Genomic DNA, 115,343 nt, shown 5'->3' on the forward strand with positions numbered 1-115,343 from the left:
GTTTGTTTATATCGGCTTAATCAATTTATTGATTTGGCTCATAGCCGATTTTATTTATGTTCAATCAGGACAATAGTTATCACATCGTTGTTTTGATTATTTGTTGCTTATTTCTCAATATGTTTTTTGGTTATGGGGAACAACAACTTTATTTAAGCACTTTTCCTTTTACAAAAAATGGCTGTTACGAATGGGATTGGCATGTATTCTCTGGCTTTTTTGTCTGCTATTGGCAGGGCCGTTGGTGTTGTTTGTGCATGTATATATGATTAAGACAGTATTATAAAAAGCATAAGCTTTCGCAAGAACAGATAAAAAAACGCACGAATACGTGCGTTTTTTTATCACAGATTGAAAGCGAGCTTATTGGATTAAGCATCCAACTGTTCTAAAACGTCGTCTGTGAACTCAACGTTGGTATACACGTTTTGAACATCATCAAGGTCTTCAAACATATCAATCATTTTTAAAATCATTTTGGCTTGATCAATGTCCGTGATTTCAGCTTTGGTTGATGGGCTCATCACCACTTCAGCATTATCGGATTTTAATCCTGCGGCATTTAAAGCATCTTGAACATCACCAAAAGATTCAGGTGTGGTGATGACTAAGATTTCATCTTCACCGACTTCAATGTCTTCAGCGCCAGCTTCCAAAGCCACGTCCATGATTTTATCTTCTAAAGAAACATCTTCAAAAGTAATTTCACCACGTTTAGTAAATAGATAGGCAACCGAACCTGCTGTACCTAAATTACCATTGGTTTTGGAAAAACAGTGACGAACATCAGGCACAGTACGGTTCAGGTTGTCAGTCATGGTTTCAACCAATACTGCAACACCGCCAACGCCATAACCTTCGTAGGTAACTTCTTTTAAATCGTCGTTATCCTCACCACCCGCACCACGTTGAATGGCACGGTTAATCACATCACGTGTCATGTTTACAGATAATGCTTTTTCAACAACAGCACGTAGACGAGGGTTACTTCCCGCATCTGGGCCACCGAGTTTTGCAGCTGTGGTTAATTCACGAATGTATTTGGTAAAAACTTTACCACGGCTAGCATCTTGTTTTGCTTTGCGATGCTTAATGTTAGCCCACTTGGAATGACCCGCCATGCGAAATATGCTCCTTGTAGATTGGCTGTATGCCTAATCGAATGTGTTAAATTCTACCATAAGCCCATTTTTCTTAGAAAGGGCTAGCTTTTGAGTTTTTAAACAAATAGAACTTAGTTTTTAGCTTCAGGGATAATAATATCCAAACCGACCTTATCTTTATAAAGTTGTTTTAACAGCGCTAAGTCATGGTTAATCTCTGTTGGGTAGATTTTCCCTAAAATTCCGCCTTGTTTGGTTTTTGAATTGGCATACATTAAAACAATAGGGACATTTGCTGCTTTGGCAATATGCCAAAATCCAGTACGAATTGGACGTCGCGCTTCACCTGCCTTGGCACGGGTCGCTTCTGGGGCAATCACCAAGTTGAATTTTTCATTTTGTTGAAAATGCTCAACCATAAGCGAAACAATATCTTGATTGGATTTACGATCGACCGCAATTCCTCCAAGCGCTTCTAATAATGGTTTCATTGGCCCTTTAAATAATTCTTTTTTAATTAGGGTATGAATTTTCATATCAAAAATTTGGAACAGAGCTAAAGAAAGCACAGCATCCAACATAGATGTATGTTCAAAGCCAACAATCACTTGTTTATTTTCAAGTACATCTGGTTCTATATGATAGTTCCATCCCGCAAGTTTAAATGCAGATTCACCAATAAATTTTTTTAACATAGAAGGAAATTAGATAATATGAAAGTGGGCTAATTTCTGCTTGTTCTGATTTAGAGTCAAGAGCATATAAGCTTAAAATGACAAATAAATACATTTGTCTATATATGTTTGGAAAATGGCTATATTAATTGTTTATATATATAAATGAGCGTTAATTGATATTTAAAATAAATAACATGATATAAATTAAGACTTAATTTTGATTTAAAATGACTATCCAGATCAATCAATACCTATTAGACTTTTGTCTAAGATAAGAGCTTCTGAACAAGTTGTTCAACTTTGGCATATGTTTAATAAGGGATGAAAAGAATGATGTATTTTTCAGCTTTTCTATTGGCTTTTGGGTTGTTTATGTTGGTCGTTGTATGGTCTTTAATCGAAATTTGTGTGGAATCTCGTAAAAAACGTAACTTTGGTTCTTAAGTAGATGGAACGTTAATTTTTTTTTACTTTTATTCTTAAAGTATTATTTTGCATTATTGTTGAATTCTTTTATTTAGACTTTATAGGTATAATTCATTGATTGTTCGATCAGCGCTAATTTTAATACAGGGGTAGATGAGTTGGCATTTATGATCCGTTGAATATAATAAATTTGCTAGATTAATATGAATAATATCAAGTCTTAATATTGAAGATACGATTAGGACTTGATTAAAAGATAAGCTTTAAAATAAATGTATGAAAGAATTGCTGTGTTACTGTGCAAGTGGAAACAAAAATGCTTGTTTTTTGAAACAATCTTGGTTAGTATTGCCTCGCTTGAACTTGTTGATATATAACAAATTCAGCTTATAAGGGCCTATAGCTCAGTTGGTTAGAGCAGCGGACTCATAATCCGTTGGTCGACAGTTCAAGTCTGTCTGGGCCCACCATATAAAACAACCACTTAGGTGTACTAATCCTAAGTGGTTTTTTAATGTCTGAATTTATGTAAGCACTCTGTGTAAGTTTTCAGCTGTAAGTTTTCGGCTTTTTTTGCACTACTTTGTTTTTCATTCTGCACTAAATGGATGCTAATGAATCTACTTAAGCATTTATTTCATCACTTTTCGAATCACATTAGTGTCAAGTAGTAAGTAACTCACACTTTATGACTAAAAAGTGTTTTGATTTTGTACTTTACAATAATAATTATTGCAAGGTGTTTGCATGATCAAAAAAATATGTTAATAAATAAATGTGATTTTTTAATCACAGATACATTTTAGGATGAAATGTATTTTTAGTAAGCTAAATTTAAAAAATAAGCAGAAGGAAATTTAGAAAATGCTTCAATTGCTACTGAGATTATTTTGTTTACACGTTTATGAACATGAGCACATGGAAGAAATAGGAGAACATAGGGAATGAAGCAAGAGTAAGGTTAATTAATAACTTTAATTGATAGTGGTAGAAAGTGAGCTTTAAGCTCACTTTTTAGTTTTTTAGGTAACAAAAATAGTAATAATGAACAAGTAAAATGGTATGTGATTGCTCTTCAATATTTTCAACTTTTAGTTGAGCGACATTATTATGTTTATTTTTCTAAAATTTTAAACAGTATTGAATCGCTGCATTTGAATAGGCTTGATTTTGTTCTTGCTTGCTTCCTAGTTTGGTATATTGGGTGCTTATTGAGTTTGAAAAACGGTTAATTCAAAATTTTAAACTCTTAATTGTATCGAGAGCAATTGATCATATGGTGGGTTTCCGGAGTTGGTTTCGTCATTGGAACATCATAGAATTGAATCAGCTACTCATCATCGCTTTGTGCAATACAGCTTTTTTTAAGCGTAGAAGCAATAATCTTCACCTAAGCTAGATAGAAATATACCAATGAACAAAGATTTTAAAGCACAAACTTATATTGTGGATGAGCATTTGCCGGATACATTGACGTGGTTATGTCATCATCAAGATAGTTTTGATTCTTTTACTTATGATGCGATTACTCAAGAATTGCTGGTACATCATGCCAATGGAATCGATAGTATTCGGACAGGTGATTATTTAAATGCAAGCTATGGCATTCTCATTACAACACATAACTTTGCAGAATAATGAAATTAATAAAAAAGCCCATAAGGTAGTGCTGATCAGTTAAGGAGTTTGGTAATAAACTCCTTAACTTTTTAGTTTTTCACAACGGAGTCTTATATTTTTTAAATCCAATACTTGGAGCTCATATATTACTTTGGATAAGCCCAAATGAGAAGCAGAGCTTCGCAAGAAAGGCATCTTGCGGCGCAGTGCGCCTCACCGCAAAACTCGCCAAATTTCTTTTATTGATTAATAAATCGCAGAAACCTTATTTTTTTAAAATAGTTTTGCCTCGAACAGTTGCGGATGACGTTTCCCCGTATCGAATAACATCATGAGTTTAAAATAAAAAAGCCAGTCAACTTCTTAACTGACTGGCATTACACAAGGGGCTTTTTTACAAATGGCTGCTATGAATTACTTAACTTGCCATTGCATCTACAGATAATTCTTGAATACGTGGTTTGGCTTTTTCAGCAACCAAACCTAACTTATCAAATAATTGTTTATCTCGGCCTTCACCTGCATTTGGGGTTGTTAACAACTTTTCACCAGAGAAAAGAGAGTTCGCACCCGCCATAAATGCCAAGGCTTGATCAGAATCAGATAAAGATTCACGTCCAGCAGAAAGGCGAATATAACTTTTTGGCATAATGATACGTGCAACAGCAATCGTACGAATCCATTCTGTTACATCTAGTTTTTCCACATCAGCAAGTGGTGTGCCTTCAATTGGAACCAGCATGTTGATAGGGACAGATTCAGGGTGGATAGCTAAAGTTGCCAACTCATGCAATAAACCAATACGATCTTGTTGGGTTTCGCCTAGGCCGACAATACCGCCACTACAGACTTTCATGCCAGCTTGACGGACAAAATCTAAAGTATTTAAACGATCATCAAAAGTACGGGTACTGATAATGTGTGAATAATATTCACGTGATGTATCTAAATTATGGTTATAGTAATCTAAACCTGCTTCATTTAAGCGTTCAGCTTGTGATTGATTGAGCATGCCTAAAGTCATACACGTTTCTAGGCCCAATGCTTTAACTTCGCTGACCATTTCTAATACATAAGGCATATCACGTTCGTGTGGGTTACGCCAAGCAGCACCCATACAAAAACGTGAAGAACCAGAAGCTAATGCTTCTTTCGCTTCTTGAATCACTTTATCTACAGCAATGCGTTTTTCGGCTTCAAGTTTTGAATCGTAACGTGCTGACTGTGAGCAATATTTGCAATCTTCAGGACATTTACCTGTTTTGATTGAAAGCAGTGTGCTAACTTGGATTGTATTTGGATCAAAGTGTTCACGATGAATGCGCTGTGCTTCAAAAATTAAATCTAAAAAGGGCTGATTATATAAAGCCTGAATTTCTTCACGTGACCAGTCATTACGTACATTCATTGGTGAAAATCCATAATCATCATTATTTATTATTTATCATACCTAATTTATATGAAATCTAAAGGCATAAAAAACCAAATATTATAGTATCTATCGATGGTTTTTTGTCAATATTATGAATTATGAGATTGATAATTTAGTTACAAAGTAAGGCTATTTATTGTAAATATAGTCACAATATTTTTTAGTGCCATTTTGGGAGTTGCAGTGAACTGGATACTATTTTTTTTCCACAGTGGAAACTTTGTTAATATCTGGCAAAGATAAAAACACAGAAAACGTCATTTATTTTGCTTTGGATTTAACAAGATTTGGTCAATTGTTCTTGAATTGCCCAATCAATATGGACTTGCACAATCTCATCATATTGTTCACGCGTTTGTTGCAAGGTTGCAATGATTTCATCAGAAAAAGGGGCATTACCTAACCCAATTGCAATGTTACGCATAAAACTTTGATAGCCCGTGCGTCGTAGTGGACTGCCTTCAGTATTGGCTAAAAAGGTGGTCTCATCCCAATGCCATAAATCCAGTAAACTGCTCTGATCTAAATCGTGTCGTGGATTAAAATCTTCAATTGTGGCTTTTTTAGCAAAACTATTCCACGGACAAATTAACTGACAGTCATCACAACCAAATACACGATTACCAATGCCACGGCGTAACTCTTCGGGAATAATACCCTGATATTCAATGGTTAAATAAGCAATACATTTGCGTGCGTCGAGCATATAAGGCTCAACAATGGCTTGTGTTGGACAAATGTCGATACAGGCAGTGCAAGAACCACAATGTTTGGTTGTCGGGGAGTCAAAAGGTAAATCTAGCGAGGTAAATAACTCTCCTAATACAAAAAATGAACCTGATTTTTTGTGAATTAATAAGGTGTGTTTACCTGTCCAGCCCATACCTGCACTTTCTGCTAAAGATTTTTCAAATATTGGTGCCGAGTCGGCAAAGGGACGTGATTCAAAATCACCCACTTTTTCACGAATTTTGCTGGCTAGTGTTTTTAAACGACCACGCATCACTTTGTGATAATCCCGACCACGAGCATAGCGCGCAATAATGGCTAAATTAGGTTCATCTGGGACATAGCGCGGTTTAGGTGTTTCCACCAAATAGTTCATTCGTACACAAATAATGCTTTTGGTGCCGGGAACCAGTAAGGTTGGATCAGCACGTTTTTCTAAATTTTCTTCCAAAAACTTCATATCGCCATGATAACCCCGTTTTAAATATTCCTTAAAACGCGGCAATTCTTCTTGAGCATCAGGTTTGGCAATGACACAATCACTAAAGCCTAATTCCAAAGCTTGCGCTTTAATCCATGCTTTGAGTGCCTCAGGATCATTTTGATCTAAGGGAATTTTTTGTGACGGTGTAGATGAAGCCATAATGTATAAGAAGGGAAAACAATGCATCAACAAGTTTATCATAGCCCAGTTTATTTGAGCCAAACTATTCAAGCATGGGAGCAACGCTGGTTTGCCAAACAAAACAGTTCTTATGCTTTGATGCAGCAAGTTGCTTGGATGATTTCGCAGCGTTTAGTTCCCATTTTAAAACAACGTCAAATACAAAACATTGCTGTGTGTTGTGGGCAGGGGAATAATGCGGGTGATGGTTACTTAGGCGCAAAATATTTAAAACAATTCGGTTTTGATGTGGACATTTATGCAGCTGAATTAGGTGCATCAACCGATTTACATACGGCTTATCAAGAAGCTGTCGATGCAGAAATCAAGATTTATGCGGGTTTTGAATTTCAAAAACAATATGACGGTTATATCGATGCGTTATTTGGTATTGGTTTAAACCGTGAATTAAGTACAGATTGGCAAAAAATTATTCAAAGCATTAATGCTCAAACGGGCTTGAAAATAGCGATTGATATTCCGAGCGGCTTGCATGCCAATACTGGGCAGCCTTTACCTTGTGCGATGAAAGCCGATTATTGCTATTCCGTCTTGGGTCTTAAAGCAGGATTGTTTACGGGACAAGGGAAGGAGTTTGCAGGTCAGGTGGAAGTCATTTCCATGATTCCTACAGACGTAGAGTTGGAACCTATCGCTCAGCTTTCACCCGATATCATTTCATTGCCCGAGCGTCAGGCTTTTGGTCATAAAGGCAGTTATGGTCATGTACTTGTGGTGGGTGGACATGCCGATATGGGCGGTGCAGTGATGATGGCTGCTGAAGCTGCCTTTAGTGCGGGTGCAGGCAAAGTGACCATTGTTTGCCATGAGAAACATCACACAGCTATTTTGGCGCGTTCACCCAATATTATGCTGCGGGATATCAATGCGTTGACCAAGGCAGAGATTCAATCATTATTAGATCATGTCGATGTGGTCAGTTTTGGCATGGGTTTGGGGCGTGATTCGTGGTCAGAACAACAATATTTCAAATGGTTCCCGAAAATAAATAGCGCTGAACATTTGCAGGTCGTATTAGATGCTGATGCACTTTGGTTTTTAGCCGATCATCCTGAATTATTAAAAGCAGATTCATATTTAACACCGCATCCCGGTGAAGCTGCAAAATTGTTAAATTGTTCGATTCAAGACATAGAAAATGATCGAATTGCAGCTATTCATGCATTAAAAGAAAAATATGCAGGGCAGTGGGTGCTGAAAGGTTCGGGAAGCCTGATTTTGGAAGATCAACTTTGGATTTGTACTGCCGGCAATGCGGGGATGGGAACCGGTGGAATGGGGGATGTATTGGCAGGGATGATTGCAAGCTTAAAAGCACAATGCGGCAATCAAATCCATTTACATGAAATTGTGACGCTGCATGCTTTGGCAGGTGATTGGTTGGCTGTAAAAGGGATGCGTGGGTTGCAGGCACATCATATGAATGAAGCCGTTTATCATGTGGTCAATATGCGGCATGATAATGAATAAAGCGATCAAACTCATCATTCAAGGTCGGGTGCAAGGTGTGGGTTATCGTCGTTGGTTTGAGCAGCAGGCTTTGGCACTAGAGTTAAAAGGTTATGTTAAAAACCTAGCGACAGGTGAGGTTGAAGCCGTGATTGTTGGGGACTTTGATGTACTTCAAGACTTGATTTCTCGTAGCTATGATGGACCACCACATGCAGAAGTGGTTAAAGTGATTCAAATTGTTTTAGATCATGAACCGGATTTTATCGTATTTACAATGTTGAGCTAAAGCTAACTGCTATAAAAATAAAAAGATAAGGTGAAAATGATGGATAAATATTGGGTCGTGGCAATAGTTGTCGTATTTTGTATTTTTCTAGTGATTTATACCCAACGTGCACATGCAAGCCCAAGCAAAATGTCGTTTAAGGAGATTGTGCAGAAAGAGTTTAGTCAGTATCACGTGATTGAAAGAAACCAAACCATTATGATTTGTGAAGTCAGTGAAGGTCATCAGCCAGATGAATTGATTTTAATCCGAATTGATCCCAATCAGAAAAAGAATATGAGAAATTTCGGGCGCAGAATGACTTTCACCTATCCCAAGCAACCTTCACTTCGGGAAATGCGTAAAGATTTTGCGCCTTATCTGCAAATAGCGAGTTAACGTCTTCTACTACTTGAACGGCTACGACCGCGTGCCATACCCCCTAATACATTTAACACGGCCACTTTACTCATACTGCCCGAAGCATGTGCATGGCAAATTGCAGCGGCTAAAGCATCGGCAGCATCTTGTTGTGGCTTAATAGTTAAATTCAGAATACGCATCACCATCATTTGAACTTGTTCTTTATCTGCGGCACCATAACCAACAACTGATTGTTTGATTTGTCGGGCAGTATATTCAGCCACTTGTAAGTCTGAATTGACCAAAGCGGCAATGGCTGCGCCACGTGCTTGGCCCAGTTTAAGTGCAGAGTCGGGGTTTTGTGCCATAAATACTTGTTCGACCGCAGCTTCGGTTGGGCCATGAAATTTAACAATACGTTCAATCCCAGCAAAAATGCGTTTCAAGCGTTCTGGCATTTCTGGGGTTTCGGTACGAATGGTTCCTGCATCTACAAAAGTCAATTTTTGCCCATCTTTTTCGATAATACCGTAGCCAGTTAAGCGAGAACCCGGATCGATACCAATAATTAATGACATACAAAGACTTTAAAAATAGAATAATGCCCATATTGTTACATAAGCGTATCAAAAAAGCTTGATCCTGATTAAGCGCTTGAATATTGCACCCTATTTATTTTGTTGAGATTAGATTAATTTTTATGAAATTATTTCTTATTGTTTTGGCTGGCTTAATTCTAGAAGTATTTGTCTGGATTGGCGTGGGTGACCTCGTCGGCAGTATGTGGTACGTGTTTTTCTGGTTTATTGCTGCCTTTTTTATGGGTATGAATTTGATTCGTAAATATTCGGCCGGTTTAATGCCTCAGATGCAGCAAATGCGCGCGGGGCAAATGACAGGTGATCCTGCGTTAACTTCAAATCTGCCAAAAATTTTAGCAGGATTTTTCTTGCTCATTCCCGGTTTGATTACCGATGTTTTAGCCGTATTAATTTTGATTCCAAGTGTTCAAAATATTTTTAAAAATGCCATGATGAAAACAATGGCAAAACGTCAGCAAGCCATGATGGAAAAAATGATGGGTGGCATGATGGGCGATATGAATGGTATGGGGGGGATGGGCGGTGGTGCTCAAGGTCAAAGCCCATTTGCAGACTTAATGCGCCAAATGCAAGACATGCAACAACAAGGCGGTTCACAGCGTCAGGACTCAAGTATTATTGATGGTGAAGCACGTGAAATCACACCTGATGTGCAAAAAATTGAAATGAAAGACGTAAATAAATAAATTTATTTATCTTTTTCTATAAGCCGAATCCTAATGATTCGGCTTTTTTATTGTCCCTGTTTTTATAGGTTGAATTTGGGGCAGGTGACATGCAAAAAATTGAACAAACGATATAATATTCTTTTTAAAAAATCCCCATATTTCTATGTCATTGCTTTTGACCATTTGCGCCCTCCATTTTGTTGCACAGCTTAGCCCCGGCCCCGATATTTTATTGATTGCTAAAAGTTCAGCGTCAACTTCAAGGGCAAATACGTTAAAAATTATTTTGGGTATTTCGGTGGGTATTGTGGTTTGGGTGGTATTAACGCTGCTTGGTTTTACTGTACTGATCGAACAGTTTCCATGGATACAACAAATTCTAATGCTTGTTGGAGGATTGTTTTTGGCTCGTATGGGCTGGGCAATGTTAAATGGCGGTTGGAAACAACGTAAGCAAAGCTTAGCCCCTGAAGATGTAAAAGTAACTGGATTAGATACGAAAAATTATTTTATGTTGGGATTGATGACCAACTTAGCCAATCCTAAAACATTGATTTATTTTAGCAGCGTCTTCTCGTTGGCTTTAAGTTCTGCCGCATCAGGTCATTTAAAAACCCAGTTGGCACTGATTATTCCAGTTCAGACTTTTATCGTGTTTACAGGGTTAATGCTGATTTTATCCATGCCTAAAATAAAACAGGCATATCAGTGCTCAGGTAGTTATATCGATATTATTTCAGGTGGACTATTCCTGCTTTTTGCCCTTTGGTTGTGGTCTGACGTGTTGGTGCTGCTTTAGTTTTGTTGCGTAGAGTCGTCATTTATTTGCATGGGTGGGGGAGTAACCGTGGTTATTTCCTCATTTTTTTTGACTTGAGAGTAACGATTTGGTTTTAAGGTTGTTTCAGTGTTTTCTGAACCTTTGTAGCTGCGACTACGGTTTGCGCGTTCGCGTAAACCACCTTTTTTAATCAGTTGCATCGTCATAAACTCTAAATTATGGCCTGTTATTTTAACGAAAAAGGTAGACAGAATGTGGGTTTTAGCAGGTTAATCTTTAAATTTTGCGTTATTCCATTGTGTTACAAACAATGTCATGTCAGCTTACTAGGCATTCATATTTTTCAATATAAATAAAGTGCTTATATCGGAAATTTGGGACAATATTTTCACAGGCTTTTTTATCTATGGATAAACAGTATTGTATCTGTAGGCAGACTCACATACTATTTTATGAATATTACACATCATCATAGATCATGATGGAAATATAAAAACAAAAATGCGTAATGTAGGAGCAGCCTTATGCTATATCAATACCATTGTGCTTGTTGTAATCGGGTTGTTGAATCAACTGATAAAGAATGTATCGATTGTGGTTCGCATAATATTAGAAGTCCGTATGGCTTCTGGATTTTTTGTATTTTAACCTGCTTAGCGGCAGTGATTGTTTTTAAAGTTGTTCATGTTTATTTAAAGAATCATCAAGAAACACCGGTTCAAACTTCATTATTAACCGTTTTGCAACAAGGGGAGAGTAGTAAGCAATGAGTGTTTTTGCAACAAAAAAAGCCCACATGACGTGGGCTTTTTTTGTTGCAAAATTACAGTCCAGCAGATGCTTTAAGCGCTTCCACTTTATCTGTTTTTTCCCAAGTAAATGCAGTGTCTGAACCTTCGCGGCCAAAGTGGCCATAGGCAGCAGTTTGCTTATACATGGGTTGAATTAAGTCTAACATGCGGGTAATTCCGTATGGACGTAAGTCAAAATGTTCACGAACCAATTGAATAATCAGTTCTTCAGACACTTTCGCTGTATTAAATGTATTGATTGAAATTGAAGTTGGCTCTGCTACACCAATAGCATAAGACACTTGAATTTCACATTTATCAGCAAGACCTGCTGCAACAATATTTTTTGCAACATAACGACCTGCATAGGCAGCAGAACGGTCCACTTTAGATGGATCTTTACCAGAGAAAGCACCACCGCCGTGACGTGCCATACCGCCGTAAGTATCGACAATAATTTTACGACCCGTTAAACCACAGTCACCTACAGGACCGCCAATCACAAACATCCCTGTTGGGTTGATGTGGAATTTGGTGCCTGCATGGAACATTTCAGCAGGAATCACTTTTTTCACAATTTCTTCAATTACGGCTTCTTTTAAAGCTGCTTGAGTAATTTCAGGATCGTGTTGGGTTGACAATACAACCGCATCTAAACGAACAGGCATGCCATTTTCATAGGCAAAAGTCACCTGACTTTTAGCATCTGGACGTAACCAAGGCAAACGACCATTACGGCGTAGTTCAGCTTGTTTTTCCATTAAGCGATGTGCATAAGAAATAGGAGCAGGCATTAAAACGTCAGTTTCACGGCTTGCATAACCAAACATTAAGCCTTGGTCGCCAGCACCTTGATCTTCAGGTTTTTGACGGTCAACACCCTGAGCAATTTCAGGAGATTGTTTACCAATCATGTTAATGACCGCACAGGTTGTACCATCAAAACCGAGGTCAGAATGATGATAGCCAATGCCATTTACGGTTTGACGTACAATCGCTTCAAAGTCAACATTTGCTGTTGTTGTGATTTCACCCGCAAGTACTACAGCACCTGTTTTGACAAGCGTTTCACAAGCAACCCGTGCAAATGGGTCTTCTGTTAAGATTGCATCCAAAATAGCATCACTGATTTGGTCAGCCATTTTATCTGGATGGCCTTCGCTTACAGATTCCGAGGTAAATACAGCGTACTCGCGCATAAGTCCTATCACAGTTAATTCAAAAGACGCAATATGTTACATCGAGTTAGACTTTTGGACCAGTTCCATACGACAAAAATGACTGAAATTATTTCAATTTCACGACTTTTTAATTGATATATGCATCTATAAAACTGATAAGCAAGCAAAATGAACAGCTAAAGTTAAAGATATACGGTTAAAAAAATTAAAATGCTGCATAACCGAATTCATTAAAAATAATTTATTTTTGAAGGATAGAGGCTAAAAAATGAAAGTGAAATTTAAATAATAAATATGAATATCATGTATTTAGTAAAATAAAACACTAAAGATAGAATTTGAAAGAACGGAATTAAATAAATGTCATGGACAAAATTAGCTCCAATAAAGAAGTTTAAATTTCAATATTTTCATTTATTTTATGTAAAAGTGAATTTTATTCATGTTTGGTTTTTTATTATGCTTATCAAGCAAAGAATATAAGCAAAAGGGTATAAAAGGACTTAAACAGAAAGAGATGATGGATTTGTGTACGACCTATTTAAATTTTATCAAGCGGCATTAAAGGGCACGTCATCTATTCAAGATGTCATCCATTCATTTTGAATAGGATGAATCCGCCCATTTCCCATAGTTTAATCAGCAAAACTGATGTGTAAATAAGCTATTCCTATATTAAAATAGCAACAGCCACGAATAAATGTTGAAATGTTGGCTATTAGGCTTTACCCCTTGCTGTTTTTTTAAGACAATACGCACAGCTTTGAATTTTCCTATTCATCATCTTCTTTAAACGATTTAGTTGGACTCTGACCTATGACAACCCCGCTTAACGAACGCCGTATTGCAAACGCAATTCGTGTATTGGCCATGGATGCTGTGCAAAAAGCAAATTCAGGACATCCAGGTGCTCCAATGGGGATGGCAGATATCGCTGATGTGGTATGGCGTGAATTTTTAAATCACAACCCAACAAACCCACAATGGCCGAACCGTGACCGTTTTGTATTGTCTAATGGTCATGGCTCAATGCTTCAATATGCATTGTTACATTTAACCGGTTATGACCTTTCAATTGCAGATTTACAACAATTCCGTCAGTTGCATTCAAAAACGCCGGGTCACCCAGAATTAGGTTATGCACCGGGTATTGAAACTACAACTGGTCCTTTAGGTCAGGGTATTGCAAATGCAGTTGGTTTTGCGTTGGCTGAGAAAACCTTAGCAGCTCAATTTAACAAAGATGACTTATCGGTTGTAGACCATTTCACTTACTGTTTCTTGGGTGATGGTTGTTTAATGGAAGGTGTTTCTCATGAAGCATGTTCATTGGCAGGGACTTTAGGTCTAGGCAAACTGGTTGCTTACTATGATGACAACGGCATTTCAATTGATGGCGAAGTAGAAGGTTGGTTCTCTGACGATACAGAGCAACGTTTCTTAGCTTACGGTTGGCAAGTGCTTAAAGTTGATGGTCATGATGCTGATGCGTTACGCGCTGCAACTTTGGAAGCAAAAGCTGAAACTACCAAACCAACACTGATCATCTGTAAAACGATTATTGGTTTAGGCTCACCAAATAAACAAGGTAAAGAAGATTGCCACGGCGCGCCGCTAGGTAATGATGAAATCGCATTAACGCGTCAAGCTTTAGGCTGGACTGAAGAAGCATTTGTTATTCCTGCTGATATTTATGCAGCGTGGGATGCGAAAGACAAAGGTGCGAAATCTGAAGCTGCTTGGAATGAAACTTTTGCTGCTTATGCTGCAAAATATCCAACAGAAGCTGCTGAACTTAAACGTCGTGTAAGCGGTGAATTGCCGGCTACTTTTGCTGCTCAAGCCGATGCTTATATTGCTGAAGTAAATGCAAAAGCTGAAACGATTGCAACACGTAAAGCCAGCCAAAATGCACTTCAAGCCTTTGGTCCATTACTTCCTGAAATTTTAGGTGGTTCTGCTGACCTTGCTGGTTCTAACCTAACCCTTTGGAAAGGTTGTGTCGGCGTTCAGGATAATCCTGCCGGTAACTACGTGCATTACGGTGTTCGTGAATTCGGTATGACTGCCATTGCCAATGGTGTTGCACTGCACGGTGGTTTCATTCCTTACGTCGCAACATTCTTGATGTTTATGGAATATGCACGTAATGCAGTACGTATGTCTGCATTGATGAAACAACGTGTGATTCATGTATATACCCATGACTCAATTGGTCTAGGTGAAGATGGCCCAACGCATCAACCTGTAGAACAAATTGCTTCTTTACGTGGTACGCCAAACTTAAATACATGGCGTCCATGTGACACCGTTGAAGCAGCAATTTCTTGGAAATCTGCATTAATTCGTGCTGAAGGTCCAACTGCGTTGATCTTCTCTCGTCAAAACTTACCATTCCAAGCGCGTACTGATGCTCAAATTGCTGATGTTGCTAAAGGTGGTTATGTATTGGCTAAAGAAAAAGGCGAATTAAAAGCAATCATTATTGCAACGGGTTCTGAAGTTTCATTGGCGATGGAAGCCTATGCACAGCTTGAAGGTGTGCGTGTTGTTTCTATGCCGTGTGCTGAAGAATTTGTTAAACAAGATGCGGCTTACCGTGAAGCCGTTCTTCCTGCCAACATCCGTGCACGTGTTGCTGTAGAAGCTGCGCATGTCGATTACTGGTGGAAATTTGTCGGTCTTGATGGTCGTGTGATTGGTATGACCACATATGGCGAATCTGCACCTGCAAAAGACTTGTACCAACACTTTGGTATCACCACTGATGCGGTTGTTGCAGCGGTAAAAGAAATTACAGCTTAATCGAAAAAATTTAGCTTGTTAAAAAACGCTCCAATTGGAGCGTTTTTATTGAGATGAATTTTTAACGATATTGTTCTAGTAGTTTGTACCAATAAGTATATAGTGATGCCATTCATTGAGTATTCATTTTGAGATGGCATTTATTCAGCATAAGTGAGGAAAATATGAGCCTTTATAACCAGATTAATGACGAAATTACCCTAATGGACGCTGGCGAACAGAAGTGGATTGGTCAAGACATTCCACTTGAGTCCATGATGGCAGTCGTGTTGATGTTGAAAGACTTAGATGAAGAGAAAGTCATCAAAGTTCGTCGACAAAACCATGAAAAACATACAGGTCTTAAGCAGATTGATCGTGTGTTGGTTGAGAAGTTATAAAAGATTAAGCATCTTAAAAAAGCCCCTTTTAGGTAATGCCAGTCAGTTAAGAAATTGACTGGCATTTTATTTTTTAAATTCATGATGTTACTCGATACGCGGAAACGTCATCCGCAACTGTTCGAGGCAAGACTACTTTGGAAAAGTACAGTTTTTGCGATTTATTAATCAATAAAAGGGATTTGACGAGTTTTGCGGTGAGGCGCACTGCGCCGCAAGATGCTTTTCTTGCGAACTCAAAATATATTTTGAGGATTCTCATTTGGGCTTATCCAAAGTAATAGATGAGCTCCAAGTATTTGATTTAAAATATAAGACTTCGTCGTGAAGAACTAAAAAGTTAAGGAGTCTATTACAAAACTCCTTAACTGACTGGCATTACACTTTTGGGGCTTTTATTATTTGAGACAACGCATTTGCTAAGTTGTTAATTCAGTCTGAATCTGAATATTTGAAGTCAATAATTTGTGGACAGGACAATTTTCAGCAACTTTCAATAATCGTTTATGTTGATCTTCAGTGAAATCACCTTTTAGGGTAATTTTACGCACAATATTGTTTTGGCCTGCTTCTTGTTCTGCATTTGGATTTAAAGCCAAATCGACCTGTACATGTTCTAGTTGAATGTCTTTGTGATCGGCATACATTTGCAAAGTGACCGTTGTACAAGCCCCTAAAGCCGAAAGTAAAAGTTGTATTGGGTTTGGTGCGCTATCTTGTCCACCTTTTGACGTTGGTTCATCGACATACCAGAGATGACCTGATGGATCAGTGAGGGTAACGCGATACGGTGTGGTTGTACTTTGAGCTTATGCACTATGGATCATTAGAATTACAGCTTCTTTTTTGAAATAGATATTGTTATACAATGCTTTATATCACGTTAAGACTGTTTGTTTTTTGTATTAAATCATTCTTAAATGATGAATAAAAGATTGAAAAAATAAGCTTTCTATATTCGCTAGAGTATAAAAAATAGAGTATTTTTCTATTATTATCATTGTGTTATTCATATTTTGTTTTAAATTTTTAAAGCCAAATATAGGGATTGTTCTATTCTTGCAACATATCGTTTTATCTATATCAGTGAATTAAGATGGGAAACGTATACACTAACAATCATTCCGAAGCGAGATAAAAACACATGAATTTTAAAGCAATAACTTTAGGTTTGGCCGTAGCATCTGTTGCAACTTTGTCGTTGGCAAAACCAGTTGCATATCAAATTGATCCAACTCATACAGCAACTGTATTTGCTTGGAACCATTTTGGTTTTTCTACACCATCTGCGAACTTTAGCGACATTCAAGGTACAATTAATGTCGATAATGCAAAACCTGCAAATTCATCTGTTAATGTGACTATTCCTTTATCGAGTTTAAATACGAATGTAAAAGCATTGGATGAGCATTTAAAAACAGCAGATTTTTTTGATGCAGCCAAGTATCCAAACATCACATTTAAAAGTACTAAAGTTCAAGCTTTAGGTAAAAACAAATACAAAATCACTGGTAACCTGACAGTGAAAGATGTGACTAAACCTGTAATTTTAGATGCAGTCTTGAATAAACAAGGCGTACATCCAATGACTAAAGCTGAGTCTATTGGTTTTAATGCAACCACTTCATTTGATCGTTCAGCATTTGGCATAGGTGCTTATGTTCCGAACGTGGGTGATAAAATTACAGTAAATATCACAACTGAAGCGTCAGTACCTAAATAATTATTTAAATACAATTATTTATAGCAATATGCCACCTTTCTATTGTTTATAGTAAGGTGGCATATTTTTTGGATGTAGAACACAAAAAGCATTTAATTCTTATGATAAATTTTTTAATCATTGATCATAAAAATTGTTTTTTTATTAAAAATCAAAATCACTTAGTCGTGCCATATAACAAAAAGAAAGCATAAGGTATATACTTAAAGACACTGTTAGAATCCTATGTGAGCAAAAAAAAATGCCTCAAAATTTTGTAATTCGATTCGTTAGTGTTCTTGCCTTTGTTTTAGTATTAGCTGCACTTGTTATTCATTTTTTATTTTCAGGGGAAACAACGGTTGTATTATGGATCTTCACTTTTCCTATTATTCTTGCCGTGCCTATTTTAATATCGGTGTTTTTGGCTAAAGATCAGGAATTGGGCGTTTCTGTACATGAATAAAAATTTAAAATGATATCGGTTTTAATTTAAGCTGATTAAGTTGAACAGCACCCTTTAAATTGGACATTTTTAGTCTTATTTGAAGGGTGCTTTTTTTTAAGGATGAATGTTTTAATCACGATTTAAAATGAGGTAACAGCCAAAGCTAATAAAAATTCCACCCGTCAGTCCGTCAATCCATTGACTTAAACGCTGGTAGGCAGCATTCATTTTATGCCATGAAAATAAATAAGCGACTAAGGCAAACCAAATTAAGCTTTCAAGCCAGATTAAGGCAAGTAATGAGCTTTGTGTGGTTAAAGGCATGTCTGCATTAATGGCCAAGGAAAAAACACTACTAAAATAGACCAATGCTTTAGGGTTCGCCATATTGGTGAAAAAGCCCTGTAACAATAAAGTGAGCTTGGATTTTGGTATAGCTGTTGCGAGTTGTTGTACCGAAGTTTGTTGATTAAACGCCGATTTAAATAATTGTATCCCCAGATAGAACAGGTAAAGTCCCCCTAAAATCACCAGCGCTTGTTGTAACCATGCAATTTTTTGGAACAGGAAGTGTAAGCCACTGATGGCACAAATAGCCCAGACTAAAATGCTCAGCGAGATGCCTAAGGCTGCAAACATTGCATGTGATCTGGATTGACGAATGGCACTTTGACTGACAAAGAAAAAATCTGGCCCCGGACTTAGCAGGGCAAAAAAATGAATCAGGGCAATCCCAAGAAAAAGTGTCATCGTATGGTCTTATTATGAAAGATGACACTTTTATAAAGATGAATACGGTAATTGTACAGTTTATTTTGCTTCAATTTGCATAAGATACTGTTGAATAATTTTACCCGAAACTTGTTCTAGCGCAGAGGCATACCGCTGATTATCTTCCCGCAGTGCTGTGATGTCGATATGGGCATGTCGTAATTCACAGGTATGACCAATCAACCATTTTTCTAAGCTGTCCGCAGCAACTTCTACATGGAATTGTAAGGCGAGTATATTCTTACCAAGCGTAAATGCCTGATTGGGATACAGATCAGAACTGGCCAATAAAGTTGTATTTTCAGGTAAATCAAAAGTATCGCCGTGCCAATGCAGTACAGGCGTATCTATCAAAGTAGAAAGTAAATTGTTTTCTGTATCAGATATCTTGAGCGTACTCCACCCAATTTCTTTTTGATGTCCTGCATAGACTTTGGCACCTAAGGCATGGGCAATCAGTTGAGCACCTAAACAGATTCCGATGGTGGGTAAATTTTGCTTTAAACGCTCTTTAAGTAAGTCTATTTCTTTTTGTAGGAAAGGGTAGTCATCCGACTCATAAACCCCGATTGGCCCGCCTAAAATAATGGTTAAGCCTTTATGCTGAAATGCTTTTGTTAAGTCATCTACACCCGCTTCAAAATAACGGACCCGATAGCCTAATTGATAAAAGACATCTTCAAGTGCGCCTAAATCTTCAAAGGCAAGGTGTTGAATGGCATAAATGGTGTCTGGAAAGTCTGGAGCTGTTGTTGTCATACAAATTATTCAAAAGATTGAGAATAGTAGAAATCTAACTTGAATAAAGAGAAAAATGAAGATTTTAATGTAAATAGTTTGATGAATATTTCGCAGTTTTAGATTCGAGCTTGGACACAGTCATTCATTTTGTTTAGGATTAAAATAAACATATTTTTGAGGATGAGGGACATAAAATAAAAAAAGCGAACCGAAGTTCGCTTTTGGGTATTTGAGCTATATGATGTTAGAAGAAACCCATTGCCTTAGTTGAATAACTTACCAGCAAGTTCTTGGTTTGTTGGTAATGATCGAGCATCATTTTATGGTTTTCACGACCAATCCCTGATTTTTTATAACCACCAAATGCGGCATGAGCAGGATAAATATGGTAGCAGTTTGTCCATACACGACCCGCTTCAATCGCACGACCCGCACGGTAAGCCGTATGCGTAGAACGTGACCAAACCCCAGCACCTAAACCATAAATGGTGTCATTGGCAATTTTAATCGCTTCATCATAATCTTTGAAGGTTGCTACAGAAAGTACAGGGCCAAAAATTTCTTCTTGGAAGATTTTCATGCTGTTATCGCCTTTAAAGATGGTTGGTTCAATATAGAAACCTTGACCCACTTCCTGACGGTCACCACCACCTGTAAGCACTTGAGCGCCTTCAGCACGACCTGTTGCGATACAACCTAAAATCTTCTCTTGTTGCTCTAGAGAAGCCTGAGCACCAATCATGGTATCGGTATCAAGTGGATGTCCAGTCTTAATACGTTTTACTCGTTCAACCGCCATTTCAAGGAATTTATCAGCAATGCTTTCTTGAACCAGTGCACGTGAAGGGCAAGTACAAATTTCACCTTGGTTTAAGGCAAACATTGCAAAACCTTCGAGTGCTTTGTCTAGGAATTCATCATCTTTGTCCATAATATCTTCAAAGAAGATGTTTGGAGATTTACCACCCAATTCAAGCGTTACAGGAATAATGTTTTCAGTCGCATATTGCATAATTTGCTGACCAACAGCTGTTGAACCAGTAAATGCAATTTTGGCAATACGCGGATTGGTTGCCAGAGGGCGACCCACTTCAACACCGTAACCATTCACGATATTTAACACGCCAGCAGGGAGTAAATCTTGAATGAGTTCGACCAAAACAAGAATACTGGCAGGTGTTTGTTCAGCAGGTTTTAAAACAATACAGTTACCCGCAGCCAATGCTGGTGCAAGTTTCCAAGTCGCCATTAAAATAGGGAAGTTCCACGGGATAATTTGCCCGACCACACCTAAAGGCTCATGAAAATGGTAAGCAATTGTATCTTCATCAATTTCTGAAATACCGCCTTCTTGCGCACGGATACAGCCTGCAAAGTAGCGGAAATGGTCAATGGCTAAAGGAATGTCAGCAGCTAAGGTTTCACGTACAGGTTTACCATTGTCCCAAGTTTCAGCCACAGCCAAAAGTTCTAAATTGGCTTCTAGGCGGTCTGCAATTTTTAACAGCATATTCGAACGCGTTGTAGCAGAAGACTTGCTCCATTGTGCTTTGGCGTTATGTGCAGCATCAAGTGCAAGTTCAATATCTTCAACACTTGAACGTGGAATTTTAGTGAATACTTTACCGTCGACAGGAGAAATGTTGTCAAAGTATTCACCTTTCACTGGTGCTACCCATTGTCCACCAATGAAGTTTTCATATTGAGCTTTAAATTGAACTTTTGAACCAGATTGATTAGGATCGACGTAACGCATATGTATCTTCCTTTGCTTATTAGTGTTTAAAGCTGCATCTACAGCTTTGGTATAAGGTACTTTTGCACATTATTTGATTAGCATACTCTGCACAAGGTTGGAGAAAGGTTGGATACAAGAAGGTTTACAATCTTTTTCATTGATCATAAAAGAATAGGTATTACAGTGGATGTAAATCATGAATTGTTGAGAGAATAAGGAATGATGACAAAACAGAATTTAATGCAAAAAAGACAGAAGATTGATCAGTTTAGACAAAGTAGCAGTCTGTCTCCATTGCATGCCGAACAGTTAGGGGAAAGCATTGTCAGTTCTTGGCAACGCTCAACATCTGCTGAAATTCCCAAAGACCGTTCAGCTGCACCCTTGGTCCATTTACAAAAAGAAACTTATCCCACTGCTTTGGAACATGCGCTGCGCCATTGCGCGCAAGATTTAAAACATATCGCTGAACAATCCTCCATGGTGCTGGCCGTCGGGGATATCGGTAGTACCATCATTTGGACGGCTTCAAGTCCACAAATGCAAAGTGCAGCAGAGAGTGTGCATTTTATTGAAGGTGGGCAATGGCGAGAAGAGTTGGTCGGCACCAATGCTTTGGCTTTGTCGTTAAAAACCCAGCAATCGAGCTGTGTATTTTCCAATGAACATTTTATGTCCTCTATTCATGATTGGGTTTGTTATGCCGCCCCGATTATTGATCCCTATTCGAAACAAGTTTTAGGCGTGATTGATTTATCAACGCTATGGCAAAAGCATAATAGTTTGGGCTTGCTTGCCGCGGAACGTTGCGCATCGATTATTCAATCCGCTTTGATTGAACATCAAAAACAGCAATTGTTTATTCGGGCGTTTTCCGTGCCGCAAATATTGTTCAATGGCAAAATTTTGGTGCTGACACCGCGTCAAATTGAAATTTTAACGATTTTAGCGCTATGCCCTCAAGGTCTAAGTTTAGATACGCTGCATCAGGCTTTATATGGCGAAAGAAAAGTGAGCATGGGAACCTTAAAGGCGGAAATGTCACAATTACGCGATATTTTAGGTGGTATGTTGGGTTCTCGACCTTATCGTTTACTGGCGCATGTAGAAGCTGATTTTTTACTGACAGAACAATCCTTAGATGCAGGCTATATCGATTCTGCTTTAAAACTCTGTACGGGCGTGTTCTTAGCAAAAACGGAAAGTCCTTTTTTATGTGCATGGCGTGACTGCTTGGAGTCACGTTTAAGTGATGCTATTTTTAAAGCCAATGAAACCGATGTCCTGCTGAAACATGTGGCGCGTTTTCCAGAAGCGATTGATGCTGTAGAGCGTTTAATTGAACTTATGCCAAAAACGCATCCTGTGCATCAAACCTTACTGAAATATAAAGATGATTAATCCTGAAAAGGACAAATTGAATTTACAGACCTTTTTGTTTTAGCCATGCAAAGAGTTGTTGGTAGACATTTTCACGGACAGATTTTTCAGATAAAACCAAGTCATGTAAGCCATTGTGTATTTTGTTGACAGTGACATCACCTTTGATTTTTTTGGCATATTTTTCAATATGTTTTACATTCAAAATCACATCACTATTTTGTGCATCTTTATGCCATTTTTTTGGGTTTTTGGTTTGATGTGAATGCATGACCAAAGCAGGGATATTCAGCTGGACGCCCTGATGGATTTCTTTTTGCGCTTCAAAAATTGCCCGTACAAAACTAAGTCGAACCATCGGGTAAGAGGCTGGTTTCCATTCCAGATTAAAGTCCCATTCACCATGCATGCTTTTGTGCAAACTTGCCACATACCATTTATTCAGTTCACTTGGAAATTTTAAATCGGGGCAAATTTTACCCACACGACTTAAATTGGGAACCCCTAATTTCTTCTTGATCGGGTGCATATTGAAGTCGTAAAAAGGGCTATTTAGCCAAAGTGCTTTAATCAGCGGATGATCAGGATGATGTGCCGCATATAAAGTTGTGGTTAATCCACCGGTAGAATGTCCACACAGCAGTACAGTATCGTGTCTTTCCGCAGCAATGATATCCAGTGCTTCGGTGATTTCAGCATCATATTCAGCAATCTCGCGCAGGTTATAATATTTTTGATGGGGCAGATGAGAGCGCCCATATTTGCGTAAGTCGAGTGCATAAAAGTCGAAACCGTGTTGGTTAAATTGTTCCGCCATTTCAGTTTGAAAAAAGTAATCGATAAAGCCATGAATATATAAAACGGCTTTTGATGTGGATTGTTCGGCTTTCTTACGGACTAAAGTCGCGGTGACTTGTCCCTCATAATCGTCAGGGAAATTTAAGGTGGTTTGTTCATAACCTAAACCCAGTACATCAAGTTGATAAAGTGGTTCGGTAATTTGTTTTGTCATTGTTCTGCTCATTTGGAATTATGAATTTTCTATTATCCTTCATGATGAGCCTGAATTTGTCAAATGAAAATAAGATGAAAAAACAACCTATATTCTTACTCTTTAATCAAGAGGGAATATAGGTTGTTCAATAGTGCAGTTAAATAGGGAGAGAAAACTTACACCGCTGCTTTAAAAATATCGACCACTGGAGCATTTGCCTTTAATGCTGCTTTAAAGATACTGACCACTTGAGCATGTGTTGCTTTGCGTGGGTTGGTTAACATGCAGGCATCTTTTTGTGCATTTTCAGACATCACACTCAGGTCTTGCTCTTTCACGCCAAGTTCCGACAAGCTTGAAGGAATACCAATCGATGCTGATAATTCACGAATGGCATCAATCGCTGCATAAGCTGCTTCTGTTACGGTTAGTCCAGCAGTGTTGACACCCATTAATTGTGCAATTTTGGCATAACGATCAGGACAAGCAATCAGGTTAAATTCACATACATGCGGAAGTAAAATGGCATTACAGACACCGTGAGGCAGATTGTAGAAACCACCCAATTGGTGTGCCATCGCATGTACATAACCTAAAGATGCATTGTTGAATGCCATACCAGCCAGATATTGTGCATAGCTCATTGCATCACGTGCTTCAAGGTTTTCACCATTGGCAACAGCAGGGCTTAGCCATTCACTAATCATGGTAATTGCTTTTTCAGCACAAGCATCGGTAATTGGCGTTGCCGCAGTGGATACATAAGCTTCAACGGCATGAGTCAGTGCATCCATACCTGTTGCTGCTGTCAGTGCTGCTGGTTTTGCAACCATTAACTTAGGATCATCAATTGCAATAAGCGGGGTACAACGCCAATCGACAATTGCCATTTTTACATGGGTGTCAGTATTGGTGATAATACAGAAACGTGTCATTTCTGAAGCGGTACCCGCCGTAGTGTTGATGGCAATGAGCGGTGTCATTGCAACGGTGCTTTTATCAATGCCTTCATAGTCACGGATATGACCGCCACCCGCAGTAACCAAGCCAATACCTTTGGCACAGTCATGCGATGAACCCCCACCTAAAGACACGATAAAGTCACAGCCTTGTTCATTGTAGGCTTGAACACCATTGTGTACATTAATATCGGTTGGGTTAGGTTCTGCGCCCGGGAAAATGTGGCAATCAACGCCTGCTTCTTTTAGGTAGGCAGCAATGGTGTCAGCAACCCCAAATTTGAAAAGCCCTGCATCTGTCACAATGAGCGCTTTTTTTGCACCTAAATTTTGTGCTTTAGCACCAATTTCTTTGGCACAACCTGGACCAAAAAGAGAAACACAAGGAATATAAAAACCGTTTGTTTGATCTGCAATATTTTTAAAAGCCATGGTGCGATTCCTTCTACCATCATTATGTTATCGGTGACCCTCACCGTAAATTGAGTATCAAATGAACAGAGAAATAATCCTACCTACCAAACACCTACCATTAAAAAAATATTGATTTTAAATGTATTTTTTAATGATAACGGGATAAGAAAATAGAGATTGATTGAAGGTATGGCAACATGAAAATTGTGATTCATTAGAATAATTTTTAGCGATTTAAAGCGTGATCAATATGCCAAACGAATGAAAATACATACCTCATGCTTTGAGTCCATGATCGAAAATCATAAATTTATCATGACTGTTTTAAAAGCCTACTTTCTTTTATGTTATTCTTAGAGCAACTCAATTTCGATTAAAATGAACGATTAAAAAAATGAGGGACTGGAATTATATTTTATAAAGGATAAAAATTTTACTGTGATTGATGATTTAAAAAATCATGGCTTTAGAAATAATAGAAAATTTGAAGATGTAATATAGCTCGCTACGTTTTTGAATCAATTGACCATAATTCGTAGAATAAATAATATTATATACATCTGATTTTTATATTAAATTAGTAAGGGGTGGGTATGGACGTTGCACATAATAAAGATGCAATATTATTGTATGGAATACATAAAGTTTTACTTAATGAATGGGATCCTTTAGGAATTTGCCGCAATCCTTCAATGCGAGATGAGTATGAGGATTATTTGCCGAAAATTTTTAAAATGATTCGCGATCATTCAAGTGAGTCTGAAATTTTTGAATATTTATGGTGGGTAGAGCATAAAGTCATGGAACAAAAAGGCAATAAGCAACACACCTTACGCATTGCGAGTTTACTTAAAAAATTGTAAATGAAATAATAAATGCATAGTTTATATCAGATCAAGTCGTCAGTTTTTTGCATCAAATATGCATGTTTTAAGCTAAAAAAATATTATATCCAACATACGAATATTAATTTTTTGAATAAAATGAAGCCCATTCATTTGACGTTTTTTTTTGATTAAATCTCACCATCCGTGCTTCTTAAACAGCGTTAAAAATACACATCTATTGATGAAAAAAAACCGGTGCATTTACACCGGTTTTAATGTTTAGAATTTCTTTTCTAGGGTGATTAAAACACTTGGAATGGCTTGATTGATTCGTGACTCATACAGACTGCCATCAGTTTGATCGGTTAAGCGCTCTTTATAATCTGTACTTAAAATATTCCGTGCATTAAGTGTGGTCGCCCAACCATCGGTAAAGCGTTTGGTGATACTGATATCCATATTCACCCGTTCATTGCTGGTGCGATTATAGGGTTGATTATCCAAAGCACGGGTAAATTCAGGCACATAGTTCAAATTGACACTGGTTGCAAGCTGCCAAGGCTGATAGTTATAGGATAAGCCTGCACTTGCAGTATATGGTGCAACATCACTGACTAAGCGTTGTTGATGGTTTTCATCCTCAACTTTGGCGCGTACCGTAGAGAGTTGTCCATTCAGCATGAATGAATTTCCCCGTTTGGTTTGTTTTAGTGCATAGCGACCCGAAATTTCAACGCCATACGTGGTGGCATTGTCTTGATTTTGTGGACGCTCTACAAAACGTGAACCTTCCTGACGAATGACTTTTTCGATGTAGTCTTCAATTTTACGTTGATATGCTGTGATATTGATACCGCCTGATGGCGTGTTGTAGCCTAAAGTCGATTCAAATGCGGTAATTTTTTCAGGACGTAAATTAGGGTTACCACCACGATCTGGGTTGTTGAGGCTACCTGCATCGCTATCGGTAGAAACCGAAACGGTCGGTAATAAACGATCTGTTTTAGGACTGAGGAAAGCTTGGCTAATATTGGTTTGTAATGACCATGTATCATTAAAGTCAAAACGGTGTGCCAAGACAGGGCTTAAATGATGATCACTATATTCAACTAAACCTGAACGGTTGATCCATTCTTGACGAGCACCCAAAGTTACCGTTTGGCGGTCTGTAAATTTCCAACTGCCTTCAGCATACAGTGCGTAGAGTTGTTCATCTAAACTTTGACTGACATTGCTGTCGAGTTCATTGGCACGTGCATCTAGACCAAATTTAAGTTGGCGAGTTTCATTGAACTTTCGAACGCCATCATAGCCAATAGCGTATTCATTGATGCGTTCATCGCTATAGGTGTTTAATAAGGATGATTGAGTCGATTCAGTTTCATTTTGTTGTTCAACGGATAGACGCAGCTTATCTGAATTGCCTTGGTCTTTACGCTCGTAACGTGTGTTTAAACGGAGACTGTCATTTTGATCATTTTGAACTTGGTCGCCACGAACACCCGCACTTTCATTGTTACGATAGAATAATTCAGCAACCAATTTTTGTTGATCATCTAATTCATATTCAAGGCGTGGTGACAACATTTGCGACTTGCGTTGTGTCATCCGTTTTTGTTCACGTGTCTGAGTGCTGGTTTGGGTCTGGGTGATCGAGGTGCTATCATTCCACATTTGATTGGCGGAAAGGCTATATAACCACGGACTATCACGACCATCGAGTTGCACACTAATATTTTTACGTTCTTCTTCTTTTTGATCTGATTTTGCCAAACCATATCCGACACGGGCATTACCGCTTAAACGTGTATGATTAAGCGGTTGTTTTAAAATAATATTAATGACTGCCGAAGATGCTACAGAGGCTTGAGCCACACTCGGCTGTTTGGTAATTTCAATTCGTTCAATCATGTCGGGTGTTAAGCTATCAACGATCGACATTCCGCCACGTGGACCACCTTGAACTGCTTCACCATTAATTAAAAATACCGGTGCACCGCCACCACGAAAACGCATACCTGAAGCACCACCACCACCTCGTGGACCTTGTCCGGGTGTTGGCATCTGGAAACCCGCGGCTCGGCGTAAAGCATCATTGACTGATTGATCACCAAATTGCAGCATTTCCTCACGCGTGACAATGGTTTTCGCCACGGCACTGATGTCAGGATCTTTCGTTGTATTGGCTGTGGCTGCAAATTTTAACGTTGCCAAAGTTTGTACTGGCTGGGCTTGAGAGGGCGCACTGTCTGTTGTCGTTGTAATACTGTCAGCAGCCCATGTTGGGGACATAAAGGTGAATAATGCACAACTTAATGCACTTAATTTCCAACGCGCTTGTATGCGTTTCATTATTCGATGTTCCGTATGTAATTTTGCGTAAGATAACGTACAAATGTGAAGAAAATTTGAGGAAAATGGCGAAACCAAAGATAAAAGGTAATTTTTATGGATAAATATGCTGAAAATGAGTCATTTAACCTCAGTACGTTGTGGTGATGAATCGTACTCAGGCAATGCTAAAATTTTAAGCTTGAAAAGATAAAATACAGTTTTGGCTCATTTTTTCGAGATCTGTTTCACTAATAATCAGTTTGTCCCATTTCACCATTTGCTGAATCAGCCATTTAAAATCTTCAATTTTAGGCTGAGGTGAATCATCGACAAAATGACGGATAATATTTTGAATAGAATGGAATTTTTGTACATGAACAGTATTGGAACATTGGAATTGAACAATGTTGAAGTCCATCAGCATTTGCCAAACTTCCGTATAGTCATCTAAATATTTCAGTTCTTGTTGTGCTTTTTGAATGGCTTGGGTTAAAGCGCGGTGTGTATGGGGATGTTGTAAAGCCCAATCGGAGGTGACTGCCAAAACTTTATCGGCAACTTTCGGCATAATGTCTTGGCTCGATGCCACAATTTGGCTGACACCGATTAACTCACCTTGCGTATTCCAAGGTTCACCCACACAGAAACCGTCAATCACATGATTGCTTAAAGCTTCAACCATATAGGGAGGGGGAAGTGTGACCAATTTGATGTTTTGTGCGACATCAAAATTGACCAATGCTAACCATTCTCTTAAACAATAATGATGAATCGACTGTTTAAACACATGTGCCAATTGAATGGGTTTTTGTTCTAGGATGGCTGTGACTATTTTTTGTGCCGATTCTTGCATGTTATCTTGTGTCGTAATATTGAGCTCAAAGCATAATTTTTGACTCAAACTAATAAATGCACGATTTTGGCTTAAAACTAAAGCGGTTTGTAAGGGAATGCCAAGTTGGTCTTCACCCAAAGCTGCGGCAGGAAGCATGGCAGATAGACAATGTGCCGCATCCAAAAAGCCAAATGCCAGCCGATCTCTTAAACTGGCCCAAGAGGCTTCCTTGACCAAAGAGACATCTAAACCCACTTCATCAAAAAAACCACGCTGCTTTGCCCAAAGAATGGCAACACAATCGAGCAGAGGAATGTAGCCGATTTGGATTTGAGTTTTTTCTAAATCTGTCATGGCCTAGTCCTTTAATTGGTTCTGTAACAATTCTTGAGCATCTAATAAACGCCGTGCCATTTCGCCCATCGTCATGCGATGACTCATGGCATTTTTGCGCAGCAGTTGAAAGGCTTGATCTTCAGTTAAGGTATGCAATTGCATGAGTAAGACTTTGGCTTTTTCCACATCTTTACGGTCTGCCAGTTTATTTTTGGTGTCTTCTAAATCACCCAGTAATTTTTTATGTTTTTTAAATTGTTCAATTGAAATTTCTAAAATACTTTCTAGTTTGGTTGGGTCAATACCATCCACAATATAAGCGGTTACACCTGCATTGATGGCACTTTTGATGGTGTCTTTATGGCTATTTTTGGTAAACAGCACCGTGGGTAAATCGAATTGGCTGACACAACTTTCGATAATGTCGCGGTGTGGGTGGTCCATATCCAATAAAATGACGTCGGCATGCAATTGTTTTAAACGGAACATACTTAAATGGTCGATTGTGAGACAGGCGACCACATCGAAATGATGTTCGATCAGGGATGCTTTTATATAATTGGCACGTTCTTGATTGTCATCAATGAGTGCGATTTTGAGTTTTGGCATATTGGTCAAATATCATCAGGTCAAACCTGAAAGCAAAGTTATTTGTAATATAAAGCAATTAAAATGCCAAAGTTATGAAACTTATATTAATTCAATAAAAATCATACATAAAACGAGGGTGTTATCTAATAGCGCACTGTCTTGATGCAAAAATGCGCTACAAGGAAGCACAATGGCAAGCTCTGTTCTTCGATCTGTTGTTATTCAGATGAAGCCTTGAACGGACGGTTAGGGATAAAAAACGGTAAATTAAATATAAAATTTGATAAAAAACATAATCTTAAAATATTTATTTATATGTTGGCATAGTCATTGCATAATTCCTTGTGAGTCAAAGAAGACTCTAAAAATTTGTAAGACGGCCAACGATGTCCGTTCTGATCGAATCTGGTGTGCAGCAATCCGCATAGCAGATAAACCAATACGTTCAGTTCAGGAAGGAGAAGGCTATGTCTTCAAATTTAAATGCTAAAAAAGCAACAAAAATAAATCTTTTCAACTTCAGTAGCGCAGCGATGAGAGCCTTCCATATGAGTTGGCTCGCTTTTTTTGTTTGCTTCTTTGCATGGTTTGCCTGCGCACCACTGATGCCTGTTATTGCCGGTGAGTTCCATTTAACCAAAGACCAAATTGCTAACATTAACATTGCCGCGGTGGCAATCACCATTTTAGTTCGTCTGATTGTTGGGCCGCTGTGTGATAAATATGGCCCACGTAAAACCTATACGGCTTTACTGATTATCGGCAGTATTCCAGTCTTTGGTGTGGCATCTGCCAACAGTTATGAATCCTTCTTATTCTTCCGCTTACTCATTGGTGCGATTGGTGCCAGCTTTGTAATTACTCAATATCACACCAGTATTATGTTTGCACCCAATGTAGTGGGAACAGCGAATGCTGCATCAGCAGGTTGGGGAAATGCAGGCGGTGGTGCCACACAAGCCTTGATGCCATTAATGCTTGCAGCCTTGGTGATGTTCGGTGTTGAACAAGCGATGGGTTGGAGAATTGCGCTGATTGTACCGGGTCTGATGATGCTGATTGTCGGTGCAATGTATTGGAAATTTACCCAAGACTGTCCACAAGGCAACTTTAAAGAACTGCGTGCACAAGGCATTCAAGTCGGTAGCGATAAAAAAGGCGGTATGGCAATTCTCATGCACGCTGCGCGTAACTACCGTGTTTGGATTTTATTTGGTGCTTATGCAGCATGTTTCGGAATCGAAATCTTCATTCATAACATCGTAGCAATGTACTACGTCGAACACTTTAGCTTTGGACTAAAAGAGGCAGGTTTAGCCGCGGGGATCTTTGGTTTGTTGGCACTGTTTGCCCGTGCTTTAGGTGGAATTGTCTCAGACAAAGTCGCAACTAAAAAGGGTCTAGATGGTCGTACTAAAGTACTGTTCGGTATGATCCTGATGGAAGGTTTGTTCTTAATCTTATTCTCACAAATGAATACCGCAGTTCTGGCAATTTTGGTTATGACCGTATTCGCACTCTTTACCCATATGGCATGTGGTGCAACGTATGCACTGGTTCCATTCATTGACCGTGATGCTTTAGGTGGTGTCGCAGGCATCATTGGGGCAGGTGGTAACGTGGGTGCAGTCGCAGCAGGTTTCTTACTCAAAGGTATGCTCGATATTCAAACTTGTCTCATGTTCTTGGGTGGGTTGGTGGTGATTGCAGCGAGTTTTGTTCTGATGATCCGTTTCTCGGTAGAACATAAAGAAAAAGAGCAAAAGCTGTATGAAGCTGCGGTACTTGAACGTAACAGTGTGGCTGAAGCTCAACAATAAGCTGAATAGTTAAAAGGGAATTGAGGAGAAAGAATATGAAATTGGTAATGATTGGTCATGGCATGGTTGGGCACAAATTCATTGAATCTGTATTAGAGTATGCAGGAGATGAGGTTGAAATCACCATTTTGGCGGAAGAACCTCGTTTAGCGTATGATCGCGTCCATTTAACTGAATATTTCTCAGGAAAATCAGCTAAAGATCTCACCCTTTGCCGTTCAGATTTTGCTGATGCTTATGGCATTGATCTACGCTTAAATACCAAAGCAACTGAAGTTGATACTTTAAATAAAACAATCACCACCAATCATGGTGATGTGATTGGTTATGACAAATTGGTATTGGCGACAGGTTCATATGCTTTTGTTCCTCCAATTCCGGGTAATGAGCGTGAAAACTGTTTTGTTTATCGCACCATTGAAGACTTAGACGCTATTCGTGCTGCAAGCTTAAATGCAAAAACAGGTGTGGTAATTGGTGGTGGTTTACTGGGTCTTGAAGCTGCGAAAGCATTACGTGATTTGAACTTAGAAACCCATGTGGTGGAATTTGCACCCCGTTTAATGGCAGTGCAAATTGATGATTTGGGCGGTAAGGTTTTACGCGCAAAAATCGAAAATTTAGGCGTAAAAGTTCATACTCAAAAAGCCACACAATGTATTGAAGCGGGTAGTAATACTACGCATGTGATGAAGTTTGGCGATGGTTCTGAACTTGAAACCGATATTGTCTTATTCTCCGCAGGTATTCGCCCACGTGATGAGCTGGCGCGTCAAAGTGGACTGGCGATTGGTGAACGTGGCGGAATTGTGATTAATGATTACTGCCAAACGTCAAATACAGACATTTATGCAATTGGTGAATGTGCGCTTTGGCAAAATAAAATTTATGGCCTAGTGGCACCGGGCTATGACATGGCACGTATTGCTGCAAAGCATGTCATGGATCAGAGCTGTAACGAGTTTGCTGGTGCAGATATGAGCACCAAACTTAAACTCATGGGGGTTGATGTTGCCTCGGTCGGTGATGCACATGCCATGACGCCAAATGCACTGAGCTATTTTTATGCCGATGAAGCGGCCATGGTCTATAAAAAGATTGTGGTCAATAGCGACAAAACCAAGTTGTTGGGTGCTGTTTTGGTCGGCTGTGCCAAAGAATATAACGACTTATTACAAATGATGTTGAATGGATTGGCTGTTCCAGAGCAACCAGAAAGCTTGATTATGCCGGGCTTTGAACAATCTTCAGCAAAATCGGGTGGTAGCGGTGTCGACTTATTGCCAGATAGCGCAACCATTTGTTCATGTAATAACGTCTCTAAAGCAGATATTTGCAGCGCCATCAGTGATGGTTCAACATCGCTCGGTGCACTGAAAAAATGTACCAAAGCCGCAACAGCGTGTGGCGGTTGTGCACCTTTAGTGACACAAGTGTTGAAGTCTGAATTACAACGTCAAGGCGTAACCGTTAACAACCATTTATGCGAGCATTTTGCCTATTCACGCCAAGAGCTGTATCACTTGGTTCGTATCAATGAAATTAAAACGTTTGATGATTTGATTGGGCAGCATGGTCATGGTTTAGGCTGTGATATCTGTAAACCAACCGTGGCGAATATTTTAGCGTCTTGCTGGAATGATTTTGTACTCAAACCAAGTCATGCAGGTCTTCAAGACAGTAATGATTATTATCTGGGTAACATTCAAAAAGATGGTTCTTACTCTATCGTGCCACGTATTGCAGGGGGTGAAATTACGCCTGAAGGTTTAATCACCATTGGTCAGGTCGCGAAAGATTATGGTTTATATACCAAAATCACGGGTGGGCAGCGTATTGATTTATTTGGTGCACAAGTCCATCAACTGCCTGAAATTTGGGAAAAATTAATTAATGCCGGTTTTGAATCGGGCCATGCTTACGGTAAGTCTTTACGTACTGTTAAATCGTGTGTCGGTAGCACGTGGTGCCGTTATGGTGTCGATGATTCAATGGGTTTAGCCATCTTTTTAGAAAATCGCTACAAGGGTTTACGTTCTCCACACAAACTCAAAATGGCGGTCTCTGGTTGTACCCGTGAATGTGCCGAAGCGCAAAGTAAAGATGTGGGTGTCATTGCCACTGAAAAAGGCTGGAATATGTATGTTTGCGGTAATGGCGGGATGAAACCACGTCATGCTGAACTGCTGGCTTCAGACCTTGATACTGAAACTTTAATTCGCTATATCGACCGATTCTATATGTTCTATATTCAAACAGCAGATCGTCTGCAACGTACTTCGGTATGGCGTGACAATCTAGAAGGTGGTTTGGACTATCTTAAAGCTGTGGTGGTTGAAGACTCTTTAGGACTTGCGACTGAGTTAGAACGCCGTATGGATCATGTGGTCGGAACTTATCAAGACGAATGGCGTACTGCGGTTGAAGATCCTGAAGTACGTAAACGTTTTAAAACCTTTATTAATGCAAAAGCTGAACAACAGAATGATCCGCATATTCAGTTTGCTGCTGAACGTGGGCAAATTCGCCCAAAAACGACAGTGGAACGTGATCCAACTCGTATTCCTGTAGTAGAAGCCTAAGCATTTGTGATTAAAGGAGAATAAATATGACGATTTTAAAAGAAATGAATGCGACAGATGAATTGGACTGGATTGAAATTTGTCATTTAGACGACATCACGCCAAACACAGGTGTTGGAGCAATTGTTGAAGATCAACAAATAGCCTTGTTCCGTATCGGTCATGAAAAACGTGTTTACGCCTTAAGTAACCAAGACCCATTTAGTCAAGCCTTTGTCATGTCACGCGGGATTTTGGGTGATTTACAAGGTGAACGTGTGGTGGCATCGCCTATTTACAAACAGCATTTTAGTTTAGCCACAGGACGCTGTTTGGAAGACAAAAACCAAAAACTGTTGGTGTTTCCAAGCAAAATTGAAGAGGGGCGTGTTTTTGTTAGCCCAACCGCACAAAAAACCTATATTACCAATAATGGTACTTCGCAAGAAAAGATGAAATTGGTCTTGGTCGGGAACGGTTTAGCAGGGATGCGCTGCCTTGAAGATTTACTGGATATGGCGCCAGACCGTTATGAAGTGACCGTGATTGGTGAGGAACCTTGGGGTAACTACAACCGTATCATGCTTTCACCCGTGTTATCGGGTGATAAAAGCATTGAAGATATTATGCTGCATCCGCATGCATGGTATAGCGATAAAGGGATTCACTTTATTGCAGGTGATGCTGCGGTGAAAATTGACCGTCCACGTAAGCAAGTCTATACAGAAAAAGGCATAGTGGTCGATTATGACCGCTTGATTCTTGCCACCGGTTCTAAGCCCTTTATTCCACCGATTAAAGGTTCAGATTTAAAAGGTGTATTGAGCTTCCGTGATATTTATGACGTGAATACCATGCTGGAGTACTGTAAAAATAAGAAAAATGCAGTGGTGATTGGTGGCGGATTACTCGGGCTTGAAGCGGCTTATGGATTAAAACAACGAGGCATGAACGTCACCGTATTACATTTGATGGATCGTATTATGGACCGTCAACTGGATGCACGAGCAAGTGCTTTGCTGAAACAAAGTATAGAAGCCAAAGGGATTCCAGTCTTGACTGAAGCCAATACTGAAGAATTGATTGGTCAAGACGGTCATGTGAGCCAACTGCGCTTAAAAGATGGCACGGTATTAGAGGCTGATTTTGTGGTTTTTGCTGTCGGGATTCGTCCAAATATGGCACTGGCACAAAGCGCGGGCTTACGTTGTAACCGTGGCGTGATGGTGAATGACACCATGCAAACCTTTGACCCGAGCATTTATGCTGTGGGTGAATGTATTGAACATCGCAATCAAACCTTTGGCTTGGTTGAACCGCTATGGGGACAAGCGTTTATTTGTGCCTCACATTTGGCTGAACATGGTAGCTTAACTTTTAAAGCACCGACCGTTCCGACCCAACTTAAAGTCAGTGGTTGTGATGTATTTTCCGCAGGTAACTTTGAACCCGCTGATGATTATGAAGATATTATTTTGAATGATGAAAAACGTCATATTTACAAACGTATTATTATTCAACAAGATAAAGTGATTGGTGCGGTATTGTTTGGTGATACCGAAGATGGTGCATGGTATGCAGAGTTAATTGCAGATCAAACGCCTATTTCTTCAATTCGCAATAAATTGTTATTTGGTAAAGATTTTGCATTAAAACAAGCAGGTTGATTATTGAGTGTCAGCCAGTGCAAGGTAATTTAATGATGAGTTGTTTATCAATCTCCCCCTAATCCCTCTTTAAGAAAGAGGGGAACAATCTAAAATTAAAATTGTGATTAAATTTTAGATACTCCCTCCTTTTTAAAGGAGGGTTGGGGAGGATTAAAAAATGTGAAGCGATCGTTATGGAATAGTGGCTACGTAGGATGAATCCAATTCATGCCACTTTGAGTATCAAATATCCATAGCTCATTTAAGTAGAAGTAAAGTAGGTGTGGGAGCATAAATGAACAATATTCCCGTTGTGGAACTTGAAAGCTCCACAGAATTATTGACGAAAATGACAAATACCACCTGTCCTTATTGTGGTGTGGGTTGCGGTGTGACTGCAACCGTACAAGAGACAGCGTTAGGTCAAAAAGTGACTGTTGAAGGGGATGTGAACCATCCTTCGAATTACGGCAAATTGTGTATTAAAGGCAGCAATCTGGCGGATACTTTGGGCTTAGAAAGCCGTGTGCTTGAGCCGATGATGGGGCGCAAGATAAATCGTCAGGCAGCAACTTGGGACACGGCTATTTCGAGCATTGCCAATAAATTTCAACAATGTATTGATCAATATGGTCGTGACAGCATTGCCTTTTATGTTTCAGGTCAGTTGCTGACTGAAGATTATTATGTGGTGAATAAGTTCGTCAAAGGTTATCTCGGAACAGCCAATATCGACACCAATTCACGTCTTTGTATGTCATCGGCAGTTGCTGCACATAAACGTGCTTTTGGCGAAGATATTGTCCCAGCAAGCTATGAAGATTTTGAACATGCTGACATGGTGGTGTTGGTGGGTTCAAATACGGCATGGTGTCATCCCGTATTGTATCAACGCATTATGAAGGCCAAAGAACAACGGGACTTGTTTGTGGTCGTGATTGATCCACGGTTTACCAGCACCTGTGAAGCAGCAGACTTACATTTACCGATTTTACCGGGACAAGATGTCGCGTTATTTAATGGTTTGTTACAATACCTGTCGAAAAATGGTCATGCTGATCAAGCATTTATTGCTGAGCATACCCAAGGTTTAGCGCAAGCACTGGCGCAGAGTGAAAGTGAGTCTTGCATTGAAAATGTAGCGACACGCACAGGAATTTCTGTCGAAAAATTGCAGACTTTCTATGAAAAATTTGCCAATACTTCAAAAGTGATGACGTTGTTTTCGATGGGGGTGAATCAATCTTCGCAAGGGGTCAATAAAGCCAATAGTATTACCAACTGCCATTTATTGACTGGAAAAATAGGTAAATTGGGTGCTGCACCATTTTCGATGACAGGACAACCGAATGCCATGGGTGGGCGTGAAGTGGGTGGGCTGGCAAATATGTTGGCGGCGCATTTAGAACTGGACAATGAAAACCATCAACAATTGGTGCAAAACTTTTGGCACAGTCCGCATATTGCCAAGCAAGCTGGCTTTAAAGCAGTTGATTTATTTCATGCGGTTGAAAGTGGCAAAATTAAAGCCATTTGGATTATGGCAACCAACCCTGTGGTCAGTTTACCCGATGCTGATCAAGTAAAACGTGCTTTAGAGCAATGTGAATTTGTGGTGGTTTCTGATATTTGTATCGATACCGACACCACGCAATATGCTGATGTGTTATTACCTGCACTAGGTTGGGGCGAAAAAGAGGGTACAGTCACCAATTCTGAGCGTCGCATTTCCAGACAACGTGCCTTTTTAGCGCAGCCAAGTGAGGCAAAGGCGGACTGGTGGGCCATTAGTCAGGTGGCAAAAAAATTAGGGTTTGATGGTTTTGATTTTAAAAATAGCCATGACATTTTCTTAGAGCATGCACGATTATCATCAGATCAAAATTCAGATCTAGCGCAGCGCAGTGAAACACCGAACTTTCGTTATTTTAATTTAAACGGTTTAACGGATTTAACCGTAAGTGAATATGACGAACTGAAACCTGTGCAATGGCCAGTATGGACTAAACAGCAGCCAGAGGGCGCGGTGGCACGACTGTATGCTCAGGGGCAATTTAGCCATGCTGATGCTAAAGCCAAATTTATTGCCATTACCGCAATCAATCCCGTCAATTCAGTGTGCAAAGAATTTCCTTTGGTTTTAAATACGGGACGGATTCGTGACCAATGGCACACCATGAGCCGTACTGGTTTATCTGCCAATTTAAGTACCCATCGTGCAGAGCCGTATTGTGAAATTCATCCACAAGATGCGTTGAAATATGGCGTTAAAGATGGTGAATTGGTTGAAGTGAAATCGAAATGGGGCAATTGTGTATTACGTGCGATGGTCAGTGATGATATTCGCCGTGGACAAGTCTTTGCACCGATTCACTGGAATGACCAAGTGGCGTCCGATGCCCGTATTGGCAAAGTGGTGAATCCTGTGGTCGATGCCATTTCAGGTGAACCTGAGTTTAAACATACGCCGGTGATCATCCATCCATTTTATAGCCAATGGCAAGGCGTGTTTTATGTGCGTCAAGGCTTTGAAAAAATTGTGCAATCTTCAATTGAAGACACCGTGTGGTGGACTAAAATTATGACTGCCAAAGCCACGCGATATGAAGTGGCGGATCGTAAAAAATTCACCCAAACCACTGAACATTTAAAAGAACTCTTACCGTTTCAGGATGAAAGTTTTGAATGGCTCAATATTGAAGACCAAACTGCGCATATCAGTCATAGTGTGGTACTGAAAGATGGTCATTTGATTGCAAGTTTATATATTGCACCTAAAGCGTTATTGCCAGATCGTGATTGGGTCGCAAGTCTGTTTAAACGTGAACGATTAAGTGCCATACACCGTAAAGCCTTGCTTGCAGGACAGCCGATGTCGATGGCCAATAATGAAGGGCCATTGGTCTGTAGTTGTTTTAAAGTCGGTAAAAACCGCATTATTGAAACCATTAAAAGCAAAAATATCACGGATGAGAAGCAAGTCACAGCATGTTTAAAAGCGGGGGGCAATTGTGGTTCGTGTTTACCTGAAATTCGTGGCTTGATCAAAGCCTGTCAAATGGAGGCGGTTGAATGAAAAATAGCGTTAAAAATTCAATTTATCCCGATACGGACTTGGTGATTTTGGCGGGCGGACAGGCACGGCGGATGAATGGTCTGAATAAGTTACTACAGAAATTTGATGATCAAATTCAGCTAATCAAAATTCATCAACAGCTTAAATCTGATGTTGCACAAGTATGGATCAACAGCCATCGGGATGATTCAATTTATCAAAAAATAATTCCCAGTATTCATTGTTATCAGGATGATGAACAGGGTTTTTTAGGTCCACTAATGGGAATGAAAAGTGCATGGTCGCATGTACAGGCAGACTATGTGCTGTTTGTACCCTGCGATGTGACCTACATTCCCCCAAAAGTCATTTTGAAATTGCATCTGGCTTTGGCTAAAAATAGTTTGGCAGAAGTGGCTTATGTAGAAATGAATGGCACAGCACTGTACCCATTTTGCTTGGTTAAGCGCAGCAGTTTAGCCAGCTTTACCCATCACCTTGAGCAAAAACAGCGCAGTTTGAAGCACTGTTTTGCAGATTTGCACGCTCAAGTGGCACATTTTACCAATCATGCCTTATTTTTTCACAGTATTAACTCGCCAGATGAGTTACAACAGCATCAACAGATTAAATTTCTGCATTAAAGTTTAATATTTCACCTTTAGCACAAAGTTGGAACACTTATTGCAATTCTAATAATAACAAGATTGGGCGATTCAAAGCTTGTGCACACTATATGTGCAGTGACCACAAAATGCCTGAAGATGGATATTCAACATGAATATGATGACAGAACTTAAAAGCAATGCATTATTTGTCGATCAATTTGGTCGTGGTAAGCGCAAACTGCGCATTTCAGTGACGGATCGCTGTAATTTTAAGTGTGTCTATTGTATGCCTGAACATCCAGAATGGATGAAAAAACACGACTTACTCAGCTTCGAGGAACTCTATCAATTTTGTGACTTTATGGTGCGCCGTGGTATTGAATTTATTCGTATTACTGGTGGCGAGCCACTCATGCGTCAGGGCGTGGTACATTTTGTTGCACAACTGCAAAACTTAAAAAAGCTTGGGTTAAAACGTATTTCCATGACCAGCAATGCACATTATTTAAAAAAATATGCCCATGATTTAAAACGTGCAGGATTGGATGATCTGAATATCAGCTTAGACAGTTTGGATGCGACTCAATTTAAACAACTGACTCAAAAAGATTTGGCACCTGTACTCGATGGAATTCGGGCGGCTCAAGCGGTAGGGTTGCCAATAAAAATTAATAGCGTATTAATGAGCGGTATAAATGATAATCAAATTTTGCCTTTGGCACGTTGGTCAGTTCAGCAGCAAATTATCTTACGTTTTATTGAATTTATGCCACTGGATGGGGATCGAAAATGGTCGACTGAACATGTGGTCAGTGAGCAACACATTTTAAAAACTTTAGCCACTGAATTTGCAGTGACCACGCAAGCGCATGATTCAGCTCAGGCAACTTCAAATCCAGCCAGACAATATCTGATTAATGAACATCCGATTGGCATTATTTCCACCATTACCAATTCATTTTGCGGAACGTGTGATCGGGTCCGCTTAACCGCACAGGGTGAGTTTTATAATTGTTTATTTGCTCCTCAAGGTTTGAATCTTAAAGCTGAAATTAAAGCATTCGCTTCATCGGAACCTTTGAGTGAGGTGAGTTTAAATGGTGCTTTATCTGGCTATATCTGGAACAAAGAACAAGGTTTTCACGCCATAGAACAGCGCTTGAACAGTCAAAGCTTAGTTAAAAGCAGTCGAAAAATCAGCATGCATATGCTTGGAGGTTAAGATGTCACAGATCAAAATTAAAATTGAAGCCTTTGGTGCAGTAGAGCGACAGTTACCGCAAAATTTAGAAATCATATGCAGTCTCAACAGCACAATTACGGATGTCTTGGCTCAAGTTGGGCAAGCCTATCCAGCGGCTTTTGCCATGATCGAACGCTGTGCCTGTGCCGTGGGTGAGGACATTATTTCACGTCAAACTCAGCTTAATTCGGACAGTACTTTGGTGCTCCTTTCGCCCGTGGCCGGAGGTTAAAAAATGGACTTATTGAAATATTTTTCACGGATTCAAGACACCGCTTTAACGCTAGAAAGCTTTGATCAGATTCAGCATTTTCCTGAATGTGGTGGGATTGGTGTTTTTATTGGTACGGTACGTAATCATCATGAAGGTAAAGCGGTTAAGGCGCTGAAATATACCGCTTATGCACCGGTGTCGGAAAAAATGATTCGCCAAATAGAGCAGGAAATTCAAGCCAAATATAATGTGTCCTATGTACGGGTGATTCACCGGATTGGCGCTTTAGACATTGGTGAAAAAGCCATTATTGCGATTGCGTATGCAGCCCATCGCCGTGAAGCCTTTGCCGCTTGTGAAGAAGCGGTAGAACGGGTTAAACATGAAGTTCCTGTTTGGAAAGAGGAATTTTATATGGATGGCAGTAGCCAGTATGTGGAAGGCTGTTGTATTCGTAAAGATGAAGTAGACCATAGCTCCGCATCTCAGCATTCCTTGCAACATTCTTTACACACGATACAGCAATCTGAATATGAAGATCATCTGTATTGTCATCATTAAATTGAAAATGATTGATTGAACACATTAAAACCAAATTCAAGCACAGGAATACACAATGAAAAATGTAGGGATGAAAGCAGAAAGCTACCGAACAGCGGTGGCAACTGGAATTCTGCATGCACCGCCACATTGCATTGAGTTATTACGCAATGGTAATACTGAAAAAGGCGATGCACTTAAAACTGCACGGATTGCGGGAATTCTAGCGGCAAAACGTACCGATGAGCTGATTCCACTGTGTCATCCATTGCCGATTTACCGTGCCGATGTGGACTTTGAACTTTTTGAAAATTATGTCGAAATTATTGCCACGGTAGAAACCATTGGGCCGACTGGCGTAGAAATGGAAGCATTGACTGCGGTCAGTCTGGCAGGTTTAACGCTTTATGACATGTTAAAACCGCATTGTGAACCTGAAGATTTATCTTTGGATCAATGTAAATTACAAAAGAAAAAAGGGGGCAAGTCACACTTTACTCGTGCATTAAAAGAAAGCCTGTCTGCCTCTATTATTGTGCTATCCGATACTGTGGCAGCAGGCAAAAAACCAGATACAGCCGGGCAAAATGTCTTAGAAATTTTACAAGAAGCCAATTTTTCAAATATTGCTTACCAAGTGATTGCAGACAGTCCTGAACAATTATTGGCGTTGATTGAACAGCAAAAAAATCATTATCCTTTAATTTTAACTGTGGGTGGCACAGGTTTAGGGCCTAAAGACTTAACCGTAGAAACCATTCAGCCTTTATTAAAACGTGAAATTCCGGGCTTGATGGAAGCTTCACGTAGTTTCGGACAAAAACGGACACCTTATGCCGCTTTAAGTCGTGGGGTGGCGGGTTATATCGACCATAGCTTGGTGATGACGTTACCGGGCAGTCGCCAAGGTGCGCAAGAATCCTTGATTGCGATCCTTCCAGCCTTGGTACATTTATTTGATGTGCAAAAAAATATTCCGCATCAAGGTGGCTATCAATGAATAACATCGTGTCAGCATGTGGAGCAGAGCAGGGCTTGATTACAGTTGATCAGGCTTTGGATTTAATTCGAGATAAAACTCAAGTTTTAGCGACTGAAAACCTTAAGTTAAATCAGGCTTTAAGCCGCTATTTAGCAGAAGATGTTTATTCCAGTATTAATCTACCTTTATTTTCCCAAAGTGCCGTGGATGGTTATGCTCTTTCTGCACCGTCGACAATTGAGCCGAATCGCTCATTTGCATTGGTGGGGGAAATTCAAGCAGGTCATGACTCCGAATTGCAGTTAACACAGGGACAGGCAGTTCGGATTTTCACTGGTGCAAAAATTCCTTTGGGCACCACGACTGTTGCGCGTCAAGAAATTGTCAAAATTATCGATTCATCCCATATTGAAATTACAGAAAGCTTAAAAGCCCATGTTGATATTCGGGATGTCGGTGAAGAAATTGCTGTGGGTGACTTACTGGCAAGTTCAGGGCAGCAACTCTCTGTCGGCGCAATAGCATCGTTAAGTATGGCAGGTATTCAAACGGTCAATGTTTTTCAGTATCCCAAAGTCGCTGTAGTGATTACGGGCGATGAAGTCGCGGCTTCAGTGGAGGATTTTGCAGCGGGTAAAATTTTTGATGCTAATGCACCTTTAATTCAAGCGTGGTTTCAGCAGCAATCGCAACAGGTTGAAATTTTCCATGTGGCAGATACTGAACATGCGGTTACAGCATTAATTCAAACATTATCTAAAAGTCATGATCTTATTTTGACCACGGGTGGTGTGTCGGTGGGAGATTATGATTTTATTCGACCCGTCACATTAAATTTAGGTTTTGAACAGATCTTCTGGAAGGTTAAACAAAAACCGGGTAAACCCATCTTTTTTGCCACTTTACAAAGAGCAGACCATTCAGCTTGTTATTTACTCGGTTTACCGGGAAATCCCGCGGCTGTTTATATGGGGATGCAAATTTATACTTCGACTGTGCTGAATGCCTTGCAAGGACAAAAGCAGCCACCCAACTGGTTTAGCGCAGTATTGACACATGATGTAAAAATGGATGCTCGAGAACGCTTTTTAAGGATGTCAGCCAGTTTTGACCAGTCTATTCTCAAAGTGAAAAGCTTATCTAAGCAACAGTCGCATATGCTGAGTAATTTAATGCAAGCCAATTGCTTAGTGAGAATACCTGCGGGACAAACAATGCTTGCGGGTCAAATTGTGCAAGGTCTATTTATTGGCTCATGAGGAAATGATGATGAAAAAATCCCTGTTTTTATCCGTGTGTATGATGGTCTCTATTTCTGCAACACAAGCGGGGACGGTAAAAGTGTATGCTGCGGCAAGTCTGACCAATGCCATCACCGATATTGCCAATATTTACCAAGTACAGCACCCAAAAATGAAAATTGTTGCTGTGTTTGGTGCATCCTCTGCTTTGGCGAAACAAGTGCAAGCCGGTGCTGGTAGTGATGTGTTCTTCTCGGCAGATCAAGACTGGATGAATTATTTAGTACAAAAGGATGTCGTGACTGCAGCTTCGGTTCGTCCTTTATTATTTAATCAACTGGTTGCCATTAGTCCGAAAAATTTAAATATTCCGTTTAAAGCACAGGCAAATTTTAACTTTGCGCAATCGTTTAAAGGGCATTTATGTACTGGGCAAATGGAGTCTGTCCCTGTAGGAAAATATGCTAGACAAAGCCTAGTGAAATTGAATTGGCTAGACGCTTTAAAAGGTCGTATTGTAGGAACAGACGATGTACGTTCAGCGCTAGCTTTTGTTGAACGCGGTGAATGTGAAGTCGGTATTGTCTATAAAACTGATGCTTTAATTAGCCAAAAAGTTAAAATTATTGGAACTTTCCCAAGTCAATCACATAGTCCGATTGTGTATCCGTTAGCATTGACGAAACAAGGTGAAAAGAATAAAGAAGCTGTTCAATTTGAACAGTTTGTAAAACACAGTGCACAAGCCAAAACGGTGTTCCAGAAATATGGTTTTAGTGTGAAACCCTAAGTAGAAAACTCGGGAGGCTAGCTGATATGTTTAGTCCAGAGGAACTGAGTGCACTTTATTTATCTGCCAAAGTTGCAGGCTTTGCCACATTGTTTTGTTTACCTTTTGCGGTTGCATTGGCATGGGTCTTAGCACGTTATGAATTTCGACTAAAATTTATTGTGGAAGCACTGTTACAATTACCGATGGTTTTACCTCCCGTCGTTTTGGGTTATTTACTTTTAGTTTTATTTGGCAATCAGGGATTGATTGGCCAGTATTTAAATGCGTTGGGGATTCAACTGGCATTTAACTGGAAAGGGGCGGTTTTAGCATCCATGATTGTGGCATTTCCCTTGATGGTACAACCCATCCGTTTATCTTTTCAGTTGATGAATCAACAACTCGAACAAATTGCAGGTTCATTAGGCGCAGCGCCGTGGAAAGTATTTTTGAGTATAAACTTACCGTTGGCAATTCCGGGAATGGTGATTGGTAGTATTTTATGTTTTAGTCGAAGTTTAGGCGAGTTTGGCGCAACCATCACTTTTGTCGGCAATATCCCCGATGAAACCCGTACTATTCCGATTGCAATTTATTCATTGCTGCAACAACCCAATGGAGAGGAGATGGCCATGCGACTGGTTGCTTTATCCTTGGTTTTGGCATTTAGCGCGTTAATTGCAAATTATTTTATTCTGCAAAAGTATCAACAAAAATTAGGAGCATGATATGTTGAAGTGTAATTTTCAATATCAACATGCTGATTTTATGTTGAATGTTGAACTGGAAATGCAACAGCAGCTTTTAGGAATTGTCGGTGTATCTGGGTGTGGTAAAAGTACTCTATTAAAAAATATTGTGGGCTTATTAAAGCCGACACATGGCTCAATTCAGTTTAATCAGCAGATTTTATTTGATAGCCAGCAAAAAATTCATGTGCCGATGCATCAACGAAAAATTGCACTCATTTTTCAAAATGCCTTGTTGTTTCCACATATGAATGTGCAGCAAAACCTGTGCTACGCAGAAAAATTCATTCCTCAAGCTGAACGAAAATTTCAGTTTAATGAAATTATTGAGCTGCTCGAACTGACTCATTTATGTCAACGTAAAGCACATCAACTTTCTGGTGGTGAGGCACAACGCGTATCGATTGGACGTGCATTGTTATCTTCCCCTCATTTATTGCTTTTAGATGAACCATTAACAGGGTTGGATCAGCAGTTAAAACAGCAAATTTTACCCTTTTTACAGCGAATTAAAGATGAGCTAAATTTACCTATGATTTATGTAACGCATCATTTGGAAGAGTTGAAATATTTAAAAGCTGATATTTTGCAGTTAGATCAAGGACAGTTGCAGCATAGGTAAAACCCAAAGGGTCTAATCATTGAGTAAAAATAGCCTAAGCATGATACCTAAACTATTTTTATACATTTCAAATGATATTATTCAGATTTTTGATAGTCATTAATGACTTCAAGCGCGGCACGAAAAGCTTCCTGCGTGGCTGGGGCACCGCAGTAAGGTAGGCTATGAAGGAGCACTTCTTGAATTTCTTCTACAGTCGCGCCGTTATTTAATGCGCCACGAACATGACCTTTAAGTTCTGTTGGGCTTTTTTGAGCAGTTAAGAAAGCAATGGTAATCAATGAGCGATACTTACGCGGCAGCACACCTTCACGTTGCCAAGTCGAACCCCATGCATGTTCATTAATCCAGTCTTGTAGGGGCTGAGTGAAGGGCACCGTATTATCTTGTGCGCGTTTCACGAAAGATTCACCCATAACTTCAGTGCGAACTTTTAAACCATTTTCAAAATCTTGTTGTGACATATTTTTACTCTTGTCATGTCAATAAAAAAGGAGCGATTAAAGTTTATGCTTTAATCGCTTCAATGTGAATTGATTGATAAGCTTAATTGAATTGAATTTTTTGAGTAACATTAAGTTTAAGTTACCGAATATTAAAAGCTCATCTAAGAAGTAAAATCAGCCCACATAAAATGAGCTGATTAAATGGGTATAAAATATTATTTTGTGTGTTTCATCACGAGTACGGGAACATGGCTTGATGTCAGTATGTCTTGTGCAATACTGCCAATCAACGCTTTTTTTAAACCGGTACGACCATGTGAACCGACCACGATTAAGTCAACATTTAACTCATCAGCGAGTTTAGAAATACCATCACTTGGGGAATGGCTGCTGATTAGTTTGGTCTCTGTTTCAATCCCGTGATGAATAAATTTGTGCTTGAGCTCAGCCAGAATATTTTTGGCATGCGCTTTGGCTGCTAAATAATAATCCGTTATGCCGGGGACATTTTTATAAAAACTAACGCTGGTTAAAGGGTCGAGCACAACAACACTGGCTATGGTGACTTTACTGCCTAATGCTTTGGCTAAAATAATCACTTGCTCAGCTGTCGCAATAGCAGTTGGGGAATCATCAACAGCGAGTAAGATGTGTTGGTAATTCATGACACTTTCCTCTTGTTTCAAGATTCGTTATCTAGCTCAAGATTAACATAGTGAACATGTCGTGATAAAAAAGGATAAAAATATATCTTTTTGCTTTTAATTTTTTTGTATTTCAGTCGCTAGATTATTAATTTGGGGCTTAGGAAGTTAAAGGGCGTTTATGTACTGAGATCTAAAGTTTACGCGGTCACTGTTTGATGATGTAGATCATTGAAGATGAGCTATAGAGAGATATTTGGCTTTAAAATTAAAATTTTGATGTAAAAAAGCCCTTATCAATGATAAGGGCTTTTTCGTATTTTGGAGCGGGAAAAGAGACTCGAACTCTCGACCCCAACCTTGGCAAGGTTATGCTCTACCAACTGAGCTATTCCCGCTTTATGGTGTGCATTATAGAGGGTTTTATAAAACTGTCAACACTCTAAAAATTGATTGGTTAATTAATCAGCACGACGCCAAATTGTACCTTGACGGGTATCTTCCAAAACAATGCCTTGATCAAGCAAAGATTGACGAATTTCATCAGCTTTGGCAAATTCTTTGGCTTTTTTGGCATCAACACGTTGTTGAATGAGATCTGCAACTTGTTCTTCAGATAAACCAAGTGCTTCTTGACCAATATCAGACTTTAAGAACTCATCTACATTATATTGAACCAGACCAAGAATATGGGTTAAGTGACGTAATGTTGAATAGTAAACAGTTGCCTGTTCAGCATTTTCATCTTTTACAGCGCGGTTGAGTTCTTTATTGATTTCAAACAATACAGCAATCGCTTCGGATGTATTAAAGTCATCACGCATAGCGGTATTAAAGCGCTCAACTAAAGTTTCATCTAAGGCTTCAGTGGTTTTTTCACCGTAGCTTTGTTGATACGCTTTAAATGAATGGTAAAAACGACTGAGTGCATTTTTTGCTTCTTTTAATGCAAAGTCTGAAAAGTTCACAGGGCTACGATAATGTGACGAGACAATAAAGTAACGAATCACTTCAGGATGGAATTTTTCCATTACATCACGAATGGTGAAAAAGTTGCCTAAAGATTTCGACATTTTTTCGCCATCGGAATTGATGAAGCCGACATGCATCCAATAATTGACATATTGCTCATCTGTAGACGCTTCAGATTGCGCAATTTCATTTTCATGGTGTGGGAACATCAAGTCTGAGCCGCCACCGTGAATATCAAAATGGTTGCCTAGGCAGCAGGTCGACATGGCAGAACATTCAATATGCCAACCCGGACGACCATTGCCCCAAGGTGAAGCCCAAGACGGTTCATTTTCTTTGGCATGTTTCCAAAGCACAAAGTCAAAAGGGTGTTTCTTTTCAACTTCGACATCGACACGTTCAGAAGCACCCGCTTGCATATCTTCCAATTTACGACCAGACAAACGACCGTATTTGGCAAATTTTTCCACTTGGAAATAGACATCGCCATTATTTGAAGGATAAGCTGTACCTTTATTGACTAAATTACCAATCATGTTTTGCATTTGGTCAATATAGTCAGTGGCACGTGGTGCTTCATCTGGATGTAGGCAGCCCAAATTTTCCGCATCTTCATTCATCGCTTGAATGAAACGGTCAGTTAAAGCCGTAATGCTCTCGCCATTTTCATTGGCACGTTGAATAATTTTATCGTCAATATCGGTAATATTACGAACGTATTTAACGCTCCAACCTTGACTGCGCAAGAAACGAATAATGTAGTCAAATGCAACCATGACTCGAGCATGTCCAATATGACAGTAGTCATAGACGGTCATACCACAAACATACATATCGATATGTCCTTCAACACGCGGAACAAATTCAACTTTTTTACGTTGCTCTGAGTTATATAGAACAAATGGTTGCATAGGTCTTCAAAATGCTAAATAAAAGATAGCTCATCTTAACCTAAGCATTATTTTTCATAAAGTTTTATGCGCTTTTTTTATAAGCTTGTGAAAAGTTGTACATTTAGAAACGTGAGATTTGCATAGATATGATAAAATTGCGAAAATTATTTTTGCTTGATTAGAGTCACTCTTTAAATAGAGTTAAGGTAAACCCACTTTGAACCCAAAACATATGCCGAACCAAATAGACTTCCAAAAAGTTGCATTAGAAACTTTGCGTATAGAAGAAAAAGCCCTAGAAATATTAGCAACGCAAATTGACGAACGTTTTAGCCGTGCTTGTGAAATTATTTTGCAGTGCCGCGGGCGTTTAGTCATTACGGGAATGGGTAAGTCGGGGCATATTGGTCGTAAAATGGCAGCAACTTTTGCCTCAACAGGGACGCCATCATTCTTTATGCATCCGGGTGAAGCGGGGCATGGTGACTTAGGTATGCTGGTGTACGGGGATGTGCTGATTGCCATTTCAAACTCGGGTAAGAGTGATGAAATTATGATGCTTATGCCATTGATTAAGCGTTTAGAAATCCCTTTAATTACCATCAGTGGTGATGATAAAGGGCCAATGCCGCAAAATGCCGATGTGGCTTTAACGTTGGGGAATATCCAAGAAGCTTGCCCATTGGGTCTAGCACCAACCTCAAGTACCACTGCAACCTTAGCTTTAGGCGATGCACTGGCGGTTGCTTTATTGGATGCACGCGGTTTTACTGCGGATGACTTTGCGATGTCACATCCAGCGGGAGCTTTGGGTAAACGTCTATTACTTCATGTTAAGCATTTGATGCATACTGGTGAAGAATTGCCGAAGGTATCTCCAGATACACCAATGAATCAAGTTTTATACGAAATTTCAAATAAACGTCTAGGTTTAACCACAATTGTGGATCAAAATAATGTTCTGTTGGGTATTTTTACCGATGGTGATTTACGTCGTTTAATTGATAAACAGCAAGGTTTTGATGTGAATTTGGCTGTTTCGGAAGTCATGATGAAAAATCCTTTAACGATTTCGCAAGAAGCTCGTGCAGTTGAAGCTTTAGAGCGAATGAATGAAAAGAAAATCAATCAATTTGTTGTTGTTGATGATGTCAATCAAGTCATTGGTGTCATTAGTATGCATGACTTGATTCAAGCTGGGGTAAATTAATAAATGGCATCTTATATTTTATTGGAACAAGCGCGTCATGTTGAAGCTTTGGTTCTTGATGTCGATGGTATTTTAAGTGATGGTTTTGTGACCCTTACCAATACAGGTGATGAAATTAAATCATTTGATATCCGTGATGGTTTAGGCATGAAACTTGTGCAGCAAGCAGGTGTTAAAGTCATTATCATCACTGGACGTAAAAGCAATATTGTTGAAAAACGGATGTCTGACTTAGGTGTAGACTTGGTTTTTCAGGGTCGTGAAGACAAAGGTATTGCATTACGCGAAGCATGTGCACAATTGAATATTGCACCAGAAGACTGTTTATATATGGGTGATGATTGGCCAGATCTTTCTGCATTCGCAATTGCGGGCATGAAAGTTACCGTTCCAAATGGTCATGTGGAAGTACGTCGCCGTGCGGATCTTGTGACTCAGGCGATGGGTGGTCGTGGTGCAGTGCGTGAAATCTGCGATATGATTTTGATGGCCAAAGGAGCGTATGACGTTTTCCTTGAAAAATATACGTCTGTCCCACATTAATAGTTAAGTAATTCATTTAATTTGAGTTAAGACCACACTTATGGATACAAAAGTTTTATACGTAACTGCTATAGCAATTGCAGCTATAAGTGGTGGTTACTACTATTACAGCGGTAAGGGTAATAAACTTGAGGTTGATTCAGCAAGGAGTATGACCTATTCCGCTGAAAAAATTAATCTGACTCAAACCGATGATAATGGTCATTTGGCTGTGCGTGCTCAAGTCGATCGTCTTGAGCAAGACATGCAAAAACAAACATCAAAACTTACAAATCTGAATGCTTCAATGTATAAAGATGGCGCTGTAGATGCCACTTTTTATGCCAAAGTTGCGAATGGTTATGACGATAATGAACGCATTGTTTTGTCAGGTGATGTGTTGGCGGTTAAGCTGATGCAACAGGGCAAAATGCAGTTCCAAACGACAGAGTTAACGGGATATCCTAAAACTCGAGAAATTGAAACCAATAAACAAGTGATTGTGCAATCTCCACAAGCTGAGTTTGTGAGCCAAGGTTTGAAAGCCAATTTAAATAACGGTCAATACGAATTTTTTAATATTCGAGGAAAATATGAACCAAAATCTTAAGCTTACATTTTCTAAAACCTTGTTTAAGCAAGCAGCTTTAGTCGGTTTGGTTGTATTATCATCGGCAACCGCATTGGCAATTCCTGCTGACCGAAATCAGGCCATTTCATTGGTCGCTGACCGTGCAACGTATAATGAAAAAACAGGCATTACCACCTATACAGGGAATGTCATCATTGAACAAGGCACAATGAAATTACAAGCAGATTCCATTGTTGCGAATTTAAATGCAAAAAGAGAAATTAGTACGATTACTGCGACAGGACGTCCTGCTCGGTTTCAACAACAAGTAGATGTGAACAAAGGCTTAGCCAAAGGGCAGGCGCAGAAGATTATTTATAATGCTGAAACGGGCATTATTACCTTGTCTGGAAGTGCATTGTTACAACAAAATGGTGCGAGTATTCGTGGTAATACATTGAAATATAGTATGAATAAAGGTGATGTTGAAGCTACAGGTACGCCAAATAGCTCAGGTTCATCTTCAGGTCGTGTTCAAATTGTTATTCCACCATCGGGTGCGAAATCTTTCCCAGGAGCACGTGATTAATGGATCAATCGCTCAATCAACCACAAACGCTTTGTATTAAACATCTTGCAAAAAACTATAGTAAAAGATGGGTGGTTAAAGATGTTTCTTTTCAAATGCAAAGTGGGCAGATTGTTGGGTTACTTGGACCAAATGGTGCAGGTAAAACCACAAGTTTCTATATGGTGGTTGGTTTAGTTCGTATGGACAAAGGCGAGATTCATTTAGATGATCTTGATTTGTCTGATTTAGCCATGCATGAACGCGCCCGTAAAGGGATTGGTTATTTACCGCAGGAAGCCTCGATTTTTAGAAAATTAACCATTTCTGAAAATATTATGGCTATTTTAGAAACACGTAAAGATTTAAATAAACAGCAGCGTCAGCAACGCTTAAATGAATTATTGGCTGATTTTAAAATCACCCATATTAAAGATTCATTGGGTATGAGTGTCTCTGGTGGTGAGCGTCGCCGTGCAGAAATCGCACGTGCCTTGGCGGCTGATCCTAAGTTTATGTTGCTTGATGAGCCTTTTGCTGGGGTAGATCCTATTTCTGTCGGGGATATTAAAGATATTATTCGGACATTAAAGGATCGTGGTATTGGGGTTCTTATTACCGATCATAATGTACGAGAAACCTTAGCAATCTGTGAACGTGCTTATATTGTCAGTGAGGGTGCCGTGATTGCTGAAGGGACACCACAAGAAATTTTAGAAAATGAGACTGTACGCCAAGTTTATTTAGGTGATGATTTTACCGTTTAATCAAGCCCTCATAAGCATGCTACTCATAGGGAATATTTATTAATCCTCCCCAACCCTCCTTTTTCAAAGGAGGGAGTATCTGAAATTTAATAGAGTATTGAATACTAGATCGTTCCCCTCTTTTTAAAGAGGGGTTAGGGGAGATTGGTCAAATAAGTAATAATTAAATTACTCTTAACTGCCTGACATACTTTTCATAGGCAGTTTTTTGTATCTAAAAATTGCTGAAAACAGGCTATACTGCCGTAGTGTTGTCATTAACTTAAGATTTATGCTATTTACGATTGCCTCACAAGTGATTTTTGAAGAAGAGATTAAAAAAAGTCGCTTTCAAGCCATTGCTGTTCCTGTAGCAAATGAACAAGACGTCAAAGATTTTTTAGAAATCAGCAAGGATATCAGTACCACACATCAATGTTGGGCATGGAAAATTGGCAATAATGTTCGCTTTAATGACGATGGTGAGCCATCGGGAACTGCCGGTAGACCTATACTCGCAACGATTGAAGGCAACGAATTAAGCAATATTCTGGTTTTGGTCAATCGCTGGTATGGGGGCGTTAAACTGGGCATGGGCGGCTTGGTTCGGGCTTATGGTGGCTGTGCTGGACAGTGTTTGTTATTGGCTGAAAAAATTGAGCTGATTGAAAAGAAAAAAGTCAGCTTTAGCTGCCAGTTTAATGAATGGGCAATCTTTCAATACGAACTGAATCAACAACAGATAGAATTTCAACAAGACTATACCGCAACAGGTGTAGATGTTATCGCTTTGCTACAAATCCATCAAATTGAGCCATTGTCATTAAAAATTCAAGATGTGACACGTGGTCGTGAACAATTAAAAATGCTAGAAGAGCCACAGTATGACTGAACAAGATCCATTGTTGAAATATCGTGAACAGCATAAACATCGTTTGAATTATATGCCGTGGTTGTATTGGTCATTAAAACCTAAAAATCGGGGCTGGGCTGAAGCATGGCAAAAAGAATATCAAGCCTACTTAATGCAAATGGAAACAGTGGAAATTGGTGAGAATTGTTTTATTTCACCATTGGCACATATTTTTGCGGAACCCGGACGTAAAATCATTATTGGGGACAATACTTTTATTGCCGCAGACTGTACTTTGCATGGGCCTTTGGAAATAGGGAATGAAGTTGCGATTAACCATCACTGTATTCTTGATGGCGGGCGCATGGGCATCAAACTGCATGATCAAGTCCGTATTGCGGCCTATTGCCATTTATATGCTTTTGATCATGGCATGGAACTTGAGCAGCCTATTTATCAACAACCGGTACGTTCACAAGGTATCGAGATTGGTCAGGATGTTTGGTTAGGCGCACATGTAGGGGTCAAGGATGGTGTGACGATTCATGCACATGCTGTTGTTGGCATGAACAGTATGGTGACCAAAGATATTGAAAAAGCTGCCATTGTGGCAGGCAATCCTGCAAAATTTATTCGCTATCGAGATTAAAAATTCTTATACAATCAGGATCTTTACATAGCATCAGTTTGATTACATAAAAGCATGCACAGCCGCGAAGAGTTATGCTAAGTTAAAAATAACAAATAGACTTAAAGCCTTCATTGGCGAAAAGCGAGGCGAAAATGAAACGTGTAATCGCATGTATTGATTCTTCCCCATGCGTGAATGCGGTTGCTGAAGCCGCAGCATGGGTTGCGAAGCAGACACAACGTGAACTGGTGTTATTACAGGTTTTAGACTATTACCCTGCAAGTTATCATTTGGGGGAAATTAGTGGAGTGATTGGTTTTGAGAGTAATGCAATGCTGTTGAAAGAACTAGCAGAACTTGAACAAAAGCAAAGTGAACTCGCACTCGATTATAGTAATAATTTGTTGAACCATATTTCTGAAATGATTCAGCAAAAGTATGAAATCACCGCCTCGCATATTCAAGAAAAAGGCGACTTTTTAGAGCAAAGTTTTCATGTGCTGAAAGATGATGACATCGCCATTATTGGTCGAGTCGGTGAACGTGCAGCAGAACGAAATAAGCCGATTGGGAGTAATGTTGAGAACTTTATTCGAGGGGTAAACTGTACTGTTATGACGGTGGGGGAAAACTTTAAACCACCGACCCGTTTTATTTTTGCTTATGAATATTCGCCAACCTGTGTCAATTTGATGAAGCGCGTAGCACAAAGTGATTTATTAAAATTATTACAGTGTCATTTACTCTACGTTGGAGATCATCCAGAAGTATTAAAAGAACCTTCACAGTATTTGACCGATGCTGGGTTTGATGTGGTGATGGAATATCGTTATGGTGATGTAGCTGAAAATATACTTGAATATCAGAATGAACATGGGATACAGTTGATACTACTTGGTGCATTTAGTCACAGTAAAATTCGTCAATTCTTTTTGGGAAGTGTTGCAACCAGTATATTCCGAAATTCACTCGTCCCATTGTTGGTCGTAAAATAGAGAACATATTGCTTTAAAAGCAGCGATCAATAATTAAACATAGTTATCCGCATAACTTGTGGATAACTATATGGATAGTGTTTGTAAGTATTTAATAAATAAATAAAAAAACAGTTAGATTGTTTTTTGATCTGTGTGTCAAATTATTTCACTATAGCCAAAGCGAAGCCATCATGTCCCTTACTTCCGACTGTTTGTAGTGCAGTTGAAGATAAAATCCGAGGATGGTTCTGTAAAGCGGTAAACATGTCACGAATACCTTCAATACTTGGTTTGTGATTCTCAGTATTGATGATGTCTCCTGCGCGGATGACATTATCGAGCACAATAATGGTTCCTGAATGAGACAAGTTTAAGCTTAACTCTAAATATTCTGGATAACCCTGTTTGTCGGCATCAATAAAAATAAAGTCGAAAGGTTCAAAATCATCGGGTAATGCTTTGAGGATATCCGCAGCACGTCCCACTTTAAGCTCAATGGTTTGCGGAAGTTTCGCATGATCAATATTTTCTTGAGCCAAAGCTGCATGCGTATCACGACCTTCAATGGTTAAGATGTAGCCATCTTTCGGTAAGGCACGTGCAAGCCACATGGTGCTATAAGCTGCAAAAGTACCAAGTTCCAGTACACGCTTACAGCTGTTCATTTGAATGAGCATTTGTAGCAGCATGCCTTGATTCGGGGCAACGGCAAGGTGATCTGGAAAACCTTTATCTTCAGTGTTTTTTAATGTTTGTAGAAGAATCGGGTCTTCTGGAATTAAATGTGAATCGATGTAGGCATCAATCTCTGTCCACATTTGTTGCATAGCTTTGTCACCATGGTTGCGATGCAAGCATTTTAAACTTTTCCATTGATAGTGCAATTTTTCGTTTACGATTTATTAAGCATCAGCAATAAAAAAGAGATCTTGGAGATCTCTTTTTTATTTGAATCGACTTTTTTAGTAATTACACATCGATGAATAACGTGAAAGGTCAGGCCCCCAAGTTCGATAGCCTTGGGTATCAATATGGATTTGGCCTGAAGCATATAGTCCAAGTCCCATATTTAGACTTTGACCATGTTGTGCCCAAAATTGGCATAATTTAAATTTGGTATTTTCAATAAATGCATAATCTTCAGCTTGCGGGTATGCAGGGCCAATGCGGAAGTCGATAGCAGAATTAAATAAATGACGTGATGAATTTGCACCACCTGCACATTGATTTAGGGGTAAATCTCGGTAAACGGATGTTACTTCAAACTCCGTTAATACTTTTGCTGCCACTAAATATTTAAATACGCGCAATGTTGAAATTTGGTTATTCCATAATTCTCGGCTTGGAATCATATATTGGGAGCGAGCACATTTTTGCCAATCACGTGCAGTACGCATAAGTTCAAAACTTGGGATGATATTACCAACCCCATTACGTTCAAGAAAGGTTTCATATTCACGTACTTGACGTAAATTCTCACCTATAGCAACCCATGCGTTATAAGCATAAGGAACGGTTTTTGGTGGAATTGGACGTTCAATACTAATACGTTCTTGTGGAATGAAGATCCGTTTCCCATCGGGTGTTTTCTGATGAGATGTGGTACATCCAATCATGACAAGTGGAACCAAGCTTAAGCCTAGTAATCCCTTTAGAAAATGCTTCATTATAGAAATCAAATATTTATAAACACTCGCTCTATTTTAATCTAATTTGAAGGATAAAATTTGAAAATATTGCAATCAAATGTGTGTTTTAGGTATAAAAAAAGACCAGCAATTGCTGATCTTTTTTTTAGTCTAAAAATACTGTTATTTTTCCAAGTATTGTAACTTGTCTGCTTTACCATTCCATTCTTCACGGTCAGCAGGTTGGTCGCCAATCTGGGTAATATTTGGCCATTTTTGTGAGAGTTCAGTATTGAGTTCAATAAAGACTTCTTGACCTTCTGGTAACTCATCTTCAGAGAAAATAGCGTTAGCAGGACATTCAGGTTCGCATAAAGCGCAGTCAATACATTCATCAGGATTAATGACGAGGAAATTTGGACCTTCATAGAAACAATCCACTGGACAAACTTCTACGCAGTCTTGGTATTTACATTTAATACAATTTTCAGTGACAACAAAGGTCATGGCGACAGCTACCTAAAAAATATGGTTCTAATTACTCTTGCTGTATTTTAGGCAAAAATGCACGTAACTAACAATTGCTTTTATTGATATTTGTTATATGTAGGACTGTTTATTCTAATAAAAACTGAATATATGACTAAATAGAGGGAGTAAATGACAAAGACTCCTATTTGGGAGTCTTGGTCTGATACAAAATAGTTTTAAATTATGCTTCTAAGGCATCTTTTAAAGCATAAATTTGCTGTAGTGCCTCACGTGGTGAAAGGTTATCGACATCTAAAGCTCTTAATAGATTGAGTACGGGCACATCTTTCTCAACTTCTACAATGCGTTCAATGACTTCAATCGCGGGTTCATCAGCCACACTGAACAAGTCATTTTGAACCGCTTTATTGAGTTGTAGATGTTGCTGTTTTTCTAAAATTTTTAAGCGATTTTGTGCTTCTTTAATCACGCTGGTAGGAATACCGGCCAATTTAGCGACTTGTAAGCCGTGACTTTGACTGGCAGGGCCATGTTGAACTTTGTGCAATAAAATTAAATTGCCATTTAATTCTTTGGCAGTGACATGGTAGTTATCAATGCCTGATTCTTTGCCAAGTTCAGTGAGTTCAAAATAATGTGTGGCAAATAAACACAGACATTTAATCCGTTTACTCAGGTCAAGTACACATGCCCATGCCAAAGATAAGCCATCGTAGGTACTGGTGCCACGTCCAACTTCATCCATCAGCACTAAAGATTGGTTAGTTGCATGATGCAAAATTTGAGAGGTTTCAGTCATTTCAACCATAAAGGTCGATTTACCCGTAGATAAATCATCGGCAGAACCAATACGGGTGAAAACACGATCGATAGGACCTAAAATTGCCGACTGGGCAGGAACATAACAGCCACAATAAGCCAATAAGCTAATCAGTGCTGTTTGACGCATAAAGGTGGATTTACCCCCCATATTCGGTCCAGTCACAATCGCCATGCGGTGGTTGAAGTCTAAACTGGTGTCGTTTGGTGTAAAGGCGGTTTTGCTTAAGGCTTCAACCACAGGGTGTCGACCAGCAATAATTTTTACCCCAATTTCAGGACTAAATTCAGGGCGAGACCAATTGCGTAAACGTGCTTGGTGGGCAAAGTTAGCCAGCATATCAATTTGTGCAATCGCGCTACTCATCATTTGTAGATTGCCAATATCTTGTCGTAATTCATCCAAAAGCATTTCAAACAACATTTTTTCACGTGCAAGGGCACGGGATTCACTCGATAACACTTTATCTTCAAAAGATTTGAGTTCTGGTGTGATATAGCGTTCAGCATTTTTTAAAGTTTGGCGACGAATGTAATGGTCAGGTGCTTGCTCTGCCTGAGCGCGAGTCAGTTCAATATAGTAACCGCTGACTCGGTTGTAACCAATTTTAAGCGTTGAAACGCCTGTGTTCTGACGTTCTTGGATTTCTAAGTCAATCAGGAATTGACCCGCATGATCACGAATTTTACGCAGTGCATCGAGTTCACTATCAAAACCTTCTGCAATTACATTGCCATCACGAAGTAATACTGGTGGATGCTCAACAATGGCTGACATCAAGCGTTGGTGCAAACCATTAAAATCACCTAATTCATGATCCAATTGCTGAATTAAGCCAGATTGATGCGCTTGCGTGATGGGTTGAATGGCATGGCGTAATAAGGGAATTTGTGCACAGGCTTGACGCAGTTGTACCAAATCACGTGGACGGGCACTGCCTAAGGCCACACGGCTTAGCACACGTTCAATATCACTAATGTCTTTAAGCACTAAACGAATAGGCGATTCATGATAGCCGTTGAGCACAGATGCCGTGGCATCGAGTCGAGCATCGAGTAATTTAGTGTCTCGCAAGGGTTGCATGATGGTACGGCTGAGTAAACGACTACCCATCGCTGTTTGGCAGTCATTAATCAGTTGAAACAGTGATGTGCCATGTTCAAATAAAGGTTCGATTAGCTCTAAATTACGACGTGTCACTGGATCAAGTGCAATAAAGTCACTGCTTTGTTCTAACTGAATGGAGCGAATATGCGGTAAAGCCGTTTTTTGCGTTTCTTTGGCGTAATGAATTAGCGCTGCTGCCGAGGCTTTGGCAAGCGGTAAATGATCGATACCAAAACCAGAAAGCGTAGATACCGCAAACTGGTCACATAATGTTTTTTGCGCATTATTAATGTTGAAATCAACATTCGGACGTTTTGTCACAGGGCAGTCGAGTTGTTTTTTAATTTGTTCAATGATGTTTGGGTCGACAATATCTTCATCAACCAAAATTTCACTTGGCATTAAGCGAGACAGTTCAATCGCAAGTTGTTCTTGCTGAAAATTTTGTTGTTGGACTTTAAAAATACCCGCACTTAAATCGAGCAGTGCAATGCCAATTTGATTTTGTTGAATACAAAGCGCGACTAAATTAGAAGATTGGTGGCTGTTTAAGAGTGCATCGTCGGTTAGTGTGCCGGGAGTAATAATTCGCACGACACCACGTTCCATAGGTGCCTTACCGCGAGTGCCTGCGCTCTCGCCTTCACCAAGTTGTTCACAAATAACAACGGTTTCGCCTTTTTTTACCAAACGTGCTAAATACCCTTCAGCCGCATGATAAGGCACACCGGCCATAGGAATCGGTTCACCATTGGCTTTACCACGATGGGTTAGGGTAATGCCCAGTAATTTTGCTGCCTTATGCGCATCGTCAAAAAATAATTCATAAAAGTCACCCATGCGATAAAACATGAGTGAGTGGGGATGCTGCATTTTTATCGTTAAATATTGCTGCATCATAGGGGTGAGTGTCGATAGATCAGGTGTTGAATTTTCTGGGTTCAATTTAATAAAGCCTTTAAGTTTAAAAGATTTTTTAAAATCTGGAAGATTGAGTTTGTTCCGATTCAATCCATTCTGATTCTATCTAAACCTATACCTTCAAGTGTGTTGGTATAAGCTTTAGTGTCGGTCTTATGCGAGTGTAATTGCATAAAAAGATAAGCTGTATCTATATTAACAAAATGCTTATCGAAGCAGAATGAGAAGATTCATGACAAATACTTATACGCTTGAAAAAAAAGCGCTGAGTGCAAAAGCGATTTAAAAAATGAAATTGGGCGATCAAGATAAAGTGGATATTGGTGAGCATAACTGAAAGAAACATGGGGATTTACCCTAATACAAGATGAGAACTCAATAAAAATAGAGCTGATTGCATATCAAATAATTTTTTATTAAAGGCTGAATTCTTGCAAAGATTAAAAAAATTGTTTGAGTCGCGCCAGAAAATTAGACTCATTTCACGTGAAGTATTCACAAACGGATAAAAGTTTGAATTGTTTTGATATTGTGATTTACAATAATTACAAATGAGGGATTAATTATCTGGGATGATGAGTATGATCACTGATTTGCAAAAAAATATGGATGATACTCTTGGGAGTCAAGTGCTTGTAGGACTTGTTAAGCATTTCCTTGAGCATGCAACCTTTTTTGGCATCAATAGAAAGGAGCTTCTTTTACAAGGCGGTTTGACTGAAGAACAATTAGGTGATTCAAACCAGTGTATTCCACTCAGCTATTTTGAAAAGGCCATTTCATATACGTATAATGTTTGTAAAAACCCATTGGTTTCTTTAAGTTTTTCTAAAAAAATGGATTCAACTGCTTATGGTGTTTTAGGGCACCTCGTCCCTTTATCTGCGACCTTAAGTAAAGCAATTTATACCTTAAAAGAATTCCAACCCTTAATTGGCTGTATCGGCGATATTTCTATTCAAACAGAATCCGATATCGTGTATTGGAAATGGAAATGCAGGTCTAAAGATCCAATTTTTATTCGTTGTGGGACAGAATACAATTTGGCTTGGTGGGTCAGTTTGGTCAGATTGGTTCGCGATGACGGTTATTCTGTACTAAAAGCAGTTCATTTTACCCATACTTTGGCTGCACCGGAATTACAAAAAACCTATGATGAATTCTTTGGATGTCCTGTCTATTTTGACCAAAAAGAAGCGGCTTTGTTATTACTGCCTAAGTCACTCAATATGACATTAAAAACAGCAAATTCTGGACTGTATGACAGTGTTAAAATATTTGCTCAGAAATTGCTGGAACAACAAAAAGTTGAACAAACCTTTACTGAGCAGGTCAGAGCACAAATTTATTTATTGCTGCATCAACAACGATTATCGCGTGAAAATGTTGCAGAACAGTTGGCCGTTAATGTCAGAACGTTAAGCAGAAAATTACATCAAGAAGAAAATGCCTACAGTAAAATTTTAGATCAAGTTCGATTTGAGTTAGCTGAAAATTATTTAGTGAACTATCAGCATTCAGTTGCATTTATTTCGAAGGCACTTGGTTTTTATACCAGTCACTCATTTATTACATGGTTTAGACTGCAAACAAATTTAACCCCAACTCAATATCGTAAAAAATTAAATAATTCAAATATATAGCCGTTTTTATGGCTATTTTGGTCGGTTTTTAAAATACGCTGTCCTAAATTCGAAACCCTATGACTCAGAAGCGTTATTTTTTTATTCTTCGTTCAGAATATTATCGAAAGAATGATCAGATAGATTCTCTAAAAAATTCATTGTGTGTGAAAAATTAGATGATCTATTTTGATTTGGTTTTTTGTTAAACCTGTTTCTTACCGTATTTGGTCAGCAGGAAAGGGAATATCGATAAAAATTACTCAATATGGCTGTAAGAGAATAAATAGCCGGCTTGCCTCATTTACATGAAGTTGCTATGAGTAAACGTCAAGGAAAAGATATGAAAATTCATCAAGTTTATAAACATTCTCTAGGTCTTATTTTACTTAGTTTTGCGGTTACAGGTTGTGGCAGTGATCAAGACAGTGTCTCCAGTACACTTCCTGAAGTGGAACAGACATGCCCAACGGTCATGGATGAAACACTATTTGCAGATGCCACAGCTTTAGAAAAATTGGTACAGGTCGGGCCAGAACTTGCTCAGTTACGCTCTACAGGAAGTCAGGCTCATAATCAATTGATTGACTGGATTGAAGTCGAAGCAAAAAAAATACCGGGTATGCAAATACAATCGGATAGTTATGAAATTGAGCGCTGGCAACCCACTATAGAAGCTGAAAATGGCAAGGGACGTAGCTTATCACGCTCGGGGAGTCTATCCGTCAATGGTCAGGACATTCCGATTGCTGGAGCAGTGCCATATTCATTAGGAACATCAGATGCAGGCAATACAGGTCAGTTGGTTTACTTAGCCCGTAATCAGCCAATTACTGCCGAGCATAAGGGGAAAATTATTGTGCGTGAAATTCCAACCGCTCAAGATCCTGTTTATGCAAATATGGTTGCTCCGCCCTACACATTCTTATTTCAATTTGCAAAATATTTAAGTTCAGCCCTAAAGGATCTTCAAAAACAACGATATGATAAGCCATTTTTAGCTGGCGAATTAATGAATCAAGATTTGATTGCTGCTGGAAAAGTTGGAGCTGCGGGGCTTATTTTGGGTTTTGATGTACCACGAGAGCAAGTGAAAGACTACTTTGACCCGCATAATGGGTTGCATTATCGACTTCCGGCTGTTTTCTTGGGATCGGATGAGTTTGCCGAGATTAAAGCATTAGCCGTAAGTACAAAGGATGCACGTATCGTTGTTCAAGCAGAGCGAGACAAAGTCATGACTCGCAACTTAATTGCAACCTTACCGGGAATGAGTGAGGAAAAAGTAGTTTTTGTTGCCAATACAGATGGCAACACTTGGGTACAGGAAAATGGGGTCGGAGGTATGGTGGCTTTGGCACAATATTTTGCCAAGTTACCTTTAAAGTGCCGACCTAAAACCTATGAGTTTGCTTTTAATACAGGACATCTGCATATGTCTAAAGAAGGCACTTTTCGATATATGCAAAAACTAAATGAAGAATATAAAGCGAAAAAGGTGAGTTTTGTTTTTGCTGTGGAACATTTGGGAACACGTGAAATAATTGCAAAACCGAGACTAGATGGTGGTTTTGGTCGGACTTTGGAATTTTCTGGTAGAGCAGAGCCGCAAGCTTGGTTTGTTGCTGAAGATCATCTTTTAATGCAGACAGTAGCAATTGAAGCTGCACAAAGGCGTAATCTGCCTGCGGTCATGATTTCAACAGGTCAGGATCAACCCGTTCAGAATCGTTTACCGAAACAGTGTAATTTTGGTGGTTTAGGAAATGCATCGCATTCTGACTTGATTCCAACCATGGCCACTATTTCAGGGCCGTGGTCACTGTGGGCACCGTCATTTGGTAAGGATGCGGTTGATTTTAATTTAATGCGAAATCAATTATTGGCAATAGGTGATTCAGTTTTATCATTACAAAATCATAGTCAAGCTGAAATTGAAGGGCCTTATACTGCTTGGAGAATTGCTCGTGATCAGGGGAAATTAGTTTGTTCCCATTCTATTAATAGTGGTGTCGAGGATGCACCTGCCACTATTCAGTAGCAGATTGAAAGTGTAGAAAATAAATAAAATGATTTTTAAATAGTCTGATAAGTATGATTTAAATCATGCTTATCAGGCGCCCCAGCTCTGCTAGACAAATCACCTGTAATTGAAATGGAAAGCCCCTTGAATCCAGTCTTTTTAAATTTTAACTTCATGCATTTATTCTTCAATTAAAGATTCTATAAATATGGAATTGCATATATATGGTTATTCGTATATAAATATATCTTAAATATTCAATTGAGCCTCAGCAAATGACTGCTACCGCCAAGGTAAAGATTTATCATAATCCTGATTGTGCTACATCACGTAATACGCTTGCCTTAATCTGCAATGCCAATATCGAACCTGAAGTGATTGAATACTTGGTTAATCCGCCGTCTAAGCCAGAACTTATTCAGCTTATTGCAGATGCAGGCTTAACGGTAAGAGCGGCAATTCGTAAAAATGTTGCGCCGTATTCTGATCTAGCGCTAGAACGTGATGATTGGACGGATGAACAGCTTTTAGATTTTATGCTGCAATATCCAATTCTGATTAATCGCCCTTTTGTAGTCACAGATTTGGGCACTCGTTTAAGTCGTCCATCAGAACTAGTTTTAGAAATTCTGCCACTCCCACAAAAGGGCGCTTTCAGCAAAGAAGACGGTGAACAAGTGCTTGATGAAAATGGGCAGCGTTTGAAATAAAAATTTAATCAATATATATATGAATATCTATATATCCATATGATGGAGTGAATATATATGGACAAAATCAATTTTTTTAAATGTTTATCTGACGAAACCCGATTCAACATTGTCATGTTGGTTGTCCAGCAGAATGAACAGTGTGTTTGTGATTTGACCGAGAAGCTACAGCTCAGTCAGCCCAAAATTTCACGTCATTTGGCTTTACTGCGTTCTTTGGGGTTGTTACAGGACAGACGTCAGGGGCAATGGGTTTATTACAGCATGAATCCAAGCTTACCGGATTGGTGCGTAGAAGTGTTGAACACACTTAAAAATGCTGAATTACAGCCAAAAATTGCAACGCCATTTCAGCAAATCAATAGTTATTGCGAGTAGAACAAGATGAAATTTCTTTTTTTATGTACAGGAAATAGCTGCCGCAGCATTTTGTCTGAAGTGCTTTTTAATAGTCGTGCGCCGGAAGGTTGGAAAGCTTACAGTGCAGGTAGCAAACCATCTGGACAAGTGCATCCATTGACCATAGAAACCCTTGAAAATTTGGGTTTATCGACTGATGATCTGTGGAGCAAAACCATTGATGATTGCGAACAATATCAACCCGACGTTGTGATCACTGTATGCGATTCGGCCGCTCAAGAAGCATGCCCACTTTATTTGGGTGGTGCAATCAAAGCACATTGGGGTTTGGCTGATCCTTCACATTTGGATTTACCGAAAGAAGAAAAGCTCAAAGCATTCCAAGTCACTGTTGATCATATCAACCGTCGCTTAGATGCTTTATTGGCACTCGATACAGCGCATATGTCTCGCCCAGATTTGATTGCAGCAATTAATCAAATTTCGAATGTTGAGTAAGAAAATGTCTGAAAAACGCTTGTCTTTTTTAGACCGTAATCTGACGTTATGGATTTTTATTGCCATGGCATTAGGTGTTGCAATCGGAACTTTTTTTCCTCAAGCTTCTGACGCACTGAATAAATTAAGTATCGATTCGGTGAATATTCCAATTGCGATTGGTCTTATTCTCATGATGTATCCGCCACTGGCAAAAGTGGACTATGCGACCTTGCCGCAAGTATTTAAGGATAAGAAAACACTGACTTTATCCTTAGTACAAAACTGGCTGATCGCTCCGGTACTGATGTTTGTATTGGCAATCATATTTTTGCAGAGTTATCCCGAATACATGACAGGCGTAATCCTGATTGGTTTAGCACGATGTATTGCGATGGTTCTGGTCTGGAATGGTTTGGCCTGTGGTGATAACCAATATGTTGCAGCACTGGTCGCTTTTAACAGTATCTTTCAGATTTTGTTCTTTAGTACTTATGCTTGGCTATTCCTGACCTTTCTGCCGCCGTATTTTGGTGTAGCGTCACAAGTGATCAATGTTGATTTCTGGACCATTACCCATGCTGTTCTGGTTTATCTCGGTATTCCGTTTTTATTCGGTTTCTTAACGCGCTTAATTTTGGTGAAACAAAAAGGCGTGGAGTGGTATCAAACCAAGTTTATTCCGAAAATCAGTCCTCTAAGTTTGATTGCTTTGCTGTTCACGGTTTTGGCAATGTTTAGCCTAAAAGGTGCTGATGTCGTAAGCCTGCCAATGGATGTTTTACGAATTGCGATTCCTTTAACAATTTACTTTGTCTTGATGTTCTTTATTAGCTTCTTTATGAGCAAATGGATGGGCAATGATTATCCGAAGACAGCAGCAATCTCTTTTACTGCGGCTGGAAACAACTTTGAATTAGCACTTGCCGTTGCAATCGCCACATTCGGTTTAGCTTCGCCAGTTGCTTTTACAACGGTGATTGGGCCATTGGTTGAAGTGCCTGTGCTGATTGCTTTGGTGAGCGTGTCATTGTGGTTAAGAAAAAAATACTTTAAAGAGGCCTAACGCTATGAATCTCCCAAATGTTGATATGAATTTGCTTGATCAGCCTACTTTGGCAAAAGTTCAAGCCAAAGAGCTGGATCATCCACCGCATATTTATCAACTGTTCACAATTCAATGGCGCTTTAATTAAGCCCTTTTAATCATTTTTTTGTACTGCTATATGCTTAATGGTCATGACAACTATAGCAACCAGAATACTCATTCCAAATAGGGGCAAAAGAATTGCCATAATGCTTAGAACAAAAAATAGCGCTATTTTTTGTTTAAGGGCAGCCTGCGTCCAGATGATTATGCTTTGCTCTGTGAGTTGCATGGTTGTTTGTTTTAAATCAGTTCTTTTGTACCAAGCCAAATATGCATAAATAATCATACTGCATAGCGCAAGTGCATAAATGATTAAAACGAGTTGGTTCATCCAGCCAAATAAAAGACCGATATGTGCATCGACACCCCAACGTGTCAGTTTGGCAATCAATGGATAATCTTGAAAATAAAGCTGATCTAAGACCTGATGCTGTTGCATATCAATGGCAATACTGTCTGCCTGAGTTGGCCAGCGCCGCTGAATTTCTGAAACAGTCCATGCTTGGTTTGCATCTGAAGGAGGCTTGATTTGTATTTGAGAAGCATCGACACCATGCTGCCGTGCGATTACTAAAGCAGTATCGAAATCTCCAGAAGAAATATGTGCAGTCGGATTGTGAGGAGTCATGACATGATCGCCATGATGCATCATAACTGCTGGAAGGCTCTCTGCTTTGAGCGATGTCACTAATGTCGGCGTTTGCCAACTCAGTGACTGCCGAAGCATACGAATATTTTCTCCCGCCCATTCAGACCATGTTAGGCCAGTAATCGCAATAAAGAGCAGTAGGGGAAATAAAAATAAGCCGATTGTGCTATGTTTTTGAATGAGTTTGTTGTGAATGGTTTTTTTATTTTCTAATCTTTTACGACGTTTAATCCATTGATATAAACCTGTAAAAATTAAAATGGCTAACCAACTTGCGGCTAGTTCACTATAAAAACGCCCCCAATTTCCTAATAATAAATCTCGATGCAGATGGTCAAGTGTTGTTCGAAAGGGTAATAAGCCACTTGTACCATACACAGCCAATTGACCTTTGATTTCCAGCGTATAGGGATCTACAAAGACCGCTTCATTGTCTTGCTTTAGCTTCGGATCTGAGAAAATCACCCGAGTCGTTTGATTAGGCGCTGCCGATGGGCGTACTTCTGTAATCTGTGCAGTGGATGATAAAGATTGTTTGGTTGTTTCAATTTGTTGACTCAGAGGCTGAGTTTTTGAATGGTTTTGATGATCTACATAGAGTACTTCACTGTAAATCAACTGTTCAATTTGAGGCGTGGCAGCATAAAACAGGCCAGTTAGTGCAGCAATAAAAATAAATGGAGCAATAAAAATTCCAGCATACACATGTACTAAACGGAAAAATGCTTGCCAAAAATTAAAGTTCAAATTCATTTTCTAACGCAATTTTAGGGAGCCAATTTAAAAAGCTTACTGGATATAAAAATAGATATAAACATGTAAGGTGTTATGAAGATTTAGAATAAAGCCATTTGGGATCACTATCGGCTATGTCATTTTCTTTAAGCTTTTGTTCATGCATAGGCCTGATCAAAGTTGTTAATGACATATCAGAGCACATTCTAGCACGTCAAGGTGCAGAGAAAATAAAATCAAATGAGGTGTATGCTGCTGAACGGATTCCAGTAAAGCGATAGTTTCTTTAGATACGAGAACATTTGGATGAGCTTACTTTTTTGCCGAAGATGCTGAAAAATTCTGCAATCTGTACATAAGGTAAAGAAGGATAAGACATAACATTTGTTTCAAAATACTTGTTTCAAATGACTTAAGATCGCTTTTAGTGGTTTTTTAATTATGAGTATGTGCCGATATCTAAAGGAGAATATGCTTATTTGTCATGGGCGGAGCAGTGGTTTCGTCATAAGGTTCGGCAATATGATAACGGTTTCGTCCTTCATTTTTGGCAAGGTATAATGCACGATCGGCTAAGCTAATCAGTTCCGAAATTTGATCATGAGCTTGCGGTATGAGGGTTGCGATTCCTACACTAATGGTGACGTGTTCAGAAATGGGACTGGATGGATGGGGAATAGCAGCGGCCTCAATGAGCTGTAAAAGGCGTATGGTGAGTGCTTCGGCTTGCTGTTGGTCTGTCATTGGAAAAACGAGTAAGAACTCTTCTCCACCATAACGTGCAGCTAGATCATTGCTGCGTGCAGTAATCGAGTGTATGGCATCTGCAATCAATTGCAGACATTGATCACCTGCGATATGCCCAAGATGATCGTTGTAGTTTTTAAAAAAGTCGATATCGACCATTAATATACTTAACGGTGTTTGATGTCTTAGCGCATAGCGCCACTCTTTATCAAGAACCTCATTTAAATAACGTCGATTCGCCAAACCTGTGAGTGAGTCTAATTGTGATAATAATGCCAATTGTTGCGCTTGCTGGGTTAATTCAATTTGGTTCAGTTCAATAATACAGTTTTGTAAATAATTTTCCCGATGCTGACGGTCAATCGCATAGGTTAAAGCCATGCCTAAAAAGCTATAAAAGGTATAGGTTCTATTTAACAAGGTCCAGCCAATCTCTTGATTTGACCAAATTGAAATAAAAATCGCAATCAGACCGCCCATCCAACAGGCAATCACTGCCGTGTAAAATCGCATACCGACAAAACTGTAAGTGATCACCACGGCATACATCATGGCTGTATGAAATAGCACATCATTTTGTGCCGTATTATTTGGATCTGCACCAATATTGGTGATAATGATAAAGGAGATGGTAATCGCGACCATGGAACCAAAACCGGTATAATAATCGAAGTATTGATTGAATTTTTTAAAAAAAGATAAGATCCAAGCGGTGATGACAATAATGCCGACCCATGCATAATAGGTGAGCCACTGCTGCATTATGTCATTGTTAGAAATAGTTTGATAAATACCAAAACTTAGAAATAAGTACAAAATTAATATAATTAATCCACGAAATCTAAACTCATAAGCTGCTTCATTTTTATATTGTTCTTGGTAAATGCGCTCGAGTGTTTTAGAAAAATGAACTGAGTTTAACCCCTTAGACGCAACTTGTTCAATTTGCATTCTATTTAATGCGGTAGACCCTTTTAATTTCATGAATTTTCTCACTATTCATGTAAAAAATGATTGTTCATTTTTCTATTAAATATTCTATATTAAAAGACCATATATTTATCAATCTAATAGATAGCTTGCATCAATCAAAAAATGTTCAAGATTCGATTTTTTAAAATGAGCACAGCTTCAGTTTATTGATTCAATTTTTATGCTTTTACCTCAGTATTTCACAATTATAAATCTAGTATTTCCTAAAGTTTATTTTTTAATGTTGGCTTTATTAATACTTTGCATTGATCAAAAAATGACTTATGAATAAAGTCTAATATAATTGAATTTTTCCTGAAAGAATAGCTATTTATGAAAATAAGCAGCACTACTTTTCCTATTTTGCTATGGTTCAGCAAGTGTTTTAAAAGTCTGTAAATTGCCAAGAGATGCTCAATTTTTATTGTGCTTTTGCAGCTTAGAATGTGCTGTCTGTTACAGTGAATCATTGCGGGTATTTTAAAGGAAGAAGGGCTTTTTACTTGGGAATACATTTATTCTGATTGGTTTAGATTGCCATGACCACACAACGGATTAGACCGTTATGTGGTGCAACTCAGCCATGTTTAGTGCTTGAAGTTGTTCACTAAGGCTTATATAAACCTAGCTGTGTAAGATGCAATCGTAGAATACGACGCAATTCTAAAACAGCTTCTGGTGTTTCTTGAATAGAATGCCCGCCGTTGATGATCTTTTCAGAGACAGCACCATCTAAGTGTGCGCTTTTATATGGCACAACATCATCGGTAATCAGATTCAGATCATCACTCTTGGTTGCATTACCAATAATTGAATGGAAAGTTAAACCTTTACGCGGAGTAACGTCTTTGGTGAGTTCCATAAATTTTGATTGATAGCTTAAATCGCTTGGACCATTTTGAATCATTCCATGATCAATCTGTTTTAATAAATCTTTAAAGTCCAAATCTTGGCTTTGTAATGTATCGCCTATGGCAGAAAGGAATGCGCCGGGTAAACGAATGACTTTACGTGCTGCTTTGGTAAACCAGCGGTCAGCAAATTCTGTTCCTTTATGCGGTGAAGCAAGGAAAATTGCACGATTAAAGTTAGGAATATCTTTAAGAGTTAAACGCTGCGATACAATCGGGATATTTTTATATTTATTCAATTGACGATTGCTCATCATGGATAACGCTTTTTTAGTCAGGTCGGCATCACTGACTAATAGTCGGGCAATAATGCCGCCCATACTATGTCCAACAAGAACAGCATCTTTTTTTGCCGCAGCTTTAGGATCAACTTGGGCAAAAGTTTGGTTAAGCAAGGCATAAATTTGAAAGCGGCTTTCAATAATCGGCATATTGGTGGAGTAGAACACCTGCCATACTTGGAAATGTTCACGTAGCACAGGGTCGCCCATAATGTCATTGGTGAGACGTATCCATGCTTCTGGGCTACTGGCTAGACCATGAACCAATACAATGACTTTTTTATTCGGATTATAGGGTTCCAGCATATATAAATGCGGCATGGTGAGATGATCATCACGATCAATCAGGGTTAAATATGCGGCCTTACCTAAATTGTTTTGTGCAAGCCATAAACCATAGGGGGTAGAAAAGTTGGCTGCAAGTGGATAGGTTTTACCCGCCATTACGACATTGTCATATTTATAAGGATCAAAGGCTTTTAATTCAAACTCGGGATTATTTAAAATATCCTCAATACTGCTGGCTGACTTAGGTTGTACGGTGAGCGTCGCTGCTAAATAACGGGCTTGGTGGATATTCGGATTGATGCCATTTTTATAACTAAAATTGATTGGATCAATAATATATTTACTTTTAGCTTCGCCAATATCATTTTTAACTTGAGGTAAAACAACGACAAATTCCGAACCAAAACCATCACGGCGATTAATGGAACGTAAACCAGAAAAATTGAGATTATAACTGGAGAGCATTTGTTCAATTTTTTGTTCTTTTAATTGAGGATAATGATCAAAGTTAATGGTGTAGATACTTTTTCCAACTTTAATTTGCTGCGCTACTTCTGTTGGTTTGTAACGTAGCGCATAAGCTGAAACCAATTTTGCTATAGCTAAATTATAAAAATCTCGAATTTGTACTTGTCTGTTATCAAAAATGCGGTCTTGTGGGCCACGTTTGGTTTTGAACATGTAGGCATAACTATAACGGATGCTTTTATCCAACATATAGAGTTGTTGATCTAGGCATTTTTCATAACTGGCTTGTTGTAATTTTTGTTTTTCTTCAGATTTGGTACTGGTTAAAATGCTGATTTTACAATCACTTGATTTTTCATATGCTAAAGCTTTAGCTAAATAAACTTCACTCGCTGTAGAAAGAATTTGTTCGTCTTGAATTTGAGGGATTTGTTGTATTTCTTGGATGCACTGTTCTGGTTTATCAGAGCAAATTTTTGCTTCACGCCCTGTCATCGAAAGTACATTTAAACTAGCTTCACTTAACTTGTTGCGGGTGAGTATGCTTTCTCGTTCATTGGTAATGGTCACGTTAATGGCTTGATTCTTGACACTGACGATTTGACAACCCGTCAATAGAGAACTACTCAATAAGGTGGCAAACAAAATTTTGTATAGCGAGTTTGGCATAAAAGTCATCTGCATTAAGTATTTGTTTGAGTTTTTCTTCATCATACAGTCATTCTTCTAATTTTCCATTCATAGAAACAAAAATAGACCGTACAAGACGGTCTATTTCATAATTACTTAAAAATTAAGATGCTTTAGGTGAGCTAAGCACTTGCCATACGTTCCAACGGCCTTGTTTTTCAATTTCATTGATTAAACGGTCAGCCACTTCAGCTTCTTGCGGATATTTTACTTTGTAATTTTTCAAAGTTTGAATCGCATTTTTCTTCTGTTCCATCGCAATATAGTTATTTGCCGCAGACAAATAAGCTTCTTGTACGCCGGCTTTCATGGCTTTGTCTAAATATGGAATCGCTTCACGTTGACCGCCACCTTCAGACAAACCAAAACCAAACCAAAAGTTTGCTTCAGCATCGTCTTTGTTAATTTTTAAAATACGCTGTGCATAGGTTAAAGACTTGGTGGTGTAGACGGAACCCAAATCAAGGTTACGTGCCATCACGCTGGCTTTAAATGCGCGAATCAGGACGTCGAAAGACGCATTATCTTTAGATGCCAAGGTATCTAGCTGTTGGGTTAATTCTTTGAGTTTGGCTTCAAAACCTTTACGTTCTTGACGTTCACTAAAGCGAGGTGGGTAGTGACGTGCTTTACCTTCAACCAATTGTAAAAAGTCATCAACCTCAGTGATGTCAATTTCATTATTACCCGCAAGAACAGCATATTTTAAAGTACGTTGGTTGTTGTTTACTGTTGGAATAATCAGTTTATTCACATCTAAAGTCATTTTTTTAGATGGATCGCTTTGCAGATTCACTTCCATTTTAGTCACAGGTTGTGCGGCTGCTTGTCTGAGTGCAATTTCAAATGGAGGGGGTGCATCGTAATTAAATGGATTCAGTGCATAGAACGGTGCAGTTAAATCAGGTTCAGTGAAGATGATTGGGCTATTCGGTTTTTTATCTTCAGTGGGTGCCATGCTACATGCAGAGAGCAAAGACATTGCAATAAGTGTACATGCCAAAGGCTTAAGTGTCATATGGGTCATCCATTCATTTAATTTTAAAATTGATCAATAAGCACATTTGTCAGTCTAAGAAAACTCTGATCAACATGCAAGTTAGCGCTTGTTAATATTTAAATCACAACTTTAGGCTTTAGATTGAGTACTTTGAGCTTCACATTCGCGTCGCACATCTTCAATAATTTTAAGTTCTTCAATACTAAAAGGCTGTTCATCTTGCTGCTTCTTAAATGACGGATCGAGCAAAGATAAGCGCTGACATAAAGTATTCATACGCTTTTCATTGTGCTGAATTCGGTCCAGTAGAACACGCATACCCTCTAAAATTGGGTCAGATTGATCTTGCGTTGCTGCATATGGCTGGAAACCAATACTTTCCGCATAATCACGACGACGTGCTTCTTCAGCATCTTTAGGTTGGTCTTTGGTGATAAAACGGGCAGGGTTACCGACTGCGGTGGTATTTGGCGGAACTTCTTTGGTCACGACGGCATTCGAACCTACTTTCGAGTTTTTACCGACGGTAAATGGTCCCAGAATTTTTGCACCAGCACCAACGACCACACCATCTTCTAATGTCGGATGACGTTTGCCTTTATTCCACGTGGTGCCGCCTAAGGTGACACCGTGATAGAGCGTGACATCATCACCAATTTCAGCCGTTTCACCAATGACCACACCCATGCCGTGATCGATAAAAAAACGACGACCAATTTTAGCGCCCGGGTGAATTTCAATACCTGTGGCAAAACGACTAAAAGAAGACAACAGGCGAGCAGAGCCTTTACACTCTTTTTGCCAAAGTTCATGAGCAACACGGTGCATAATGAGCGCGTGAATGCCGGGATAAGTGGTAAGAACTTCCAAAGTGTTTCGAGCCGCGGGATCGCGCGCGAATACAGCTTGTATATCTTCTTTGAGCTGTTTAAGCATTAGGTTGATCCTCTGAAGAATCGGTTGTTTTGTCTACTGATTTTTTCCATGTACCATTATTCATCGCTTGTACACGAGTGAATATGCCACGAAGTAAATGGTATTCCATACGGTCTAATTGTATACGTCCAAATAGACGGCGCAAGCGTAAAGGCAATAATCTTGGATTTTTAGGATCCATAAATTCAATTTCAGCCAACATTTTTTCAATGTGTGGGTAAAACTGTTCCATTTGTTCATGCGTGACCAAAGGCTCATCCCAATGCATAGATTCTGTTTCAGTCACAGGCATAGTTGCTTCGGTATCTTCTGTCTGCTCTACAAATGCCATCGCGGCCATACGCATTTCATAACAAATGACTTGAATGGCTTGTGCAACATTTAATACGCCATAATCAGTATTGACTGGAATCGTGACGTGATAATTGGCCATCGCCAATTCTTCATTGGTCAAGCCACGGTCTTCACGACCAAATACGACAGCAATTTCTTGTTGGTTTTGAACAACGGCTTGCATGGATTTTTCAGCAGCAGGGCGTGCATCAAGCAAAGGCCACGGAATAGTACGGCTACGCGCACTGGTGCCAAAAACCAGATGACAATCTTTAATGGCATCTTCTAAAGTCGCTACAATTTCAATCTGTTCGATTAAATCCACGGCACCTGCGGCTAAAGCATTAATATCGGGGTGCGGATAGGTTTTAGGCGCAACCAATACCAGTTTAGATAAGCCCATGGTTTTCATGGCTCTTAATGCACTGCCAATATTTGCAGGTAATGTGGTATTGACCATGACAATACGCACATGGGAAAGATGTGCTGAAACAACAGCATTGTCAACTTGACTCATAAGGTGTCCAATTTGAATTTAAATATTTAAAAATTAAGAATATTGGTTGGCTTCAGCCTGATACATGTCCATTGCGTCATCCATGCTGACATTGGCAGGTGGCGGTGCAATTTGTGCGGGCTTACTATACTGTACGGCTTTTGCGGCTTTGGATTTCACTTGATATTCGATGTGGATGACATCTTTACCAAAATAATCGCGTAATTTAGCCAGTAATTCATCTTGTGGTGCAACTTTCCAATTTAAGCCCAAGTGAACTTCGGCAGAAGCATAGGGATAATCAATCTGTAATTGCATTGGAATGTGATTGCACATATCGACATTACAAAATGGCAGCAGAATCTTTTGTAAATCTTGACTGAGTGATTGGGTCAGATGTTCCGCAGCCAATTTAATTTGAATGCTATTGGCACGTTTTTGACGAATTTCGTTGAGGCTAAAAGCTTTGGTTAAGCGTCCCATTGGGCGATCATAACCTTCACGCTCATAGATTTCACCTTCAATCACCACCACACGGTCAGCTTGAATAATATCTTTAAAGCGTTGGAAGCGTTCATGGTTGGCAGACACTTCAATTCGCGCTGTACCATCATCTAAGGTGACCATCATTCGATTTGGGAAGTTGGCAACATCAACTACCAAGCCGGCAAAAACGGTGGTCACTCCACGACGTGTTGGTGTTAATTCATTAATACGCACAGGAATAAATGACTTTAACTCTGGACGATAGACATCAATCGGGTGTCCAGTTAAATATAAGCCAAGGGTGTCTTTTTCACCTTTGAGACGAACTTCATCTGACCACGGTTTAACAGGTTTGGCGGGTTTGCGTTGGACTTCTTCAACTTCACCAAATAAATCCATGATGCCCGTTTCACGATTTGAGCGGGCTTGATCAGCTGCTTGCACCGCTTCAGGCAATTGCGCCATGATGCTGGCACGATCAATACCCAAGCAATCTAACGCACCTGAGCGAATGAGTGCCTCTAAAGTTCGTTTATTGATTTTTTTCAAATCAATACGATGGCAGAAGTCGAATAGATCTTTGTAAGGGCCATCTTGCAAGCGTGAATCAATCACCGATTGCATAGCGGCTTCGCCCACACCTTTAATGGCACCTAAACCATAGACAATGGTTTTTTCATCACTGGCATGGAACTGATAAAAAGACATGTTAATTGAAGGAGGAAACACTTCTAAACCATTGATTCGACAGTCATCAATCAAAAATACAATACTGTCGGTATTTTGCATTTCTGAAGTCAGTACTGCTGCCATAAATTCAGATGGATAATAGGCTTTTAGCCACGCCGTTTGGTAGGCAACGAGGGCATAGGCTGCGGCATGTGATTTGTTAAAACCATAGCCAGCGAATTTTTCCATATAGTCGAAAATATGGTTGGCGGTGGCTTCATCAATATCTTTTTGCGCCGCACCTTCAATAAAGATTTGACGCTGTTTGACCATTTCCTCAGGTTTCTTTTTACCCATGGCACGACGTAACATGTCTGCGCCACCCAGTGTATAGCCTGCACAATATTGCGCGGCTTGCATCACCTGTTCTTGGTAAACCATAATCCCGTAAGTTGGTTCTAAAACCCCTTCTAGTAAAGGATGCAGATACTCAAACTCACCACCATGCATACGGTGAATAAAGTCAGGAATAAGATCCATTGGACCCGGGCGGTACAAGGATACAAAGGCAATAATTTCTTCAAACTTACTTGGGCGCGCCTCTTTCAGCATTTTTTTCATGCCGACGGATTCAAACTGGAAGATCGCCGTGGTATTGGCATCCGCAAAGATTGAATAGGCTTTTGGATCGTCTAACGGAATATAAGTAATATCGACTGATTTTTCAGGGCCAATGCGTTTATTAATATTTTGAATGGCATCTTCAATCACGGTCAGGTTACGTAAACCTAAAAAGTCGAATTTAACCAGACCTGCTGATTCAACATCATCTTTATCGAATTGTGCGACACGGTTGGTGCCATCTGCATCGCACATTACGGCTGAATAGTCGGTAATTTTACCCGGTGCAATCACCACACCACCGGCATGTTTACCGGTATTACGGGTAATACCTTCAAGTTTAAGCGCCATTTCCCAGATTTCGGCTGCATCATCATTGTCTGGGTTGGATGGATTGGTCACAATGTCTTTAAGCTGCGGCTCGATATCGATGGCACCACGAAGGTCGACACCTAAGGGTTTGGTCGGGATCATTTTCGAGATACGGTCTGCCAAACCATAAGATTTACCTAAGACCCGCGCCACATCTCGGATCGCACCTTTGGCGGCCATCGTACCAAACGTCGCAATTTGTGAAACAGCTTCACGACCATAATGACGCGCAACATAATCAATCACGCGGTCACGACCTGCGATACAGAAGTCGATGTCAAAGTCGGGCATAGAGACACGTTCTGGATTCAAGAAACGTTCGAATAGCAGGTCGTAACGGAGTGGATCAAGATCGGTAATTTTTAAACTATAGGCCACCAATGAGCCTGCACCTGAACCACGTCCGGGGCCTACTGGAACGCCGTTATTTTTAGACCATTGAATGAAGTCCATGACGATCAGGAAGTAACCGGGGAATCCCATGTTTAAGATGGTGCCAATTTCATAGGCTAGGCGTTCATCATAAACTTTACGAATGTCAGCCCAATCTTCATCGCGTTTTTCAACCGGATAAAGGAAATTTAAGCGTTCTTCTAAGCCTTCTTGAGAAACATGCTCAAAGAAGGTATCAATGGTATGACCTTCAGGGACTGGGTAATCGGGAAGGTCATTGAAGCCTAAGCGTAAGCTAACATTACAGCGTTTAGCAATGTGGTAGGTATTTTCAATCGCAGATGGAATGTCTGAAAAGAGTTCCGTCATTTCCTCGGCAGTTTTAAAATATTGCTCAGAACTATAATAACGAGGACGACGACTGTCACCTAAAACATAACCATCAGCAATACAAACACGGGCTTCATGTGCTTCAAAATCTGTTTGTGCAATAAAATGCACATCGTTATGCGCAACGACACCAATATTATATTTTTGAGCCAGTTTAATTGCCCCAGCAATGAAATTTTCTTCATCAGGGCGGTCGGTACGGGTCAGGGCTAAATAGACACGGTTACCAAATTTTTCAATCCATTCTTCTAATAGCGCGTCGGCTTTTTGTGGATTGGATGAATTCAGCATTTTACCCACATCACTATGCATGCCTAAAAGCACGATAATGTCTTGGTTTTGTTCTAAAACCCACTCTTTTTGTACACAAGGGATATCTAGTTGTTGACCTTCAATAAAGCCACGCGAAACAATTTCAGTGAGACTGCGCCAACCTTTGTTGGTCATTGAAAGCAGAGTGACTTTATGTTCTGCATCATTTAAGCGAATGTTACTGCCCAAAATAGGTTTAATGCCCTTATCTAAGCATTTTGTATAAAATTTAACTGCGGCATGTAAGTTAGATAGATCTGTTAATGCCAAAGCTGGCATTTCATCATTCACTGCAGCTTTAATAAGATCAGGTATACGTACGATAGATTCCGTAATTGAAAATTCTGTATGTATACCAAGATGAACAAAGTGCATAAATGAGTCCCTGCAAAAACCGTCGGCTATTTTAGCATGGCCCGTAGTCAATCTGAGGGATATTCAAGTGATTTGGCGAAGTTTTATTTGATTATTGAAGCTCAATTACCTAGATCAGGGGACACTTGGCAAGGTTAAAGTATTTAGCAACCGAGGCTCTATGTTTATTTTAGATTGATTCAGGTTTTTACAGCAATTTTAATTCATAATATTCTTCTTTCGAAGAAAAACAGAAATTTAAAACAATGCCTTTTACATTTTCGCATACAGTGGCAGCATTTCTTTTTAAGCCTTGGCTAAATAAATTATCGCTAACTGGCGTTGTGCTTGGATGTATGGCGCCAGATTTTGAATACTTCTTAAGAATGAGAATGCAGGGGGAGTTTGGACATCATATTGCGGGAATTTTTCTTTTTAATCTGCCAGTTTCCATTTTAGTTGCTTTAGTTTTTCATCAAGTGATTCGTGATGAGATGATTGGACATTCACCTTGGTTTTTGAAAAAACGGGTTCTTATTTTTCAAAACCTTGATTGGTTTGGATATTTAAAAAACCACTATTTGATGGTCATTATTTCGATTTTATTCGGGATATTTACACATATAGTATGGGATGCTTTTACACATCAAACTGGTTTTTTTGTCCAGAAACTGGTTGTTTTGCAAAATACTATTTCAATTGCAGATTTCAATATACCGCTGTATAAAATTTTTCAGCATTTAAGTTCTAGTTTGGGATTGATGATCATTGCTATTTATTTTTTTAAACTACCGTTCTATACAAGTATTCAAACAAATAATGAAAGAAAAACCCTGTGGATGTATTGGGGAGTAATATTGGTATTGCTTGGGTGTTTGCTTGGCTTATGGTCAATTTTCAATAGTGATTTAAAATTTTCTTTGGTTCATGTATTGGTCGCCGCAATAGCATGTTCGTTTTGGAGTATTTTAATTGTGTCTTTGTTTTTTAAGATGATGAAAAATAGAAAGATCATAAACACTAAATGAGCCATTTTCTTTTCTGGAAAATAAGTGCAGCCCATGAAATCCATATAATAAAAAGCCCTCAAATTTGTGAGGGCTTTAAAATTTTGCTTGAATCATTTTTATCTTAATTTGGCTAGCCAATCGCCCATCGTCTGAACAATTTGAACCAAGAGTAAAAGCACGATCACCGTTAAAATAACCACGCTGGTATCAAAACGTTGATAGCCATATGAAATCGCTAAATCACCAATACCACCTGCACCCACTGCACCCGCCATTGCCGTTGCACCAATTAAGCTAATGGTGGCAGTGGTTAAGTTCAAAATCAGTGAGCTACGTGCTTCAGGTAAAATAAACTTGAAAATAATTTGTAGTGGCGTTGCACCCATGGCCTGAGCGGACTCTACAATACCTTCATTGACTTCAAGTAAAGAGGTTTCAATCAACCGTCCCATATAGGGACCAATATAAATGGTCAAAGGCACAATGGCTGCCCATGTACCAATTGAAGTTCCGACTAAAAGTTTAGTTAACGGAATAACGGCAATTAATAAAATAATGAAGGGCAGTGAACGTAGTGCATTCACAATTGGGTTTAGAATATGGTAAATCGCACGATTGGGTAAAATACCGTCGGGGCGTGAAACCAATAAAATAATGGCTTGAATAAAACCCCAAATACAACCAAACAACATGGCAAAGAACACCATGTGAAAGGTTTCTTGCAATGCAGTAATAAATTGATCAATCGAAAGGGAGCTTTTCCAGAAAGAGGAGGTTGCTTCAGTCAACCATTGTACAATCAGGTCTCTCATAGCTGTACTCCTGATTGCTCAACTTCCACACCATTTTGTTGTAAAAATTCAATGGCTTGTTGAATGATGGCTGGGTCGCCTAACAATTGAATAAACATTTGTCCAATCACGGTGCCATTAATTTCAGTCATATTGGCAAATACAATATTTAAGCTAATATCGAATTTTTTAATCACCGCTTGAACCACAGTTTCCTGTGCCGATTTGCCTAAAAATTGCAGGCAATAAATACTGTTGTGGTTCTGGTTTTCTAAATTATTCAAAATATTGACAGGCAGTTGTTGCTGCAACACTGTTTGAATGAAATTTTTGGTGGTCGGATGTTGCGGTCGGCTGAAAATATCAATGGTCGAGCCTGTTTCAATGACCTTGCCTTGTTCCATGACAGCAACATAATCACAAACGGTCTCAATCACATCCATTTCATGGGTCACCATGACAATGGTAATCCCTTGCTCCTGATTAATTTTTTTCAGAAGCGCCAGAACCGATTTTGTGGTTTGTGGATCGAGCGCTGACGTGGCTTCATCACAGAGTAAAATTTTAGGATGATTGGCCAAGGCGCGTGCAATACCAACGCGCTGTTTCTGACCACCAGAAAGTTCGTCAGGGAAGGCATCTTTCTTATGTTTTAGATCAATAAAATCCAGTAATTCATTGAGACGTTTTTCTCTTTCAGCTTTGCTAATGCCTAAAAGCTTCAGTGGTATTTCAATATTCGCAGCCACAGTTTTGGTTTGTAATAAATTGAAATGCTGAAAGATCATACCAATATTTGCACGTTCTTGACGTAATGAGCGCGCATCCAAAGCGGTAAAGTCTTTTTGATTAATAATCACTTGACCTTGTGTGGGACGTTCGAGCAAATTAATCAAACGAATTAAGGTACTTTTACCTGCACCACTATAGCCAATAATGCCAAAAATACTGCCTTCTGGAATCTCCAGATTAATCTGGTCCAGAGCACGTATGGTTTGACCTTTTAGCTCATAATGTTTTGAAATGTCTTTAAATTCAATCATATCGTCAAAAACTATACAAGAAAGAAAAAACAGGCAAAGTTAATTTGCCTGTTTTGATATGCGAAGTATATTACTATTTTGCTTCAGTAAGATAGCTTACAGGTTTGTTTACATCAATTTTAGTGCCACCAAAGTGTTCTTGAACATATTTGTTCACAGCTTCGGTGTGATATAGCTCGCCAACTTTCTTCAATACAGGGTCATTTTGACGGTCAGCAGCAACAGCTAAAACATTTACATTCATTTTAGTGCTTTGGTCCACTGGTTCATAGAAAACTGCATCTTTCAATACGTTTAAACCACCTTCCATTGCAAGGGTATTGCCTAAAACAATAGCATCCACTTCGTCTTTCACACGTACAGCAGTTGCCATTTGAATGGGTTTAATCACAATGTTCTTTGCATTTTCTGAAATGTCAGCAGGTGTGCCTTTTACGTCATCAAAGCCTGCTTTTAATTTAATTAAACCAGCTGATTGAAGTAGTAATAAAGCACGTGACTCATTTGCACCATCATTTGGAATTGCAATGGTTGCACCTGTTTTGAAGTCTTCAAGCTTTTTAACTTTGCTTGAATAAAGACCCATTGGCTCTAAATAAGTTGTAGAGAGTGGGGCAATTTTATCTTTGTTATTGTCATTAAAAGCAACCATGTATGCATAAGACTGGAATGCATTTACATCAATTTCTTTGTTGGCAACTGCCGTGTTCATAGACACATAGTCAGTGAAGTTTTTCACTTCAAGTTTAATACCTGCTGCTTTTGTTTCAGGCAATGTTGCAATATAACGCCAAATATCAGCATCAGAACCAGTCGATGCCATAACAACGGTTTGTTCTTTTGCTGTATCTGTTTTTGCTGCGTCAGTTGCAGGTGCTTCTGGCTTAGAACAACCAGCTAGACCAACGGTTAAACCTAAAACAAGTCCAAGGAGCTTTTTCATGTATTTATCCCAAGTAAATTTAATTTTGGCTTTAAATTTACGAATTATTCATTGAAGAGATTAAGTCAAAGTCGAGATCAGTATAAAACGAAGGCGTGATTACAGTCATCATTTCCATATGTTTCTCTGATCTGTGCATAGCATGATAAAATTAACAAATGATGCTATGCAATTAGCAATCTGGTGAGTATCAAATTAAAACAATAGTAAGATGTTTTAAATCGTTGTATTCATTCACGAGATTGTATTTTAACTGAATCAAAATTTGGCCCATCATAGCAATAAATCTATATGCAATATAGTGAATAAAAACTTAATAATTATCTTTTTTATAGCATAGCAAAAGTGAGATATTTGAAAATTTAATAGTAAAAACAATATATTATTTTAAATTATATTAACAATCTGTAAGATATTGTTTTTAATGCTTCTTTATAATTTTTTTTTAAGTCTAAATCTCAAAAATAGATAATAAGAATAATGCTTTATAAAATGGAAACTTATGTTTTAAATTTATTGGTTGTTATCTGTTCAAAATAATCATCTTACAGTGTGAGATATTTTGAGTAACGAATCATTTTAGTCGGGAAAATGAGCGTTGTCTCATCGTGATTAGAAAAATAAAAAAGCCTGCATATCGCAGGCTTTTTAGCATCAACCTAAGGCTGATTAAGCTTGTTCACGCGCAATGGCACGGTAACCAATATCTTTACGATATTGAACGCCATCAAAAGTCACTTTTTCACAAAGTTCTAATGCTTTTGCTTGTGCTTCACCAATGGTATTGCCCAATGCGGTTACGCAAAGCACACGACCACCCGCAGTCACGATCTCGCCATTTGCATTGACAGCAGTACCTGCGTGGAAAACTTTAGCATCGGTCATTTCGGTGTCTAAACCATAAATCACGTCATCTTTGCTTGAAGTTTCAGGGTAGCCTTTAGATGCAAGTACGATACCGACAGTTTTACGCTCATCCCACTGCGCTTCCGCAGGTAAATTGCCTGCAATGCCAGCTTCAACCAAATCAACCAAAGATGATTTTAAACGCATCATGATCGGTTGGGTTTCAGGGTCACCAAAACGGCAGTTGAATTCGATCACTTTAGGTTGACCTTGTTCATCAATCATCAAGCCTGCATATAAGAAACCTGTATAAATATGACCGTCTTTTTTCATACCTTCAACAGTTGGACGCATGACTTCATTCATTGCTTTTTCAAAGACATCCGCAGTCACAACAGGCGCAGGAGAGTAAGCACCCATACCACCGGTGTTCGGACCTTGATCACCTTCAAAAATACGTTTGTGATCTTGTGAAGTTGCCATTGGCAAGATGTTGTCGCCATCAATCATACAAATAAAAGACGCTTCTTCACCCGCAAGGAATTCTTCAATCACTACACGTGAACCTGCATCACCAAATTTGTTGCCTGCAAGCATGTCATCAATGGCATCAAATGCTTCTTGATTGGTCATGGCAACAATCACGCCTTTACCCGCAGCAAGACCATCGGCCTTGATGACAATCGGTGCGCCATTTTGTTCAACATAGGCTTTAGCAGCAGCAACGTCTGTAAATACATCATAGAAAGCAGTAGGAATGTTGTGACGTTTTAAGAAGTGTTTAGCAAATGCTTTAGAGCCTTCAAGCTGTGCAGCAAATTGGGTCGGACCCCAAACTTTGACATCCGCAGCACGGCAGGCATCAACCACACCATTGACGAGAGGTGCTTCTGGACCAACAACAATTAAAGCAACATCATTTTCTTTAGCGAAAGCAATAATTGCCGCATTGTCTAAAATATCGATATTAACATTTTCGCATTTATTTTCAGTTGCAGAACCTGCGTTACCCGGTGCTACAAATACTTTTGCGACTTTGTCATCTTGTGCGATTTTCCATGCAAGTGCATGTTCACGACCGCCACTACCCAAAACTAAAATATTCATCTAAAAATCCCTCAAAGAAAAGAATCCCTCCCGACCTCCCTTTAAAAAAGGGAGGGGATCACGCATGAAAACCAAGGTTTCTTACGTGAAAAGTCCCCCTTTTTACAAAGGGGGATTTAGGGGGATTAATAAATATGACTTCTAATCAATTAATGACGGAAGTGACGCATACCTGTGAATACCATTGCGATACCAGCTTCATCAGCAGCAGCAATCGTTTCTTCATCACGCATAGAACCACCCGGTTGAATGATACATTTAATGCCTGCTTTAGCAGCGTTATCAATACCATCACGGAATGGGAAGAATGCGTCAGATGCCATAACAGCACCTTCAACCACTAGGCCTGCATGTTCAGCTTTAATTGCAGCAATACGCGCTGAGTTTACACGGCTCATTTGACCTGCGCCAACACCAATGGTCTGACGACCTTTAGCATAGACAATCGCATTTGATTTCACGTATTTTGCAACTTTCCAAGCAAAAATCATGTCATCAATTTCAGCTTCAGTTGGTGCAACTTTGGTCACCACTTTAAGGTCATCTTTGGTGATCATGCCTAAGTCTTGGTCTTGAACCAATAAACCGCCATTCACACGTTTGTAGTCAAGTTGAGTTTGACGCGCATCAATTGCAGGGAGTTCGCCACAGACCAGTACACGTACGTTTTTCTTCGCACCAGTCACTTCAAGTACGCCTTCAGCGATACTTGGCGCAATAATCACTTCAACGAATTGACGGTCTACAATGGCTTGAGCCGTTGCAACGTCTAATTCACGGTTGAATGCAATGATGCCACCAAATGCAGATTCAGGATCTGTTGCATAAGCCAAGTCATAAGCCGCAGCAATGCCATCTAAAGACACAGCAACGCCACATGGGTTTGCGTGTTTTACAATCACACATGCAGGTTTAGCAAAAGATTTCACGCATTCAAGCGCTGCATCGGTATCTGCAATGTTGTTATACGATAATTCTTTACCTTGCAATTGTTTCGCAGTTGAAACAGAAGCTTCAGTTGCAGTGCTTTCAACATAGAATGCAGCAGACTGATGTGGGTTTTCACCGTAACGTAAATCTTGTGCTTTATTTAATTGTGTATTGAAAGTACGTGCAAATTTGTCAGCAGAACCATCTTCTTTACCGACGCGAGCGCCTAAGTAAGATGCGATCATGCCGTCATATTGTGCAGTATGTTCAAATGCTTTAACCGCAAGGTCAAAACGAGTGGCATGAGACAATGCACCGTCTGCTTTAAGTTCTGCAATTACTGTGTCGTAATCAGATGCATTAACCACAATACCCACAGAGGCATGGTTTTTTGCAGCAGCACGAACCATTGTAGGACCGCCGATATCGATGTTTTCAATCGCATCTGCTAGTGAACAGTTTGGTTTCGCAACAGTTGCCGCGAATGGATAAAGATTCACAACCACTAAATCGATTGCATCGATGTTGTGTTCAGCCATTACAGCTTCGTCTAGACCACGGCGAGCTAAGATGCCACCATGAATTTTTGGATGAAGTGTTTTAACACGACCATCCATCATTTCTGGGAACCCAGTGTGCTCTGAAACTTCCACTACAGCGATATTGTTGTCTTTAAGCAACTTATATGTACCGCCAGTAGATAAAATTTCTACCCCAAGAGCCACGAGGTTTTTAGCAAATTCAACGATCCCTGATTTATCAGATACAGAGATTAAAGCGCGTTTAATAGTCATGATTTTCGTCAACAATATTAAAGGTCTAGATTAAAACAATAGGCAAAACGTAAGATAAAAAAAATGCCCACGGTAGCCGTGAGCATTTTATCATTTATTCACTCATTAAACCGTGAGCTTTTAACTTTTTGCGTAAAGTGCCACGGTTAAGTCCGAGAATCTCGGCAGCGCGTGTCTGGTTGCCGCGAGTATATTCAAGCACTACAGATAAAAGAGGTTTCTCCATTTCTGCTAGCACCATGTCGTAAACTTGAGATGGCTGCTCACCTTGCAATTGTGCAAAATAGTGGCGAACTGCGCGATCTACGTGAATACGAAGAGCGACATCAGATTGTGCAGTAAAAATAGGAGATTTGCTATTCATGCGAATTAATCCGAAAAATCAAATATCACTTGGGTAAAGCGATATATAAAAGTGGTCTATAAAATTAAATGAACTCCGTTTTAGATCCTAAAGCGGAGTTCTAAAACTTGAACATTTAGCATGCCACAAACCAACGGAATGGTCGAAATTTAAGCGTAACAATAGTTAAATATTTGTTACCGACCAAAATCAAAACAAAAAAATCTGCTCAATACGCTATATATAGATAAAGCGCATTTTGCTAAATTGTATTTGTTGTGAAAAATAGCGAGGAGTTTGCGGCACAAAGCTTTCGTGGCGCGTATGATAGCATTGTCTCAGAAAAAGTGAGCAAGAAAACTGCATTTTTTTTACATTTTTTTGTTTTTTTTAATAGTTTTTTTCAATCTTAAGGAGAAATTATTTCTAAACTGTAGGTGTCGAAGCTTTTGCGAGACACAGGAAGGCTAAACTTAAATTTAAAAGGACTATTCTGTGGGATGCGGTGGATGCCCGCAAGACTGCTAATCAGGTATTCGGAAGGTTGCAAAGAATAAGAAGATATAATTTCTCCATTATCTTTTAAGTTCACTTTGATGATTGGAAGGGCCAAACTTTTAGAATGGTAATTGATGAGCTCACCCGTAAACTGGGTTTCTTTTTTGGAAATTTGTTTTAGTTTTACTTTATTGGTCGAAATAAGACGATAATTCTGATCCAACATCGAGCAATTAAATGCCTGACATACTGTATTAAATAGGGCACTTGCTGCTGGACTATTGTTTAAAATTTTAGGGTTGAACCAGAAAAATTGGAAAACAAGTAAACTAATTAAACAAATATTAACCACAATCCAGAGCACATAGTGCCAAGCATTCGATTTACTTTCTTGTTCTGACTTGTCAGCCCAATTAAGTGCAGGGTAGTTTCCAATCGGTTCTGTACTAAAATAATTTAAGTTATTGAGATAGGTTTTTAAATCAATATTTGAGTTTTCTACTTTACGATCAAAAATATCTAATAGATGTTGTTCTGATTGTGGGGCATCTATAAGTGGCTCTGTTATTTCTATGGCTTGGGTTGGACTTGCTGAAGGAATAGAGAGCGTAGTAGAGCAAGGTTCTTCTTTGTCTACTACAAGATGTGTTAATGCATTAAAATTGGTTGAGCATTTGGCACAACAAACCATGCCCCGAGCAACTGTGAGTTGAGCCACTGAGACTTTATACTTGGTAAAACAGTTAGGGCAGTAGGTTTGTTTTTCGCTCATAGTCTATTCAAAATTTGAATGGGTATTTTGGCGTTTCCCCGAAATACGGCACCAATGTTGTTCACGTTTTTCAACGTCTAGTATATCAAAAAAACTTGAATAAACATTAGAAACATCAGCTACTTGCTCTTCTAATATGCCTGCAAGTGCGAACTCTCCCTCAGATTTAATCAAAGTTGCGAATTCAGGCGCAAGAGCCATTAAAGGGCCAGCAAGAATATTTGCGACAAAAACATCTGCTTTTTGATCTTTTAACTCGACATTGAACTCTTCTGGCAACCCGACATATAAGTTGTCGAGTACACCATTTAATTCAGCATTTTGTTTGGTTGCAAGAATGGCTTGTGGGTCAATATCGGTTGCATAGACTTTTTTAGCACCGAGCAGTAGTGCAGCAACCCCTAAAATGCCAGAGCCACAACCATAATCGATCACAACTTTATTTTTCACATCGGTTTTACCTAACCATTGTAGGCATAAGAAAGTACTGGCATGGTTGCCTGTACCAAATGCTAGACCCGGATCAAGCTTGATATTGACTGCATCTGCTTCAGGTGCTTCCATCCACTCAGGAACAATCCAATATTTTTCAGCAATTTGAATCGGTTCATAGGCATCCATCCAAGTACGTTCCCATTCTTGGTCTTCAAGGAATTCATAGCGTACTGGTGCTTCGGGCATTTGTGCCGTAATAAATGTGAGTAAAGCATTCACATCAATTTCTTCGTCATCTTCTTGGGCATAAATACCTGTCACAATGACTTTATTCCAAAGCGGAGTTTCGCCTGGAAGTGGTTCAAGTAAGTCCTGATTTTCAGCATCATCTAAAGTTACACTGACAGCACCGAGTGAACTTAATAATGTTTCAGTAAAATCGACTTGCGCTTGTTCAACCGTAATATGAATTTGTAACCACTTCACAGAGATAACCTAAAATTGTCTTTTCTAAAGTCAGCATTGTATCGAACTGATGCAATAACAGCTACCTATTCATGCAGTAGAGCAAGAAAAGGATGCGCTGTGGCATCCTGAGATTAAGTTGTGGTTGTTCTAAGTCGCAGGTTCACGAAGAATCTCTACCTTGGGTTGCGGCGCGAATTTATTTAACAACATGCCAAATACGGCTGCAAATACATACATAAAAATAGAATACACCGCAGCTGGCATTGCAACTGTAGAGCTTGCCATGACGGTAAGAGCAATGGTCATCGCAAGGGTGCTATTGTGAATGCCAATTTCAAATGCACATGCACGTGCTTGTGCACTATTGATACCCAATAATCGTGGTACGAAATAACCGATTAATAGGCTACATAAACAGAATAAAACAGTGGCTAAACCTACTTGCGCTAAATATTCTAAAATTTGATGACGCTCTTTGGTGATGGCACCAATAATAATTAAGATCAGAAAACTCACCGCAAAAATACGCAGGGGTTTATTTAGTTTTTCGGTAAAGTGCGGTGCGTAGTGTCGAATCAACATACCAATACCAACAGGAATGATGATGATCGCAAATACTTGTAAAATTTTACTGAATTGTAAGCTAATTTCTTGCCCATCATTGATAAAATGCTGAATAGCAAAATTAACAATCAAAGGTAGGGTGAAAGCAGCAATGACTGAATTGATTGCGGTTAAAGTAATATTAAGCGCAATGTCACCTTTAAAGAGGTAACTAAATAAGTTGGCTGTACTACCACCCGGTGATGCTGCAAGGAGCATTAAACCAACAGCAAGCAGAGGTGGAAGCGCTAAAACTTTACAAATGATAAAAGCAATACTGACCAAAATCACCAATTGGCAGAATAATGCAATTAAAACCGCCTTAGGTTGCTTTGTTACGCGGGTGAAATCTTTGGGTGTGAGTTCTAGTCCTAAACCAATCATGATGATGGCAAGTGCTAAGGGTAATAAGATGGTGATAATTCCTGAATCCATTCAAAATCTCCGATCTAGAGTTGGTTTTATTTGATTAAGATTAATTTTTTTCTACTGATTGTTATAAATTGAATAAGAGTTGTATAGCTGATAAATAAAAAATATGGAATAGCCCGTATGAATTTTGCGCTGGCTTCGGTTGCTCATGATTTGTCTATTTTGATCAAGTGTGTGGAGTGCTTAAGTCTGATCAAGATTGTTCATCTTATATGGAAGGAGAGGTTTTAAGCACTTCTGTAACTTCAATGCATAGTGTAGCTATATTAGTCATTAATTGCTTTGGGGGTTTTCTTGCTTAATGGTAAGTGGGCTTCTTGTTAAAATATAACCAAACAAAAATGCAAAAGCGTACATGAAAATAGAGTAAATGCCTGCGGGTATGGCGATGGTGCTATTGGATAAAACTGAAAGTGCGATAGTGAGTGCAATAGTGGTGTTGTGAATGCCTATTTCAAAGGTACATGCACGCGCCTGTTGGTCGGGAATTCCGGCGAGGAGAGGTAATAAATAACCCACCAATAAGCTGATAAAACAAAAAAGAGCCGTTGCAATGCCAATGTCGGCAAAATATTCGATGACGTTAGATTGTTCCTTATATAATGCAAAGCAGAAAATAAAAATTAAAAAACAAACAGACAATAATCGCATTGGTTTTTTAAGTTGCAATGCAATCGTCGGTATAGCTGAGCGAATGAGCATCCCTAAGCACACAGGGATAAAAATGATTAAAAAGACCTGAGTGATTTTTGTAATCGGCATGCCAATTTTTTGATGATCGCCTAAAAAATAGTGAATCGATAAATTGACAATAAAAGGTAGGGTAAATGTGCAAATAATCGAGTTAATAGCCGTGAGGGTAATATTTAATGCAACATCGCCCTTATAAATGTAGCTAATTAAATTTGCAGTCGGCCCACCCGGTGAGGCAGCCAGTAGCATTAAACCCACAGCTAAAAGGGGCGGTAGTTGTAAAAAAATGCAAATTAAAAAAGCAATAAAAACTAAAATAACCAGTTGGGCGAATAAAGCTAAAAAAATAGCCTTTGGATAGTATTGGATCCGTAGAAAATCTTTCGGTGTCAGTTCCAGCCCTAATCCAGTCATCATGATGGCAAGTGCTATTGGTAAAAAAAATGTGAATAGCCCTGAATCCATGAAACATCCTTTTTATATTTTTATTCCTTAATATTCTGTGAGTTTAAACAAGTTCTTTTAATAAGCAATAAAGGAAGTGGGCAAAGAAATAATTTTTTTGCCCACTTTTTTGACTTGGTTAACGAAATCATAATAATCTGATTATTTAGGCCGTGGTGCAGTAAATCCTAAAGCACATTTACCTTTGATTTCATGCCCTTCAATATTCATCGAGGTTGCATTTGTATCACTGTGGCAAATAGAATTTAACTCTGCTTCGTCACCTTTTAGCATCACTTTTTTGGAAGAAGGGAAAAATTGCGGTTCGCAAGTACCATTCCAGATAATGCCTCGGTAAGCAAAGCTGACTTGATCGCCTTGCATTTTGCCTTTACAAACCTGTTGGTACGTTTTCGCATTATAAGTTGTTTCAACTTTATCATTGGCCTGCGTGGTAAGAGGGGTGAGACAAAGACTACAGAGTATTGCGGAGAAGAAAATATTTTTATTCATCACTTATACCTTTGTTTGTCGTGTACTAACTTACAGGTTATAAAACACTCAAAATAAAACAATGCGATTCAAGTAAATTTTGCAGATTAAATGTTTTATTTATATGTAACTCTGCAAAGCATGATTACATTTAATTTTTTGATGTGCTGTACCTGAATACGCTGGTCACGCTTAAAATTGACTGAATTTGTCAACTTATCTTGTTCAGTTTTGATATAATACTCCGTCATTCTTTTTTATCTCTCAAACCATTATGCATTATCCTAAAGTTTACGATGTCATTGTTATCGGTGGCGGTCACGCAGGTACCGAAGCAGCGCTTGCTGCGGCGCGTATGGGTCGACAGACATTACTCTTAACTCACAACATTGAGACTTTAGGGCAGATGAGCTGTAATCCTGCCATCGGTGGTATTGGTAAATCACACTTAGTACGTGAAATTGATGCTTTAGGCGGTGCAATGGCATTGGCTGCCGACAAAAGTGGTATTCAATTCCGTATTTTAAATTCACGTAAAGGTGCTGCGGTTCGTGCAACACGTGCGCAAGCTGACCGTGTGCGTTTTAAAGCAGCCATTCGTGAAACATTAGAAAATCAAGCCAACTTAGATATTTTTCAACAATCAGCAGATGATTTGATTGTTGAGGGTGATACCGTTAAAGGCGTTGTGACGCAAATGGGGATTCGCTTTGATGCGAAAACCGTGGTTCTAACTACGGGTACATTTTTGGGCGGCGTGATTCACGTCGGACTCGAAAAATCGAGTGGTGGTCGTGCGGGTGATCCGCCATCTATTTCATTGGCAGCGCGTTTACGTGAGTTGAATTTACCTGTTGGTCGTTTAAAAACGGGGACACCACCACGTATTGATGCACGTTCAGTGGACTTCTCAGTAATGACACCACAGCCAGGTGATTTCCCATCGCCAACCATGTCCTTTATGGGCGATGCTTCGATGCATCCTGAACAGGTGAATTGCTATATCACCCATACCAATGAACGGACGCATGAAATCATTCGTGGTGGTTTAGACCGTTCACCAATGTACACTGGTGTGATTGAAGGTGTGGGGCCACGTTATTGTCCATCGATTGAAGATAAAATTCATAAATTTGCCGATAAAAATTCGCATCAAGTATTTCTTGAACCAGAAGGTTTGGAAACACATGAGCTTTATCCAAATGGTATTTCGACGTCGTTACCGTTTGATGTTCAGTTTGAATTGGTACGTTCAATTCGTGGTATGGAGAATGCCCATATTCTTCGTCCGGGTTATGCAATTGAGTATGATTATTTCAATCCACAAGCATTGAAATTCTCTTTAGAAACCAAAGCCATTAATAACCTGTATTTTGCCGGTCAAATTAACGGTACGACGGGTTATGAAGAAGCGGGTGCGCAAGGTTTACTTGCCGGCTTGAATGCGGCACGTCGTGCGTGGGATCAGGAACAATGGACACCAAAACGTGATGAAGCGTATATGGGTGTGTTGGTTGATGACTTGATTACATTGGGGACGAAAGAACCGTACCGTATGTTTACCTCACGTGCGGAATACCGTTTGATGTTGCGTGAAGACAATGCGGATCAACGTTTAACGGCGATGGGTCGTGAACTTGGTTTGGTTGATGATACGCGTTGGGCGGCTTACTGTGAAAAAATGGAAGCAGTCGAAAAAGAAACCAGTCGTTTACAACATTTATGGGCTGCGCCAAATAATCCAATGGGTAAAAAATTCGTTGAGATGACGGGTGCAGATCTTTCTAAAGAATGTTCTGCGATTGATTTGTTAAAACGTCCAAATATCAATTTTGCTCAGATTGCAGAACTCACAGGTTCTGAAGTTACGCCATTTGTGGGTGAGCAAATTGAAATTGCAGTGAAATATGCGGGCTATATTAACCGTCAACATGAAGATGTTGCACAGTTAAAACGTCTAGAGGACACGAAAATTCCAGTAGATTTCGATTATGACATCGTGTCTGGTTTATCGCGTGAAATTACATTGAAATTGAAAGATGTACGACCTGAAACTTTAGCGCAAGCAAGCCGTATTCCGGGTGTGACACCTGCTGCGGTACAGCTAGTCATGATTACCATTCGTAAGAATGCGCAAGCTAAAAAGTCGGCTTAAAGTTTAAACACATGGAAAAGTCCGCTTTATGCGGGCTTTTTTTTGGTAAAATTTGTGCGGGGAAAATATACAATAAAAAATAAGGTGAGCTAATGTCATTATATTATGAAAGTGGGGAAGAGATACGCGCGGGTGATATTGTTATCTGGTTAAATCAAAGTGGTGAGTTTTATCAATTTGATCAAGCCATTATGAAAGTTTGGGAGGTTGCTAAAACCAATGATGGGGAGTTGGTTGGGGTGAATTTAATGCCACCACAAGCTGAATCTCCTATGCAAATGCTGAGAGCTTTGGTTCGACCAAATGATCCTGAGTCGTCTTCTGACATTGTGAAAATGAAAGATGTTCCAGGGCTCTATACCATTACACGATGGTTTTTACCCTTGGAGCAAGTATCTAAAAGTTTGGGCTTGATAGCACGTATTGATTATTTTGCTGAACATGAAACAGGGCATGGCGAATTGATTCGTCAAATAATTCAGAAGAAAGCAGAACAGTATCATGGCATTTATCAATATTATTTGGCAGATCAAGCTTATCAACAACGTGACTTTCAACGCTATATTGATTTACTACGTCAATCTGCACAATCAGGATATAGTCCTGCGATGTGTCAGTTAGCACAGCAATTGTTTATTGGTGGAATTTTACAAAAAAGTCTGGAAGGAAGCTTTAACTGGTATCGAGAAGCTGCATCCAAAATGGATAGCATTGCGCTATATCAGTTGGCAGGATGTTATGCACGAGGACATGGCACGGGACAAGATTTACAAAAAAGTTTGCAGCTCTTGCAACAATCATCTGAACAGGGTTGTTGGGCAGCGGCATTAGGACTTGCAGCCTATTATCGTTTTGGTTGGTTAACCTGTTTCTTGGTCAATTCAGTTTATGCGAATTATGGTGTGGTGAGCGACCATGTGATTCATCCGGGGCGGGCATTCTATCTGTATCATCGAATTGCATCTCAAGCTCCTGAAACTGAAAAAGTAGTTTTAGCTAATGCTTACTATCATTTAGCTTGGATGTATCAAGATGGAATTGGGACAAAGCGTGATTACGAGCAATGCGTATATTGGTATCAAAAATCTGCTGATTTAGGTAATTCAGTTGCAATCAATAATTTGGCAGATAAATATGAGCATGGTTTAGGTGTACCGCTTGATTTAGATATGGCAATTGGACTGTATCAAGAAGTAGCAGGGCAGGTAATAGCAGCAGATTTAAGCTTAGGCCGTATGTATTTAGAGGGGCGAGGTGTTGAGCGAGATTTAGCATCTGCCCGAAAACATTTAAATGTTGTACTAGATGCACGTATTGAAGGTATAGATGCAATGCAGGCGGAAGCGATGCAACTGCTTGCATCCTTTACCGAAGATAGCCCACTGCAACAGGCACAACAGATCCTTAAAAATGCGCGTGATTATTCGATTGAACAAATTTCTGAGCAGATTAGAAAAATTGATTCATTTCTGCATATGGATGAAGCCAAACAATTATTCTTCAAATTATTTTTATTGAATGCACAAAAAGGTGAGGCATCTTCACAATATCAAGTTGGTTATTGGTATTTAAATGGTTTCTATACCGAAAAAGATTTAGAAGAAGCAGTCTATTGGATTCAGAAAGCGGCTGATCAGAAAGACCAATATGCTGAATGCAAGATTGCGTATATGTATGAAAATGGACTTTATTTTAACCCAGATTTAGCCCTTGCAGAAAAATGGTATGAGCGCTCATTACGAAAGCCTTCAGCGGCATACACTCCAGAATATATCGCAGGGCAATTAAATCCTGAGTATTTGAAAATGTATGAGCAAATGAATAATGAAGCATTGAGTGGACTTGTTCGTGTTGAACAAAAACGTCCAAAATCTAGCAAATGGCTTTTTTGGAAAAAATAAAAAGCCGATTTCTGCTTTATGAAAGTTATTGACTATAATTGTATAGTTAATAGCTTTCATTTTTTAAGGTATTGTATTTTATCATTTATATTATTTTATAAGAGCTTTTAGCTATCATTTTATAAGGGTTTAGCTCTAAATAGATGAATCATTTAAAAATTAGATGGAATGAACCCGACCATTGTCGTGCTATTTCTATACAAAATTTGATTTCACAATACTTGAGCAAATTACTTGGTCATGTAATTTGCTAATTATTGATGGAGATCGATCATGGCACAAACACACACAGGGAAACTACAAAAATTCTTAACGATATTTTTGTGTTTTTGGGTCGCATTTTTTGAAGGTTTTGATCTTCAAGCACCGGGTATTGCAGCTAAAGGAATTGCAGCGACATTCGGTTTGGATCAAGTTCAAATGGGATATGTTTTTAGTTTGGGTGTATTTGGAATGCTGTTTGGAGCATTCTTTGGTGGGCGTATTGCGGATTATTTCGGGCAGAAGAAAGTCTTGATGCTTTCTATTGCTATTTTTGGCGTCTTTATGTCTTTGACAGCATTGGCACCAAGTGCTGAAACTTTATATGCTGCCCGCTTTTTTACCGGTTTAGGGCTTGGCGCTGCAATGCCAACCATGATTTCAGTCGTGGGTGATGAAGCAACTGAAGCGAATCGGGGTAAATTAAATAGCTTGATGTATTGTGGGTTACCTGTTGGTGCAATCTTTGTTGCGAGCCTTGCAATATTTTTACCTGAAGTCAAATGGCAAACTTTATTTTTGATTGGCGGTTTAACGCCGTTAGTATTAATACCATTGATGGCGATGATTCTTAAGGATAAGCCAAAAGCGGTTGTTGTCGAGAAAGCAGCTATAGAAGCTGTGCCAAATATGGCGCAAGTATTGTTTAAAAAACACCAATATAAAAATACATTACCACTTTGGGTGGGCTTCTTCTTTACCTTGATGATTAATTATATTTTGATTAGTTGGTTACCTAATTTATTGATGGAACAAGGTTTGGAAAAGCCACAAGCCTTTATGGTCATGCTGGTGTTTCAAGTCGGTGCAGTGATTGGTACGTTGGCTTTGGGTTATTTGTTGGATCGCTTAAAACTTTGGCAAATGGCTATAATTATCTATGGTGGTTTATTTGTTGCGTTAGTTTTATTGTTCACGACAACGACTATTCCTGTATTAATTTTAGCAGGTGTGATGGGTGGTATTTTCTCTACAGGCGGTCAGTCCATTCTTTATGGTATTTCACCCATCTTCTATTCAGGAATGGGGAAAGTAACAGGCGTGGGAAGTGCAATTTCTTTGGGGCGTTTAGGTGCAATGACAGGGCCTTTGTTAACTGGGAAAATTTTGGTATTAGGATTGGGCACGACCGGTATTTTAATCGCGAGTTTGCCTGCTGTGGTCATTTCAGCGGTTGCTGTAACTGCGCTATCGCGTTATAAATCGACTTACAAGTAGCTTAAACGAGAAAAAAGAGAATCGAAAGATTCTCTTTTTTTGCACTTTTATTTAAAAAATAGAGAAATCTAAATTATTTGCTAAACTATAAAGATAGAAAAACTGATTTATTTTTATGACTTATCAATTGATTCAACTCTCTATTCACGCAACAGATAATATTTCTTGTCCACATTGCCAGCAGGACGTTATTAATTGGGCTGAAGAGCAATATGTTCAGCCATGTGAACATACTTTATTTATTGCCATGGATGTGGGTTTTGAATATATGACCGATGAGTTTGAGCAGACCATGCCGCGATCTGTGGATGATCTACATGCTCATGATGATCAGGTGAATATGTTTGCAGAAATCACCCAATCTACCTATCTTAATTATTTGATTGTTAAATCAGATTTGGGAATAGAAGGGTATTTTCGCTATGTGGGTTTTACTGCATAAAATGGCATGAGATTGGATTAAAAAAAGCTCCCGAAGGAGCTTTTATTTTGACTAGAGCCATAGAAATTAACTTTCTATAATTTCTTCTTCAACATCATCATCGACAGTGTCCATGCCCAATTCTTTTAGCTTACGGGTTAAAGTATTACGACCCCAGCCTAAAAGTTCAGCAGCATGGCGTTTACGTCCACGTGTTTGTTGTAAAGCTGCTGTAATTAAAGTGCGTTCAAACATAGGCGTTGCAATGTCAAGAATCTTCATTTCGCCATTTTTAAGCTTTTGTATAGCCCATTGGCCTAATAACTCATCCCAATGATGTAGTGAAACACGATCAAAAGTACTATTGGGTTGAGCTTCATCACTAGAACGCTGAATTGGAATTTGTTTTAATTCAGAAGGTAGGTCTTCAGGGTAGACCTCACGTCCAGTAATCATGACCGTTAGCCAACGGCAAGTATTTTCAAGCTGACGCACATTCCCTTGCCAAGGCAGTTGTTGCATATATTCTTGGGTTTCTGGACGTAAAATTTTAGGATTCACGCCTAATTCTTTACCAGCACGAGCCAAGAAGTGTTGCGCCAACATTGGAATGTCTTCGCTACGATGTGCAAGTTTTGGAATGTGAATACGGATCACATTGAGGCGATGATATAAATCTTCACGGAAGCGTCCATCATGCACCAATTTTTCTAAATCTTGATGGGTTGCAGCAACAATACGCACATCAACTTTGACAGGAATGTGCCCACCGACCCGATAAAATTCACCATCGGCTAAAACGCGAAGTAAACGGGTTTGTGTTTCAAATGGCATATCGCCAATTTCATCTAAAAATAATGTTCCGCCATTGGCTTGTTCAAAACGACCTTGGCGTTGAGAGTTTGCACCGGTAAATGCACCTTTTTCATGTCCGAAAAGTTCAGTTTCAATCAAATCTTTTGGAATGGCTGCCATATTTAAGGCAATAAAAGGTTTGCTGCTACGTGGGGAGTGGCGATGAAGCGCATGTGCAACCAGTTCTTTACCCGTCCCAGATTCACCATTAATCAGTACAGTGATGTGGGATTGCGATAAACGGCCAATTGCTCGGAATACTTCCTGCATAGCAGGAGATTCACCAATGATTTCAGCAGATTGAATCGGAGGCGCGGTTTTGGCAGATTCTTGTTGTTGTAGCTTGGTGATATGTAAGATGGCACGATTGACCAACGCCAAGGCTTCATCAATATCAAAAGGTTTAGGTAAATACTCGAAAGCACCTGTTTGATAACTGGAAACAGCAGATTCTAAATCTGAATGCGCTGTCATAATAATCACAGGGAGATCAGGATGACTGGCTTTCACTTTGCCTAAGAAGGTAAGACCATCAATACCGGGCATGCGAATATCAGTCAAAATGACATCAGGTAAATCGGTGCTCAGTTGATCAAGAGCAGATTGTGCTTCTTCAAAACTGGTAACATCAAAACCTTCTTCTTTGAATGTTTTTTCCAACACCCAGCGCATGGCACGATCATCATCAATTACCCATATTTTATTTCGCGACATGGTTAGACTCCCAAGGTAAATATAAGCTAAATACTGTTTTTCCTGGAACTGACTGACATTCAATCATTCCGCTATGTTGATGCATAATATTTTGTGCAATGCTTAGCCCTAGTCCCGTACCTTTAGCACGTCCTGTGACCAGTGGATAAAACACGGATTCTAAAATTTCTTCTGGCACACCTGGGCCATTGTCTTCAATGTCGATGCGAATAGCAGAGCGTTTTAACACGCCATTAATCGTGACAAGGCGTTGAATGCGTGTGCGTAAAATAAGTTCAGGTTGATGGTCAACAAAGAATTCTTTATTTTCCATCATGGCTTGTACTGCATTGACGCTGATATTCAGCATGACTTGAATGAGTTGATCGCGATCTGCCATTACATCGGGTAATGACAAATCATAGTCACGGGTAATTTTGATTTTCTTTTTGGTTTGATTGGTAATCAGAGAGCGAACACGTTCTAATGGTTCATGCACATTAACCAGTTCATAACTTGGTAATTGGCGAGATCCGAGCATGGTGTCGGCCAAATTACGTAAGCGATCGACTTCACTAATAATAATGTCGGTAAATTCTGCATATTGTGGATCGTTCAAACTGCGTGCAAGCAGTTGCGTTGCACCACGAATACCGCCTAAAGGATTTTTAATTTCGTGCGCCACACCGCGAATCAATTGTCTTGCAACTTGATGTTGTTGAATTAGGTTTTCTTCTTTAGAAATTTTCAGCATCCGATCAATCGGATTGAGTTCGATCAGGAGCAGTGGGTGATACGGTTTTTGAGCATTAATTTGTGAGACGGTATAATCCACATGAATATCTTTAAAGTTCACACTAATAGTTGCTTCACGACGGGTATAAGGTTGTCCTGTGATGAACGTATTTAATAATGCTTCTTGGGTATTGAATTCATCATTCGGCATATGTAATAAATTTAAAACAGGTTGACCTGAAGCACGCAGCAAACTAATGTCAAATAATGATTCACAAGAAGAATTTAAATAAAAAATATTAAGGTGACGATCGACCAGCAAAATGGCTGTGGTTAAGTTGTCCACTAAAAGGCGGTAGTCGATAGCGACGGGTTGATCCATTAGCGAAGGCATCCTGTATTAAAATAGCGCAATGGCATCTGCACTTCTTGTCATTTCTCCCTATTCTGGGACATTCAACGAGTTAAACGTTGTCGAAATAAAGCAAAATGCACGCCAACTTTAAGTATTTATCTAAATAAAAATTCTGCCGCAATAAAAGTGTGCTTTTTTGTTCTTTGATTGCAGAAACTCAGAACATAGTAAAGGAATTAAAAATATTAGTGAACCAAAATGGTGCGCATAAAATATTTGGTAAAAAATCGGATGTATTTTGGTGCGTTATACAAAGAGTCGGCTTTCTGTCTGTTTTTATGATTCGAAAAGACATACAATACGCGCATTATAGTGGAGTGCAGATTCATGAAGTCCCCCAAAGTCGGTTTCGTTTCTTTAGGTTGTCCTAAGGCATTGGTAGATTCTGAACGAATTTTAACTCAGTTGAAGACTGAAGGTTATGATGTAGCATCGGATTATGATGGTGCTGATTTGGTTGTTGTTAATACTTGTGGTTTTATTGAATCTGCAGTACAAGAATCTCTAGATGCAATTGGCGAAGCCATGAGCTCAAATGGCCGTGTCATTGTGACAGGTTGTTTGGGTAAAGATGAAGAAAAAATTCGCAAAATGCACCCGAATGTCCTTAAGGTGACAGGTGCAGCAGCATATCAAGAAGTGATGGAGGCCGTACATCAGTACGTACCTGAACCACCAAAGCATAATCCGTTTATTGATCTTGTTCCTGAACAAGGGATTCGTTTAACGCCAAAACATTATGCTTATTTGAAAATATCAGAAGGCTGCAACCATCGTTGTACGTTCTGTATTATTCCAAGTATGCGTGGTGATTTGGTTTCACGTCCTGTGGGTTCGGTTTTAAGCGAAGCACAAGCGTTGAAAAAAGCCGGTGTTCAAGAAGTCTTGGTGATTTCACAAGATACATCAGCTTATGGCCTAGACACCAAATACAAATTGGATTTTTGGAACGGTCAGCCGGTTAAAACCAAATTCTATGACATGTGTGAAGCACTTGGTCAGTTGGGTATCTGGGTGCGTTTACATTATGTCTATCCATATCCACATGTGGATGCAGTGATTGACTTAATGGCACAAGGTAAAATCCTGCCATATTTAGACATTCCTTTTCAACACGCCAGTCCGCGCATCTTAAAATTGATGAAGCGACCAGCTCATAGTGAAAATACTCTTGAACGTCTGAAATTGTGGCGTGAAAAATGTCCAGAATTGGTGATTCGTTCAACATTCGTGGTCGGTTTCCCGGGTGAAACTGAGGAAGACTTCCAAGTTCTACTTGAATGGCTCAAAGAAGCTCAGCTTGATCGTGTAGGTTGCTTTACCTATTCGCCTGTAGAAGGTGCGACAGCAAATGACTTGCCAGATCATGTGCCTGAAGAAATCAAGCAAGATCGTTATGAGCGTTTTATGGAAGTTCAGCAGGCTATTTCTGCTGCGAAACTACAAAAACGTATTGGTCAAACCATGACTGTGCTGGTTGATGATCTAGATGAAGAATTCCCAGTGGCGATTGCACGTTCTTATGCAGATGCACCTGAAATTGATGGCAATGTTTTTGTAGAAGATATTGATAAGAGCTTAATTAAATCGGGTGATTTACTTGAAGTCAAAATTACGGATGCAGATGAATATGATTTATATGCCAAGCTCATTCAGATTAAATCAGCTTAAAAAAGATACGAATAAAGTTTTAGATATTTGAAAATTCGGAGATTCCCTAATGTTGGACTCAAAAAAGCCTCGTTACGAACGTATTTTACTCAAACTTTCTGGTGAAGCATTGGCTGGAAATAAAGACATGGGGATTGATGCACAAGTGCTTGATCAAATGTCTTTGGCGATTGCACACTTAGTTGGTTTGGGTGTTCAAGTGGGTATCGTGGTTGGTGGTGGTAACTTATACCGCGGTAGCCAATTGCAAAAAGATGGTTTGGTTGGCCGTGTAACAGGCGATCAAATGGGTATGCTTGCGACTGTGATGAATGGTTTGGCTTTGCGTGATGCTTTGGTACGCCGTAACATTAAAACACGTTTAATGTCTGCTTTACCGATTGGTGCTGTGGTTGAATCTTATTCAAGCCGTGATGCAATTCGCCATTTAACTCAAGGTGAAGTGTGCGTATTTGTTGCGGGTACAGGTAATCCATTCTTTACGACGGATACAGCAGCTTGCTTACGTGGTATTGAAATCGAAGCGAACTTGATCTTAAAAGCCACCAAAGTTGATGGTGTTTATAATAAAGATCCAAGTAAATACGATGATGCTGTGAAATATGACAAATTAACTTTCGATCAAGTACTTGATGAAAAATTAGGTATTATGGATTTAACGGCAATTTGCTTGTGCCGCGATCATAATGTGCCACTTCAAGTGTTTGATATGAACAAATCTGGTTCATTGCTTTCAGTGGTTATGGGTGAAAAAGAAGGGACTCACGTTACGAATTAATGTACGTGAGCCTGAAAGCTCTTTATACTACACACTATTTAGTAATTACATCTCTTAGAATTAAGTAAGGAAGATCATATGATTAACGATCTTAAAAAAGACAGCGAAGACCGCATGAATAAGACTCTAGAGTCTCTAGAGCACGGTTTTGCCAAAGTTCGTACAGGTCGTGCGCACCCATCTATTTTAAATGGTGTGATGGTTTCTTACTATGGCTCTGATGTTCCACTGAACCAAGTGGCAAACGTTGGTCTTGAAGATTCACGTACATTGTTGGTACAACCATTTGAACGTTCAATGGTATCTGCAATTGATAAAGCGATTCGTGAAGCAGGTTTGGGTCTTAACCCGATTACTGCGGATGCGATTCGTGTACCAATGGCTGCGCTGACTGAAGAAACGCGTCGTGATATGCAAAAAGTTGCGCGTACTGAAGCTGAAAATGCCAAAGTTGCGATTCGTAACATTCGTCGTGATGTATTGGGTGATATCAAAGCATTATTGAAAGAAAAAGAAATTTCTGAAGATGATGATCGCCGTGCATCAGACGACATTCAAAAAATCACCGATAAATTCGTTGCTGAAGTAGAAAAGCGTTTAGCTGCGAAAGAAGCTGAATTGATGAAGGTTTAAGATTTAATGACCGCATCAGAAGATAGCTTGCTTCTTCCAAAACATGTTGCCATCATCATGGATGGCAACAATCGTTTTGCTAAAAAGATGCAAATGCAAAAAGGTGATGGACACCGTGAAGGTAAAAATGTCCTCGATCCGATTGTTGAACACTGTAGAAAAAATCAAATTCAAGCGTTAACTGTTTTCGCATTCTCTAGCGAAAATTGGAACCGTCCCCAATTTGAGGTTGATTTACTCATGGTATTGTTAGAAGAAACAATCCTAGAGCAATTGCCTCGAATGGAAAAATTTAATATTGCTTTACGTTTTATTGGTGATCGTTCTCGTTTATCTTCACATTTACGTGAGTTAATGTTGCAAGCTGAACAAAGGACTGCTAAGTTCGACAGCATGACGTTGACCATTGCGATCAGTTATGGTGGCATGTGGGATATGGCGCAGGCTGCAAAGCAAATTGCAGCGGATGCTGTGGCAAAAAAAATCGCTATTGAAGATATAAATGTTGAGTTGTTTGGGCAACATGTCAGTATGGCAGATTTACCAGCTGTCGATCTATTGATTCGTACAGGTGGTGATTTTCGTTTGTCGAATTTTTTACTTTGGCAAGCAGCATATGCTGAACTGTATTTTACCCAAACCTTATGGCCTGAGTTTACTGTTGAGGAATTCGATGATGCGTTAGCAGTTTTTGCTGGGCGTGAACGTCGTTTTGGGAAAACTTCAGAGCAAATCCAACAAGAGAAAAATTGAGAATTAATACATGTTAGAGCGGATTATAACCGCATTGGTATTGGTAGCAGTCGTACTCAGTTGTATGTTTGCTACACAGTCTCAGTATCCAATGTTTATGCTGATGATTGTTGCAGCAGGGGTTGCAGGGTATGAGTGGTTTAAGCTTATGCCAAGAAAAAATAAAAATTCTGTGAAACTCCTAGCTTGGGTTTATGGTATTGCAACTGCGGCTTTAGCAACTTTGGCATTATATTTTAATGATATTGCTTTGTTGCTTTGGGCAGCTTCTATTTTATGTTGGATTTTAAGTATCTTTTGGGTCAAATCGTATCCCGATTATGATGGCTGGTACAATCCAAGCTTAAAAATTATTGGATTTGTTTTAATTTCTGCTGCGGTTACCGCAATTTTTTCTGTATGGCATAGTTCACCATGGTGGCTCATGTACCTATTTTTATTGGTATGGGGGGCAGACAGCGGTGCTTATTTTGTCGGACGTAAATTAGGAAAGAAAAAACTTGCACCAGATGTGAGTCCAAATAAATCGGTTGAAGGTTTATATGGGGGTATTTTTACAGCAATGCTGATTGTTGTTGCTGTAGAGGTTCTTTATTTAGACTTAACGATCGCTCAACATATTCTGTTTTTAATTTTATCTGTGGTTACTGTCTTTAGTTCTGTTTTAGGTGATTTGTTCGAATCTATGATCAAGCGTCGTGCAGGAATTAAAGATTCAGGTCGTATTCTACCGGGACATGGTGGAGTACTTGATCGTATTGATTCATTGCTTGCTGCGGCTCCAATTTTTGCTGCTGGCATGTATGTTTTAAAACTTATTGGTGTAAATTTATAGATGTCGCAATCTGTTTGTATATTGGGTGTAACGGGTTCCATTGGTCAAAGCACCTTAAAAATTTTGCAGCAGCATTCTGAAAAGTATTCTGTATTTGCAGTCACGGCACATAGTCGAATTTTAGAACTTGTTGAAATATGCAAACAGTATCGACCGAAAATTGCGGTTGTTCCAGCAAATAAAGTTGTCGAACTGCAACAACATTTTCAAAAACAAAATTTGAATCATATTGAAATTCTGACCGATGAGGCCGGCCTAATTGCTGTTGCTGAACATGCAGATGTCGATGTGGTCATGGCTGCGATTGTGGGTGCGGCAGGTTTATTGCCAACACTTGCTGCGGTGAAAGCGGGTAAGCGGGTCTTGCTTGCAAATAAAGAAGCCTTGGTGATGTCTGGCGATCTCATGATGCAGGCTGCACTTGACTACAATGCTCAATTGCTTCCTGTTGATTCTGAACATAATGCTATTTTTCAATGTTTGCCTGAAGGGTATTTTCAGGCAGAGCGCAATGGACAGCCGAAGCAGGGTGTATCGCGAATTCTATTGACCGCTTCTGGTGGTCCATTTCTCAACCATAGTCTTGAACAATTACAAAATGTAACGCCTGCACAGGCTTGTAAGCATCCGAATTGGTCTATGGGGCAAAAAATTTCTGTTGATTCTGCTACCTTAATGAATAAAGGTTTGGAACTGATAGAAGCTTGTCATCTCTTTGCAATTTCAGAACAGTTTGTAACAGTGGTTGTTCATCCGCAGAGTATCATTCACTCTATGGTTCAGTACGTGGATGGTTCGACTTTGGCACAAATGGGTAATCCTGATATGTGTACGCCAATTGCGCATGCACTTGCATGGCCTGAGCGTATTCAGACCCATGTGCCTGCACTGGATCTGTTTATGAATCAGCATTTGGATTTTCAGGAACCGGATACAACGCGTTTCCCTGCATTGAAACTTGCACGACAAGCCATGCAAAGCGGTGGATTAGCTCCTGCAATTTTAAATGCAGCAAATGAAGTTGCTGTTGCCGCATTTTTAAATAAAGCGATTGGTTTTACTGAAATCCCTCAAGTGGTCGAACAGACTTTGAATCAAATTGAAAATGCTGCTGCGGAATCGATAGAGCTTATTTTGCAAGCAGATCGAGTGGCTCGTTCTGCTGCACAGCAAATTGTCATCAATAATGGAAGTTAAAACATGAGTGCCTTGTTTATTATTGTGGCTGCAATCCTTCTGCTCGGGCCGCTCATCGCGATTCATGAGTTTGGACATTATATTGTTGCACGTAAACTCGGCGTCAAAGTTTTAGTCTATTCGATTGGTTTTGGTCCAACTTTACTGAAGTGGACATCTAAAAGGTCTGGCATTCAATATCAGCTTTCGGCATTACCATTTGGTGGTTATGTCAAAATGTTGGATGAACGCGAAGGTAATGTTGCGGAACAGGATTTACCAAAGGCGTTTAATCGACAACATCCTTGGAAGAGAATCGCAATTGTCGCTGCGGGTCCGCTGATTAATTTGGCTTTTGCTGTGGTTTTATTTTGGATTTTGTTTTTACCCTCTCAAGAGCAACTTAATACTCGTGTTGGTAAAGTGTTACCGAATACACCTGCTGCCACAGTTCAAATGAATGTTGGTGATAAAATTACGGCAGTGGATGGTACGCCAGTCACAACGTGGGAAAAGTTGAATTTTGCTCTGGTGGATCGTGTTGGTGAAACAGGTTCAATCGAAGTTCAAGCTGATCGTAATGGTCAAATACAAACGTTTAAATTGCCGATTCAAAATTTCTTAAAGGATCAAAGTCAATCTGCATTAGATAGTCTGGGCTTTATGCCATACCGTCCACCTATTGCTGCTATTGCCACTAAATTGAGTGCGGATGGTGCTGCAATTCGTCAAGGGATGAAAGAAGGCGATAAAATTATTGCGATTGATGGTGTGAAAATGAATGATTGGTTTGATGTGGTTCAAACTGTTCAGGCTGCACCAGAAAAGTTATTAAAAATTGATGTATTACGCCAAAATCAATTGGTGCATTTGCAAATCATGCCACAAGCGAAGCGTGATAATATGGGTAATGTTTCTGGTGTGCTCGGTGTACAAAGTATACCCGGAAAAATAACAATACCAGCAGAATACAAGCAAACGATTCAATATAGTCCAACTGAAGCTTTTGTCATGGCAGTTGATAAAACGGGTCAAATATCAGGTATGATTTTGAACTCGATTGTCAAAATGGTCCGTGGTTTAATTGGTTTGGATAATCTATCTGGGCCTATTACGATTGCTAAGGTTGCAGGACAGAGTGCAGAAATGGGTTGGCAGACCTTTATCTCATTCATGGCTTTAATGAGTGTAAGTTTAGGAATTTTAAATTTATTGCCTATACCCATGCTTGATGGTGGACATTTAGTTTACTATTTTATTGAGCTGATCCGTGGTAAACCTGTTTCTGAACAAATACAATTGGTTGGTTTGAAAATTGGTATGGTACTGCTTGGGAGTATGATGCTCCTTGCATTATTCAATGACTTCATGCGTTTATAAGAACGTGGATACGAAATAAATTAACATCGGAAAAGACAGGCATGCAGCACACACATTTATTTATGCCTTTGGCACTCATCAGTGCAATGGCAGCAGTACAACAAGTATATGCAGCAGATGAATTCATTGTCCGCGATATAAAAATTAACGGGCTTGTTCGTTTAACGCCAACCAATGTCTATGGAATGTTGCCTGTCAATGCTGGTGATCGTGTCAATGATACAACCATTGCAAATGCGATTCGTGCTTTATATGCCACGGGCTTGTTTGATGATATTAAGGCATCTCAAGAAGCGGATGCGCTCATTTTTACAGTGGTTGAACGCCCGCTCATTTCAAAGGTTGAGTTTAAAGGCAATAAGCTCATACCTAAAGAAGCGCTAGAAGAAGGGCTAAAAAAAATGGGTATTGCAGAAGGTGAGGTTTTGAAAAAATCTGCCCTGCAAACCATTGAGACCGAACTTGAACAGCAGTATATGCAGCAAGGTCGTTATGATGCTGATGTTAAAGTTGTTACCACGGCTAAGCCGAATAATCGTGTTGATTTAACCGTTGATTTTGTTGAAGGCAAAGCCGCTAAAGTTGTTGATATCAATATTATTGGTAATACAGTTTTCCAAGAAAGCGAAATTAAACAGGCTTTTGCTGTTAAAGAGAGCGGTTGGAGTTCGATTGTTACACGTAATGATCGCTATGCACGAGAAAAAATGGCAGCCAGCCTAGAAGCTTTACGTGCATTATATTTAAACAAGGGTTATATCAATTTTAATATTACCAATTCAAATTTGAACTTAAGTGAAGATAAAAAGAATATCTTTGTTGAAGTTGCTGTGGAAGAAGGTGAGCAATTTAAGTTTGGTGAAACTAAGTTTTTAGGCGATGCACTGTATAAGCCAGAAGAATTAAAAGCACTAAAAATTTATAAAGATGGTGAGACTTATTCTCAAGAAAAAGTAAATGCAGTCAAACAACTTTTACTTCGTAAATATGGTAATGCAGGTTATTACTATGCTGAAGTAAATATGGTTCCTGAAATTAATAAAGAAACAAAACTGGTTGATTTGAACTATTACATTAATCCGGGGCAACAGGTGACTGTGCGTCGTATTAATTTTATGGGTAATACAAAAACAGCCGATGAAGTTTTACGTCGTGAAATGCGCCAAATGGAAGGTGCTTTAGCAAGCAATGAAAAAATTGACTTGTCTAAAGTTCGTTTAGAGCGTACGGGTTTCTTTAAAACGGTTGATATTAAGCCTGCACGTATTCCAAACGTATCTGATCAGGTTGATTTAAATATCAATGTTGAAGAACAACACTCAGGTACAAGTACACTTGCTGTTGGTTTCTCGCAAAGCGGTGGTGTGACGTTCCAAGCAGGCTTAAGTCAAACTAATTTCTTGGGTACGGGTAATAGTGTCGCGATTGATTTATCACGTTCAGAAACCCAAGATTATTATAATTTAAGTGTGACAGATCCATACTTCACGATCGATGGTGTGCGTCGTGGTTACAACATGTACTACCGTAAAACCAAGTTAAATGATGACTATAACGTCAATAACTATGTGACTGATAGTTTTGGTGGTGGTATTACTTTTGGTTATCCAATTGATGAAAACCAGAGTATTAGTGCAGGTCTAAATATTGACCAAACAGATGTTACAACAGGAGCATATGTTTCTACCTATATTCGAGACTATTTGTTGGCGAATGGCGGTAAGGCTAAAAATTTACGAAAAGATGTTTGTACTGCGAAACTCTATTCACAAGCTGCACTAGATATACTCAATGGTATTCCAAGACCTGCTGATCCACTTGAAGGCTATGATGTTGCAGATAAGTGTTTGGATAATAATCAAAATGCTGTTGATTTAATTGATTTTGAAGATCAGTTTGAAGGTGATTTTTTAACCTATAATTTGAATTTAGGTTGGTCATATAACACATTAAACCGTCCTGTTTTCCCAACTAATGGTATGTCGCATCGTGTAAATGCTGAAATTGCATTACCGGGCAGTGATGTTGAATACCAGAAATTGACATATGATGCCCAAGCCTTCTTGCCATTACCTTATGATTTCGTGCTTCGTGGTTATGGTAAGTTGGGTTATGGTAATGATTTGCCTTTCTATAAAAACTTCTATGCGGGTGGTTTTGGTTCGGTTCGTGGTTATGACAATAGTACCTTGGGTCCTAAATATCCGGCTGTGACGAATAATGAATCGAAAACTAGAGATTATGATCCTGAGGAAGTGGGTGGTAATGCACTAATACAATTTGGTGCGGAACTGGCATTACCTTTACCATTTAAGGGTGATTGGACGCGTCAAGTTCGACCAGTACTTTTTGCTGAAGGTGCACAAGTATTTGATACCCAATGTGATATTCCTAAAGGGATGCTCTATCTAGATGCTGCTAACCCAGCGGTTGATGCTAAAAAATATTGTGAAGATAACTTTGGTTTTGACACTGAAAACATGCGTTATAGCGTAGGTGCTGGCTTTACATGGATTACCATGATTGGTCCACTTTCACTCAGTTATGCATACCCATTAAATGATAAACCGGGTGATAATACTAAAAATATCCAGTTTGAAATCGGTCGTACTTTCTAAGTACGATCCTGTAAAGGTTTAAGAAGGATATTAAAATGAATAAAATATTAATGAGTCTACTTGTTACTGGGTTGGTAAGTACTTCAGTTGTTCATGCTGCCGGTTATGGTGTGGTTGATTTAGAAAAAGTGGTTGAAAATAGCACTTATTTAAAGCAACAAAATGCTTCTTTACAGCAGATGGTGAATCCGCAAACGACAAAACTTGAGCAATTGGGTAAAGAGTTGGAGGGCATTCAACAACGTGCTCAACAAAACCCAAATTTATCTGAAGCTGAAAAGCAAAAGATGATGACTCAGTACCAAACAAAACTGAAAGAGTTTAATTCAATTCAACAGGGCGTGCAGACGACGGTTCAGTCTGCAATTCAGGTGATGAATAAAACTTTGGATGGTCGAGTGAAACAAGTTGCTGAGCAATTGCGTAAAGAAAATAACTTAGATGTTGTTTTAAATAAAAATTCAGCACTTGCCTATGACGCTAAATATGATTTAACTGATAAAATGATCCAAAAGGTCAATGTTATTAAGTAATCAATGAATCCTAGACAATTGCGCTTAGAAGATCTGGCTCGCCTTGTACAAGGCGAGTGTATCGGTCAATTTGATTTAATATTAGAAGGGCTGGCCAGCTTAGATGCTGCTCAAGCAAAACATATTGCATTTGTAAATGCAGATAAATACTTAGATCACGCACGCGCTTCAAAAGCGGGTGCATTAATTGTTACGTCGGCTTTAAAAGCGCAGTTAGATCACTGTGATAACTTTATTGTAGTTGCTAATCCGTATCTCGCTTTTGCTATTTTGACCCATGTGTTTGAGAAAAAACATACTCAGCAGGGTATTGAAAGCACAGCGCAAATTCATCCATCTGCCATAATTGCTGATAGTGCCTACATAGGACATTATGTGGTGATTGGCGAACATTGTGTCATTGGTGATGAAACGGTTATTCAATCACATGTCAAAATTGATGATGATGTCGAAATTGGTAAACAATGTTTTATTGATTCGCACGTGACTGTCACTGGCGAAACTAAAATAGGCAATCGGGTTCGTATTCATGCCAATAGTGTGATTGGGGGTGAAGGTTTTGGCTTTGCACCTTATCAAGGTAAGTGGCATCGGATTGCACAATTAGGCTCGGTCAAAATTGGTCATGATGTCAGAATTGGATCAAATTGTAGTATTGATCGTGGTGCATTAGACGACACAATTTTGGAAGATGGTGTCATTATTGATAACCTTGTGCAAATTGCGCATAATGTGAAGATTGGTGCAAATACAGCCCTTGCCGCAAAATGTGGCGTTGCAGGCAGTAGCACAATTGGCAAAAACTGTGTGCTTGCTGGTGGGGTGGGTGTTGTAGGTCACATCAATATTGCGGATAATGTGACAATTACAGGTATGTCAATGGTCACAAAAAGTATTTCTGAATCGGGTAGCTATTCTTCTGGTACGCCAATGTTAGAAAGCTTACATTGGAAACGTGCTGCTGTACGCTTTAAACAATTAGCAGATGTGCCATTGACCCAATTGCTAAAACGGCTTGATCATATACAGACTCAAATCGAGTCCCTTGAATCAACTTTTAAGCGTAAATAGAATATGATGACTGAGTCGAATACTGCTGCATTTACGAAGCCTGAATTGCCAATGCACATTCAACAAATTCGTGAATATTTACCTCACCGCTATCCATTTTTATTGGTCGATCGTGTTGTTGATGTGACTGATAATGCTATTGTGGGTTATAAGAACGTTTCAATTAACGAAGAGTTTTTACAGGGACATTTCCCCGGCTATCCAATTATGCCCGGTGTATTGATTGTTGAGGCATTAGCTCAAGTCTCTGGTATACTTGGTTTTATTATGAATAATGAAAAACCAAGTGAAGGCTCTTTGTTTCTTTTTGCTGGCGCAGAAAAGGTTCGCTTTAAGAAACAAGTTGTTGCGGGTGATCAACTGGTTTTAAAATCTGAATTGGTGATGCACAAACGTGGTATTTACAAATATAATTGTATAGCCACAGTCGATGGTATTGTAGCAACTACTGCGGAAATTATGGTTTCGCATCAAAAAATAGAGCAGGCATGAGTAATAACGATTTAATTCACCCAACAGCTATTATTGACTCATCAGCAGTCATTGCTTCAGATGTGCAAATTGGTCCCTATTGTATTATTGGGCCACAGGTCACTATTGCTGAGGGCACCAAGCTACATTCGCATGTGGTTATCGGTGGCTTTACTCGGATTGGGAAAAATAATGAAATATTCCAATTTGCGAGTGTGGGTGAAGTTTGTCAGGATTTGAAATATGCTGGCGAAGAAACTTGGCTTGAAATTGGCGATCACAATTCAATTCGTGAACATTGCAGTTTGCATCGTGGTACGGTTCAAGATCAAAGTTTGACTAAAATCGGTAGTTATAACTTGCTGATGGTAAATACCCATATTGCCCATGACTGTGTAATTGGTGATCATAATATTTTTGCCAATAATGCGGGTATTGCTGGTCATGTACATATTGGTGACTATGTGGTGGTTGGCGGAAATTCAGGTATTCACCAATTCTGTAAAATTGATTCTTACAGTATGATTGGTGGTGCTTCGTTAATTTTAAAAGATGTGCCTGCTTATGTGATGGTCTCGGGTAACCCAGCACATGCCTTCGCAATGAATGTAGAAGGTATGCGTCGTAAAGGTTGGTCTAAGAACGTTATTCAGGCATTACGCCAAGCATTTAAACTGATTTATAAAGATGGTTTAACCACTGAGCAAGCGATTCAGCAGATTCGCACGGAAATATTACCTGAAGTTCCTGAAGTACAATTACTGATTGATTCTTTAGAGCAGTCTAAGCGTGGCATTGTTCGTTAATTCAATCTTGCGTTGCACAAAAAAGACACCTTATTGGGTGTCTTTTTTTTTGATCTTATTTTTTAAAATAACCTGCTTCTTCTGATTTTGGATAATTTTTAACAAGTTTGCTTTTGAGTTGGTTGGCCAGTGTTGTATTGCGATCTACATCTTTGGCAATATTGTGAAGTTGATAGAGTGCTCGTGCCGCTTTTGCTGAATTAGGATATTGATTGACGACAATATTGTAATTCTTTTTCGCTTCAGTGTAATTGGTCGGTTCAATGGCTAAATTAAATTCAGCGAGCCAAAAATAAGCATTACTAATATAGACACTGTTGGGATTGTTTTTGATAAAGTTTTGCATTGGTGCAATTGCTTTTTTAGCACCGCCTTGTTTGTAGGCATCTAAAGCCACAGTATATGCAGCTTTATCTAAATCAGCAGTAGATTGGGGTTGCGTATTCACAACAGCTGCTTGCGTGTTTGTTGTGGCTGCTATTGGGGCTGGCGTGTTGGAGGTGCTGGGAGGAGTATCCTGTTGGTTATCCTCCGCTGAAGTCGCACTTTCTGGATCAATTTTTTGCTGTAATAGTTCGAGTCGCTGATCTAAGTCTGTGTAGCGATTGGTTAATTCATGTTTAAGTTGTTCAATTTCATTGCCTTGTTCTTCAATTTTGCCACGTAGTGTACGAATATCATTTTCTAGTTGTTGATTTTTTTGCATGATTTGCCAATTCAAATTGGTTGGCACATTTGCTGTGGTTGCACCTAAATTAATGGCAACATTATCTGCGCTAGTCTCGCTGCTATTCTGACTTAATCCACGGGATTCAATTGGAATATTGGCATAAAGTGAGGCTGAGCTAAATAAGACCAGTGCACATAAAGCATGCTGTTTGAGCATCATAAAAATATCCATTTCGTATTCTTGGGTACATTCTAAATTGCTGACTTTAGAGCGTCCCTATTTAAAAGACCTGACGACATTAAAAACGTCCATGCTATGAAATGCAATATACATTTACAATCTTGTCGTAGTTTTAAAGTAAGTGATTGCATTGCTAAAAAATAGACAAAAATACTGTTTTGAATCAAGATTGTTTTTTTAATAATCAAATGAAAGCAATACGTTGATAAAAGTCGTTTGAACGCTTGCAAGTTAAATAAAAATCTCTATACTCTGTTCTTGCAATGGTAGCCCCGCTGGTGGCTTCGCAATTGTACTCTGTGAACCCCGCCAGGACCGGAAGGTAGCAACGGTAACAGAACTATGATGTGCCGAAGTTTTGCTAGTGGGGTTGCCACCAGTTTATATAATAATAAATTTAATCCCTTCTCTTAGAAATCATTTTCTTTTCTCGTAATTGCTTTAATAATCGCATCCATTTCAAAACCTCGATACATTAAAAAGCGAATTTGTTTTGCTTTGAGTTTTGCTTCTTTTTCTACAGTTAAACCAAATTTTTTTACTTTTAGTTGATACGCTTGTTCATTCCAATCCGTTTCCTTTAATTCTTCCTGAATTAAACTGCTGTCAATTTTTTTTGATTTTAAAGCCAGCTTAATGCGATTAGGCCCTTTGCCTTTGCGTTTTTGACTCGACAGCATCATTTCGGCAACACGCTGGTCACTTTGATAGTTTTGTGTTGCCAACTCATCGACCAGCTTTAAAACTTCATCTCGATCCATCGCATATAAGGCAAGTTTCTCAATCAGTTCTGCTTTTGAGTATTCCCGACGTGTCAGCACAGCAAAGGCATAGGAGCGCAAACGCGAGCCTGTAAGGCCTTGTGCTTTAGGAAGTTGCTCATCGTCAAAGTTCAATGCTTCTAAGGATTCAGATGGAGTGGTAGGAGAGTCTGGCTCTACCGAGGAATCATCAAATTGCTGCTTGAGTGCGTCATAATCAAGCATTGTTGGAAATTTTGAATTGCTCATAGTGTATCGATCACATCAAATAAAAAACGCCCCGTAGGGCGTTTTACAGTTTAAGACTTATATAGCTTGAAAACAAATTTCTGTTTTAAGCATCTAGAAAGTCTGGTTCTACTTCATCTTTTTCTTCAATAGGCATGGTCGTTGGTGTCAACAATTTTTCACGAATCAGGCGATCAAGCTCTTGTGCAATTTGAGGATTTTCCTCTAAATGACGGATCACGTTGTTTTTACCTTGCCCAATTTTATTGCCTTGATATGAATACCAAGCACCTGCTTTTTGTACCAGTTCTTGCGCAACAGCAAGGTCAACCAGTTCACCCAGTTGATTCACGCCTTTGCCATATAAAATTTGGAATAACGCTTCCTTAAAAGGAGGTGCCATTTTATTTTTTACGACTTTAACGCGGGTTTCTGAACCGACAATTTCATCGCCTTCTTTCACTTGACCAATACGACGGATATCCAAACGTACAGAAGCGTAGAATTTGAGTGCATTACCACCCGTTGTGGTCTCAGGGCTACCAAACATGACACCAATCTTCATACGGATTTGGTTAATGAAGATCACCATACAGTTTGAGCGTTTTGCATTACCGGTAATTTTACGTAATGCTTGACTCATCAAACGTGCTTGTAAGCCCATATGTGAGTCGCCCATTTCACCTTCAATTTCAGCGCGAGGTGTCAGTGCGGCCACGGAATCGACAACGATCATGTCAATAGCACCAGAGCGGACTAACATGTCTGCAATTTCAAGGGCTTGTTCACCGTGGTCTGGTTGAGAAACCAAAAGGTTATCCAAGTCGACACCAAGCTTACGTGCATACTGAGGATCGAGTGCATGTTCTGCATCAATAAAGGCACAAGT

The 115,343-nt window shown here is 39.3% G+C and carries 102 protein-coding genes, 2 tRNA genes, 1 other RNA gene and 3 pseudogenes (1 of these 108 running past the window's edge); 60 read left to right on the top strand and 48 right to left on the bottom strand.

Annotated elements, in window-relative coordinates; translation table 11 throughout:
- Window positions 1-371: 371 nt before the first annotated feature.
- Both F994_RS15840 and F994_RS15845 read right to left on the bottom strand, forming a co-directional pair.
- Window positions 372-1,121, bottom strand: a complete 750-nt coding sequence (locus F994_RS15840; RefSeq protein WP_004651621.1) for a YebC/PmpR family DNA-binding transcriptional regulator — start codon at window positions 1,119-1,121, stop codon at window positions 372-374.
- A 113-nt stretch (window positions 1,122-1,234) separates the two neighbouring features.
- Window positions 1,235-1,798: a 1-acyl-sn-glycerol-3-phosphate acyltransferase gene (locus F994_RS15845; protein ID WP_004651622.1), complete on the bottom strand. Its 564-nt coding sequence runs from the start codon at window positions 1,796-1,798 to the stop codon at window positions 1,235-1,237.
- A gap of 801 nt (window positions 1,799-2,599) precedes the next feature.
- Here F994_RS15845 and F994_RS15850 point away from each other — a divergent pair.
- Both F994_RS15850 and F994_RS15855 read left to right on the top strand, forming a co-directional pair.
- A tRNA-Ile gene (locus F994_RS15850) sits at window positions 2,600-2,676 on the top strand.
- 943 nt (window positions 2,677-3,619) lie between these two features.
- On the top strand, window positions 3,620-3,844 hold the full coding sequence (locus F994_RS15855; RefSeq protein ID WP_004651624.1) for a hypothetical protein: 225 nt from the start codon (window positions 3,620-3,622) through the stop codon (window positions 3,842-3,844).
- Window positions 3,845-4,244: 400 nt separating this feature from the next.
- Here F994_RS15855 and bioB read toward each other — a convergent pair whose 3' ends face one another.
- Entirely contained in the window at window positions 4,245-5,234 is a 990-nt protein-coding gene (gene bioB, locus F994_RS15860; RefSeq protein WP_004651625.1) for a biotin synthase BioB, read from the bottom strand.
- 301 nt (window positions 5,235-5,535) lie between these two features.
- Entirely contained in the window at window positions 5,536-6,630 is a 1,095-nt protein-coding gene (gene queG, locus F994_RS15865) for a tRNA epoxyqueuosine(34) reductase QueG (RefSeq protein WP_004651626.1), read from the bottom strand.
- 21 nt (window positions 6,631-6,651) lie between these two features.
- Here queG and F994_RS15870 point away from each other — a divergent pair, with 21 nt between their 5' ends.
- The 3 genes from F994_RS15870 to F994_RS15880 are packed head-to-tail and all read left to right on the top strand — an operon-like array spanning window position 6,652 to window position 8,788.
- Entirely contained in the window at window positions 6,652-8,142 is a 1,491-nt protein-coding gene (locus tag F994_RS15870; protein WP_004651628.1) for a bifunctional ADP-dependent NAD(P)H-hydrate dehydratase/NAD(P)H-hydrate epimerase, read from the top strand.
- On the top strand, window positions 8,135-8,410 hold the full coding sequence (locus tag F994_RS15875) for an acylphosphatase (protein ID WP_004651629.1): 276 nt from the start codon (window positions 8,135-8,137) through the stop codon (window positions 8,408-8,410). Before F994_RS15870 ends, F994_RS15875 begins: the two co-directional genes overlap by 8 nt.
- 36 nt (window positions 8,411-8,446) lie before the next feature.
- Window positions 8,447-8,788 (top strand): hypothetical protein, encoded by a 342-nt coding sequence (locus F994_RS15880; protein WP_004651630.1) that lies wholly within the window; start codon window positions 8,447-8,449, stop codon window positions 8,786-8,788.
- On the opposite strand, the gene ruvC is transcribed toward F994_RS15880, so the two are convergent.
- Complete coding sequence (ruvC, locus tag F994_RS15885; RefSeq protein ID WP_004651631.1) at window positions 8,785-9,330, bottom strand: crossover junction endodeoxyribonuclease RuvC; 546 nt, start codon at window positions 9,328-9,330, stop codon at window positions 8,785-8,787. The two genes, F994_RS15880 and ruvC, sit on opposite strands and share 4 nt — an antisense overlap.
- A gap of 122 nt (window positions 9,331-9,452) precedes the next feature.
- Between ruvC and F994_RS15890 the strand changes: the two genes are divergently transcribed.
- Window positions 9,453-10,040 (top strand): FxsA family protein, encoded by a 588-nt coding sequence (locus tag F994_RS15890; RefSeq protein WP_004651632.1) that lies wholly within the window; start codon window positions 9,453-9,455, stop codon window positions 10,038-10,040.
- Between the two features lie 145 nt (window positions 10,041-10,185).
- Window positions 10,186-10,821 (top strand): LysE family transporter, encoded by a 636-nt coding sequence (locus tag F994_RS15895; protein WP_004651633.1) that lies wholly within the window; start codon window positions 10,186-10,188, stop codon window positions 10,819-10,821.
- On the opposite strand, the gene F994_RS15900 is transcribed toward F994_RS15895, so the two are convergent.
- Window positions 10,818-11,003: a hypothetical protein gene (locus F994_RS15900; protein WP_004651635.1), complete on the bottom strand. Its 186-nt coding sequence runs from the start codon at window positions 11,001-11,003 to the stop codon at window positions 10,818-10,820. The two genes, F994_RS15895 and F994_RS15900, sit on opposite strands and share 4 nt — an antisense overlap.
- Window positions 11,004-11,327: 324 nt before the next feature.
- Between F994_RS15900 and F994_RS15905 the strand changes: the two genes are divergently transcribed.
- Window positions 11,328-11,573: a hypothetical protein gene (locus F994_RS15905; protein ID WP_004651636.1), complete on the top strand. Its 246-nt coding sequence runs from the start codon at window positions 11,328-11,330 to the stop codon at window positions 11,571-11,573.
- Between the two features lie 53 nt (window positions 11,574-11,626).
- Here F994_RS15905 and metK read toward each other — a convergent pair whose 3' ends face one another.
- Window positions 11,627-12,793, bottom strand: coding sequence for a methionine adenosyltransferase (gene metK / locus F994_RS15910; RefSeq protein WP_004651638.1), 1,167 nt, complete (start codon window positions 12,791-12,793; stop codon window positions 11,627-11,629).
- Between the two features lie 798 nt (window positions 12,794-13,591).
- On the opposite strand from metK, the gene tkt reads away from it, so the two are divergent.
- Together tkt and F994_RS15920 are read left to right on the top strand one after the other, a co-directional pair.
- Window positions 13,592-15,580 (top strand): transketolase, encoded by a 1,989-nt coding sequence (gene tkt / locus F994_RS15915; protein ID WP_004651639.1) that lies wholly within the window; start codon window positions 13,592-13,594, stop codon window positions 15,578-15,580.
- 164 nt (window positions 15,581-15,744) lie between these two features.
- Window positions 15,745-15,960, top strand: coding sequence for a hypothetical protein (locus tag F994_RS15920; protein ID WP_004651640.1), 216 nt, complete (start codon window positions 15,745-15,747; stop codon window positions 15,958-15,960).
- A 419-nt stretch (window positions 15,961-16,379) separates the two neighbouring features.
- Here the strand turns inward: F994_RS15920 and F994_RS15925 are convergent.
- A pseudogene (locus tag F994_RS15925) lies at window positions 16,380-16,769 on the bottom strand (OsmC family protein); the annotation flags it as partial.
- A gap of 335 nt (window positions 16,770-17,104) precedes the next feature.
- Here F994_RS15925 and F994_RS15930 point away from each other — a divergent pair.
- Window positions 17,105-17,683 (top strand): YceI family protein, encoded by a 579-nt coding sequence (locus F994_RS15930; protein WP_004651642.1) that lies wholly within the window; start codon window positions 17,105-17,107, stop codon window positions 17,681-17,683.
- 241 nt (window positions 17,684-17,924) lie between these two features.
- On the top strand, window positions 17,925-18,128 hold the full coding sequence (locus F994_RS15935) for a hypothetical protein (protein WP_004651643.1): 204 nt from the start codon (window positions 17,925-17,927) through the stop codon (window positions 18,126-18,128).
- Window positions 18,129-18,239: 111 nt separating this feature from the next.
- On the opposite strand, the gene F994_RS15940 is transcribed toward F994_RS15935, so the two are convergent.
- The 3 genes from F994_RS15940 to exaC form a co-directional block, all read right to left on the bottom strand.
- A complete protein-coding gene (locus F994_RS15940) occupies window positions 18,240-18,860 on the bottom strand; it encodes a threonine export protein RhtC (RefSeq protein WP_004651644.1) in 621 nt (206 codons plus the stop codon).
- Between the two features lie 60 nt (window positions 18,861-18,920).
- Complete coding sequence (locus tag F994_RS15945) at window positions 18,921-19,640, bottom strand: glutamine amidotransferase (protein WP_004651646.1); 720 nt, start codon at window positions 19,638-19,640, stop codon at window positions 18,921-18,923.
- A gap of 226 nt (window positions 19,641-19,866) precedes the next feature.
- Window positions 19,867-21,378, bottom strand: coding sequence for an acetaldehyde dehydrogenase ExaC (gene exaC, locus F994_RS15950; protein WP_004651647.1), 1,512 nt, complete (start codon window positions 21,376-21,378; stop codon window positions 19,867-19,869).
- 201 nt (window positions 21,379-21,579) lie between these two features.
- Here exaC and F994_RS15955 point away from each other — a divergent pair, with 201 nt between their 5' ends.
- Window positions 21,580-22,761, top strand: a complete 1,182-nt coding sequence (locus tag F994_RS15955; protein ID WP_004651648.1) for a sigma-54-dependent transcriptional regulator family protein — start codon at window positions 21,580-21,582, stop codon at window positions 22,759-22,761.
- A gap of 22 nt (window positions 22,762-22,783) precedes the next feature.
- On the opposite strand, the gene F994_RS15960 is transcribed toward F994_RS15955, so the two are convergent.
- Together F994_RS15960 and mdh are read right to left on the bottom strand one after the other, a co-directional pair.
- Window positions 22,784-23,752: an alpha/beta hydrolase gene (locus F994_RS15960; protein WP_004651649.1), complete on the bottom strand. Its 969-nt coding sequence runs from the start codon at window positions 23,750-23,752 to the stop codon at window positions 22,784-22,786.
- 158 nt (window positions 23,753-23,910) lie between these two features.
- Entirely contained in the window at window positions 23,911-25,125 is a 1,215-nt protein-coding gene (gene mdh, locus F994_RS15965; RefSeq protein ID WP_004651650.1) for an iron-dependent methanol dehydrogenase, read from the bottom strand.
- 575 nt (window positions 25,126-25,700) lie between these two features.
- Between mdh and F994_RS15970 the strand changes: the two genes are divergently transcribed.
- A complete protein-coding gene (locus F994_RS15970) occupies window positions 25,701-25,970 on the top strand; it encodes a hypothetical protein (protein ID WP_004651652.1) in 270 nt (89 codons plus the stop codon).
- Between the two features lie 243 nt (window positions 25,971-26,213).
- Here F994_RS15970 and F994_RS15975 read toward each other — a convergent pair whose 3' ends face one another.
- The 3 genes from F994_RS15975 to F994_RS15985 all read right to left on the bottom strand — a co-directional run bounded on the left by F994_RS15975 (window position 26,214) and on the right by F994_RS15985 (window position 30,048).
- Entirely contained in the window at window positions 26,214-28,286 is a 2,073-nt protein-coding gene (locus F994_RS15975; RefSeq protein ID WP_004651653.1) for a TonB-dependent receptor plug domain-containing protein, read from the bottom strand.
- Window positions 28,287-28,461: 175 nt separating this feature from the next.
- Window positions 28,462-29,457, bottom strand: a complete 996-nt coding sequence (locus F994_RS15980; RefSeq protein ID WP_004651654.1) for an ABC transporter substrate-binding protein — start codon at window positions 29,455-29,457, stop codon at window positions 28,462-28,464.
- A gap of 3 nt (window positions 29,458-29,460) precedes the next feature.
- Window positions 29,461-30,048, bottom strand: coding sequence for an ANTAR domain-containing response regulator (locus F994_RS15985; protein WP_004651655.1), 588 nt, complete (start codon window positions 30,046-30,048; stop codon window positions 29,461-29,463).
- A 449-nt stretch (window positions 30,049-30,497) separates the two neighbouring features.
- On the opposite strand from F994_RS15985, the gene F994_RS15990 reads away from it, so the two are divergent.
- From F994_RS15990 to F994_RS16050, 13 genes are all read left to right on the top strand, one after another.
- On the top strand, window positions 30,498-31,850 hold the full coding sequence (locus F994_RS15990; protein WP_004651656.1) for an MFS transporter: 1,353 nt from the start codon (window positions 30,498-30,500) through the stop codon (window positions 31,848-31,850).
- 35 nt (window positions 31,851-31,885) lie between these two features.
- Window positions 31,886-34,432: a nitrite reductase large subunit NirB gene (gene nirB, locus F994_RS15995; protein WP_004651657.1), complete on the top strand. Its 2,547-nt coding sequence runs from the start codon at window positions 31,886-31,888 to the stop codon at window positions 34,430-34,432.
- 26 nt (window positions 34,433-34,458) lie between these two features.
- On the top strand, window positions 34,459-36,078 hold the full coding sequence (gene nirD / locus F994_RS16000) for a nitrite reductase small subunit NirD (RefSeq protein WP_004651658.1): 1,620 nt from the start codon (window positions 34,459-34,461) through the stop codon (window positions 36,076-36,078).
- 277 nt (window positions 36,079-36,355) lie between these two features.
- Window positions 36,356-39,136 carry a nitrate reductase gene (locus tag F994_RS16005; protein ID WP_004651660.1) on the top strand — a complete coding sequence of 927 codons (2,781 nt, stop codon included), beginning with the start codon at window positions 36,356-36,358 and terminating at the stop codon, window positions 39,134-39,136.
- Window positions 39,133-39,759 carry a molybdenum cofactor guanylyltransferase gene (gene mobA, locus F994_RS16010; RefSeq protein ID WP_004651661.1) on the top strand — a complete coding sequence of 209 codons (627 nt, stop codon included), beginning with the start codon at window positions 39,133-39,135 and terminating at the stop codon, window positions 39,757-39,759. Before F994_RS16005 ends, mobA begins: the two co-directional genes overlap by 4 nt.
- 133 nt (window positions 39,760-39,892) lie before the next feature.
- On the top strand, window positions 39,893-40,945 hold the full coding sequence (moaA, locus tag F994_RS16015; RefSeq protein WP_004651662.1) for a GTP 3',8-cyclase MoaA: 1,053 nt from the start codon (window positions 39,893-39,895) through the stop codon (window positions 40,943-40,945).
- A gap of 1 nt (window position 40,946) precedes the next feature.
- A complete protein-coding gene (locus tag F994_RS16020; RefSeq protein WP_004651663.1) occupies window positions 40,947-41,198 on the top strand; it encodes a MoaD/ThiS family protein in 252 nt (83 codons plus the stop codon).
- 3 nt (window positions 41,199-41,201) lie between these two features.
- Window positions 41,202-41,741 (top strand): molybdenum cofactor biosynthesis protein MoaE, encoded by a 540-nt coding sequence (locus F994_RS16025; protein ID WP_004651664.1) that lies wholly within the window; start codon window positions 41,202-41,204, stop codon window positions 41,739-41,741.
- Window positions 41,742-41,796: 55 nt separating this feature from the next.
- A complete protein-coding gene (moaCB, locus tag F994_RS16030; RefSeq protein WP_004651665.1) occupies window positions 41,797-42,720 on the top strand; it encodes a bifunctional molybdenum cofactor biosynthesis protein MoaC/MoaB in 924 nt (307 codons plus the stop codon).
- The gene (locus tag F994_RS16035) at window positions 42,717-43,961 is read left to right on the top strand and encodes a molybdopterin molybdotransferase MoeA (protein WP_004651666.1); all 1,245 of its coding nucleotides are present in this window, start codon (window positions 42,717-42,719) and stop codon (window positions 43,959-43,961) included. The genes moaCB and F994_RS16035 overlap by 4 nt, the downstream gene beginning before the upstream one ends.
- A gap of 10 nt (window positions 43,962-43,971) precedes the next feature.
- On the top strand, window positions 43,972-44,733 hold the full coding sequence (gene modA / locus F994_RS16040; RefSeq protein WP_034697411.1) for a molybdate ABC transporter substrate-binding protein: 762 nt from the start codon (window positions 43,972-43,974) through the stop codon (window positions 44,731-44,733).
- Window positions 44,734-44,759: 26 nt separating this feature from the next.
- Complete coding sequence (modB, locus tag F994_RS16045) at window positions 44,760-45,443, top strand: molybdate ABC transporter permease subunit (RefSeq protein WP_004651669.1); 684 nt, start codon at window positions 44,760-44,762, stop codon at window positions 45,441-45,443.
- Between the two features lies 1 nt (window position 45,444).
- The gene (locus F994_RS16050) at window positions 45,445-46,086 is read left to right on the top strand and encodes an ATP-binding cassette domain-containing protein (RefSeq protein WP_004651670.1); all 642 of its coding nucleotides are present in this window, start codon (window positions 45,445-45,447) and stop codon (window positions 46,084-46,086) included.
- Between the two features lie 77 nt (window positions 46,087-46,163).
- Here F994_RS16050 and F994_RS16055 read toward each other — a convergent pair whose 3' ends face one another.
- From F994_RS16055 to cysS, 4 genes are all read right to left on the bottom strand, one after another.
- Complete coding sequence (locus F994_RS16055; RefSeq protein WP_004651671.1) at window positions 46,164-46,550, bottom strand: carboxymuconolactone decarboxylase family protein; 387 nt, start codon at window positions 46,548-46,550, stop codon at window positions 46,164-46,166.
- Between the two features lie 197 nt (window positions 46,551-46,747).
- Window positions 46,748-47,197 (bottom strand): universal stress protein, encoded by a 450-nt coding sequence (locus F994_RS16060; RefSeq protein ID WP_004651672.1) that lies wholly within the window; start codon window positions 47,195-47,197, stop codon window positions 46,748-46,750.
- A 301-nt stretch (window positions 47,198-47,498) separates the two neighbouring features.
- Window positions 47,499-47,574: transfer RNA gene (locus F994_RS16065), tRNA-Gly, on the bottom strand.
- Between the two features lie 63 nt (window positions 47,575-47,637).
- Window positions 47,638-49,059, bottom strand: a complete 1,422-nt coding sequence (cysS, locus tag F994_RS16070; protein WP_004651673.1) for a cysteine--tRNA ligase — start codon at window positions 49,057-49,059, stop codon at window positions 47,638-47,640.
- A gap of 214 nt (window positions 49,060-49,273) precedes the next feature.
- Between cysS and F994_RS16075 the strand changes: the two genes are divergently transcribed.
- The 8 genes from F994_RS16075 (at window position 49,274) to F994_RS16110 (ending at window position 55,137) form a co-directional block, all read left to right on the top strand.
- On the top strand, window positions 49,274-50,251 hold the full coding sequence (locus F994_RS16075; protein ID WP_004651674.1) for a KpsF/GutQ family sugar-phosphate isomerase: 978 nt from the start codon (window positions 49,274-49,276) through the stop codon (window positions 50,249-50,251).
- A 3-nt stretch (window positions 50,252-50,254) separates the two neighbouring features.
- Window positions 50,255-50,794 (top strand): KdsC family phosphatase, encoded by a 540-nt coding sequence (locus F994_RS16080; RefSeq protein WP_004651676.1) that lies wholly within the window; start codon window positions 50,255-50,257, stop codon window positions 50,792-50,794.
- Between the two features lie 40 nt (window positions 50,795-50,834).
- Complete coding sequence (gene lptC / locus F994_RS16085; protein WP_004651677.1) at window positions 50,835-51,383, top strand: LPS export ABC transporter periplasmic protein LptC; 549 nt, start codon at window positions 50,835-50,837, stop codon at window positions 51,381-51,383.
- Window positions 51,367-51,933, top strand: a complete 567-nt coding sequence (lptA, locus tag F994_RS16090) for a lipopolysaccharide transport periplasmic protein LptA (protein WP_004651678.1) — start codon at window positions 51,367-51,369, stop codon at window positions 51,931-51,933. Before lptC ends, lptA begins: the two co-directional genes overlap by 17 nt.
- Window positions 51,933-52,679 carry an LPS export ABC transporter ATP-binding protein gene (gene lptB / locus F994_RS16095; RefSeq protein WP_004651679.1) on the top strand — a complete coding sequence of 249 codons (747 nt, stop codon included), beginning with the start codon at window positions 51,933-51,935 and terminating at the stop codon, window positions 52,677-52,679. Before lptA ends, lptB begins: the two co-directional genes overlap by 1 nt.
- Before the next feature lie 271 nt (window positions 52,680-52,950).
- Window positions 52,951-53,550, top strand: coding sequence for an IMPACT family protein (locus F994_RS16100; RefSeq protein WP_034697307.1), 600 nt, complete (start codon window positions 52,951-52,953; stop codon window positions 53,548-53,550).
- Window positions 53,543-54,160 (top strand): DapH/DapD/GlmU-related protein, encoded by a 618-nt coding sequence (locus tag F994_RS16105; RefSeq protein WP_004651681.1) that lies wholly within the window; start codon window positions 53,543-53,545, stop codon window positions 54,158-54,160. Before F994_RS16100 ends, F994_RS16105 begins: the two co-directional genes overlap by 8 nt.
- Window positions 54,161-54,294: 134 nt before the next feature.
- The gene (locus tag F994_RS16110; protein WP_004651682.1) at window positions 54,295-55,137 is read left to right on the top strand and encodes a universal stress protein; all 843 of its coding nucleotides are present in this window, start codon (window positions 54,295-54,297) and stop codon (window positions 55,135-55,137) included.
- 143 nt (window positions 55,138-55,280) lie between these two features.
- On the opposite strand, the gene F994_RS16115 is transcribed toward F994_RS16110, so the two are convergent.
- The 4 genes from F994_RS16115 to mutS form a co-directional block, all read right to left on the bottom strand.
- The gene (locus F994_RS16115; RefSeq protein WP_004651683.1) at window positions 55,281-55,946 is read right to left on the bottom strand and encodes an O-methyltransferase; all 666 of its coding nucleotides are present in this window, start codon (window positions 55,944-55,946) and stop codon (window positions 55,281-55,283) included.
- 135 nt (window positions 55,947-56,081) lie between these two features.
- Window positions 56,082-56,786, bottom strand: coding sequence for a D-Ala-D-Ala carboxypeptidase family metallohydrolase (locus F994_RS16120; protein WP_004651685.1), 705 nt, complete (start codon window positions 56,784-56,786; stop codon window positions 56,082-56,084).
- 144 nt (window positions 56,787-56,930) lie between these two features.
- On the bottom strand, window positions 56,931-57,254 hold the full coding sequence (gene fdxA / locus F994_RS16125) for a ferredoxin FdxA (protein WP_004651686.1): 324 nt from the start codon (window positions 57,252-57,254) through the stop codon (window positions 56,931-56,933).
- Window positions 57,255-57,459: 205 nt separating this feature from the next.
- Window positions 57,460-60,066: a DNA mismatch repair protein MutS gene (gene mutS, locus F994_RS16130; protein ID WP_051061114.1), complete on the bottom strand. Its 2,607-nt coding sequence runs from the start codon at window positions 60,064-60,066 to the stop codon at window positions 57,460-57,462.
- A gap of 602 nt (window positions 60,067-60,668) precedes the next feature.
- Between mutS and F994_RS16135 the strand changes: the two genes are divergently transcribed.
- The 7 genes and pseudogenes from F994_RS16135 to F994_RS17410 form a co-directional block, all read left to right on the top strand.
- A complete protein-coding gene (locus F994_RS16135; RefSeq protein ID WP_004651688.1) occupies window positions 60,669-61,730 on the top strand; it encodes an AraC family transcriptional regulator in 1,062 nt (353 codons plus the stop codon).
- Window positions 61,731-62,052: 322 nt separating this feature from the next.
- Window positions 62,053-63,750, top strand: a complete 1,698-nt coding sequence (locus F994_RS16140; RefSeq protein ID WP_004651689.1) for a hypothetical protein — start codon at window positions 62,053-62,055, stop codon at window positions 63,748-63,750.
- A 257-nt stretch (window positions 63,751-64,007) separates the two neighbouring features.
- Entirely contained in the window at window positions 64,008-64,442 is a 435-nt protein-coding gene (arsC, locus tag F994_RS16145) for an arsenate reductase (glutaredoxin) (RefSeq protein ID WP_004651690.1), read from the top strand.
- A 57-nt stretch (window positions 64,443-64,499) separates the two neighbouring features.
- Window positions 64,500-64,820, top strand: coding sequence for a metalloregulator ArsR/SmtB family transcription factor (locus F994_RS16150; protein ID WP_004651691.1), 321 nt, complete (start codon window positions 64,500-64,502; stop codon window positions 64,818-64,820).
- A gap of 6 nt (window positions 64,821-64,826) precedes the next feature.
- Window positions 64,827-65,300 carry an arsenate reductase ArsC gene (locus F994_RS16155; RefSeq protein ID WP_004651693.1) on the top strand — a complete coding sequence of 158 codons (474 nt, stop codon included), beginning with the start codon at window positions 64,827-64,829 and terminating at the stop codon, window positions 65,298-65,300.
- Window positions 65,301-65,304: 4 nt separating this feature from the next.
- Entirely contained in the window at window positions 65,305-66,345 is a 1,041-nt protein-coding gene (arsB, locus tag F994_RS16160) for an ACR3 family arsenite efflux transporter (protein ID WP_004651694.1), read from the top strand.
- Between the two features lie 4 nt (window positions 66,346-66,349).
- Window positions 66,350-66,451 (top strand): annotated as a pseudogene (locus tag F994_RS17410) (arsenical resistance protein ArsH); the annotation flags it as partial.
- 30 nt (window positions 66,452-66,481) lie between these two features.
- On the opposite strand, the gene F994_RS16165 reads toward F994_RS17410, so the two are convergent.
- The 8 genes and pseudogenes from F994_RS16165 to dnaE form a co-directional block, all read right to left on the bottom strand.
- Window positions 66,482-67,831: a PepSY-associated TM helix domain-containing protein gene (locus F994_RS16165; protein ID WP_004651697.1), complete on the bottom strand. Its 1,350-nt coding sequence runs from the start codon at window positions 67,829-67,831 to the stop codon at window positions 66,482-66,484.
- Between the two features lie 97 nt (window positions 67,832-67,928).
- Window positions 67,929-68,116, bottom strand: a pseudogene (locus F994_RS17905) (tyrosine-type recombinase/integrase); the annotation flags it as partial.
- Window positions 68,117-68,272: 156 nt separating this feature from the next.
- Window positions 68,273-69,544 carry a GGDEF domain-containing protein gene (locus F994_RS16170; protein ID WP_004651698.1) on the bottom strand — a complete coding sequence of 424 codons (1,272 nt, stop codon included), beginning with the start codon at window positions 69,542-69,544 and terminating at the stop codon, window positions 68,273-68,275.
- 595 nt (window positions 69,545-70,139) lie between these two features.
- Window positions 70,140-72,149 carry an esterase/lipase family protein gene (locus F994_RS16175; protein ID WP_034697313.1) on the bottom strand — a complete coding sequence of 670 codons (2,010 nt, stop codon included), beginning with the start codon at window positions 72,147-72,149 and terminating at the stop codon, window positions 70,140-70,142.
- 124 nt (window positions 72,150-72,273) lie between these two features.
- Window positions 72,274-73,188, bottom strand: a complete 915-nt coding sequence (locus tag F994_RS16180; protein ID WP_004651700.1) for an ABUW_2363 family tetratricopeptide repeat lipoprotein — start codon at window positions 73,186-73,188, stop codon at window positions 72,274-72,276.
- A gap of 111 nt (window positions 73,189-73,299) precedes the next feature.
- Window positions 73,300-74,106 (bottom strand): serine O-acetyltransferase, encoded by an 807-nt coding sequence (gene cysE, locus F994_RS16185; RefSeq protein ID WP_004651701.1) that lies wholly within the window; start codon window positions 74,104-74,106, stop codon window positions 73,300-73,302.
- On the bottom strand, window positions 74,099-74,956 hold the full coding sequence (locus tag F994_RS16190) for an RNA methyltransferase (protein WP_004651702.1): 858 nt from the start codon (window positions 74,954-74,956) through the stop codon (window positions 74,099-74,101). The genes cysE and F994_RS16190 overlap by 8 nt, the downstream gene beginning before the upstream one ends.
- Window positions 74,957-74,989: 33 nt before the next feature.
- The gene (gene dnaE / locus F994_RS16195) at window positions 74,990-78,553 is read right to left on the bottom strand and encodes a DNA polymerase III subunit alpha (protein WP_004651703.1); all 3,564 of its coding nucleotides are present in this window, start codon (window positions 78,551-78,553) and stop codon (window positions 74,990-74,992) included.
- Window positions 78,554-78,798: 245 nt separating this feature from the next.
- Here dnaE and F994_RS16200 point away from each other — a divergent pair, with 245 nt between their 5' ends.
- Window positions 78,799-79,560, top strand: a complete 762-nt coding sequence (locus F994_RS16200; protein ID WP_004651704.1) for a DUF4184 family protein — start codon at window positions 78,799-78,801, stop codon at window positions 79,558-79,560.
- Window positions 79,561-79,658: 98 nt separating this feature from the next.
- On the opposite strand, the gene F994_RS16205 is transcribed toward F994_RS16200, so the two are convergent.
- From F994_RS16205 to F994_RS16255, 11 genes are all read right to left on the bottom strand, one after another.
- Complete coding sequence (locus F994_RS16205) at window positions 79,659-80,354, bottom strand: methionine ABC transporter permease (RefSeq protein ID WP_004651705.1); 696 nt, start codon at window positions 80,352-80,354, stop codon at window positions 79,659-79,661.
- Window positions 80,351-81,376, bottom strand: coding sequence for a methionine ABC transporter ATP-binding protein (locus tag F994_RS16210; protein ID WP_004651706.1), 1,026 nt, complete (start codon window positions 81,374-81,376; stop codon window positions 80,351-80,353). Before F994_RS16210 ends, F994_RS16205 begins: the two co-directional genes overlap by 4 nt.
- A 73-nt stretch (window positions 81,377-81,449) precedes the next feature.
- The gene (locus F994_RS16215; protein WP_004651707.1) at window positions 81,450-82,319 is read right to left on the bottom strand and encodes a MetQ/NlpA family ABC transporter substrate-binding protein; all 870 of its coding nucleotides are present in this window, start codon (window positions 82,317-82,319) and stop codon (window positions 81,450-81,452) included.
- Window positions 82,320-82,988: 669 nt separating this feature from the next.
- Window positions 82,989-84,272, bottom strand: coding sequence for a phosphoribosylamine--glycine ligase (gene purD / locus F994_RS16220; RefSeq protein ID WP_004651708.1), 1,284 nt, complete (start codon window positions 84,270-84,272; stop codon window positions 82,989-82,991).
- A gap of 149 nt (window positions 84,273-84,421) precedes the next feature.
- Window positions 84,422-85,996 (bottom strand): bifunctional phosphoribosylaminoimidazolecarboxamide formyltransferase/IMP cyclohydrolase, encoded by a 1,575-nt coding sequence (purH, locus tag F994_RS16225; protein WP_004651709.1) that lies wholly within the window; start codon window positions 85,994-85,996, stop codon window positions 84,422-84,424.
- Between the two features lie 94 nt (window positions 85,997-86,090).
- Window positions 86,091-86,360: a DNA-binding transcriptional regulator Fis gene (gene fis / locus F994_RS16230; protein ID WP_001086304.1), complete on the bottom strand. Its 270-nt coding sequence runs from the start codon at window positions 86,358-86,360 to the stop codon at window positions 86,091-86,093.
- A gap of 388 nt (window positions 86,361-86,748) precedes the next feature.
- Complete coding sequence (locus F994_RS16235) at window positions 86,749-87,609, bottom strand: DUF3426 domain-containing protein (RefSeq protein WP_004651711.1); 861 nt, start codon at window positions 87,607-87,609, stop codon at window positions 86,749-86,751.
- Window positions 87,610-87,612: 3 nt separating this feature from the next.
- Window positions 87,613-88,530, bottom strand: coding sequence for a 50S ribosomal protein L11 methyltransferase (gene prmA, locus F994_RS16240; RefSeq protein WP_004651712.1), 918 nt, complete (start codon window positions 88,528-88,530; stop codon window positions 87,613-87,615).
- A 129-nt stretch (window positions 88,531-88,659) separates the two neighbouring features.
- Window positions 88,660-89,550 carry a bile acid:sodium symporter family protein gene (locus tag F994_RS16245; protein WP_004651713.1) on the bottom strand — a complete coding sequence of 297 codons (891 nt, stop codon included), beginning with the start codon at window positions 89,548-89,550 and terminating at the stop codon, window positions 88,660-88,662.
- Between the two features lie 270 nt (window positions 89,551-89,820).
- Window positions 89,821-90,705: a bile acid:sodium symporter family protein gene (locus F994_RS16250; RefSeq protein ID WP_004651714.1), complete on the bottom strand. Its 885-nt coding sequence runs from the start codon at window positions 90,703-90,705 to the stop codon at window positions 89,821-89,823.
- 141 nt (window positions 90,706-90,846) lie between these two features.
- Window positions 90,847-91,197: a hypothetical protein gene (locus F994_RS16255; protein ID WP_004651715.1), complete on the bottom strand. Its 351-nt coding sequence runs from the start codon at window positions 91,195-91,197 to the stop codon at window positions 90,847-90,849.
- 253 nt (window positions 91,198-91,450) lie between these two features.
- Between F994_RS16255 and mnmG the strand changes: the two genes are divergently transcribed.
- The 4 genes from mnmG to F994_RS16275 all read left to right on the top strand — a co-directional run bounded on the left by mnmG (window position 91,451) and on the right by F994_RS16275 (window position 97,153).
- Window positions 91,451-93,331, top strand: coding sequence for a tRNA uridine-5-carboxymethylaminomethyl(34) synthesis enzyme MnmG (gene mnmG, locus F994_RS16260; protein ID WP_004651716.1), 1,881 nt, complete (start codon window positions 91,451-91,453; stop codon window positions 93,329-93,331).
- 92 nt (window positions 93,332-93,423) lie between these two features.
- Complete coding sequence (locus F994_RS16265; RefSeq protein ID WP_004651717.1) at window positions 93,424-95,232, top strand: tetratricopeptide repeat protein; 1,809 nt, start codon at window positions 93,424-93,426, stop codon at window positions 95,230-95,232.
- 273 nt (window positions 95,233-95,505) lie between these two features.
- Entirely contained in the window at window positions 95,506-96,711 is a 1,206-nt protein-coding gene (gene mhpT / locus F994_RS16270; RefSeq protein WP_004651718.1) for a 3-(3-hydroxy-phenyl)propionate transporter MhpT, read from the top strand.
- Between the two features lie 115 nt (window positions 96,712-96,826).
- The gene (locus F994_RS16275; protein ID WP_004651719.1) at window positions 96,827-97,153 is read left to right on the top strand and encodes a hypothetical protein; all 327 of its coding nucleotides are present in this window, start codon (window positions 96,827-96,829) and stop codon (window positions 97,151-97,153) included.
- Window positions 97,154-97,219: 66 nt separating this feature from the next.
- On the opposite strand, the gene glnG is transcribed toward F994_RS16275, so the two are convergent.
- Window positions 97,220-98,701: a nitrogen regulation protein NR(I) gene (gene glnG / locus F994_RS16280; RefSeq protein ID WP_004651720.1), complete on the bottom strand. Its 1,482-nt coding sequence runs from the start codon at window positions 98,699-98,701 to the stop codon at window positions 97,220-97,222.
- Window positions 98,688-99,797, bottom strand: coding sequence for a nitrogen regulation protein NR(II) (gene glnL / locus F994_RS16285; RefSeq protein ID WP_004651721.1), 1,110 nt, complete (start codon window positions 99,795-99,797; stop codon window positions 98,688-98,690). Before glnL ends, glnG begins: the two co-directional genes overlap by 14 nt.
- Window positions 99,798-100,157: 360 nt before the next feature.
- On the opposite strand from glnL, the gene rimO reads away from it, so the two are divergent.
- The 12 genes from rimO (at window position 100,158) to lpxA (ending at window position 112,555) form a co-directional block, all read left to right on the top strand.
- Window positions 100,158-101,501, top strand: coding sequence for a 30S ribosomal protein S12 methylthiotransferase RimO (gene rimO, locus F994_RS16290; RefSeq protein ID WP_004651723.1), 1,344 nt, complete (start codon window positions 100,158-100,160; stop codon window positions 101,499-101,501).
- A 49-nt stretch (window positions 101,502-101,550) separates the two neighbouring features.
- Complete coding sequence (gene pyrH / locus F994_RS16295) at window positions 101,551-102,279, top strand: UMP kinase (protein ID WP_004651724.1); 729 nt, start codon at window positions 101,551-101,553, stop codon at window positions 102,277-102,279.
- A gap of 78 nt (window positions 102,280-102,357) precedes the next feature.
- Window positions 102,358-102,912 carry a ribosome recycling factor gene (frr, locus tag F994_RS16300; protein ID WP_004651725.1) on the top strand — a complete coding sequence of 185 codons (555 nt, stop codon included), beginning with the start codon at window positions 102,358-102,360 and terminating at the stop codon, window positions 102,910-102,912.
- A gap of 6 nt (window positions 102,913-102,918) precedes the next feature.
- The gene (uppS, locus tag F994_RS16305; protein WP_004651727.1) at window positions 102,919-103,665 is read left to right on the top strand and encodes a polyprenyl diphosphate synthase; all 747 of its coding nucleotides are present in this window, start codon (window positions 102,919-102,921) and stop codon (window positions 103,663-103,665) included.
- Window positions 103,666-103,675: 10 nt separating this feature from the next.
- On the top strand, window positions 103,676-104,500 hold the full coding sequence (locus F994_RS16310) for a phosphatidate cytidylyltransferase (RefSeq protein ID WP_004651728.1): 825 nt from the start codon (window positions 103,676-103,678) through the stop codon (window positions 104,498-104,500).
- On the top strand, window positions 104,501-105,697 hold the full coding sequence (gene ispC, locus F994_RS16315) for a 1-deoxy-D-xylulose-5-phosphate reductoisomerase (RefSeq protein ID WP_004651729.1): 1,197 nt from the start codon (window positions 104,501-104,503) through the stop codon (window positions 105,695-105,697).
- Window positions 105,698-105,700: 3 nt separating this feature from the next.
- Window positions 105,701-107,056 (top strand): RIP metalloprotease RseP, encoded by a 1,356-nt coding sequence (rseP, locus tag F994_RS16320; protein WP_004651730.1) that lies wholly within the window; start codon window positions 105,701-105,703, stop codon window positions 107,054-107,056.
- A 41-nt stretch (window positions 107,057-107,097) separates the two neighbouring features.
- On the top strand, window positions 107,098-109,674 hold the full coding sequence (gene bamA, locus F994_RS16325) for an outer membrane protein assembly factor BamA (RefSeq protein ID WP_004651731.1): 2,577 nt from the start codon (window positions 107,098-107,100) through the stop codon (window positions 109,672-109,674).
- A 35-nt stretch (window positions 109,675-109,709) separates the two neighbouring features.
- On the top strand, window positions 109,710-110,207 hold the full coding sequence (locus tag F994_RS16330; protein ID WP_004651732.1) for an OmpH/Skp family outer membrane protein: 498 nt from the start codon (window positions 109,710-109,712) through the stop codon (window positions 110,205-110,207).
- Between the two features lie 3 nt (window positions 110,208-110,210).
- Window positions 110,211-111,278 carry a UDP-3-O-(3-hydroxymyristoyl)glucosamine N-acyltransferase gene (gene lpxD, locus F994_RS16335; RefSeq protein WP_004651733.1) on the top strand — a complete coding sequence of 356 codons (1,068 nt, stop codon included), beginning with the start codon at window positions 110,211-110,213 and terminating at the stop codon, window positions 111,276-111,278.
- 6 nt (window positions 111,279-111,284) lie between these two features.
- Window positions 111,285-111,770 carry a 3-hydroxyacyl-ACP dehydratase FabZ gene (gene fabZ / locus F994_RS16340; protein WP_099049331.1) on the top strand — a complete coding sequence of 162 codons (486 nt, stop codon included), beginning with the start codon at window positions 111,285-111,287 and terminating at the stop codon, window positions 111,768-111,770.
- Entirely contained in the window at window positions 111,767-112,555 is a 789-nt protein-coding gene (gene lpxA / locus F994_RS16345; RefSeq protein WP_004651735.1) for an acyl-ACP--UDP-N-acetylglucosamine O-acyltransferase, read from the top strand. Before fabZ ends, lpxA begins: the two co-directional genes overlap by 4 nt.
- 55 nt (window positions 112,556-112,610) lie before the next feature.
- Here lpxA and F994_RS16350 read toward each other — a convergent pair whose 3' ends face one another.
- Window positions 112,611-113,444 carry a YbgF trimerization domain-containing protein gene (locus F994_RS16350; protein ID WP_004651736.1) on the bottom strand — a complete coding sequence of 278 codons (834 nt, stop codon included), beginning with the start codon at window positions 113,442-113,444 and terminating at the stop codon, window positions 112,611-112,613.
- Between the two features lie 294 nt (window positions 113,445-113,738).
- Here F994_RS16350 and ffs point away from each other — a divergent pair.
- Window positions 113,739-113,835, top strand: an RNA gene (gene ffs, locus F994_RS17315) — signal recognition particle sRNA small type.
- Window positions 113,836-113,875: 40 nt separating this feature from the next.
- Here ffs and F994_RS16355 read toward each other — a convergent pair.
- Together F994_RS16355 and recA are read right to left on the bottom strand one after the other, a co-directional pair.
- Complete coding sequence (locus tag F994_RS16355; RefSeq protein ID WP_034697316.1) at window positions 113,876-114,475, bottom strand: regulatory protein RecX; 600 nt, start codon at window positions 114,473-114,475, stop codon at window positions 113,876-113,878.
- An 85-nt stretch (window positions 114,476-114,560) separates the two neighbouring features.
- Window positions 114,561-115,343: the 3' portion of a recombinase RecA gene (gene recA, locus F994_RS16360; protein WP_004651738.1), read on the bottom strand. It continues 261 nt past the right edge of the window; 783 of the gene's 1,044 nt are visible here — the last part of the coding sequence; its start codon lies beyond the right edge, outside the window; its stop codon occupies window positions 114,561-114,563.

Source organism: Acinetobacter bohemicus ANC 3994, from assembly GCF_000367925.1.
GTDB classification, from domain to species: Bacteria; Pseudomonadota; Gammaproteobacteria; order Pseudomonadales; family Moraxellaceae; genus Acinetobacter; species Acinetobacter bohemicus.

Bases quoted from the DNA above. Each gene is read 5' to 3' on its own strand.
- lptA (WP_004651678.1), top strand. From the start codon at position 51,367: ATGAACCAAAATCTTAAGCTTACATTTTCTAAAACCTTGTTTAAGCAA.
- F994_RS16235 (WP_004651711.1), bottom strand. From the start codon at position 87,609: ATGAGCGAAAAACAAACCTACTGCCCTAACTGTTTTACCAAGTATAAA.
- F994_RS16210 (WP_004651706.1), bottom strand. From the start codon at position 81,376: ATGATTGAATTTAAAGACATTTCAAAACATTATGAGCTAAAAGGTCAA.
- F994_RS15870 (WP_004651628.1), top strand. From the start codon at position 6,652: ATGCATCAACAAGTTTATCATAGCCCAGTTTATTTGAGCCAAACTATT.
- F994_RS16120 (WP_004651685.1), bottom strand. From the start codon at position 56,786: ATGAAGCATTTTCTAAAGGGATTACTAGGCTTAAGCTTGGTTCCACTT.
- pyrH (WP_004651724.1), top strand. From the start codon at position 101,551: ATGTTGGACTCAAAAAAGCCTCGTTACGAACGTATTTTACTCAAACTT.
- F994_RS16055 (WP_004651671.1), bottom strand. From the start codon at position 46,550: ATGTCACAACAAGATTTTGAAAATGGTTTAAAAGTTCGCACTGAAGTT.
- rseP (WP_004651730.1), top strand. From the start codon at position 105,701: ATGAGTGCCTTGTTTATTATTGTGGCTGCAATCCTTCTGCTCGGGCCG.
- F994_RS15990 (WP_004651656.1), top strand. From the start codon at position 30,498: ATGTCTTCAAATTTAAATGCTAAAAAAGCAACAAAAATAAATCTTTTC.
- F994_RS16075 (WP_004651674.1), top strand. From the start codon at position 49,274: ATGCCGAACCAAATAGACTTCCAAAAAGTTGCATTAGAAACTTTGCGT.
- F994_RS16245 (WP_004651713.1), bottom strand. From the start codon at position 89,550: ATGGATTCAGGAATTATCACCATCTTATTACCCTTAGCACTTGCCATC.
- modA (WP_034697411.1), top strand. From the start codon at position 43,972: ATGAAAAAATCCCTGTTTTTATCCGTGTGTATGATGGTCTCTATTTCT.
- purD (WP_004651708.1), bottom strand. From the start codon at position 84,272: ATGAATATTTTAGTTTTGGGTAGTGGCGGTCGTGAACATGCACTTGCA.
- purH (WP_004651709.1), bottom strand. From the start codon at position 85,996: ATGACTATTAAACGCGCTTTAATCTCTGTATCTGATAAATCAGGGATC.
- F994_RS15955 (WP_004651648.1), top strand. From the start codon at position 21,580: ATGATGACAAAACAGAATTTAATGCAAAAAAGACAGAAGATTGATCAG.
- F994_RS16080 (WP_004651676.1), top strand. From the start codon at position 50,255: ATGGCATCTTATATTTTATTGGAACAAGCGCGTCATGTTGAAGCTTTG.
- F994_RS16165 (WP_004651697.1), bottom strand. From the start codon at position 67,831: ATGAATTTGAACTTTAATTTTTGGCAAGCATTTTTCCGTTTAGTACAT.
- lptC (WP_004651677.1), top strand. From the start codon at position 50,835: ATGGATACAAAAGTTTTATACGTAACTGCTATAGCAATTGCAGCTATA.
- frr (WP_004651725.1), top strand. From the start codon at position 102,358: ATGATTAACGATCTTAAAAAAGACAGCGAAGACCGCATGAATAAGACT.
- F994_RS15875 (WP_004651629.1), top strand. From the start codon at position 8,135: ATGAATAAAGCGATCAAACTCATCATTCAAGGTCGGGTGCAAGGTGTG.
- moaA (WP_004651662.1), top strand. From the start codon at position 39,893: ATGAATATGATGACAGAACTTAAAAGCAATGCATTATTTGTCGATCAA.
- F994_RS15890 (WP_004651632.1), top strand. From the start codon at position 9,453: ATGAAATTATTTCTTATTGTTTTGGCTGGCTTAATTCTAGAAGTATTT.
- F994_RS16050 (WP_004651670.1), top strand. From the start codon at position 45,445: ATGTTGAAGTGTAATTTTCAATATCAACATGCTGATTTTATGTTGAAT.
- F994_RS16355 (WP_034697316.1), bottom strand. From the start codon at position 114,475: ATGAGCAATTCAAAATTTCCAACAATGCTTGATTATGACGCACTCAAG.
- mutS (WP_051061114.1), bottom strand. From the start codon at position 60,066: ATGATGCAGCAATATTTAACGATAAAAATGCAGCATCCCCACTCACTC.
- fis (WP_001086304.1), bottom strand. From the start codon at position 86,360: ATGAATAGCAAATCTCCTATTTTTACTGCACAATCTGATGTCGCTCTT.
- F994_RS16310 (WP_004651728.1), top strand. From the start codon at position 103,676: ATGTTAGAGCGGATTATAACCGCATTGGTATTGGTAGCAGTCGTACTC.
- F994_RS16035 (WP_004651666.1), top strand. From the start codon at position 42,717: ATGAATAACATCGTGTCAGCATGTGGAGCAGAGCAGGGCTTGATTACA.
- F994_RS16115 (WP_004651683.1), bottom strand. From the start codon at position 55,946: ATGCAACAAATGTGGACAGAGATTGATGCCTACATCGATTCACATTTA.
- F994_RS15880 (WP_004651630.1), top strand. From the start codon at position 8,447: ATGATGGATAAATATTGGGTCGTGGCAATAGTTGTCGTATTTTGTATT.
- F994_RS16170 (WP_004651698.1), bottom strand. From the start codon at position 69,544: ATGAAATTAAAAGGGTCTACCGCATTAAATAGAATGCAAATTGAACAA.
- nirD (WP_004651658.1), top strand. From the start codon at position 34,459: ATGACGATTTTAAAAGAAATGAATGCGACAGATGAATTGGACTGGATT.
- F994_RS16215 (WP_004651707.1), bottom strand. From the start codon at position 82,319: ATGAAAAAGCTCCTTGGACTTGTTTTAGGTTTAACCGTTGGTCTAGCT.
- F994_RS15940 (WP_004651644.1), bottom strand. From the start codon at position 18,860: ATGACACTTTTTCTTGGGATTGCCCTGATTCATTTTTTTGCCCTGCTA.
- mhpT (WP_004651718.1), top strand. From the start codon at position 95,506: ATGGCACAAACACACACAGGGAAACTACAAAAATTCTTAACGATATTT.
- modB (WP_004651669.1), top strand. From the start codon at position 44,760: ATGTTTAGTCCAGAGGAACTGAGTGCACTTTATTTATCTGCCAAAGTT.
- lpxA (WP_004651735.1), top strand. From the start codon at position 111,767: ATGAGTAATAACGATTTAATTCACCCAACAGCTATTATTGACTCATCA.
- exaC (WP_004651647.1), bottom strand. From the start codon at position 21,378: ATGCGTTACGTCGATCCTAATCAATCTGGTTCAAAAGTTCAATTTAAA.
- F994_RS15840 (WP_004651621.1), bottom strand. From the start codon at position 1,121: ATGGCGGGTCATTCCAAGTGGGCTAACATTAAGCATCGCAAAGCAAAA.
- ispC (WP_004651729.1), top strand. From the start codon at position 104,501: ATGTCGCAATCTGTTTGTATATTGGGTGTAACGGGTTCCATTGGTCAA.
- F994_RS15975 (WP_004651653.1), bottom strand. From the start codon at position 28,286: ATGAAACGCATACAAGCGCGTTGGAAATTAAGTGCATTAAGTTGTGCA.
- F994_RS16330 (WP_004651732.1), top strand. From the start codon at position 109,710: ATGAATAAAATATTAATGAGTCTACTTGTTACTGGGTTGGTAAGTACT.
- mnmG (WP_004651716.1), top strand. From the start codon at position 91,451: ATGCATTATCCTAAAGTTTACGATGTCATTGTTATCGGTGGCGGTCAC.
- F994_RS16350 (WP_004651736.1), bottom strand. From the start codon at position 113,444: ATGATGCTCAAACAGCATGCTTTATGTGCACTGGTCTTATTTAGCTCA.
- F994_RS16110 (WP_004651682.1), top strand. From the start codon at position 54,295: ATGAAACGTGTAATCGCATGTATTGATTCTTCCCCATGCGTGAATGCG.
- F994_RS16135 (WP_004651688.1), top strand. From the start codon at position 60,669: ATGATCACTGATTTGCAAAAAAATATGGATGATACTCTTGGGAGTCAA.
- bamA (WP_004651731.1), top strand. From the start codon at position 107,098: ATGCAGCACACACATTTATTTATGCCTTTGGCACTCATCAGTGCAATG.
- F994_RS16250 (WP_004651714.1), bottom strand. From the start codon at position 90,705: ATGGATTCAGGGCTATTCACATTTTTTTTACCAATAGCACTTGCCATC.
- F994_RS15920 (WP_004651640.1), top strand. From the start codon at position 15,745: ATGAGCCTTTATAACCAGATTAATGACGAAATTACCCTAATGGACGCT.
- F994_RS16100 (WP_034697307.1), top strand. From the start codon at position 52,951: ATGCTATTTACGATTGCCTCACAAGTGATTTTTGAAGAAGAGATTAAA.
- F994_RS15845 (WP_004651622.1), bottom strand. From the start codon at position 1,798: ATGTTAAAAAAATTTATTGGTGAATCTGCATTTAAACTTGCGGGATGG.
- lptB (WP_004651679.1), top strand. From the start codon at position 51,933: ATGGATCAATCGCTCAATCAACCACAAACGCTTTGTATTAAACATCTT.
- nirB (WP_004651657.1), top strand. From the start codon at position 31,886: ATGAAATTGGTAATGATTGGTCATGGCATGGTTGGGCACAAATTCATT.
- F994_RS16175 (WP_034697313.1), bottom strand. From the start codon at position 72,149: ATGCCAAACTCGCTATACAAAATTTTGTTTGCCACCTTATTGAGTAGT.
- ruvC (WP_004651631.1), bottom strand. From the start codon at position 9,330: ATGTCATTAATTATTGGTATCGATCCGGGTTCTCGCTTAACTGGCTAC.
- rimO (WP_004651723.1), top strand. From the start codon at position 100,158: ATGAAGTCCCCCAAAGTCGGTTTCGTTTCTTTAGGTTGTCCTAAGGCA.
- F994_RS16140 (WP_004651689.1), top strand. From the start codon at position 62,053: ATGAAAATTCATCAAGTTTATAAACATTCTCTAGGTCTTATTTTACTT.
- F994_RS15935 (WP_004651643.1), top strand. From the start codon at position 17,925: ATGCCTCAAAATTTTGTAATTCGATTCGTTAGTGTTCTTGCCTTTGTT.
- F994_RS16060 (WP_004651672.1), bottom strand. From the start codon at position 47,197: ATGAATTACCAACACATCTTACTCGCTGTTGATGATTCCCCAACTGCT.
- F994_RS16255 (WP_004651715.1), bottom strand. From the start codon at position 91,197: ATGAATAAAAATATTTTCTTCTCCGCAATACTCTGTAGTCTTTGTCTC.
- F994_RS15970 (WP_004651652.1), top strand. From the start codon at position 25,701: ATGGACGTTGCACATAATAAAGATGCAATATTATTGTATGGAATACAT.
- dnaE (WP_004651703.1), bottom strand. From the start codon at position 78,553: ATGCACTTTGTTCATCTTGGTATACATACAGAATTTTCAATTACGGAA.
- F994_RS15980 (WP_004651654.1), bottom strand. From the start codon at position 29,457: ATGACAGATTTAGAAAAAACTCAAATCCAAATCGGCTACATTCCTCTG.
- F994_RS16200 (WP_004651704.1), top strand. From the start codon at position 78,799: ATGCCTTTTACATTTTCGCATACAGTGGCAGCATTTCTTTTTAAGCCT.
- F994_RS15960 (WP_004651649.1), bottom strand. From the start codon at position 23,752: ATGACAAAACAAATTACCGAACCACTTTATCAACTTGATGTACTGGGT.
- lpxD (WP_004651733.1), top strand. From the start codon at position 110,211: ATGAATCCTAGACAATTGCGCTTAGAAGATCTGGCTCGCCTTGTACAA.
- F994_RS16190 (WP_004651702.1), bottom strand. From the start codon at position 74,956: ATGAGTCAAGTTGACAATGCTGTTGTTTCAGCACATCTTTCCCATGTG.
- mdh (WP_004651650.1), bottom strand. From the start codon at position 25,125: ATGGCTTTTAAAAATATTGCAGATCAAACAAACGGTTTTTATATTCCT.
- F994_RS16275 (WP_004651719.1), top strand. From the start codon at position 96,827: ATGACTTATCAATTGATTCAACTCTCTATTCACGCAACAGATAATATT.
- glnL (WP_004651721.1), bottom strand. From the start codon at position 99,797: ATGGATCAACCCGTCGCTATCGACTACCGCCTTTTAGTGGACAACTTA.
- metK (WP_004651638.1), bottom strand. From the start codon at position 12,793: ATGCGCGAGTACGCTGTATTTACCTCGGAATCTGTAAGCGAAGGCCAT.
- cysE (WP_004651701.1), bottom strand. From the start codon at position 74,106: ATGCTTAAACAGCTCAAAGAAGATATACAAGCTGTATTCGCGCGCGAT.
- F994_RS16005 (WP_004651660.1), top strand. From the start codon at position 36,356: ATGAACAATATTCCCGTTGTGGAACTTGAAAGCTCCACAGAATTATTG.
- uppS (WP_004651727.1), top strand. From the start codon at position 102,919: ATGACCGCATCAGAAGATAGCTTGCTTCTTCCAAAACATGTTGCCATC.
- F994_RS16265 (WP_004651717.1), top strand. From the start codon at position 93,424: ATGTCATTATATTATGAAAGTGGGGAAGAGATACGCGCGGGTGATATT.
- F994_RS16150 (WP_004651691.1), top strand. From the start codon at position 64,500: ATGGACAAAATCAATTTTTTTAAATGTTTATCTGACGAAACCCGATTC.
- tkt (WP_004651639.1), top strand. From the start codon at position 13,592: ATGACAACCCCGCTTAACGAACGCCGTATTGCAAACGCAATTCGTGTA.
- F994_RS15905 (WP_004651636.1), top strand. From the start codon at position 11,328: ATGCTATATCAATACCATTGTGCTTGTTGTAATCGGGTTGTTGAATCA.
- F994_RS15895 (WP_004651633.1), top strand. From the start codon at position 10,186: ATGTCATTGCTTTTGACCATTTGCGCCCTCCATTTTGTTGCACAGCTT.
- cysS (WP_004651673.1), bottom strand. From the start codon at position 49,059: ATGCAACCATTTGTTCTATATAACTCAGAGCAACGTAAAAAAGTTGAA.
- F994_RS15900 (WP_004651635.1), bottom strand. From the start codon at position 11,003: ATGCAACTGATTAAAAAAGGTGGTTTACGCGAACGCGCAAACCGTAGT.
- F994_RS16180 (WP_004651700.1), bottom strand. From the start codon at position 73,188: ATGACACTTAAGCCTTTGGCATGTACACTTATTGCAATGTCTTTGCTC.
- arsC (WP_004651690.1), top strand. From the start codon at position 64,008: ATGACTGCTACCGCCAAGGTAAAGATTTATCATAATCCTGATTGTGCT.
- F994_RS16205 (WP_004651705.1), bottom strand. From the start codon at position 80,354: ATGAGAGACCTGATTGTACAATGGTTGACTGAAGCAACCTCCTCTTTC.
- F994_RS16105 (WP_004651681.1), top strand. From the start codon at position 53,543: ATGACTGAACAAGATCCATTGTTGAAATATCGTGAACAGCATAAACAT.
- fabZ (WP_099049331.1), top strand. From the start codon at position 111,285: ATGACTGAGTCGAATACTGCTGCATTTACGAAGCCTGAATTGCCAATG.
- F994_RS15985 (WP_004651655.1), bottom strand. From the start codon at position 30,048: ATGCCAAAACTCAAAATCGCACTCATTGATGACAATCAAGAACGTGCC.
- mobA (WP_004651661.1), top strand. From the start codon at position 39,133: ATGAAAAATAGCGTTAAAAATTCAATTTATCCCGATACGGACTTGGTG.
- F994_RS15945 (WP_004651646.1), bottom strand. From the start codon at position 19,640: ATGACAACAACAGCTCCAGACTTTCCAGACACCATTTATGCCATTCAA.
- bioB (WP_004651625.1), bottom strand. From the start codon at position 5,234: ATGAATGTACGTAATGACTGGTCACGTGAAGAAATTCAGGCTTTATAT.
- moaCB (WP_004651665.1), top strand. From the start codon at position 41,797: ATGAAAAATGTAGGGATGAAAGCAGAAAGCTACCGAACAGCGGTGGCA.
- queG (WP_004651626.1), bottom strand. From the start codon at position 6,630: ATGGCTTCATCTACACCGTCACAAAAAATTCCCTTAGATCAAAATGAT.
- F994_RS16155 (WP_004651693.1), top strand. From the start codon at position 64,827: ATGAAATTTCTTTTTTTATGTACAGGAAATAGCTGCCGCAGCATTTTG.
- fdxA (WP_004651686.1), bottom strand. From the start codon at position 57,254: ATGACCTTTGTTGTCACTGAAAATTGTATTAAATGTAAATACCAAGAC.
- F994_RS16025 (WP_004651664.1), top strand. From the start codon at position 41,202: ATGGACTTATTGAAATATTTTTCACGGATTCAAGACACCGCTTTAACG.
- arsB (WP_004651694.1), top strand. From the start codon at position 65,305: ATGTCTGAAAAACGCTTGTCTTTTTTAGACCGTAATCTGACGTTATGG.
- glnG (WP_004651720.1), bottom strand. From the start codon at position 98,701: ATGTCGCGAAATAAAATATGGGTAATTGATGATGATCGTGCCATGCGC.
- F994_RS15930 (WP_004651642.1), top strand. From the start codon at position 17,105: ATGAATTTTAAAGCAATAACTTTAGGTTTGGCCGTAGCATCTGTTGCA.
- F994_RS15855 (WP_004651624.1), top strand. From the start codon at position 3,620: ATGAACAAAGATTTTAAAGCACAAACTTATATTGTGGATGAGCATTTG.
- F994_RS16020 (WP_004651663.1), top strand. From the start codon at position 40,947: ATGTCACAGATCAAAATTAAAATTGAAGCCTTTGGTGCAGTAGAGCGA.